Origin of the sequence: Enterococcus ureilyticus, from assembly GCF_001730315.1 — a bacterium.
GTDB lineage: Bacteria > Bacillota > Bacilli > Lactobacillales > Enterococcaceae > Enterococcus_L > Enterococcus_L ureilyticus.
The window spans coordinates 115,344-217,148 of sequence record NZ_MIKC01000040.1 but is presented as its reverse complement, the minus strand read 5'-3'; the positions used below and the strand labels follow the sequence as shown (position 1 = coordinate 217,148).

Below are 101,805 nucleotides of genomic sequence, written 5' to 3'. Positions count from 1 at the left end.
CAGTTTTCAAAGGTCTACTGTGTTACCTCGCAGCAACTTTTATATCATATCAAATCTTTGATTTGATGTCAACACTTTTCTTCAAAAGTTTCAAAGTCTTTTTCTGCTTGATGTTATCGAATGTTTCGCCGACAACTTCATTAGTTTATCAGGTTTGTTGTTATTTGTCAACAACTTTTTCCTGATTTTTCAAGTTTTTTAAAACCTGAATTGTTATTTTATTTCTTTTCCATTGCCATTCATTTCTGAGACAACTTCATTAGTTTATCAGGTCAGTTATCATTTGTCAACAATAATTTTTCTGATTCCTAAAGTTTTTTTCACCCGTTAGGATGTTATGTTATTTCTATCGTTCGGCGTGTTTCATTGGTGCCTTGCGACAAGATATAATATACCAAGTTTCTGGGCTTAGGTCAACTAAAATTTCTATTTTTTTCAAAGTTTTTTTCGTTACCGATTATTCTATTACTTTTGCTCTTTATTGTTCGTTTTTTGCGGATAGAATAGTGAAATCGATTGTTTTTCCTGCTATTTTTATGAAAATAAAAAAGAGTAGATTGTCGGTCAATAATCTACTCTTTTATTTTTTATCTCATCGTTGGAAATAACAAGACATCTCGTATTGATTGGGCATCAGTTAAAAGCATAACTAGACGATCGATACCGATACCTAGACCGCCAGTTGGTGGTAATCCATATTCTAAAGATTCAATAAAATCTTCATCCACGCCATGCGCTTCATCATTTCCTTGTTCACGTTCTTTTTCTTGCTCTTCAAAACGTTCACGTTGATCAATTGGGTCATTCAATTCAGTAAATGCATTTGCAAATTCTTTTCCTACTATAAATAGTTCAAACCGATCTGTAAATCGAGCATCTTCTGGATTTTTCTTCGCTAGGGGGGAAACTTCCACTGGATGACCATAAACAAATGTTGGTTGTTGCAAAGTTTCTTCAACAAATGTTTCAAAGAATTCGTTTAGAATATGTCCCACTGCCATACTATCTTTGATTTCTACATTATGTTCTTTTGCTAGTGAGCGTGCTTCTTCAACCGTCATTTCTTGCCAGAAATCTACGCCTGTTTGTTCCTTGATTGCATCTACCATATGCACTCTTCTGAACTCAGAGCCTAAATCGACTTCTTGCCCATCGTAAGTGATTGCAGTTGTTCCTAAGACTTTTTCTGCAGCATTACGGATGATTCCTTCTGTCAAATCCATCACATCTTGATAATCTGTATATGCAGTATAGGCTTCTAACATTGTGAATTCTGGATTGTGCGTTGTATCAGTTCCTTCATTTCGGAACACTCGGCCGATTTCATAGACTTTCTCCATACCACCGACGATTAAGCGTTTCAAATGTAGCTCCAAGGCAATTCGCAGGTATAACTCCATATCTAAAGCATTATGATGGGTAATAAACGGTCGTGCTGCCGCACCGCCAGCATCATTGTGCAAGACAGGTGTCTCAACTTCTACATAGCCATTACCATCAAGATAACGACGAATTTCGCTGATGATTTGACTACGTTTCATAAAGCGATCAAAGCTATCTTTATTACTGATCAAATCTAAATAGCGTTGACGATAGCGTTGCTCGATATTTGTCAGTCCATGGTATTTATCTGGTAAAGGGCGTAAAGCTTTAGTTAATAAGACAATCGTCTTCGCTTTAACCGTCACTTCCCCAGTATCTGTCTTCATGATTTGCCCTGTCACACCAAAGAAATCGCCTAGATCTGCTTGTTTAAATAGTTGATACGCTTCATCACCAACTTGATCTTTCCGTACATAAATTTGGATTTGACCATCACGATCTTGTAAATGCGCAAAACCCGCTTTACCTTTGCCTCGCTTAGTCATCATTCGTCCAGCTACACTTGTTGATAAATCCATTTCGTTTAATTCTTCTTTTGAATGTTGATCAAATTGTTCATGTAATTCTTTTGAATTATGTGTACGTTCAAAACGCTTCCCGAAAGGGTCGATCCCTTCTTCACGTAGATTTTCCATTTTTTCACGACGCACAAGCATTTGATCATTTAGATCTTCTACATGCGTTTGTTGTTCATCTGCCACTGTACTTCCTCCATTCTGAAATCACATACCCCTATAATGCCACATTAAAACAAAAAAAAGCAAGCCGAATTTTTGTTTCAGCCGGCTTTTTTTGTTAGATTGTTTCGATTGCTTCATTTTCTGCCTGTTTTTCTGTTTTTTCTAGGAAGGCTTCCATTAAATCGACCATCTCTTGTTGACTTTCCGCTTGATTGATTGCAACTTTTACTTTAGCCGCACGCGGGATTCCCTTTAAATAATAAGCAGCGTGTTGCCTGAATTCTCTAGTAGCAATTTTTTCACCTTTTAAATCGGTTAAACGTTGCAAGTGTACTTTAGCTGTTTCAATTTTTTCAAAGGGGGTTGGCTCTGGTAGTAGTTCTCCAGTTTCAAGATATTGCTTCGTACGTTGGATCATCCATGGATTCCCCAAGGCAGCTCTACCGATCATCACACCGTCAGCCCCCACATATTCTAGCATACGTTTGGCATCTTCAGGTGTACGTACATCCCCATTTCCCATAAAAGGAATCGTCAGATGTCGTTTGACTTCTTTTAAAATATCCCAATTTGCTTGACCTTCATACATTTGAACTCTTGTACGACCATGCATGGCAATGGCAGAGGCTCCTGCTTTTTCAGCAGCTAACGCATTTTCAACCGCAAATAAGTGATCTTCATCCCAACCAGTTCTCATTTTAACTGTGACTGGCAAATCTATAGCGGAGGAAACAGCGTCTACCATTTCGTAGACTTTGTTTGGGTCTAATAGCCATTTTGCCCCAGCTTCTGCTTTAATGACTTTATTTACAGGGCATCCCATATTGATATCAATGATCGCCGCTTTCGTATTTTCTTCTACAAATTTAGCTGCTTCGACTAAGTTCTCTTTGTCTCCACCGAAAATTTGTACGCTTAATGGATATTCTTTCTCATCTATATAAAGCATATCTAGCGTTTTTTTATTTCTTTGCTGTATTCCCTTATCACTAATCATTTCACAGACAACTAGTCCTGCACCAAACTCTTTGACTGTTACACGAAAAGCTGCATTACTAATACCCGCCATAGGTGCTACAACGACACGGTTAGGAATTTCGATATCTCCTATTTTCCACATATGGACCTCCTGTTATTTTTCACGAGTATTTTTGGTTGCTTCGTCTCTTAGTTCTATCAAATCAGCTTCGCTATAGTGGTATTTATTGCCGCAAAATTGACAAACAGCTTCAGCACCATGATCTTCCTCAATCATAGCATTGATTTCATCTAATCCTACTGCAATGATCGCCGTGCCAAATTTTTCTTTTGAGCAGTTACATTTAAATTGCACTGGCATTTTTTCTAAGATTTCGATTTCATCTTTTCCAAGCAACCGCTCTAGTATTCCTTCCGGCGATTCACCTTCGTCAATCAAACGGGAAATCATCGGAACTTCTTGTAGCCGTTTTTCAATAAAATCAATTGTTTTTTCATCCGCACCTGGCATTACTTGAATCATAAATCCACCTGCAGCCTTGACACTTTCATCGGTATCAACCAGAACACTTAAGCCGATTGCCGATGGGATTTGCTCAGAGACTGCCATGAAATAAGTAAAGTCCTCTCCTATTTCGCCAGAAACGATTGGTGTTTGCCCCGAAAAAGTTTCTTTCAGGCCTAAATCTTTGATTACTGTAAAAATCCCTTCAGTTCCAACTGCACCGCGAACATCGATTTTACCATTTTCATTTAACGTTAAACTAACATGCGGATTTTTAATATAACCTTTTGTATTCCCATCCCCATCGCTATCAACAACTATCGCGCCAGCTGGTCCGTTTCCTTGAACTTTTACGGTTAATTTGTCTTCGCCTTTCAGAGTTGCGCCTAAAAGCAAAGCTCCGACCATCGTTCTGCCTAACGCTGCTGTCGAAGAACTCCATGTATCATGACGTTTTTGTGCTTCTGAGATTGTATTGGTTGCGCAAACTGCATAAGCGCGAATTGATCCTTCATAGCATAATGCTTTAACTAAGTAATCTTCCATTTTTATTTTCCTCTTCTCACTTGCTTCTTTTTCTAACTCATTATCAGATAATACTAGTGTTTGGCTATTTTTTCAACTAAATCATTTTAAGCTAAAGAAAAAGCAAGTCGCGACCAACAATTGGAACTGATAAGTGCTACTTGCTTTTTTTAGAGTAATAGACGATAGGCAATGAAACGTATTTTTATTTATTAGCCGATTGGTTCAAAGGAAAATAAATTCTTAAACCAAAATACAGTAAAGTTGTACAAATCAATACTACATAAAAAGCTGTAACCGCTACTTATAAAATACAGCAATGCCATGGGTTGCGCACGCAACTATTAAAAATGTCTCCGTTACACTCACTGAACGAGTGTAACGGAGACTTTCATGTGCTTATTTGTAACGATCGTCAAAGTTGTTACGGTCATATTCAGAATCATTTTTGTGTTCTTCATCAGATTTTACTTCTGATTGAACTTTTTCTTCTGTTTTTTCACTGTCCGCTTTTACTTCTTCCGTTTCGTCATGTAACTCTTTTTTCGCTTCCTCAAAGTCTTGTTTTTCTTCGGCTTGTCTTTGTGCATCTTTTTCTTCTAATGCACGTTTGGCTTCCTCGAATGTTTGAGCCTTTTCACTAGGGAATTGGCTATCGATAACATCCTGTGGCATAACGCCTTCTTCAAACAATGATTTGATACTACGAGCATCTAATGTTTCATACTCTAATAGTTTTTCAGCAATTAGTTTATGTTGCGCACGGTGCGTTTCAATGATTTCACGCGCTTTATCGTGTGCTTCCATCAAGATACGACGTACTTCTTGATCGATTTCGAATGCTACCTGTTCTGAGTAAGCTTTTGTTTGACCATAGTCACGTCCAACAAAGACTTGGTGGTTTCCTTCATATTGAACAGGACCTAATTTGTCACTCATTCCATATTCAGTTACCATGCTACGGGCAATCCCTGTTGCTTGTTCGAAGTCATTAGAAGCACCTGTTGATTGTACATCGAAAATAATTTCTTCTGCTGTACGTCCACCAAGTAATCCAACGATTTGTTCAAACATGTCTTCTTTGGTCATTAAGAATTGATCTTCTTTTGGTAAAGCGATCATATAACCGCCAGCGCGTCCACGAGGAATGATAGTTACTTTATGAACGATACGGGCACGGCTTAAGACTAAACCAACAATGGTATGTCCTGCTTCGTGGTAAGCAACCATTTCGCGTTCTTTTTTATTGATCACACGATCTCTCTTCGCAGGACCTGCAATTACGCGGTCTTCTGCTTCGTCCACATCGGATGCATCAATTTTCTTTTTATTACGACGAGCAGCAACTAGAGCCGCTTCGTTTAAGACGTTTTCTAAATCAGCACCAGCAAAACCTGGTGTTTGTTGTGCTACGACTTTCAAATCAACATCGTCAGCTAATGGTTTGTTACGAGCATGAACTTTAAGAATCGCTTCACGGCCTTTTACATCAGGACGACCAACTAAAATTTGACGGTCAAAACGGCCTGGACGTAATAATGCCGGATCCAATACATCTGAACGGTTTGTTGCAGCTACGACGATTACGCCTTCGTTGCCATCAAATCCATCCATTTCAACAAGCAATTGGTTTAGGGTTTGTTCACGTTCATCGTGTCCGCCGCCCATACCAGCACCACGTTGACGACCAACGGCATCGATTTCATCGATGAAGATGATTGCTGGTGCATTTTTCTTCGCTGTTTCAAATAAGTCACGGACACGGCTTGCACCGACACCGACGAACATTTCAACGAAGTCTGAACCTGAGATAGAGTAGAACGGTACACCTGCTTCACCGGCAACGGCTTTAGCAAGTAAGGTTTTACCAGTCCCCGGAGGTCCTTCTAATAGAACACCTGCTGGGATGCGGGCACCTAATTCAACGAAACGGCGAGGGTCTTTTAAGAATTCGACCACTTCAACTAATTCTTGTTTCTCTTCTTCCGCTCCTGCTACGTCAGAGAAGCGTACGCGGTTGGCTTTTTTGTCTGCTTCTTTGGCTTTTGATTTACCAAAGTTCATGACACGGCCGCCCCCACCGCCACCGCCGCCTTGTTGTCCCATCATCATGTAGAATAAGAAGATAAACAATACGATTGGTAAGAAACTAAATAAGATAGAAAGCCAAGCACCACTAGATGATTGTTCTTTCACTGTAAGTTTTACATTATTATCTTTCGCCATATCTTGGATTCCTGATAAGGTGATATCACTTGGTAAGACAATGGTAGTAAATGCTTTAGTTGAAACTTCTGTAGATCCCCATAAAGAAAGACCACCAGTATTTTTGATTTCTTGTTTTTCTTTGTACTGACCTGTGATCTTATACACACCATTGGTTGGTTGGATCGTCAGTTCTTTCACTTTACCTTCTTCTAATTGGGTACTGAAGGTTGAGTATTCGATATCTGGTGACTGAGGATTGTTATTTCCAAAAATGAAATAAACAACCATGACCATCGCCAAAATCAGCAATACATAATAAAGGCCATTTTTCATGCCGCTATTTTTTTTATTCATGCCTGTCCTCCTTTGATTACTGTTCGTAATTTAATTTTACGGTTTATTTTTATCAATCCTGACCTTTACATTGTAACATAACTAAATCTAAGAGAGATATTAATTTGATTCGTAGATTTCAGGTTTTAATACCCCTACATACGGAAGATTTCGATAGCGTTCAGCATAATCTAAGCCGTAACCTACAACAAACTCATTGGGTACGTCAAAACCAACGTAATCCGCAACGATATCGACCACACGGCCTTCCGGTTTATCTAACAATGTTACAATTTTTACGGATGCTGCTTTTCTATACTTAAAGAGATCAACTAGATAGGCTAACGTACGTCCGCTGTCAATGATATCTTCTACAATCAGAATATCACGACCTTCAACATTTGTGTCTAAATCTTTAACGATTTTTACTTCACCAGAAGACACGGTTGCATTGCCATAGCTGGATACATCCATAAAGTCCATTTCTAAGTACGTATCAATTGTACGTGTGATGTCCGCCATAAAAGGAATTGCTCCCTTTAAAATACCGATCACTAATGGATTTTTATCCTTGTAGTCTTCTGTTAGTTGTTTTCCAAGTTCAATTGATTTTTCAAGAATTTGTTCTTTGCTAATCAAAACTCGTTCAATATCTTTCTCTAACATAGTGCTCTCCTTTTCCTGTGAGATCATTATTCATGATTTTTATATTATTTTGTTGCTTTGAATAAAAGCATTTTCTATTCCTTACTCTTTTATTTTATAAAGGAGTCTGTAGAGTATTTTATCAGTTTCTTTCGGAATACTCAAATAGGAATTTACAAATAGAGGAACCCAAATAATTTGATCTTGCGCCGAAAGAATGATCCAAGCCTGATCTCTGAGCAAATTTGGAACTTTTTGATCAATAAATATCCGATTCACTCTTTTCGTTAAGTCAGGCGTCATCGATATTCTGTCACCATTTTTACGATGACGGATCGTTAATGGTAATCTCGTTTGCCCGCTTATGAGTAACGAATGCTCTGACCAATTTTTTATTGTTTCTGGCTGCTGTATTTTTTCTTCTGTCGTTTCCAATCCTAGCCATTCATTTTCAGAAAGAAAAACTTGCTCATTTTCACATAAAAAAAAGGGGCCTTCTTTATAATTCAGCTGATTTTTCTTTAGATGGACAACATTGTATTCTTTTACTATTTGCCAACCTTGTTCGATATCCATCATCAATTGGGGGGCTGGCTGATTGAGCAGTTTTAGTAGTTGTTGAAGCTGCGCTTGACTGATTAGCACACCTTGTGAAACAATTGTTCGTTGGAAAAAAAATATTAAGAAAAACAGTTGAACACTTCTTTCTTCCCGCCTTAGTTCTGATAATTGACATGCCCAACCTTCTGCTGTTTTTTTTACCCAACGCTCATACTTTGGTTCAATAACAGACTGAATAAGCTCGTCAGCTAAAGTAAGTTGCTCACTAAAATCAGTGATATGCTGTAAGAAATTTGGATTTTCCTGTTTTAAAATAGGGATAACCTGATGTCTCATACGATTACGCAGATAGGTATCGCTTTGATTAGAACGATCTTCAAAATACACAATTCCTGATTGTTTAGCAAACTGTTCCAACTGTTCTTTGGAAAAAATTAAGAAAGGTCGAATCAATTCACCACCACCAAAGGGTCGTCTCGCTCTGATCCCAACTAAATTTGATAGTGCACTTCCTCTTACCAATTTCATCAAAATCGTTTCAGCTTGATCATCGCTATGGTGAGCAGTCAAAAGCGTAGAAATATTTTCTTGTTCCATAATTTCAGAAAAAAAAGTATAGCGAAAATTGCGGGCACGAGCCTCTGTATTTTTTGACTTGTCAACTTCTTCCCACACTTTACTATAGTATGAAATCCCTTTTTGTTGGCAGTACTCACTCAAGTATAATGCTTCTTCTACTGATTCTAATCGTAAGCGGTGATCGACATGGGCGACAATCAATTTTAAGCAGTCTTTTTGCGCCGCCTTTCGCATGAGTTCTAATAATACCATCGAATCAACTCCACCAGAAATTGCTAATAGTAATTTTTGGTTTGGTTGCCAGTACGCATTGTTTTTACAATGATCATAAAATTCTCGAAACATCTACTCACCTCTTCGTTCCTTAGTTTATAGACTTCCACAAAAACTGCACCAAACATAAAAGCCGAGCTTTCGCTCAGCTTCAATTATCTATTCGTTAATTGCGACGTCCACCGCGTCCGCCACGTTTGCCTTCAGTATTCCGTTTCAGTGAAGTTAAACGATCATCACTATCTTTCAAAAATGAGCTCATCAATGAATCAAAATCTTGTTTTGAATTGTTCATTGGTTGTGCTCTTGTAAATTGTTTTTTAGGTGCTGGACGTTGATTCCGATCACGATTGCCTTGATGCTCATTGTTATCACGACGTTGATATTCACGTTTTGGTTCTGCTGCTTGTTCTTGAGCTTTACGAATCGATAAGCCTACTTTACCGTCATCACCGACTGAGGTAACTTTTACAGTTACTTCATCTCCTACGGTCAACACATCATGGATATCTTTTACAAATCCATTTGATACTTCACTAATGTGAACCAACCCTGTTTTTCCTTCACCTAGATCGATGAAGGCACCAAAATTAGTGATACCAGACACTTTTCCTGGCAACTTCGCTCCTACTTCAATTGACATAAAAAAAATGTTCCTCCTATTATTTACCCTATTATATCTGCAGTTATTCGCCTGATTGTTTTTCAGTTGAATGAGACTGTGATTGACTCTCTTGTGATGATTCTTTTTGTTCATTGCTGGAGCTAGTCGTTCCGCCTAACTCTGGAATGTTATAGATTTGTTCGCCTTCTTTTGAAACATAAAAACGGCTACGAGCCAACTTCGCTACGTAATCATCATCTCTTAAAAGGGCCACGTCTTGTTCCAAACGATTTAACTTCTTATCAGCTTCTGCGGATTCAGCAACCGCTTCTGTGTGCTGCTTTTTGAAAGCACTCAATTGTTGATAATCCTTCATTAGCTGCATCCCTGAAACGATAAAAATCACAAACGCCACGAGAAAAACAACTGCCAAACGTCGGCGTCTGAAAATCAACTGCTTTTGCTGTTTTTGAAATTCAGCATACTGTTCTTTAGTATACTCATTATCTAATGCAGCAACTTTCTCCATGTCTTTTTTCTTTTTTCCCATGTTTTCCGCTCCACTCGTTTTTGGTTTGTCCAGTTTATTATACCAACATCTAAGAAGCTTGTCTAATCTAAATTCTCACTATTTTCGACTCTTTTCTCTGAAATAATCTGATACATCTTTTCTGCATCTTCTTTTTTCGTTGAATCACGAAGCTCGAGTACTTCGATTTCTAAGATTTTATTGCCAAATTGGATTCGAACTTGATCCCCAATTTTTACATTACTCGATGATTTCGCCAAGATGCCATTGATTTGAATCCGCCCCTTATCAGCAACTTCTTTTGCTACAGGTCTTCTTTTAATAATACGTGAAACTTTTAAAAATTTATCTAAACGCATAATTATTTCCTCTTCATTCTTAATATTTTTGCTCCAAACGGTAATGTCAGCCATTCCCGTACAGTAAATAACTTTATTTTGATGATACTGTAAATAAATGTTCCTGCACCAATTAAAACGCCCACTAATGTAAAGATCAACGCCTGACCTCGGTGGTCGACCGTTCCAAGAAACAACGCAATCACACCTTGATAACAGATCAATACAATACCCATTGTCGCTAAACTGATCATTAGTTTTTTGAAAAAGCGATGTTCTATAACAAAACGGTTAATCTCGTTTTTAGAAAAAAGCATCAAGAAAATGAGCGTAGTAATCAATCCTGCAATCGTAGAAAGACTTGCACCTACTGTCCCCCATGAATATGTCAGTGGACTTGTGGAAATAAGTTTTACCAAAAGACCCGCACATGCAGCAACTATTGCTGTCACAAACTGATTACGGCTCTGTAAAATACTTTGATAGGCTTGAATCACTGCCATAAATGCAATGGACCAAACATAGATGCCTAAGACCCCATTGCCATGATAGTCCTTAAACAAAGCAAAATTCATGTATGGGAGCAGTAATACTAAACCTAATGAAGCAGCAGCTGCAACGGTCGTTGTCAAACGTAAAAAGACTTTAGCCGCTTGCAAAAAGCGTCCTTGCTCTTGACTAACAAAATATTTTGTTAGCGTCGGTAAAAAACTGGAGCTCAACGCCAATGCAACAACCAAGCCTAATTGAACGAGCGGCTGACCACGATCATACACACCTTTATCAATCTTTGCTGCAGAATCACTTATCCCAGAAATAACCAGTGTATTCTTTACAACAAATGAATCGACCAACTGAAAAAGAATTAAAAAGGCACTATACAAAGAAACAATACCGCCTTCTACTAGCAAACGTCTAAACAAGCTCCCTGAATTCCTTGACCATCTCCATTGAGTCAGATAAGCAGAACTGCCTATCCGAATCTTTCGATCATAATACCACAAAATTCCTGCAGCAACTACGCCGCCTAAAAGCGCACCAGCCATTGCAATGGTTCCAGTCTGATAAACTGACCAGCCAAACTTAGAAAATGAGTACGCCGCAACTAAAATCACACCAACTCGAACGAGCTGTTCTACCACTTGTGAAACGGCACTTGGAATCATCCTTAAATGTCCTTGGAAATTCCCACGATAAAATGACAATACTGGAACTAGCAAAAAGGTAAATGAGACAACTTGGATCAAAGAGGACAATTTCAAGTCTCCCATCATATACGCAATTTCATAGCTACCGAAAAAGAAGAAGGCCCAACATAAACCCGCCAAAATAAAAACAAAAGGAAAAAGTTGTTGCAATACTTTTTTCTGCTCACTGATTTCTGGTTGTTCTGCTACGATTTTAGAAATAAATTGCGGCAGTCCTGATAATGCTAAAGTCATTGCTATACCATAAATCGGATAAACTTGTTGATAGACGTAAAACCCTTCATCCCCAACTAAATTTTGAAACGGTACCCGATAAACTGCACTCAACACTTTGGCGATAAATGATGCTACCGTTAAAACAACCGCGCCTTGCATCATCGTCCGCATTTCCTTATGTGCCATAGTTGACCTCCAATCTAAAGGCTGAATGAGCTTATTTTGCTTCACTTAAAAATAGATGAATGTGAGTGTGAAGCTTTTTTATCACAATCAGATGTTCCCTTTTTTTCAAAGCACTAAACTATCCATCTTGTCTTTTTCTATGATTCTTCAACAGCTACAGTTTTATATTTTTCCTGTCTCAAAGCTGTAGTAAACAACGCCACTTCTTGCAGCCAAGCGGCTTCCTTCATATCTTTAGGCACTTTCAAGCGAATAGACATTTTTTCATTATCTACTGCAAGATCTGCTTTTAATTGTGTGTTGGACAAGGCTTCAAAAATTTGTTCTACATTATATGTTTTAGTGCCAATCTTACTTAGTGTAAAGATGATTTCTTGTTGTCGTTTACGGATCGTTTCTATTAATGCTCGATCCCCATCCATTTTAATTCGTCCTGTCGTCAATAAATGAGCAACTTCGTCTGGATATTCGCCAAAGCGATCCAGTAGATCTGCTTCTAGTTCATCGTACATATCCATATTTTCCAATTGACGGATCCGTTTGTAAATTTCAATTTTTTGACGTTCATCATCGATATAGCTTGTCGGTAAGTAGGCATCGATCCCCAAATCGATCTCAACTGATGTTTTTTGATCTTGGATATTTTTCCCTTGTTTGCGAGCAACTGCTTCTGAAAGCATTTGAGAGTACATATCAAACCCAACAGAATCAATAAAGCCATGTTGCTGTGCACCTAATAGATTCCCTGCACCACGTATTGATAAATCGCGCATCGCAATTTTAAACCCTGAACCTAACTCGGTGAAATCCTTGATCGCTTCTAAACGTTTTTCACTCACTTCATTTAAAATCTTTTGTTGTTCGTACATAAAATAGGCATACGCTACCCGATTACTTCGACCAACCCTACCTCGTAATTGATACAAGGTGGACAGCCCCATGTAATCAGCATTTTCTACAAATAAAGTATTGGCATTAGGAATGTCTACACCCGTTTCAATGATTGTCGTTGTCACTAATACATCATATTGCCGTTCAATAAAATCGAATAAGGTGTTCTCTAATTGCACTTCCGTCATCTGACCATGTGCATAAGCAATCCTCGCTTCTGGAACCAATGCTTGAATTTCTTCAACCTTTTGCTCGATCGTATCTACTCGATTGTATAGATAAAAAACTTGCCCATCACGAGCCATTTCTCTTTCGATTGCCTCTCTAATTGCTCCTGGATTATTTTCCATGACGTACGTTTGGATCGGATAACGATTTTCAGGCGGCGTCTCGATAACAGATAGATCACGTACGCCGAGCATCGACATATGCAGTGTTCTAGGTATCGGTGTTGCAGTCAGTGTTAAAACATCGACTTGCGCCCTTAATTGTTTCAATCGCTCTTTATGCTTCACACCAAAACGCTGTTCCTCATCGATCACCAGCAAGCCTAAATCACTAAAATTCACATCTTGAGAAAGCAGGCGGTGAGTTCCTACGACAATATCGACTTGACCATGTTTGATTTTTTCAATCGTTTCATTTTGTTGTTTTTTCGTTCTAAAGCGGCTCAATAAACCGACTTCTACCGGGAAACCTTCAAATCGATCCAACATTGTTTCGTAATGTTGCTGAGCTAAAATTGTTGTTGGAACCAAAAAGGCCACTTGTTTATTATTGTTGATTGCTTTAAATGCGGCACGTAAAGCGACTTCTGTCTTACCGTAGCCAACATCGCCAACCAATAGACGATCCATCGGGCGCGTTTTTTCCATGTCGTGTTTGATTTCGGCCGTACTTCTCAGCTGATCATCTGTTTCGCTATAGGGAAAAGCATCTTCAAATTCTTTCTGATAAGCATCATCTGGTGGAAAAGCATAGCCTTTCTCAGACTCTCTTGACGCATAAAGTTGAATCAAATCGTCTGCAATATCTTCAATTTTAGATGTAACTTTGCGTTTTGTTTTACTCCATTCGCTACCACCCAATTTATTAACTTTTGGTGATTTCGCTTCAGAAGCTACAAACTTTTGAATCAGGTTCAACTGCGTAACAGGAATGAATAGTTTATCATCGTTTTGGTATAAAATCGTGATGTAGTCTTGATGGACACCATCCACTTCCAACGTCTGCATCCCAATATATTTTCCGATCCCATGATTGGCATGAACCACATAATCTCCTGTTTTCAGATCGCTATAGCTTTTCAAGCGTTCTGCATTCGAAACAGTTTGACGCCTTGCTCTTTTTTTCGTCGTTGTGTGGAAAATTTCTTTTTCAGTGATCGCAACAATTTTTTCTACTGGCAACTCAAACCCAGATTGCAGCGCCCCTTCAACGATTTGAATTTTACCTTCTATTAATTTATCAGCTGAGGCGGTCACACTTGAAATAGCAAAATCACGAAACAATTCTTCCACTTTTTGACTACGTTCTTTTGTCGGAACAAAAACAATAACCGTCTGATCCTGTTTTTGCCAACGGTCCATTTCCGTTTTTAGTAGGGGCATTTGACCAAAGAATTGCTGCATCGAACGATATTGAAAATTATGAACCGCTTGGAAACGCAAATTGCCCATACCCTTTTGAAATAGTGAAAAGAAAGTTGTTGAGAACGTCATTTTGCGTACTTGCTCGTGAAACTCTACACCAAAAGTCTGCTCAGGAAAAATACGCATTTCTTCTAGTTTAAGCACTTGCCATTCATTTTCTTCCCGAATAATTTCACGTTCTGCTTCTAAAATACGCGCATAGTCGTCAATAAAAACCAAACTATCTTCTGTTAAATAATCAAGTAAGGTCGTTTTATTTTCATACAGTAGATCTGTATAGTAATGAGCCGTATCTGTGGGAATCCCTTGACTCCAAGAACTTGCCAACTGTCCAAAATAGTCTTCTAGAAACCCTTTTTCAGACGCATCTTTAGCAATTGCTACTCGTTTCTCCAATGCTTTCGTCAGCTCTTTTTCCCCATGGATCAAATCGTCTTTAGAAAACACCAAGTCTGTCATTGGTGAAAGTGTGACAGATTCAATAGGCCCGACCGAACGTTGTGTATCTGCTTCAAAGTAACGGAGCGAATCGATCTCAATATCAAACAATTCCGCTCTTACTGGATATTCTGAATTCAATGGATAAACATCGACAATACTACCGCGAATACTAAAATCCCCTGGTTTTCCTACTAAGGATTGGCGCTCATAGCCCATCAAAACTAATTGCTGCGCTAATGTATCTAACTCGATTTCGCCACCAAGCTCCCAATGAAGCTGAGCCTTTTCCCAAGTTTGTTTACTTGGTAAATATTTCCTTAACCCGGCTACTGGAACAACGATAATCCCTGCTTGATCGGTCAAAAGAAAATCAAGTGCCGCCACTCTTTCAGCTCTGGCTTCTGGTGAAGAAAAGGCCATTTCAGCTGATAACACCTCATCAACAGGAAAGATATAGACTTCTTCATCCGACAAAATATTACGAAAATCTTCGACTAATTGGTTTCCATAGTAAAGATTTGGAACGGCAACAACGATTTTTTTATTCTTCTCTTTAAAGCCACTGGTCATGACTAATGTTTTTGCAGAGCCGGCTAACCCTGTAATCAACTGGCGGGTATTCCCTGTTAATTGTTTTTGCCAATCTCGGGCTAGTTCACTTGCACCAATTCGTTCAATGATGTTCACGTCAGACTCCTCCTAAAATTTAAAAGCTGAACAGGCTCTCCCAGTCTTGATTGAAAAATAGAAAAGTATGAGGGTGGCGTCTCTTGCCACAATCAGATTTTATCTTTTTTCTGAAAGACTAGCCTGCAAAGCTAGATAACTATAAAAGCTGAACAGGCTCTCCCAGTCTTGATTGAAAAATAGAAAAATATGAGGGTGGCGTCTTTTGCCACAATCAGATTTTATCTTTTTTCTGAAAGACTAGCCTGCAAAGCTAGATAAAACTTCCTATTTCACTTATTTCCCATTAAACTGATTCATCGTGTCAACAAACGTATGGCCTTCACAAGCATAGATTGCCGCATCCGCTGCGCTTTTCACCGCTAGTAAAATCTCTTCATGTTTGTCTTTAGGAAACCCTGTCAATACATGATGAACAACCGTATTGCTCCCAATTGGACGACCAATACCGATCTTGATTCTCGGAAATATGTTTGTACCTAGGTGTGCAATCAAACTTTTCATGCCATTGTGCCCACCTGCTCCGCCTTTCTCTCGTAAACGAATCTTCCCTGTTTCTAAATCTAAGTCGTCATAGATCACGATCAACTCTTCATCTTCTACACCATAATAAGTCATTAAAGGACCCACAGAGCGGCCAGACTCATTCATGAACGTTAGTGGTTTAACTAGCATGATTTTCTCAGTTCCAATGAAAAATTCTGCAATATCTGCTTCAAACTGACTTTTATTGAAGGTCGCATTATAACGATGCGCAATTTCATCTACCGTAATAAAACCAATATTATGTTTTGTTTCTTGATATTTACTTCCTGGGTTACCTAACCCAACGATCATCTTCATCTATATTTCTCCTTATAAAAAACATTGCGGCAAACGGAATCTTCTCAGAAAAAAATACAGAATCTTCTCTGCCTTCTTGTTTATTCATTGTCCAACACAAAATACCCAGGCAGGAAAATCCTCTGCCCAGTTTTTTTATAATTATACCATAAAACAATCGATTGCCGAATCTTTTAAGTTGTTAAAAAAGCCATAAAATTTAATTGTCTTTTCTCCCAACAAACTAAATAGGTAAAAACAGAAATAGTGAAACACCGCACATGAAAGAGTTTTCTTATGAAACACCTTTAAAAACTGTATTATTTTTCTAAACAAAAAACGTGACAAACCTCACAAACGATGGTATTATCAGTGTGATAAAACAATTATCTGAAAGGAATGATACACATGACTGCAGCAGTTGGGAACAAAGACCACCAAAAGGTAATTTTAGTTGGAGATGGCGCTGTCGGATCTAGTTATGCTTTTGCCTTAGTCACTCAAAATATTGCTCAAGAAGTTGGTATTATTGATATAGATACAAAGAAAACTGAAGGAGATGCCGCTGATTTATCTCACGCATTAGCTTTTACTTCTCCTAAAAAGATTTATGCCGCTACTTATGACGATTGTCACGATGCTGACCTTGTTGTCTTAACAGCAGGTGCCGCACAAAAACCAGGTGAAACACGAATCGATTTAGTGCATAAAAATTTAAAGATCAACAAACAAATCGTCACTGCAATCGTTGATTCTGGATTTAGTGGCATCTTCTTAGTCGCTGCCAATCCAGTGGATATTTTAACTTATTCTACATGGAAATTCTCAGGATTTCCAAAAGAACGCGTTATCGGTTCAGGAACATCTCTAGATTCTGCTCGTTTCCGTCAAGCAATCGCTGAATTAGTTGATGTGGATGCCCGTAATGTCCATGCGTATATTTTGGGAGAACATGGTGATACTGAATTTCCAGTTTGGTCACATGCCAATGTAGCTGGGTTGCAAATTTACGAATGGGTCAAAAATAATCCAGACGTCGATGAAGAAGCGATGGTCAACTTATTCTTCAATGTACGAGATGCGGCTTATTCAATCATTGAGAAAAAAGGTGCAACCTTCTACGGAATCGCAGCTGCCTTAGCACGAATTACAAAAGCGATTCTAGATGATGAAGATTCTGTCTTCCCCCTATCTGTTTATTTAGATGGTGAATACGGACAAAATGATATTTATATTGGTGCACCAGCTGTGATCAACCGCCAAGGAATCAAACAAGTGATCGAAATTCCGTTGACAGATTCAGAAAAAGATCGCATGAACGCTTCTGCTAACGCTTTGAAAGATGTAATCAAGTCAGCGTTTGAAAAATTTGAAGCTGAAAATAATTAGTAAAAGCTCTATCAGAAATCGAGATGATTTCTGATAGAGCTTTTTATTAGCCCTGATACAAAATTCCTTTTTCGGCTAACCCTTCTTTTATTCGGCTAAGTGCGTCTTCACTTTCACAACGTATCGTATGTAGATGGATACCACCAGTCAACTCGGATAATAGCGACGCACTACTTTTTTGATATGCTTTGATGAACGCTTTCACCTCTTTTTCTGTGCGGATATGCAAACCTCCTGTTAATTCACCATAAATCGGATGCTCTACCACAACATCAAGCAACTCACCACCTAAAAAGACAATTGTTCGTAATTCCTCTTCCGTTTGTTCGGGAGAGTGCTGACAGGCAATTTTCCGAATGATACCTTGTTTATTTTCTTCTTTTTCCAGCAGATATCCTCTAGCTGTTGCGATAATATCATGACCTGCAGCCCTTAAAAGGGCTACATCTCCAACCACAATTTGGCGGCTGACTTTGAACTCTTTTGCAAAACGACTGGCACTCACAGGCTTTTCTGCTGATTCTAATTCAAGTAAGATCGCTTCCCGTCTTTTTACACCATCCATTCAATTCCCTCCTGGCTCTTTTAATCCAGCTGTTTTTGCTGAAAATGTTTTGATGCGTCCATAATTCCTTGGTAAGTTTCTTTGATCACTTCTTTGTACGCATCATTTTGGATATACGTATTGATTTTTTTTAAAACTTCTTGTTCTCTTGAGGTATCTAATATCTGCTTGTCAGCAGTTTTTTTGATAGCAACAATTGCTTCTACTACATCCATACGTTCTTCTAATAATGCAACTATTTTTTTGTCTAGTGTATCAATTTTATCGCGTTGGATTGTTAAAGGAGGCTGATTCGGCTCATCCAGTTCAATTTCTTTGATGATTTTTGCAGGATTACCGCCAATTACACAATTATCTGGAAAAGATTTGGTCACGACAGCCCCTGCTGCTACAACCACATTATTACCTAGCGTTACACCTGGAGTGACGATAACACCACCGCCAAGCCAAACGTTATCCCCAATCGTGATGGGTTTTCCAAATTCCAACCCACTATTTCTTTTGACTGGATGTAGAGGATGTGTGGCTGCATATAGTTGAGCGTTCGGTCCAAACATGCAATTGTCCCCAATCGTAATTGGACAAATATCTAAGAAAATACTATTAAAATTGGCATAAAAATTTTTACCAACATGAATATTAAACCCATAATCAAAACTAATTGATGGTTCAATGTAACTACCTGTTCCAGTTGTTCCAAAGGTTTCTTCCACTAATTGGCGGCGGATTTGGCTGTCTTCTTCTTTATTGATCAATTTCATCTGTTCTCTTGCAAATTTGCGAGCTGTTGCCAGTTCTGGATCACCAGCAAAATAAAGTTCGCCGCCGATCATTTTTTGTCGTTCTGATTTAATTTCTTCCATGTTAAAGCTCCTTATCCTATATTTTCAAAGACCTTCACTGCATCTTCTTTTAAAAAATAAGCATCCCTATTTAATTGAATCGGTGTTTGATTAATCACTAAAAGTGTAGCTGCGTCATTTGCATAATGAATCAAATCACAAAACGGATGCACTTGAAAGCTAGTCCCAACGATCACGATCAGATCAGCTTTTGCTATAGCTTCGATCGATACCGCTATTGCTTTTTCATCTAATCCTTCTTCATATAGAACAATATTCGGTCGAATTTGGCCACCACATTGCTCATGCCTTGCAGAAGTTAGATAAACTTTTGCTGAAACTGCTTGACCACATTTTCTACAATAACAATCATATAAGTTTCCATGAAAATCAACAAGCTACTGCATTTTCGCTTTGGCATGGAGGCCGTCTATATTTTGGGAAACGACCCATGCATTCTTAGTTTTTTGTAGTTCTGCTATTTTCAGATGGATGATATTTGGTTTGGCATTAGGATGATATAATGTTTGCACAAATGAATAAAATTTTTCTGGTTCCTCAATCATACAAGTCTGGCTTAACAGATATTCAGGTCGTTCGATTCCTTTATAAATGCCAGACAATGAGCGATAATCTGGGATGCCTGAGGCTGTTGACACACCCGCGCCTGTTAAGAAAGTAATACGATTAGCTTGCTGGATCAGGTTTATCGCTTTCGTTTCATTAATTGTTTGCATTGTCTCATCTCCTAATAGTTTCATTATAACGTAAAGACGGAAGAGAGAGAAAACATATTCGTAGAAATAAAAAAGAATTGCGTTCATATTTGCTAATTAGGACACGAATTTTGCACGTTAAAAACAGGTGAAAAGCTTTTAATTATGTCCGCTTTATCACTGACTTTTCATGACAAATAAAAGAGAACGTGATAGAATACTTAATGTATAAAAGTGAGGTGAAACTTCGTGGTAGCATTTATTATTTATTGGGCAGCTATTTTAGTCTGCATTGCTTGGGGTGTTCTAAGCTTATGGTTTTCGATCTATTATCTTTCACGCAAAGAAAACGGAAATCTGTGGGCGTTTGCATTCTTTAACGTTCTTGCTGGTATTATTTTGGCTATTGTTTTAGTGATTTACAAAACGTGGGATTTCGATATTACAACTTATTCAAGCTTGATTTACACAATCTTAGCTTCATATGGTGTCTTAACTGTCTTACAAGCTATTTTAGGCCGCGAACCAAAAGAAGCAGCAAAAGCTTAATTATATGTTTTGACTGTCAAAAAGTACTGAAAAAGTATTCCTTTTCAGTGCTTTTTTCTTGTTCTTTGATTAATTAGGATGACCACGATCATTTTATCTTTCGCACTCTGTTTTGAGCTACTAGAAACAAATGGACTATTACCCTAAAAAAACATCTCGAGCCGTTCTACGGTCTTCTGTATTCTTTATGTCTAGTACAGCTACAATACAAACAACGCTGATTACCACAATTGTGTTTATCCAAGTTTTTTTATAATCAATTGACATGAAATCCATTATTTCCAAACAAATCTTAGGTAAACAAGCAATTGACTTTTCCAAGTAAATAACGTACACTTTATACTCGAATCGAATAATTAAATAGTACCTCAAATCGAGGTAGAGGTTGCGTTTTTTATTAAGCTTGTGGAGTGAGAGGACACGTCGAAACAAGTCTAGGAAAAATCGCCGAAATGCATAACAGCCTCCCTGTTATGTGTTGGGACGTAAGCGAACAACTTGCGGACTGTCTTAGTAGTGATGCTAAGTTGCGCTATGTTTTTGTTGAGAGTACCTGACGATATAGGCAACTATGCATTTTGCATAGTTGTTTTTTTGTGTGAAAGAAGAAGCTGTTTCAATGTATTCTTCAAAACTCTTTAAACTGAATTATAGTAAAACAAATTCAAGGATGTATAAGAAAGGAAGACAATTATGAACAAAAAATCATTTTCACTTGGCTTGTTATTTGCATTTATTTTAGTTATTTTCTGTGCTCCAGTCTTTAGTCAAGCAGAAGGAACAGAGGCTAACGGAGAATTCCGTGTTGGAATGGAGGCTGGTTACGCCCCGTTTAACTGGTCCCAAAAAACAGATGCACACGGTGCTGTACCAATTCAAGGAAATTCTTCTTATGCAGGGGGCTACGATGTACAAATCGCTAAAAAAATTGCTGCCGGCTTAGATAAAAAACTCGTGATCGTTCAAACAAAATGGGATGGTCTAGCCCCTGCTCTGCAATCTGGAAAAATCGATGCGATTATTGCTGGTATGAGCCCAACGGCTGAACGACGCAAAGAAATTGATTTTACTGATCCTTATTATGAATCACAATTAGTTGTAGTTGTTCAGAAGAAAAGCAAATTTGCAGATGCTAAAAACTTAAAGGATCTATCTGGTGCTAAAGTTACAGCACAGTTAAATACCTTCCATTATAGCGTGATCGATCAAATTCCAGGTGTGAATAAACAACAAGCAATGGATAACTTTTCAGCAATGAGAACGGCATTGGCTTCTGGTATGATCGATGGCTATGTGAGTGAACGGCCTGAAGGTGTGACCGCTACAAGTGTGAATAAAGAGTTGGAAATGCTCGAATTCTCTAAAGAAAATGGCTTCCAAACCAATGCTGAAGATGTTCAAATCGCAGTTGGTATGCGTAAAGCAGACCCAACCATTGCTAAAGTGAATCAAATTTTATCCGGTATTTCTTCAGAAGAACGCACAAAAATCATGGATCAAGCAGTGAAAGATCAACCCGCGGCTGAAACAAGTGATAGTGAAAAAACTGGCGTTCTAGCTGATTTTAAAAATATCTGGGATCAATACGGCGGTATGTTCTTACGCGGTGCAGGTTTAACCTTGTTTATCGCATTGATTGGTACCTTTGTCGGAACAGCTTTAGGTTTATTGATTGGAGTCGTTCGTACGATTCCAGAATCCGACAACAAAGTGAAACGGTTCTTCCAAAAATTAGGCAATGGTTTGCTTTCAATTTATATTGAGGTGTTCCGCGGAACACCTATGATGGTGCAGGCAATGGTCATCTTCTATGGTCTAGCTTTAGCTTTTGGCATTTCTTTAGACCGAACGGTTGCGGCATTATTCATTGTTTCCATCAATACAGGAGCTTACATGTCGGAAATCGTTCGTGGTGGGATTTTTGCTGTTGATTCTGGACAATTTGAAGCAGCACAAGCCATTGGAATGACACATGGGCAAACTATGCGTAAAGTCATTGTGCCGCAAGTTTTACGTAATATTTTACCCGCTACTGGGAATGAATTTGTAATCAATATCAAAGATACAGCCGTTTTAAGTGTTATCGGTGTTGCTGATCTATTTTTCCAAGGAAATTCTGCCTCTGGTGCAAACTTCCAGTTCTTCCAAACATTTACGATCGTAGGGATCATGTACTTGATCATGACCTATGCTATCACACGAGTTTTACGTGTAGTCGAGAAGAAAATGGACGGCCCTTCTGCTTATGTCAAAGTTGAAGAACTAGAAAACGTAAAAGAAAGCTAAAGAGCTTTCAAATTTAGGAGGAAATAATATGAGCGCAATTATTGAAGTCGAACATTTAAGAAAAAGCTTTGGTGATAACGAAGTGTTAAAAGATATCAATGTAAACGTCACGAAAGGAGAAGTTGTCACGATCATTGGCTCTTCTGGTTCAGGTAAATCAACCCTGTTACGTTGTATCAACTTACTCGAAAAACCAACTGGAGGCAAAATCATCTATAATGGTGAAAATGTCTTAGAGCGTGGGTACAATCTGCCAAAATACCGTACTCATTTAGGGATGGTGTTCCAATCATTTAACCTATTTAATAATATGAATGTTTTAGAAAATTGTACCTCAGGACAGCTTACTGTTTTAAAGCGTAATAAAGAAGAAGCAAAGAAAATTGCGTTAGAAAATCTTGAAAAAGTTGGTATGGAACGCTTTATTGATGCAAAACCAGCCCAACTTTCCGGTGGACAAAAACAGCGTGTCGCCATCGCTCGTGCCTTATCGATGAATCCTGATGTGATGTTATTCGATGAACCAACTTCAGCTCTTGATCCTGAAATGGTCGGAGAAGTACTGAAGACTATGAAGGATTTAGCCCATACAGGATTAACGATGATCATCGTCACTCATGAAATGGAATTTGCTAAAGAAGTTTCTGACCGTGTGATTTTTATGGATAAAGGTGTGATTGCAGAAGAAGGAACTTCTGACGATATCTTTGTTCATCCAAAAGAAGAACGGACGAAAGAGTTTTTACATCGAATTTTATCAAAACCTTAAAAAATAAATCAACACTCGCTTGAGCAGTCACTGTTCAAACGAGTGTTGATTTATTTATATTGTCTAATCGTTGGTGGTGTAAAGGTAGCGATAAATGCTTGAATCGCATCTAAATCTTCAGAAAAGAAAATCTTTGCTCGGTCTGCTTCCGTTAAAAATCCATCGCGAACCATTTTATCAAAAAATTCGGCTAATAAATCATAATAGCCCTCTACATTAAAAAAGACACAGGGATTTTGATGTTCACCAACCCTTCCCCAAGAAACAACTTCTGATATTTCTTCCAACGTTCCAGGTCCACCAGGCAAAGCTAAATAGCAATCTGCCAAATCGATCATTTTACGTTTACGCTCATGCATGTCAGTAACAATATGCATTTCAGTAATCGCTTGATGTGCTAATTCACGCTCCATTAGAAATTTTGGCATCACTCCGATTGCTTTGCCACCATTGTCAATAACTGTATCGGCAAGAATTCCCATCAAACCAACATTGCCTCCCCCATAGACAAGGTCATACTTATTATTGGTCATCCATTGGCCTAACACTTTTGTTTGTTCCTGATAAATTGCTTTATTTCCTACACTTGCCCCGCAATAAACGGCCATTCTCTTCAACTAATTCCCACCTATTCTAACTGACTAACAGATTGTCATTTGATTTGATTTTTATGCTTCTTCATTCTGTGATTGATAAGAAACATCATTAAATGTTTTTAGCGTGTAATTCTGTAAATCATTTTCTTTTTCTAAAATTGTAATACTCGTATTCGCTAAGGGACCACCTTCACGCCATTGTGATTTTTCTTTTCCGATCAAGGAATTGATCAACGTAATCAACAGCACACCATGTGCTACAATTAGTACTTTTCCATCTGGGTATTTTTTACTGATTTGTTCTATTGTTTCAGTAGATCGTTTTACTAAAGAGTCGATCGTTTCACCACCAAAAGCTGTGGGATCATACAGGTCTGGTCGTTGACGTAAGTTCTTTGTTTGCTCATCTGTATGATCGATTTCAATGCCTTCACGTTTACCAAATTTGATTTCTCTTAGGCTGTCATAATAATTCACGGTTAATCCATCTAAATAATCATTTTCTTTAAGAAGGTAATTCGCCGTATCCATCGCTCTTTTTTGAGTGCTGACAGCAACTGCATCAAATGATGTATCGCAAAGATAACGTCCCGCTTGGATTGCTTGTTCGATACCGATCGGTAACAACGGCGAATCGATTTTTCCTCCTTGAAATCTCAAACTCAAATTCAGTTCTGTTTTTCCATGTCTCACAAAATAAAATGTGGTCATCTCTTTTCCCTCCATTTTTGACTGTGCCTTCCTCTTGATTATGATACTACAAATAGACTATTTTTGCTTTGTTAAAAATAGCGACTATCCTCTTTTGAATAAATGACACTCATTTTTATTTTTTCTATTCTATATGCTAACATAGTAAGAAGAATGGAGGGATTTGTGTGGAGCTTCAACAGTATCAACAATGGATCAGTCATTTTTATAAAAAAAGAGGTTGGTATGCGCTCAACTCTTTTATCCGCGTCAGTTTTTTAGCTGAAGAGACAGGAGAAGTTGCGCGTGCGGTGCGTGCTTTAGAAATTGGGCGTGACCGTCCAGATGAAAAATCAAAAGCCCCAGAACATTTAGTTCAAGACTTGACTGAAGAACTCGGTGACGTGCTAGATAATATTTTTATCCTAGCTGATAAATACGATATTCGTTTCGAAGATATTTTAAGCACCCATAAGCAAAAGTTAGAAGAACGCTTTAATGAGATCGACAATCAGAAAGAAGGCATTAAATGAACAAGCAGATCACCATTCGACCAGTGGAAGAGCTCGATTTCCAACAACTATTTGAGATAGAAAATACGATTTGGACGAATGAAAATTCTCCTGTCCTACATTATTATCATTCCGTTGACGAGTATAAGGAAAAAACAGCTGGACGCATTATTTTTGTTGCTGTTGAGGCTGACAAAGTTCATGGTTTTATAGACGTTCATCATCCCACGCCTTTGAACGCCCATCAAAAGCAATGGATGTTTGGGATCGGTGTTCATCCAGACAGCCAATCTTATGGGATCGGTCGGCAATTATTGGATTATTTAAAGGAGGTCGCTACTAAAGAAGGGATTCATAAAATTTCTTTACGCGTTATGGGGTCTAATACTAAAGCCATTCAATTTTATCGAAAAAATGGGTTTATACAAGAAGCTTTATTTAAAGATGAATTTTTTATCAATGGTCAGTTTTGTGATGATTATCAATTTGCTTATTTCACAAGCTAATCTCAGCAGGTTTTAATGTTTTCAGAAAAACCTGTATCTCTTTCTGAAATTCGCTTGCTGTGGTCTCTTTATTCTGTTATTTTAGTTAAGAATAACGTTTAAGGAGTGTTGATGTGTGACAAAAAAATTATCATGGCGTGACTACCTTTATGTAGGTTCTATGCTATTTGGCTTATTTTTTGGAGCTGGAAATTTGATTTTTCCTGTTCATATGGGGCAAGAAGCTGGAGCAAGTATTTTTTTAGCAAACTTAGGCTTTTTGATTACAGGGATTGGGTTACCCTTTTTAGGTGTGATTGCTATTGGTATTTCAAAAAGTAATGGGGTCTTTGATTTAGCAACTCGTGTTAATCGGCGCTATGCTGTTGCTTTTACAGTATTACTATACTTGACGATTGGTCCATTCTTCGCATTGCCTCGTCTAGCTACGACATCTTTTGAGATTGGTTTGGCCCCTTTTTTGCCAAGTGATCAGCATAAATTAGTTTTAGCACTATTTTCAGCCCTATTCTTTTTTATTGCTTGGGCATTTTCACGTAAACCATCTAAGCTACTAGGTTATGTAGGAAAGTTTTTGAATCCATTATTTTTATTTTTGTTAGCTATTTTAATTTTATTTGCTTTTATTACACCCTTGGGTTCGATCACTTCAGCGCCTATTGCAGAGTCATATGTTGCAAATCCATTTTTTAAAGGGTTTACTGAAGGCTATAATACACTAGATGCTCTTGCTTCTTTAGCTTTTGGGATCATTATTGTGTCGACGATTCGAGGTATGGGAGTAGAAAAACCAAATGACATTGCAAAGGATACCATAAAATCTGGTGCAATCAGTGTTGTTTTGATGGGGATTATTTATACATTATTGTCTTACATGGGTACAATGAGTGTGGGGAAATTCCCTCTCAGTGAAAATGGTGGAATTGCCTTAGCTCAGATTGCCAATCATTATTTGGGTAGCTTAGGAAGTGTTTTATTAGCCTTTATCGTCATTCTAGCGTGCTTAAAAACAGCCATTGGTTTAATTACTGCCTGTTCTGAAACATTCAGTGAGCTATTTCCAAAAGGGTCTTATGCTTTTTACATTGCCGCAGCTAGTATTTTACCTTGTTTATTTGCAAATGTTGGCTTGACGAATATTATTCAATTTTCTATTCCTGTATTGATGTTTCTTTATCCTTTGGCTATGATTTTAATGATTCTAGTGATTATCAGTCCGTTATTTGGTCATCGTAAAGAAGTCTATCGTACAACAACTTATGTCACTCTTGTGGCAGCTTTACTTGATGCTTTGAATAATGCTCCTGAATTTATTAAGAGCAATTCAGGCGTTACAACTATTTTGACTACTGCTGAGAACTACTTACCATTATTTACGATTGGTATGGGTTGGGTCGTTCCATCTGTTCTTGGTTTTATAATCGGCTTGGTTTGGATCAATCTGAAAAAAGACACTGATCTTAAATAAAAAAAAGAGGTTGGGACAGGAGTGTTTAATCCCGAGAAATAAGAAGGGATTCACGAAAATTGTTCTTCAAATTTTTGTGAATTTCAGCTTATTTCCGAAGGGATTGCTTCTGCTCGCACCGTTTATACGAATTCCTTGAGTCTGAGAGATAACTCGTAGAGTTATCTCTCAGACTCTTTTTTCTCGAAATCTTACCTATCATACTACATATTTTTTATTTCGAGCGAAATCTTGCCTTTTTGTTAAGGATGTGTCACTAGCTGTCTACAGCTTATCGTCTTAGCTGACAAGTGCCTATATAATACAGTAGAATAGGGGCAAGGAAGTGATTAGCATGCTATATGAAGAATTGATGATGGATTCCGGAATGCTGACAAAGTTTAAACTTTTCAAACGAATCACACAAATCAATCAATCAGAGATCTCAATTACTCAATTATCTGATGAGCTATCGTTGAATTATCAACAGACATTTATTATCTTAAATGAAATCAATCATGATTTAGTTAAAGTGATTTCCAACCATCCATCCATTTTACAAAAAGCAGGAAAAATCGATAGTACCAAGTTACTCGTGACCATTGATGAATACCGTTATTTTCTCTTGAAAAAATCGGTGCCTTTTCAATTTATTCTTTATTTTTTAAACCAAGATTTTCCTAACATAGATGATTTTTGTCAACGCTATTACGTGAGTCGTTCGACAGTCTCTAGAAAGATGCTGCCTTTGAAAAAACACGTAAAGCAATTTAATCTGCGATTTACATATACTGAAGCAAATTTGACTGGGGATGAACGTGCTGTTCGAGTAGCACTTTTTGATGTATTGTGGCTTGGAACCCGTGGGACGGTTTGGCCATTTAAAAGTGTTGCCTTTGAAGATGCTGAAAGGCTTGTTGTTGCATTTTCTGAATATTTCCCCTTATCTAGAACTTACTTAGGTGCCAAAGAATTGACCTATTTTGCAGCGATTTTTCTCTGTCGAATGCGAAAGAAAATTTTTGTTTGTTATGACGACCGGTATGATTTTTTAATGATGGACAATCCGTACTATGATTTTGAGCGTCTCAACCAGGAACTTGGACCGATTCAAGCACTACCACCTAAGCACAGCAAGGGAGAAAGCAGTTTTATTTTTTTCTTAGCTCATTACGCTCCTTTTTATACTCTAGATGATGACCCTTCACTATTTCAAACATTGCATGATTTTTCGTCGCGGCCAAATCCTGTGTATGAATTAGTTCAAGAATTTCTTGCCTATGCTAAAATCAATATTTTCAAAAAGGAACCTGATGTTGTTGCTAAACCAATGATCATTGGAAATCTATTAAATATTACGTTTACCTTTTATGTGTTACGCCAACCATTTCCTAACCTTCAAAAGTTAGTAGAATTACCACGTAAAAAGAAAAAAGCTGATGAACTTCTTGAAACAAAGATTCAAGCTTTTTTTGATACAAAGGCGAAAGAAAAGGAATATAAGTTTATTTATACAATCAAAAAGCCCTTGGTCAATGCTATCAAAAGTGTCTTACTGCCGGCTTATGATAAGCCAAAGCATTCTGAACATTTAATAATTGGTGTTGCTTTTGAGCATAATTTCCTTTTAGTTAGAAGAATTTACCAATTTTTAAATGATCTAGGTTTTGTAGATTCTGCACCTTATCAGGAGGATTTGAATGAACAATATGATTTAGTGATCAGTTCTTCTTTATTGCCGAGGAAAAAGTATCCAGAATTACCCCTTTATTTTTGGGATTTATCTTATGACGAGGAAGAATTAGCTGATTTGTATCGAACAGTGCAACAGCTTTTTGAGAAGAAGAATATTATTCAAGAATAATTAAAGTAAGATTTCATGAACGAAGGTAAGACTTATTAAACCCGTTACTATGTACAATGTCCTGAAAATAGTTTTACTGATTCTCCCCCAAAAAAAGCCTGGCTAATAAGCTAGTTTATAGCACGGATACTCGTTAAAAGTTGAACATGAACTTGACTTGTAATTTTATTAATATTTAAAAAACGAAAGAGTCAAGAGTGAAGATTTGGCAGTCTTCGCTCTTGACTCTTTCACTTTGGCCAATTTAATTAGATGAAAGTTATTCATCATAAGTAGACTGATGGAAAAATTCCATATCTAATCCTTTTTCTTGTTCTTCTTCTGTTGTCTCTATTCTTGTTATTTTTGATGAAACAATTAGAATAAGTCTTGTTATGATGAATGCATACGCTGCGACGAAGCAGACACCTAAAATTTGAACGAGCAGTGCATTTAAGCCGCTAGCAGTTACTAATGAAGCACCTGTTCCGAAGATACCAATTAAAATAGTTCCAGTGAATCCACCAATGCCATGGACACCCCATACATCCAATGCATCATCCCAACCTTTTTTCTTACGAAAATCAACAGCAAGGTTACAAATAATTGCTGCGATGGCACCAATAGCAATTGCTTCTGTTGGTTTTACATATCCTGCGCAAGGGGTTATCGTTGCTAATCCTGCAACTGACCCAGTCAAAATATCCACAAAATCATAGTACCCCTTCTTAAATTTGGCAAATAAAATCCATACAGTTAAAGATGTAGCAAGTGCAACAAACGTTGAAACAAATGCATTCACTGCTTGAATATCTGCACGTAATGCACCACCAGAATTAAACCCAAACCAACCAAACCATAAAAGTCCAGTTCCGATTGCAGCAATCATCAAATTATTGTGTTGGCTTTTTTGTTGTTCCGTCAACTTTCTTTGTCCTAAGTACAAGATCGTTGCTAGAGAACCAAATCCGGCTGTCGTATGAATAACTGTACCGCCAGCAAAGTCTTTAAAGTTGAAATTACTTAAAAATCCACCACCCCAAACCCAATGGCAGACAGGGAAATAAATCAATAAATTCCAGCCGATCAACAGTAAAATATATCCTTTCATCGTCAAACGATCCGCAAAAGCCCCTGTCATAAGAGGGACGGTGATCACACAAAACATCAATTGAAAAGCAAAAAACATTAAAAAGGGAATCGTTGCCCCATGTAAAAGGTTCGCTAATGTGCCGACATTTTTCATCAAGAAGAAATCAGCTGGATTTCCGATAATACCATGAAAATCTGTACCAAATGCTAGCCCAAACCCTCCAAAAATCCACATTAACGTTGTTACTCCAACTGAAACAAATGATTGTCCCATAATGATTAATATATTATTTTTACGTGCCAAACCTCCATAGAAAAAAGCTAAACCTGGTGTCATTAAACACACCATTGCTGTACATAAAATCATAAATGCTGTATCGCCTGTATTAATTGAATTTGACATGAATTCCATTCCTTTCTTTGAATCTATTTCAATATAGTAATTCATTTTGCTACACTACTAGCAAATTATACTATTTGGCGCTCAAATTTGAGCATCAATCAAAGCTTGGACATAAGCAGATTTCGCATGCATCAATTGACTCGTTTCTATCACTTCTTCTAAATGTCCCTCTTTTAAAAAAATAAGTTTGTCACAAAAATAGGTAGCCAATTCTAAATTATGAGTAACGACTATATAATACAAGTTAAATTCTTTTTTTAAAGCAAGTAACAACTCAAGCATACGCTCCACATTAAATAAGTCTAACGAACTAAAGGCTTCATCCAAAATCAATACCTTTGCTTCCGTTAAGATACTTCTCGCAATACAAACACGCTGAATCTGGCCACCACTTAAGTTTCTTGGTTTCTTGTCTAAGAGTTCTTCAGATAATCCCACTTTATTTAAAACAGTAATTATTTTTTCTTTTGTTTCTTGTGTTTTATTGTTTTTACTAACTGATTCTACTAATGCTTTTTCTACAGTAAAGTCCGGATTGATTGCAGAGGTGTACTCTTGAAATATCATGCTCACTGGGTTCTTTTGTTTGAGTGGCTCATTTAGTCTAAATATGATTTCCCCTGACCCTTTATCTGGTTTTTCAATACCAGCTATTAGTTTAGCTAATGTTGTTTTCCCACTACCACTTTCTCCTAAAATACCAATAATCTCTTCTGAAATACAAAGTGAAAATGGCTTTAGTCCACCGTCCATTTTTTCTCTTGGCATGAATAACCGCTCTTTGTAATACGTCTTTGATAATTGCTCAAGAACTAACCAATTTTCCATCTTTTAATCTCCAAAATGTCGAACCTATTTTATTTTTTATTCTACGCATTTTTACCAAATATGAGGTTGAATCAGTGTCCATTTTATCTATTTTTTTGTGTTCAATTTTTCTACCTGCTTCTAAAACCAGTGCCGTATCACATAAGTAATCTACAATAGCAATATCATGTGTCGCCAAAAGTAGAGTCGTCTCATTTCGTTTTTTTAGCTGCAAGAAACTATCTAGAATTCTCTTTCTATTTATCGTGTCCAATGCACTCGTCGGCTCATCTGCAATAATCACTTTGGGTTTCAAAATAAGTGCTAACCCAATTGCACAGCGCTGTAACGTTCCACCAGATAATTGAAAGGGGTATTTGTTTAAGATACTTTCTGGTAAGTCCATACTTTCCAATAACTCTTGAATCATATTTGTTCTTTCACTTACAGAAAATCGATTTTCTGTCAATGTTTCTTTCAATTGCACACTCATTTTTTCAATAGGATCAAATGCTTCTGAAGCATTTTGAGGGATGTATGTTAATTCGCGACTTAATACCGCCGAAGAATGAACATTGTTTTTCTCCTGAATAACGATTTTATTTTTAGTATCCGGAAAATAGGTAATTAATCCACTTGAATGAAGTGATTTTGGACAGATTCTCATAATCGTTTTAAGAAGTGTTGTTTTCCCACTTCCACTTGGTGCCAGAATACCTAAAAACTCATTTCTTTCTACTTGAAAAGTTAGGTTATCAAGGACTCTTTTATTTGTTTTGAGTTCATTTACGCTCAACTCTTCCACTACCAAAATTAGTGTATTTTCCATTACTTTCTCCCTCGTTACTCGCTATTCGCTTCGTTGATTCCTTCCGCAACTGCGTCTCCGATATAATTGAGCATCGCTATCACAAGAAATAGTGTGATCCCAGCAGGAATCATCTGCCAAGGCTCAACTACAGCGATTTCTCTGGATTCGTTTAACATTCTACCCCACTCAGCTGTTGGTGGCTGAATCCCAACCCCGAGAAAAGATAGCGCACTAATACTCATAATCACTGCACTAATATCTAATGTAGAGTAAACAATGATTGCCCGAATAATCGGGGGAAAAATGTGTTCTTTAAATACCCATCCTTTAGACTTTCCAGAACTTAGGGAGAAGACAACATAATTTTTTGTTTTATAATTAAGGACTTCTGTCCTGATCATTTTAACGTACCACGGAAATCGTACTATTGTCAGTGCTAAAATAATCGTCAGTAAACTAGGGCCTAAAATCCCAATAATACACAAAGACATCATTTCATTCGGTAAAGAAAGCATCAGGTCACAAAATCGCATCATTGAGGCATCGATCCAACCACCAAACATCCCAGAAATTCCACCAAAAATGAGCCCGATCAAAAGAATCAAGAAAACAATTAAAAAGGAGAGAAGTAACGTCACTCTACCGCCATATAATATCCTCGAAAAGATATCTCGACCTAACATGTCTGTTCCAAAAAAATGTTCACTACTTGGATGAGCCAATTTATTCATAATATCTTGTTTGTTTGGATCATACGGTGACAAGACATTCGCAAAAATAATACCTAACATTAAAAGACTTAAAAAGAGAATAGAAACAAGAACTATTCTATCCTTGACTATTTTTTTCATTACATCCATCAGCTGCCTCGCTCTCTTAGTCTGGGATCAATCCTTTTGTTTAAGGAATCAATCAACAAACTACTGCTAATAAAGAACAATGACATAATCACAATATAGGCTTGCAAAACAGGTAAATCGCGATTTCTGATTGCATTAATACAGAGAAGCCCCATACCAGGCCATGCAAAAACACTTTCTATAATGATGCTACCAGCAATCAGTTTGGGAATACTCACGCCAATCGAAACAACAGAAGAACGCAAAGAATTTTTCAATAAATGTTTCGTGATCGATTTTTTTGAAAATCCTCTTGTAAAATAATAGTCGACATATGGCAACTGTTTATTTTGCAATAAATCATTGCGAATCAACCGAATATACGAACTAGAGTAGGCCAAAGAAAGTGTCAATGCCGGCAAGAAAACTGATAATAGGCTTTCGGCCCCTCCCGTTGGTAACCAATTTAGCTTGATAGAGAACAAAAAGATCAGTAACAACCCTAGCCAAAATGATGGAATTGCATTTAAGACAAAGGTGATCAATCTTAAGACTTTTTCAGTCCAATGATTTTGATAATTAGCAGCCAAAATTCCCAGTACTAAACAGGTTACAATAATGATGATCAGTGTCACTAGAGTCAAAAATACTGTATATGGAAAAGCCTCACTGATCATACCAGCAATCGATTTATCAGTAGCATAGCTTTTACCTAAATCCCCTTTTAGAGCCTGTTGAACCCAATCAATATATCTTGCAAAAAAAGGTTGATCTAACCCCAATTCTGAACGCATCTGACGCACATTTTGTTCAGTTGGTGTGATTGCCTGGACTCTTAGTGCTACTTCAGCTGGATCATTGGATAGATACGTCAATAGGAAAAAAGGAATAAACGTTATTAAAAAAAGAAGAAGTAGGATTTTTCCACAATTTTTAATAATAGATTTAATCATTGTCACCCAACTTTCTATCCTTATTCAAAGAACATTTTTTCAAATGGTATTTCATATTGCGAATCATTAAACGTGATATTTTTAAGGTTAGCTTTACCAATTGCTTTCGTTTTCGAATACGAAATTGGGATATATATACATTGATCGTTGATGTACGTCAAAATTTCGCTATAATCTGTTTGTCTCTGTTTTTCATCTGGCTCAATCATCACTTGTGTGATTTTATCATCCAACCATGCTTTTTTATCCAAGCCTAATTGTGCTTGATAATCTCCATGTGCCGGTATTCGCCAAGAAGAAAGATAAGATTGCGGATCGTAAGGCGTTCCCCACGACAACGAATACTGTAAATCGAACTCTCCATCTTTTTGACGATCAAGAAAATTCTGTTTTTCCTCAGAAATAATGGCTAGGTCCACCCCCACCTCTTTAAGATCCGCTTGAATCGATTGAGCGATTGTTCCTTCTTGTGCATTTTGTGAATTATAGGAAAAAGTTAGTGCTAAAGGTTTATCATCCTTCATCCGTATTCCATTTTCCCCTACTTTCCATCCTGCTTCATCTAGTAATTGATTTGCTTTTTCCACGTTGTGATTATAGCTTTTTAATTCAATATCACAATAAGGAGCTGTTTTTGGTAATAGCGTATCCGCTTTGTCTTCTGAATTATTTAGTACACCTTTAATAATATTCTCTTTGTTGACTGCGTAAGTTAACGCTTCTCTAACCTTTAGTGAACTCAGATTTTCTCGTTTACTATTTAATAGTATTGCACGAGAGGCTACCGGTTGGCTAGATACGGCTGTAAAAGCAGCCTTGTCAGCTTTCATTGCGTTATAGGCATCCATATTTAATTGGTCGCCATCTGCACCATAAATAAGATCAATTTCTCCTTTTTTTAGAGCAAGTAATAATGCTTGTGAATCTGGAATTACTTTCCAATCCACTTCTGAAACTTTTGGTTTTTCACCCCAATAATCTTCATTCACTACAAAGTGCGCATATTGATTGTCCTTGTGCGTTTCCAGTTTATACGGCCCAGTTCCCACATAGCTTGACACACCCGTTTTAGATCCCCCCTCAATAAAACTTTTAGGCGAGATAAAACGAAATGGCCTAGTCAACCCGAGTTCAATCAAGGTTGGGTAATAGGGATGTTTTAAGGTTAATTTGAAAGTCTCATCATCTACTACTTGTGTCGACTCGATTTCATTCACCATATCTAACCAAGCATGACGTTCCTTATTAGCCAAAACTGCATCAAAATTTTGCTTCACAGCATCTGCATTGAATGCCGTACCATCCGTAAATTTCACATTAGTTTGTAAAGAAAAGGTATATTCTTTACCATCATCAGAAATAGCCCAGCTTTTTGCTAACGCAGGTTTGACTTTTCCCTCTTCATTTTTGGTCAATCCTTCGAAAACCATATTTTGCGCAGCCATTTCTCCGTTATATAAATGCGGATTAATATCTCGTATATCTTTTGTACTACCATAATTTATTTGATTAGAAGATCGGCTCTCTTTTTTTGATGAATTACAGCCTGCTAAAATTAGTAGCATCATAGAGATAGTAAAAAAGAAGACTGGCATCCATTTTCTTTTCTTTGCCAACAACTCATCTCCTTTGCTATTTATTTTGTTGCTTCTATTAGGAATATAGGGGAAAACAAGAAATTAATTTTTTGAATATCACTTAGTAATTGATCATTCATATTCTCATGAATTGTAATAGATTGGAATCCACACTCTTTCAATACCTTCTTATCCCATATAGGACGGGTAATTTTTGATAAAGGCATTTCTTTAGCTAAGTCTTCCATCCAATCAATGTCTGTCCCTTCATAATAATCTTTAACAGCCATCTCTTGCGTCAATTCTCGATTTTTTTCATATTTCTCCCGAAGCGTTTCATCGTAAAGATATTTGTACCAATTTGAATCAAAATTTAGTAAGATTCCTCCTGGTTTTAATACTCGATACCATTCTTTATATGCTTCCTTTGGATTTTCTAGGTTCCAAGTGACATTTCTTGTGACAATTGCATCGAAGTGTGCTGTATCAAATGTCAACTTATGGGCATCCATCAATGTCCATTCGATTTTTTCAACGAGATCACCCGCATTCAACTTTGCTTGAATCAACATTTCTTCTGTCATATCGATTGACGTCACTTCAAAGCCTTTTTCAGCAAGCAATATGGAGAGAAAACCAGGACCAGTACCTATATCAAGAATTTTTTTAACTGGGTTTTCGTTTGCATTAAAAGCACTAAGGATGACATTCTGCCATAATGCTTTTGGTTCTCCCAGTAATTCTTCATGATGCTGTTGTCCATAGGTTTCAGATCTCTTTGACCAGTAATCAATAATTTCATTTTTAAATGTCTTCTTAGCCATTTCCACACTAATTTCCCCTTTTTACTACATAACAGAACAATGCCTCGCCATTTCTTACTAAAAAGTTCGTAAAAAATCTTCATCTTGTCCATTAATTCTGGATGTAGTTGTCATTTTTACTAAGAATCAATTCAGGATAATGAAGCTGTTCTATTCGAAAATGATTGAGTGCTTGCATCAGGATATAGCGATTTTCTTCTCCACTTTTCCCCAGCGCTCGAAGCACAAAACCAGGTTTTTCTAAACTTGAAATGCCAAAATTGACAGTTGTTTCAATTTCATTTAATTTCTTTCTAATTGTTTCAATAACCTCTTTTGTACAAGAAGGACTGATAATTATCAACGTATTATAATTCAAGCCGTCTTCAAAATAACCTAGTGCAGACATATCATTTTTCAATGGCTCTGATAGTAAATGGTCATTGTAGATTAATTCTTCATCCATATATATACTTGTTTTCATCTGTAATTCAGCGTATTGAAACGGTTGCTCATCAGCAGACCAGCCCGCTGTTACACCATCCATTAAAATTAGCGTTGCATTTTCTTTCATCTGAACGATTGTTTCTTGTTTGTAAATTGAATTTTTATAAGGAATTACTTCATCTGTTAAATATTCAAATGTGCTATTTTCTTCTAAAACCAGCTGTGTTTTTTGTGTTGTTTGTATTTTATTATCACATTTGTATACGTAAGTTGGTGCTTGAGTTGTCACGATAGCATGCGCTTCTTTGGCTACCGTAACATCCAGTTCATATTTCTCTCCCTCAAGGAAACCCCCACCCGTACTAATAAAGAAGTAATATGGTGTTTTCTCATTCGCTAATGGAATATTCGAGGACACGCGAGAATTGCCCTCATGATAAATTCTAGACGCAATGGTTCGGTTATTACGATTGGTAAATGCCATTTCAATAAGTCCGTCTGTATCTTGCCTCATATTATAATCCTTCTAGTAAAACATTTTTACGGATCCATTCATTTACGGCTGCTACCCCTTCTTGATCCTTTAAGTTAGTAAATAAAAAAGTATTATCTTCTCGAAAAACTTCGGTGTCTTTTTTCATGACATCTAAATCAGCACCAACATACGGAGCCAAATCGATTTTATTGATGATAAATAAATCACTCTTGATCATTCCTTGACCTGCTTTTCTAGGAATTTTTTCTCCTTGGGCCACATCAATAATATAAATAGAGGAATCGACTAATTCTGGACTAAACGTTGCGGCTAAATTATCCCCACCACTTTCCAAAAAAATTACATCTAAATCTTCAAATCGTTCTTCTAATTGTTCAATAGCTGCAAAATTCATTGATGCATCTTCACGAATTGCTGTGTGTGGACATCCTCCAGTTTCTACACCGATAATACGATCTTCACTTAAAACAGAGTTATCACATAAGAATTTTGCATCTTCTTTTGTATAGATATCATTGGTTATTACTGCAACGTTCAAATCCTCATTCATTTGTCTAACTAAACGTTCAATAAGTAATGTTTTCCCTGATCCAACGGGTCCACCGACACCAATTATTACTGTTTTTTTCATCTGTTATTTCCTCCCTATGACATAAAAAGTCTGAATACTTGTGTTTCATGGTTAATTTGTGACAATTCGATTCCAGGTACATTGGCTCCTAAATAAGATGTGTCCAATTGCTTCATTTCTGCTACTATCTCTTCTAGAAGTGGGATTGTTCTTTGTAGAATTAATTGTCCGCTTTTTTGCCCTAGAGGGACTGCTCTGACAGCATTTTGAATCATCGTAGAATTTATACTATAGCCATAAAGTAAGATTGCTTCATCTGCGTCCAGTCCTTTATAATGAGCAAAAATAGCAAAAACAATCGCTGGATTTCCATAAACAGTAGCCTTTTTGATTTGTTGCTTATAATCATCTAGTAATGGAATATCATGTAAAGTTTGAACTAGGTCAATCATTTGCTTCGCAATCATTTTTGTCCCATTTCTTGTTTCAGCTGCTTGTGAGGAACATGTAATGATTTTATCGTATTCCCAAATTACTTCTATTTTTTCTTCTTCCAAAGCTTTAAAACAAAGATTTATAAGTAACCCTTCACCGTATTTAAATTGTGTTTTTAGATACGTATCTAACCAAATTTCAAAATCATCTGCATTCGTTATTTTATCTGTTCTCAAATAATTTTCCATACCAAAGGAATGATTGAATGTCCCAATAGGAAAAGTGGAATCGCAGACTTGTACAACATCTAAAAAATTTTCAAACCTTTTTACATTAATGTTCATGCGACAAGTCCACATGTTTCAAAGCTTTTTTCAACTTGATTTTTTTAATCTCGTAGTCTATGTCCTTTTTATTTAAAAGATCAACTACAGTTGGATCTACTTCTAAAACAATTTTCCCGTCTTCTACAACAACAGGTTTATGTGTATTTCCAAGTAAGTGAGCAATTTCACCCATTTCATCCATCGTTGACGGTTTAATGATAATCATTTCTTCAGAGCGTACCGCAATGACTAAAATGTTATGGTCATCGACAAAAAAGATAGAACCATTACGCAACGCTTCACTTTCACTTGTTAATCGAATACCATAATCGTTGCCATGATCTGTGGTTACCCTTAAAATTCTTTTGTTTAAATCATCACTGTTTAATCTAACAGTTTCAACATGATATTTCGTAATATCATCGATTTCATCAAGATTTGAATCAATAGCTGTCAAAATCATATTCTTCCTCCTGTAATAACATATTGATAATTTAACAGAACAAAAGTGGCATTAGCTTCCTTAAAATTTCTTCTAAATGTATATAGATATCATTTTTTTAAAAGAATTTTTGATAGCTTGCCACTTTTGTCCCAGCATTTTTCTGTTTAGAATAGGTAATATCTTTGGCTTAACGCCACAGTGTCGACGGGATCACAAGTAATCAATTCGTCATCAATCTTCACATCAAATGTATGAGGGTCAACGGTAATCGTTTTTGGACTGAAATTATTTAATTTCATGTCTCGCTTGGTTAAATTTCTTGTATTATGAACAGGTAAAACTACTTTTTCAAGTCCAATGTTTTCCTTGATTCCATGATCGTATGCAAACTGTGAAACGAATGTAATATTTGTGGCAGTCACAGCCTTGCCGCATGCCCCAAAGAGATCTCTCATTAGACGAGGTTGTGGTGTAGGTAGACTTGAACTTGCATCTCCCATCACACCATAACTAATCATGCCCATTTTTAAAACCATTTTGGGTTTTGCTCCAAACTTCGCTGGTTCCCAAATGACTAAATCAGCATATTTGCCTACTTCAACGGATCCGATATAATCTGATACACCGTTTGTGATGGCTGGATTTATTGTGTATTTCGCAATATATCGTTTGATCCGATTATTATCGTTAAATTCACTATCACCATCTAAAGGTCCACGTTGTTTTTTCATTTTATCTGCCAACTGCCAACAACGCATTGCAACTTCACCAACACGTCCCATAGCCATTGCATCAGAAGTCATAATACTTAGTGCACCCATATCATGTAAAACATCTTCTGCTGCAATCGTTTGTTTACGTACACGAGATTCTGCAAATGACACGTCTTCTGGTAATTTCGGATCCAAGTTATGACAAACCATGACCATATCAAATAGTTCACTGATTTCATTGATCGTATAAGGATTTGTTGGATTCGTTGATGAAGGCAACACATTATCGTGCCCCGCTACTACCATGATATCTGGTGCGTGTCCACCACCTGCACCTTCAGTATGGAATGTATGCACTGTTCGTCCTTGAAAAGCATCTAACGTATTTTGAACGAATCCCCCTTCATTAAGCGAATCAGTATGAACCGCAAATTGAACATCATATTGATCAGCAGCTTTCAGTGAATTATCAATTCCAGCAGCAGTTGCGCCCCAATCTTCATGGTTTTTTATCGCCATGGCACCTGCTTCAATTTGTTCTGCTATCGTTTCAGGTACAGCACCCGCACCTTTTGCCATAACACCAATGTTGATCGGTAAGTTTTCGGCTGACTGAAGCATTCGTTCGATATGCCATTTACCAGGTGATGTAGTCGCTGAATTTGTTCCATCAGCTGGACCTGTTCCCCCACCGAATAATGTTGTAATGCCATTATCAAGTCCCGCTTGTGCTAAACCTGGTGAAATAAAATGAACATGAATATCCAATCCACCCGCTGTTACGATTAGACCCTCAGCAGAAATTGCTTCCGTACTAGCACCAACGACAAAGTCTATGTCATCCATATTATCTGGATTTCCGCCTTTACCAATGGCGATGATCTTACCATCGCGGATCCCTATATCCGCTTTAATAATTCCTGTATAGTCAATGATTGTTGCATTGGTGATAATTGTATCTACAACCAGTGGATTTGCTGCACGAGTTTCTGTAGCGCTTTGCCCCATGCCATCTCTCAAAACTTTTCCTCCACCAAACTTGCTTTCTTCACCGTGAATCGTATAATCCTTTTCAATTGCTGCAAATAAATCCGTATCTCCTAATCGAACACTATCCCCGACTATTGGGCCAAACATTTGCGCGTATTTACTTCTATCCATTTTAAAGCTCATATTTTTCCCTCTTTTCAGCTATTTTGTGCGGTCATCATCTAAAAAACCATTTATTTTATCATTGAAACCATAAATACGGCGTTTTCCACCTACGTCAATCAAATTCACTTTACGGGTTTCACCTGGTTCAAAACGGATTGCAGTACCTGCAGGTATATCTAGACGTTTGCCTCTTGCTTTTTCACGATCAAATTTCAAGCCTTCTTCGTTTGCTTCATAGAAGTGAAAATGTGACCCCACCTGAACAGCTCGATCACCAACATTTTTCACCTCTAAAGTGATGGCATCATACCCTTCATTACATACAACTGGCTCTTTTGCTAACTTATATTCTCCTGGAATCATAACTTTTCCTCCTTCATCGAATCATTAAAATGAATTTATTGGATTGGATCATGAACGGTAACTAACTTTGTTCCATCTGGAAATGTTGCTTCTACTTGAATCATTGGAATCATTTCTGAAATACCTTCCATGACATCTTCTTTTGTTAAAAGATTTCTACCCTCGTTCATTAATTCAGAAACTGTTTTTCCTTCACGTGCGCCTTCTAAAATCAAATCCGTAATCAAAGCGACACTTTCTGGATGATTCAACTTTATTTTTTTGTCTTTTCTGCGTTGGGCAATCATTGCTGCCAAGCTGATCATCATTTTTTCTTGTTCTCTTGTTGTTAATTGCATAATAAATGCTCCCTTCTCATTTTATTTTGGCCATAAATCAAGTAGCATTAAGAATCCAGGAATCCAAGCAGTAATGATTCCTTCCCCTACCGATAGATAACCCACAAATTTCCCCAGATTTTTTCCGAGTGTATTTTCAAGAAATCCTGTAAACCAAAGAATTCCCCAGAGAAACCAAATTATTCCGTATAACGTATTTCCGCCATACCCATAAAAACATAATATTCCTGCTGGAATCGCGTTGATTGCTACAAATAAACTGAACCAGCCATAAAGCTTCTGATCTAAATCAAACATTGAATTAATTGCTGTATAGAGATACGTAAACGCAAATAATAAACCAGTCGCACTGGCATAAAACCACGATGAATCTTTATTCGCTACTATCCCGTAAGAAAGAGCTACCAGGTTTAAAAGTAAACTTAATCCACCTGTAAATAGATTCATCACCACGACTGATTTATCTTGTGTTCCTTGTAATCGGTAAAGACCATTGCTTATTAACACCATTCCTACATACAATAAAATAACACCAAGCATTTTTATCCTCCTATCTTCATTCAAATACGTTATTTATTAATTTATATACTATTTCTATACAATATACGTATAAAAGATTGTTTTATGGAAGCTTTGAAATGAGTAATCTATCAAAATGAGTAATTTTCCGATAAACCCCAACTAAATTTACTGACTTAAAAATAACTTTATAACGATTTATTATATTCTACAAAAATTAAACTAGCTTGGTACACAAGCATTTAGCCCTAAAAAAAAGGAATTATTCTGCTCCATCGATCATTCATTCCCAATCGATTTTATGAATTATATCTTACTCCTGTATACTGAAATATACAAATATTTTTCACGTTTTTAAATTTTTTTAAGAATTAATATAAAATAAAAAAGTAGAGTTGCTACAACTTCTTGAGTTATAGCTACTCTACTTTTTTATAAAACGTTTGGTTATTTTACTCATAAAAAACTTATTCATTCATATTTCACTTCAACCAAATACAGCCCTTCTGGATGTGCAGTTGGTCCAGCTAAATTCCGATCTTTAGCGGCAATGATTTCAGGAATTCTTGTTTCATCCATTCGACCATTTCCCATTTTAAGAAGTGTTCCTACCAATATTCGGATCATCTTATACAAAAAACCATCTCCACGAAATGTAAAAACCAGTTCGTCTCCCGCTTCATTGATTTCAAGTCTTGCTTCATGAATCGTTCGAACTTTGTCCTCAATCTCGGTACCAGAAGCACAAAATGACGTAAAATCATGCGTTCCAACTAAATCAGTCAATGCTCTTCGAATCTTTTTAATATCCACTTCATAAGGAAAGTAGCTAGCGTAGAATCGTTTAAACGGACTTCTTGGTTTCCCGATATCTACCCGAAATTGATAAATCTTCTCAACAACATGATAACGAGCATGGAAATCATCTGGTACGATTTCTACACTTTTAACAGCGATATCTTCAGGTGTTTGAGTATCTAGAGCATAACGCATTTTTTCCAAATCTCTCGTCTGTGGATAATCAAAATGAATCACTTGTCCAGCGGCGTGAACCCCTGCATCTGTCCGACCAGAACCAAAAATCGTGATCGTTTTGCCGTTATTCATTTTTCTCAATGTCTTTTCAAGCTCTTCTTGGACAGTACGTCCATTTGGTTGAGCTTGAAAACCATTAAAATTTGTTCCGTCATACGCAATTATTGCTTTATAGCGTGGCATTTCTTTTCCACCTTTACTTCTAACTTCTCATAAAAATCAGCATTACAGTTAAGACTGCAAATACCAACATAACAGCTGTATCTGTTACCTGCCAATGAAGAATCCGATATTTTGTCCGGCCGTCCCCACCTTGGTAGCCACGTGCTTCCATCGCAGTTGCTAAATCTTCTGCTCGATTAAAACTACTCACAAATAACGGAATCAACAGCGGTACCACAGCTTTCATTTTTTGAATCAGGTTCCCTTCGCCAAAATCCACTCCACGAGCCCGTTGTGCATTCATGATCTTCTCTGTTTCATCCATCAAAGTTGGCACAAAACGCAACGCGATCGATAACATCAATGACACTTCATGCACAGGAAAACGAACTACCTTTAATGGACGCAATAAATATTCGATTGCATCTGAGAGGTCCAGAGGCGGTGTTGTCAATGTAAGTAATGTAGACATAAAGATAATCAACACAAACCGACAGAAAATAAATAATCCGTTGGTCACACCAAATTCAGTGATTGTAAAAATTCCCCACTTAAAGTAAACTTCTCCTCCTTGGGTAAACAACATCTGTAACGCAACCGTGAACAGAATCAACCAAATCAGCGGTTTGATTCCTCGAATAAAGAAACGGATATTCACTTTGGATAGAAAAATTGCAAATAATGTAAAAATAGCTAAAATACCATATGTCTGCCAATTGTTCGCCAAAAAGATGATCCCAATAAAATAAAAGCTAGCAATCAATTTTGCGCGTGGGTCCATCCTATGAATAAAAGAATCTCCTGGAATATAGCGACCAAAAATCAATTTATTCATCATCCGTCTTCACCAGCCTTTTTCATGCCCTTTAATAAATCATCAGCCAGTGTTTCTGCCGTCAGAGGTAAGTCTTCAAAAGAGAGCCCTTTGGCAATTAATTTCTCTGCAAAAGTTGCAGCTGTTGGTACGCCTAATTGTTTTTCTTTCAACCAGTCGATATCTTGAAAGACCTCTTGAGGTGCACCTGCCTTCACGATTCTGCCTTTTTCTAATACTAAGACATGGTCTGCGTAGTTAGCTACATCATCCATTAAATGCGTCACTAAAACGATTGTCATGCCACGTTCTTCATGCAAACGCTGAAACATCTCCATCATTTCTTTACGTCCTTGCGGATCAAGTCCAGCTGTCGGTTCATCCAAAACGAGTACTTCTGGCTCCATCGCTAAAACACCAGCAATTGCCACACGTCGCATCTGACCACCAGAAAGTTCAAAAGGAGAACGGTCTAAAAAACTAGCGTCCAGTCCAACTAAATCAAGCATTTCAGCCGCTAATCTTGCAGCTTCTTCTCCTGCCACACCAAAATTCTTAGGCCCAAAAGCGATATCTTTCGCCACTGTTTCTTCGAATAATTGAGCTTCTGGAAACTGAAAAACAATACCGACTTTTTTACGTATCGGTTTTAAATTTTTATTATTTGTCTCAGGTACAATCGTTCGATCACCGATCGTCACAGTCCCTTTTGTCGGTTTTACCAAGGCATTTAAATGCTGTAGTAAGGTTGATTTTCCACTACCAGTATGCCCTACGATTGCAGTATAAGAACCGTCTTCTAATGTTAAATTTAAATCGAATAATGCTCGCTGTTCGAAGGGTGTGTTAGGTTGGTAGGTAAAATCTACTTGTTCAAAACGGATGTCCATAACCAATCCACCATCCTTTCTTCAGTCAAGTATTCGTTTGGTACATCGACTCCACGTTGCTTTAAGGCAATTTTTAATTTTTCTGGAAATGGTAGGTCTAAGCCCATCTGGATCAATTCAGTTCCAGCAGAGAAAATCTTCTCAGGTGTCCCTTCGCTGACTAACTTTCCTTGTTTCATTACTAAAATTCGATTAGCATTAGCTGCTTCATCAATATCATGCGTAATTGAAATCACAGTCAAATTACTTTCTTCTTTGATTTTTTTGATCGTCGCTATCACTTCATCACGACCTTCAGGATCCAACATACTAGTCGCTTCATCTAGAATAATAATATCAGGACGTAAAGCAACTACACCTGCAATTGCTACACGTTGCTTTTGTCCTCCTGATAACCTAGCAGGTTCACGTGTCGCAAAAGAGGCCATGCGTACTTTTTCTAAAGCATCTTTGACTCTTAAAACCATTTCTTCACGAAGAATTCCTTGATTTTCTAAGCCAAAGGCAACATCATCTTCTACTGTTGAGCCGACAAATTGGTTATCTGGATTTTGAAAGACCATTCCGACCATTTTGCGAATATCCCAGACATTCGTTTCATTTAATTCTTTACCACCGACGTTAATTGTGCCAGAAGCAGGTAATAATAGCCCATTGATCGTTTTTGCCAATGTTGATTTTCCTGACCCATTGTGCCCAATAATCGCAATCCACTCACCTTGTTGGATGGAAAAAGATACATCTTTCAAAGCGGGAGAAGCATCTTCAGGTTGATAGTTAAAATCGATATTTTTTAATTCAATTATCGGTTGCATCGCGTACTCCCTCAATTATTTAGTCTTACTAACACTAACAAAAAATCAGTGTTTTTTCAATCATCTTTTCTTTGCACTATTTTCTATTATAACAAATTAAGGGCTAATATGTGAATTCATATCTGTCAAGACAGTATTTTTTTAACGATTATTTTTTGTGCAACTAAACAAATAAGGATAGAAAAACTAAAAATCAGTCTTTTCTATCCTTGTACGTCAACTCATTGACTATTTATTTAAATATTCAAAAGCATATTGCGCATACAATTCTGCGCCAATCTCCATCGCATCTTCATCAACATTAAAACGACCATGATGATGGGCCCATTGGGTGTCTTTTTCTGGATTTCCACAACCAACTAAGGCAAAACATCCTGGTGTATTTTCAGTGAAGTAACTAAAATCCTCTCCACCAGTAGTCGGTGGTTCTTGGATTAGTGCAGCTTCACCAAAGTTTTCGGCGATAATACTTTGAGCAAATAATGCATCTTCTTCATCATTGACCACTGGAATCGTTCCATGATCATAATCAATGACAGCTGTGCCTCCGTACATCGCCGCAGTTTGCTCTGCATAGCGTTTTAGTGCTTTTTCCACACGATCACGCGTCTCAATGCTAAAACAACGTACAGTCCCCTCTAAACGAGCATTTTCAGCAATTACATTAAAACGAGTCCCTACATCCATTTTTCCTACTGTTACGACAACAGGATCTAGCGGATTAGTTTCTCTGGAAACCACTGTCTGTACATTCATCACAAAAGAAGAAGCCATTACAGCAGCATCTATACAAGCATCCGGCATTGCGCCATGTCCACCGCGTCCTTTGAAATCAATTGAAAAAATATCCGCTGAAGCAAATGATGAGCCGACAACACAAGAAGCTGTTCCAGAAAGCATTTGTGACCAGATATGCATCCCAAAAACATCGTCCACACCTTCCACTGCTCCTTGAGCGACCATAGCTTTAGCTCCTAGGGCATTTTCCTCTGAAGGCTGAAAAATAAACCGAACTGTTCCTTTGATTTTTGGCTGCACTTCTTTTAATGCTTTCGCTGCAGTCAAAAGCATTGCCGTATGTGCATCGTGACCACAGGCATGCATTTTGCCATCTTCTAAGGATTTGTAAGAAATTCCTTCTGACAATTCTTGTACAGGTAAAGCATCCATATCTGCTCGCAAAGCCACTGTTTTTCCAGGTTGACCGCCAACTAGTTCTGCAATAATTCCTGTAGGTTCAGTCTTACGATAGGGAATTCCAATTTTATCTAATGTTTCAGCAACTTTTTCAGTTGTTCTAAATTCTTCAAATTGCAATTCTGGATGTTGATGTAAATCTCTTCTAAAATCGATCATTTCTTCTTTATACTTTTGAACCAACGCTTTTAATTCGTTCATTTTATTCCCTCATTTCTATAAACTCAATAAAATACTTGAAAAGATCCCGGCAAGGACAACTGACACGATCGTAACGGTTATAAATCCTGCAACTAACATTGGCGGCATCATATGACTGGTCAATGCTTCTTTTTCCTTTTTATCTTCAGTTAATGACTGAATGACTTCATTGGTAATAATGTAATCTGCAGGAAAGCCATATAAGGCTGTCAATGACACAGCAAATGCCATTTCTTTACTAACACCTAATAATTTTCCTACGATTGCTGAAAAGATATACATGCCGATCACCCCAATAATGATGATCCCGACCATGGGTAAGAATAATTCTTCTAGCATCTCTGGTGTCGCTTTTTTTAATCCATCAAAGATAAATAACATTAATCCTAAAATTGCAAAACCAAAACTATTCGCTTTTTTCAACGGTTGCTTTTCTAAAAAACCTAACGATGAGGCGACAACACCGAAAAATAAACATAATACAAACGGACTGATCGATAGAAAGGGCGCACACCACACTGAGACATAATAAGCCAATGTAGCCACAATTGCTAAACGAAAGATCCGTGAATAATCCGTATGATATTTTTTGGGAATGCCTTTAAACAATTTGGGAAGATCTTCATCACTCTCTGAGCTCTCGCTTGTTTCTTGTTCATGCGTTGGAACCCATTCACCACTACGGTATTTTTCAAGCATTCGCTTGCCTTCTTTCTTCAACATGATGGACGTTAAAGGATACCCGGCAAAGCCTTGCATTACATAAATCAAAATAGCCAATACTGATAATGATGTCAAGCCGGCAGTTTGGGCTGCTTCTGACATAATCAAAGATGAAACAACGCCTCCTACTAGTGGAGGAACGGCTACTAAAACTGTTTTAAAATCAAAAACAACTGAACCTGCGGTTAATAATAAAACAACGATGCCTAAAATTCCTGAAAGTGTGATCACAATGGTTTTCCATTGGTTTACTAGCTCTTTAACAGATAATAAAGTTCCCATATTCGTAATCAGTAAATACATCAATAAAGTAGCGACGACTGGTGGTATTCCAGCGATTTCAACAATATTTTCTGGAAAAAAAGTCCAGTAACCAATAACAAATAATACTGCACAAACAAAAACAGATGAAATCCATGCTTTTGTTTTACTTGAAACAACATCTCCAATATACAAGATGCCCACCAATAACGTGAACGCGGTCATTTGTGCCATATTACTCCCCCTTTTGAAACTCCTAGTGTTTTGTCAGAAAATTCCGACTAATGAAAGTATACTAAACTTTGCATCGGGATGCAATAAAATAACAAAAATAAAAAATCTATCGTTTAAACACAAAAAAACCTGAGAAAAATTCTCAGGACAAAAAAATACACCTTATACTATGATGAGTGCTTCCCTGTCAAACCAAGTTCGACAGGGAAAGCGTTGAGCTAGACTAGGAGTCGCCTCCAACATCATAACACTCTAAAAGAATCATCTATAAAGTGACGGTATAGTTTGATTATTTAACAAATTCAATAATTACCATTGGTGCTGCATCTCCGCGTCTTGGTTCTGTCTTCAAGATACGAGTGTAACCACCTTGGCGTTCAGCATAACGAGGTGCAAGGTCATTGAATAACTTTTGTAAAGCTGATTCAACAACGATTTTTTCGTCTTCTTCACGAACGCTAGCAACTTCATTGCGTACAAAAGTAGCTGCTTGACGACGAGCATGAAGATCGCCACGTTTGCCTAAAGTAATCATTTTTTCTGTAGTTGAACGAATTTCTTTCGCACGAGACTCAGTCGTAACGATACGTTCATTGATAATTAAATCAGTAGTTAAGTCACGCAGCATTGCCTTACGTTGGCTTGATGTGCGTCCTAATTTACGATAACCCACGTTGGTTTTCCTCCTTCGTAAAAAGTATTAATCGTCTTTACGTAAGCCTAAACCTAAATCATGTAGTTTTAGTTTAACCTCTTCAAGAGATTTACGACCTAAATTACGTACTTTGATCATTTCTGGTTCAGATTTATTTGTAAGTTCCTGTACAGTATTAATACCTGCACGTTTTAAACAGTTATATGAACGAACAGACAAGTCTAGTTCTTCGATGGTCATTTCTAGCATTTTTTCTTTTTGTGTTTCTTCTTTTTCAACCATGATTTCAGCGTTTTTCGCTTCATCAGTAAGGTTAACAAAGATGTCTAAATGCTCCGTCATAATCTTAGCAGCTAAGCTAAGGGCTTCTTGAGGAATGATTGAACCATCAGTCCATATTTCCATTGTTAATTTGTCGAAGTCATCACGACGACCAACACGAGTGTTTTCTACTTGGTAGTTCACACGGCGAACTGGCGTATAGATGGAATCAACTGGGAGAACACCAATTGGCATATCTTCCTTTTTGTTTTCGTCTGCTTGAACATAGCCACGACCAGGTTTCACTGTTAAGCGAGCATGGAAAGTAGCTCCTTCAGAGACACTACAGATAATTAAATCTTTATTCAAGATCTCAACATCGCTGTCGACGATGATATCGCCAGCAGTTACTGTAGCAGGTCCTGTAATATCGATCTCAAGGGTTTTTTCTTCTTCTGCATAAAGCTTTAATGCTAAGCCTTTAATATTCAAAATAATTTGAGTTACGTCTTCTCTTACACCTTTAATGGTAGAGAATTCATGCAACACACCATCGATTTGAATATTGGTAATAGCAGCTCCTGGTAGAGAAGATAATAAAATACGACGTAGAGAATTGCCTAAAGTAGTCCCGTAACCTCTTTCCAGTGGTTCAACGACGAACTTGCCATAATCTCTATTCTCATCAATTTTTTCGATTCTTGTTTTTTCAAATTCAATCATTCTTATCTATACCCCTTTCAAAACGAAAAGTGTCTTGTTCAATGACGTTCTTAATTCAAACTCAGAATGAGTGGCACTCATTAAACACGACGGCGTTTTGGAGGGCGGCATCCATTATGAGGAACTGGAGTCACGTCACGAATTGCAGTCACTTCTAAACCTGTTGCTTGCAATGAACGAATCGCTGCTTCACGTCCAGAACCAGGTCCTTTAACTGTTACATCAACAGTTTTAAGTCCGTGTTCTTGTGCTGCTTTAGTTGCAGCTTCTGCGGCCATTTGAGCTGCAAACGGTGTTGATTTTTTGCTTCCTTTAAAACCTAATGAACCTGCAGATGACCATGCTAATGCATTACCATGACTGTCAGTGATCATTACAATTGTATTATTGAATGTAGAATGGATATGTGCAATCCCAGTTTCTATATTCTTTTTCACACGGCGTTTACGACTAACTTTTTTTGCTGCCATGAGGATCTAACCTCCTTCACTTAGGAATTATTTTTTCTTGCCTGCTACAGTACGAGCTGGGCCTTTACGAGTACGTGCATTATTTTTCGTGTTTTGTCCACGAGTTGGTAATCCACGACGGTGACGGATACCACGGTATGAACCGATTTCCATCAAACGTTTGATGTTTAAGTTCACTTCACGACGAAGATCACCTTCAATTTTTAACTTATCGATTTCCGCACGGATAGCATCTGTTTGTTCGTTTGTTAAGTCACGAACACGAATATCTTCAGATACGCCAACGTTTGCTAAAACTTTTTTAGCAGTAGTGTTACCAATACCAAAAATATAAGTAAGGGAAATCACTACACGTTTATCACGAGGGATGTCTACTCCTGCAATACGAGCCATTCTACGTTACACCTCCTATTATCCTTGACGTTGTTTATGTTTTGGATTTGCTGGGCAAATGACCATAACACGTCCTTTACGGCGAATTACTTTACAATGTTCACACATTGGTTTTACTGATGGTCTTACTTTCATGATAATACCTCCCTGAATTTTACGGAGTACAATTATTTAAAGCGATAAGTGATTCGACCACGAGTTAAATCATATGGAGATAACTCTACAGTCACTTTATCCCCAGGTAAAATTCGAATATAGTGCATACGGATCTTACCGGAAACAGTAGCAAGAACTTGGTGTCCATTTTCTAGTTCAACTTTAAACATTGCATTCGGCAAAGTTTCGACGACTGTACCTTCGACTTCAATCATATCTTCTTTAGCCACGCACAGTACCTCCTTGTACTTGTTTCGCATTTTCACACGATAAAATGGCGGAAACTTCAGCCCCCACCTAGAATTTTCAATTAAACTTCCACAAAAAGGTAGAAGTCGGACTGATACATTCTATCATAAATTTTTCTATTTGGCAAGAGAATCTGAATCAAACACAAATGGTAAGCTTGCGGCAATTCAAACAACTATTTTTTTTCAATGATTTCTTTCACTTCAGAAAAAACAGTATCGATCTCGCGATTCCCATCTATTGTATGCAATACGTTTTTAGCCTTGTAAAAGTCTAAAATTGGTGCACTACTTTTGATGTTGACAGCCAGACGGTTTTTGACCGTTTCGGGCTTATCATCTTCTCTTTGATAAAATTCATGTCCGCCGCAACGATCGCATGTTCCTTCTACGGTAGGAGGATTAAAGATTTTGTGATAGGTAGCTCCGCACGTTCGGCAGATAAACCGACCAGCTAAGCGTTCAACCAAAATTTCTTCTTCGACATGGATGTCGATGACAGCATCAATTTTTTTATTTAACTCTGTTAACATTTTATCTAAAGCTTCTGCTTGATCCAAAGTCCGTGGAAAACCATCTAATAAAAAACCTTTATCAGTATCTGGTTCTGCCAAACGTTCTTTGACGATTCCATTTGTTACATCGTCAGGAACCAAAGCACCTTTATCGATATAAGATTTCGCTTCTAAGCCAAGAGCAGTTTCGTTTTTCATCGCAGCACGGAACATATCTCCTGTAGAAATATGCGGAATACCATAAGTATCCACGATCTGTTCTGCTTGAGTACCTTTGCCTGCCCCAGGCAATCCCATTAAAATGAGGTTCATTTCATTTCCTCCTAATTTTAAAGGCTGGCTTTTGAAGCTAGCCCAATAAGAATGGTGCTGAGGATGATCCTCAACACACGACTCCTACTTATTGATAAAGCCAACATATTGACGTTTCAACATTAAACCTTCTAATTGTTTCGCTGTTTCTAAAGCAACACCAATCACAATCAGTAAGCTCGTTCCTCCTAGACCAATAGATTGCGGTAACTTCCAAATCATTTGTGCAATGATCGGCAGTAATGCCACTAAACCTAGGAATATAGAACCGACAACACTTAGTCTCATTAACATTCCAGAAATATATTCTTCTGTTCCTTTACCTGGTCGTACACTTGGAATATAGCTTCCTTGCTTTTGTAAGTTTTCCGCTAATTTCTCAGGGTTAACTTGAACAAACGCATAGAAGAAAGTGAAAGCGACGATCAGCACAGTATAAATAATCGCACCTGGAACGGTATTGTAACTAAAAATTTGTGTCATTACATCATACCAACCTTCACCAGCATAACTCTTAGAAAAGGCCTGTAAAACAGCATTCGGCGTTGCAATCAACGAGCTGGCAAAAATAACTGGGATAACACCGGCAGCATTTACTTTTAATGGTAAATAACTACTAGTTGGCGCTCCTGAAACACGTTTTGTATATTGGATCGGAATTTTTCGTTCTGCTTGCTGGAAAAAAGTTACCAAAGTAACAACAGCTAAAATTGCAATAATCAAGATTACAATAAAAATGACAGATTGCCAAATTCTAGAAGATTCGATGTTGATAAAGTAATCGTCAATGATTTCTTTGATTCCTTCAGGTAAACGAGAAATAATCCCCGCGAAGATAATCATTGAAACCCCATTACCGATACCTTTTTCAGTAATCTGTTCTCCTAACCAAGTAACAAACATTGTTCCGCCAGTTAAAATGACAGAGATCATCACAAAAGTGCTGATATTCGGATTTTTTACGATCCCAACTGAACTTAATTGTTGAAATCCAGCAGTAATCCCAATAGATTGAGCAATACCCAAGACAATCGTTAGATATCTTGTTGCTTGATTCAATTTCTTACGTCCAACTTCACCTTGCTTAGACCATTCTACAAACTTTGGAACGATATCCATTTGTAATAATTGGATGATGATCGATGCTGTAATGTATGGTGAAACCCCCATCGAGAAGATAGAGAAGTTTTGCATTGCACTACCACTGACCATATTCAACATATTTAAAAATGGTAAATTGCTTAAGTCTTGCAATCCTTTTGCATTTACGCCAGGTACAGTTATATGCGCACCTAAACGAAATACAAAAAGAATGAATACAGTAAACAAAATTTTTGATCTAATGTCTTTGACTTTAAAAGCGTCTTTTAACAGTTTAAACATTAGATCACCTCGATTGATCCACCAGCTGCAACAATTGCTTCTTCTGCTGCTTTAGAGAATTTAGCTGCTTTCACAGTTAATTTTTTAGTTGTTAATTCACCATTAGCAAGAACTTTGATTCCAGCTTTTTCGTTTTTCACGATTCCAGCTTCGATCAATCCAGCAGGTGTAACTTCAGTTCCATCTTCGAAACGATTTAAGACATCTAAGTTGATGACTGCATAATCTTTACGGTTGATGTTCGTGAAGCCGCGTTTTGGTAAACGACGGAATAATGGAGTTTGACCCCCTTCAAATCCAAGTCTTACACCACCGCCTGAACGAGCTTTTTGCCCTTTTTGTCCACGGCCGGCAGTTTTACCATTACCAGATGAAGTACCACGTCCAACACGGTTACGTACTTGGCGTGAACCTTCAGCAGGTTTCAATTCATGAAGTTTCATTGGTTTGGCACCTCCTTAACAATGTACTATTGTAAATTAAACTTCTTCAACGTCCACTAAATGTGACACAGTGTTGATCATACCTTTGATTGCTTCGTTCGCAGGTTTCACAACAGAGCTGTTTAGTTTACCTAAACCTAATGCTTTAACTGTATCTTTTTGGTTTTGAGGACGTCCGATAACGCTGCGTTTTAATGTAACTTTTAATTCAGCCATTATTTTGTCCTCCTTATCCTAAAATTTCTTCTACAGATTTACCGCGAAGTGCTGCCACTTCTTCGGCACGTTTTAATTGTTTTAACCCTTCAACTGTTGCGCGAACAACGTTGATTGGTGTGTTTGAACCTAATGATTTTGATGTAATATCTGCTACACCAGCTAATTCCAATACGGCACGAACTGGTCCACCAGCGGCTACCCCAGAACCTTCTACTGCAGGTTTCATAAGGATACGGCCACCACCGAATACCCCAATCACTTCGTGAGGGATACTAGAACCAACCATAGGTACTTCCACTAAGTTTTTCTTCGCGTCTTCGATTGCTTTACGGATTGCTTCTGGCACTTCTTGTGCTTTACCAGTCCCAAAGCCAACGTGACCGTTTTTATCTCCCACAACAACTAATGCTGCAAAGCGTAGACGACGTCCACCTTTAACAACTTTCGTTACACGGTTGATAGAAACCACGCGGTCTTCTAATTCCAAGTGTTTTGGATCAATATAAACCATGAATGGTGTTCCTCCTTCTCCTAAAATTCTAGTCCATTTTCACGCGCTGCTTCAGCTAAAGCTTGCACGCGGCCATGGTAAAGGTATCCACCACGGTCAAAGACTACTACTTTAACGCCTTTTTCAGCGGCACGTTCAGCGATTAATTTACCAACAGCTGCGGCTGTTTCTGTTTTGTTTCCACCTGAAATTTCTTTATCTAAGGCAGAGGCACTTGCTAGCGTTACACCCGCTACGTCATCAATGATTTGCGCGTAGATGTTTTTGTTAGAACGGAATACGTTCAAGCGTGGGCACTCAGCAGTACCAGAGATTTTGTTACGTACACGGCGATGTCTCTTTTGGCGTGTTTTGTTTTTATCTGGTTTTGTAATCACAATTGTCACCTCTTTATATTTGCTAGCTATTAAGCTGCGATAGACAACGGATCGTTATTTTTCAAACAGAGTTGAAAAATAACTCTCAAGCTGCTATTATTTACCAGTTTTACCTTCTTTACGGCGTACGAATTCGCCAACATAACGGATTCCTTTGCCTTTATAAGGTTCTGGAGGACGAGTACCACGAATATTTGCTGCTAATTCACCAACATGTTCTTTGTTAGCGCCTTTTACAACTACTTGTGTATTCGAAGGTACTTCTACAGTTACACCAGCTGGTGGTGTGATTTCTACTGGATGAGAATACCCAACGTTAAGAACTAATGTAGTCCCTTGCATTTGAGCACGGTACCCAACCCCGATAAGTTCAAGACCTTTTTCAAAGCCTGTACTTACTCCTACAACCATGTTATTGAAGTTCGCACGGGTTGTTCCGTGGATTGTTTTCATGTCTTTGCTATCATTTGGACGAGTGAATGTTACTTCATTTCCTTCGATATTCATTTTGATATCAGCAGAAAATTCACGTGTTAATTCACCTTTAGGTCCTTTTACAGTAATGTTGTTTCCTTCTTGCTTAACTTCGACGCCAGCAGGAAGTACAACGATTTTATTACCAATACGGCTCACTTAGAGACACCTCCTTGTGTGTTTTTTTAAATTACCATACGTAGGCGATTACTTCGCCGCCGATGTTTTTAGCTCTTGCTTCTTTATCAGTTACAACACCTTCAGAAGTAGAGATAATCGCGATTCCTAGACCATTTAATACTTTAGGTACTTCGTCAGATTTGACATAAGCACGTAAACCTGGTTTAGAGATACGTTTTAAGTTTGTGATAACACGTTCTTCGTTTTTACCGTATTTAAGGAAAACACGGATCACGCCTTGTTTGTCATCTTCGATATATTCTACATCGCGTACGAAACCTTCACGTTTCAAGATTTCAGCGATATCACGTTTGATTTTTGACGCAGGCACTTCCAAGCTTTCATGTTTAACCATGTTTGCATTACGAATGCGCGTTAGAAAATCTGCAATTGGATCTGTCATGACCATTGAACTATTTACCTCCTTTATGCGAGTTTACTTGTTTACCAGCTAGCTTTCTTCACGCCGGGAATTTGACCTTTATAGGCAAGTTCGCGGAAGCAAATACGGCAAAGATGAAATTTACGATAAACTGAATGTGGACGTCCGCAACGTTCACAACGAGTATACGCTTGTGTTGAATGTTTTGCAGGGCGTTTGTTTTTAGCAATCATTGATTTTTTAGCCACGTAGTTCGCCTCCTTTTATTATTTTTGGAATGGCATACCTAATTGTGTTAACAATTCACGAGATTCTTCATCTGTGTTTGCTGTCGTTACAATAACGATGTCCATACCGCGTACTTTATCTACTAAATCATAATCAACTTCTGGGAAGATTAATTGTTCTTTAACACCTAAAGTATAGTTACCACGTCCGTCAAAAGCTTTTTTGCTTACTCCGTGGAAGTCACGTACACGAGGTAGAGAAACAGATACTAATTTATCTAAAAATTCGTACATTCTTTCTCCGCGTAAAGTAACTTTCGCACCGATTGGCATGCCTTCACGTAAACGGAAACCAGCGATTGATTTCTTAGCTTTAGTGATTAGAGGTTTTTGACCTGTGATCAATGCTAATTCTTCAACTGCTTTATCTAAGTTTTTTGCGTTAGATACAGCGTCACCCACACCCATGTTAATAACGATCTTATCAACTTTTGGTGTTTGCATAACTGAATTATAATTAAATTTTTCCACTAATGCTGGAGTAATTTCTTTAATATATTTTTCTTTCAGGCGGTTCATTTAGTAAGCCCCTCCTTCCTTTTAATCTATTTATCTAAGACTTCACCGGTTTTTTTAGAAACACGGACTTTTTTACCATCGACTTCTTTGTAACCTACACGACCAGCTACACCTGTTCCGTCAATCACCATTACATTAGAAACATGAATCGGCGCTTCGACTTCTAGGATTCCGCCTTGCGGCGCTGCTTGATTTGGTTTTTGGTGTTTTTTCATGATGTTAACACCTTCAACGATGACTTTGTCTTTTTTAGGAAACGCTGCTAATACAACGCCTTCTTTATTTTTGTCTTTGCCAGTGATAATTTTCACTTTATCGCCTTTTTTAACAAACATTACTGTTTCGCACCTCCTTTGATACGTGTCCTGATTATAATACTTCTGGTGCTAGAGAAACGATCTTCATGAAGTTGTTTTCACGTAATTCACGTGCAACAGGACCGAAGATACGAGTTCCACGCGGGCTCTTATCATCACGAATAATTACAGCAGCATTTTCATCAAATTTAATGTATGAACCGTCTGTACGACGAGCTCCTGATTTAGTACGAACGATAACGGCTTTTACGACTTCACCTTTTTTGACAACCCCACCTGGCGTTGCATGTTTAACCGTAGCAACAATCACGTCACCAATATTAGCAGTTTTACGTCCAGAACCACCTAGTACTTTAATCGTTAAGATTTCACGAGCACCTGAGTTATCTGCGACTTTTAATCGGCTTTCTTGTTGGATCACGATGTGTATCCCCCTTTCAGATTTTATGTTTCAATCTATATAGGAAAATCTCGTTTTTATTAGATAATAACTGCTTCTTCGACTACCTCTAGTAAACGGAAACGTTTTGTAGCTGATAATGGACGAGTTTCCATGATTCTTACGATGTCTCCAACTTTTGCAGTGTTGTTTTCATCATGAGCTTTGTATTTCTTAGAATATTTCATACGTTTACCATAAATAGGATGGTTTTTCTTTGTTTCTACGACAACAGTGATAGTTTTATCCATCTTATCTGAAACAACACGACCTTGGTAAACTTTGCGTTGATTTCTTTCTTCAGTCATACGCGTTTGGCCTCCTTCCACTATTAGTTAGCTTGTTCACGCAATACTGTTTTGATGCGTGCAATCGATTGACGTACTTCTTGAATACGTGCAGTGTTTTCTAATTGACCTGTTGCTAGTTGGAATCTAAGATTAAATAATTCTTCTTTGAATTGCTTTTCTTTTTCAAGCATTTCGGCAGTGGTTAATTCTCTGATTTCTTTAACCTTCATTCGATTCACCACCCATTTCCTCACGTTTTACAATTTTGGTTTTCACCGGTAATTTGTGGGATGCAAGGCGAAGTGCTTCACGAGCTACTTCTTCAGGTACGCCTGCGATTTCAAACATGATTTTACCACGCTTAACTGGTGATACCCAGCCTTCAGGTGCCCCTTTACCTTTACCCATACGAACACCGATAGCTTTACTTGTATATGATTTATGAGGGAAAATTTTAATCCATACTTTCCCGCCACGTTTCATATAACGAGTCATAGCAATACGGGCAGCTTCGATTTGACGGTTAGTAATCCAGTGAGATTCAGTTGCTTGTAAACCCCATTCACCAAATGCTACTTCTTTTCCGCCTTTGGCTTCACCACGCATTTTACCTCTAAATTCACGACGGTGTTTTACACGTTTAGGTACTAACATGATTATTTCCCTCCTTTCTCAGTGTTTTTTTTCGTTGGAAGAATTTCTCCACGGTAAATCCACACTTTAACTCCTAATTTTCCGTAAGTTGTGTCTGCTTCTTCCCATGCGTAATCAATATCAGCACGCAAAGTGTGAAGTGGAACTGTACCTTCAGAGTAACCTTCTGAACGAGCGATATCAGCACCGTTTAAACGACCTGATACTTGTGTTTTGATTCCTTTAGCGCCTGAACGCATAGTGCGTTGGATCGCTTGTTTTTGAGCACGACGGAAAGCAACACGGTTTTCTAATTGACGTGCAATTCCTTCGCCTACTAATTTTGCATCTAAATCTGGTTTTTTGATTTCAATGATGTTGATATGAACTCTTTTACCAGTTAGTGAATTCAATGATTTTCTTAGGTTTTCGACTTCAGATCCGCCTTTACCGATAACCATACCTGGTTTAGCTGTGTGGATTGAAATATTCACACGATTTGCAGCGCGCTCGATCTCAATTGTAGACACAGCGGCATCAGCAAGTTTTGTCGCGATAAATTTACGGATTCTTAAATCTTCGTGTAAGAACTCAGCATACTCTTTTTCAGCATACCATTTTGCATCCCAGTCGCGGATGATGCCTACACGCATTCCAATTGGATGTACTTTTTGACCCACTGATTGTCCCTCCTCTTAATCTTTTAAGGTTCGGCAGCCACTATTTCAAAATGCTAAAGCATTAAGAATAATGGTCCTCCTCTTATCAAGTGACATCTGTTTAAAACAGATTATTTTTCTGATACTACTACTGTAAGATGACTTGTACGTTTGTTAATTGGTGATGCTGAACCTTTTGCACGTGGACGGAAGCGTTTCATTGTTGGTCCTTCGTTGACAAATGCTTCAGATACTACTAAGTTTTCAACGTCTAAGTCAAAGTTATTTTCTGCGTTAGCAACTGCTGACATTAAAACTTTTTCAATAATTCCAGCAGATTTGTTTGGCATGAATTTCAAGATAGAAATTGCATCCGCAACGCTTTTACCTCTGATAAGATCGATTACTAAACGGGCTTTACGAGGTGAAGTGCGAACTGTTTTAGCAGTTGCCTTAGCTGATGTAATTTGTTCTGACATTTGCATTTCCTCCCCTCAAAATTAACGTCTAGTTTTCTTATCGTCGGCTCCGTGGCCACGATAAGTTCTAGTTGGTGCAAATTCACCTAATTTATGTCCTACCATATCTTCTTGGATATATACTGGAACGTGTTTACGTCCATCATATACGGCAATTGTAAATCCAACGAATGTTGGAAAAATTGTAGAACGGCGAGACCAAGTTTTAATTACTTTCTTCTTTTCGGCACCTTGTTGAGCTTCAACTTTTTTCATTAAATGCTCATCAGCGAAAGGTCCTTTTTTCAAACTACGACCCATGGTGAACCTCCTCTCAAAATGTACGACACATGGTCAAAAAAATTATTTAGTACGACGACGAACGATAAATTTGTCGGATTTAGCTCTTTTATTACGAGTTTTCAAGCCGATAGCTGGTTGACCCCAAGGTGATACAGGAGCTTTACGTCCAATCGGTTGTTTCCCTTCACCACCACCGTGTGGGTGATCGTTCGGGTTCATTACGCTACCACGAACTGTTGGGCGTTTACGCATCCAACGAGAGCGGCCTGCTTTACCAATGTTGATTAATTCGTGTTGTTCGTTACCAACAGAACCGATAGTTGCACGGCAAGTTGCTAAGATCATACGAACTTCACCAGAGTTCAAACGGATTAATACGTATTTGCCTTCTTTACCAAGTACTTGAGCACTTGTTCCAGCAGAACGGATCAATTGACCGCCTTTACCAGGTTTCATTTCAATGTTGTGGACAACAGTACCGACTGGAATGTTTTCCAATGGTAATGCGTTCCCTACTTTAATATCTGCATCTGTACCGGAAACAAGGCGCATGCCTACTTCCAATCCTTTTGGTGCTAGAATGTATGCTTTGATTCCATCTTCGTAATGTACTAACGCGATGTTAGCAGAACGGTTTGGATCATACTCGATAGTTTTGACAACCGCTACAACGTTATCTTTATTACGTTTGAAGTCGATCATACGGTATTGACGTTTGTGACCGCCACCTTGATGACGAACTGTAATACGACCGTTGTTGTTACGACCGGCATGGTTTTTTAATGGCGCCAACAACGATTTTTCAGGTGTTGATGTCGTGATTTCAGCAAAATCAGATGCTGTCATATTACGACGGCCATTTGTGGTAGGTTTATACTTTTTAATCGCCACGTCTTTTTCCCTCCCATTTAATAGTTAACATGGACTGCTTATTCAGCAGCATCGAAAATTTGGATTTCTTTTGAATCATCTGTTAATGTCACAACAGCTTTGCGACGTTTTTTTGTGTAGCCAGCGTGTTTGCCCATACGTTTAAACTTAGGGCGCACGTTAATGATGTTTACGTTTTTAACTTTAACATCAAATGCTGCTACAACAGCTTGTTTTACTAAAGTTTTATTTGCGCGAGTGTCCACTTCGAAAGTGTATTTCTTTTCGTCCATAGCTAGCATGGATTTTTCAGTGATCACTGGGCGTTTGATTACGTCTAGTAAGTTCATTATGCAAGCACCTCCTCAATTTGAGTAAGAGCAGTTTGTGTTGCCAATACTTTAGTATTAGAAACGATATCTAAAACACTTACGTCATCAGAAGTTACTACAGAAACGTTTGGTAGATTACGTGCAGACAATGCTGCAAAATCATTTCCTGTTTCTAAAACAACTAATACTTTCGCATCAATAGATAAGTTTGTTAGAACTTGTTTGAATTCTTTTGTTTTTGGTGCATCAAAGCCTAAAGCTTCAACGGCTACCAAGTTGTTTTCAGCAACTTTATCTGATAATACAGATTTCATTGCTAAACGACGAACTTTTTTAGGAAGTTTGTAGCTGTAAGAACGTGGTGTTGGTCCGAAGACTACGCCACCTCCACGCCATTGTGGTGAACGAATTGAACCTTGACGAGCACGACCAGTTCCTTTTTGACGCCATGGTTTACGGCCACCGCCACGAACTTCTCCGCGGTGTTTTACTGAGTGTGTACCTTGTCTTAATGAAGCACGTTGCATGATGATTGCATCGTAGACAACAGTTTCATTTGGTTCGATTCCGAAAATCTCTTCGTTTAAAGTGATTTCACCATTTTGAGTTCCATCTTGTTTAAATAATGCTACATTCGGCATTCCTTAGTTCCTCCTTTCCCTACGCTTATTTAGCTTTCACAGCTGATTTGATTGTGATTAATGATTTTTTCGCTCCAGGAATGTTCCCTTTGATCATGATTACATTTCTTTCAGCGTCCACTTTAACAATTTCAAGGTTTTGAATTGTTACGCGGTTACCACCCATACGGCCGGCAAGTTTTTTATTTTTAAATACACGGTTAGGTGCAACTGGACCCATTGACCCAGGACGACGGTGGTAACGAGATCCGTGACTCATTGGTCCGCGGCTTTGTCCGTGACGTTTGATAACGCCTTGGAATCCTTTACCTTTCGAAGTTCCTGTAACATCAATAATGTCTCCTGCTTGGAAAACATCTACCTTAATTTCTTTACCTACTTCATATTCTCCTAGCTCAACATTTTTGAATTCCTTAATGAAGCGCTTAGGAGCCGTGTTTGCTTTCGCAACATGACCTTTCGCAGGTTTGTTCGCTAATACTTCACGTTTGTCTTGGTAACCGATTTGGATAGCTTCGTATCCGTCAGTCTCAACAGTTTTTACTTGTAAAACTACGTTTGGCGTAGCTTCAACTACTGTTACTGGAATTAATTCACCAGACTCAGTAAAGATTTGTGTCATTCCCACTTTTTTTCCTAAGATTCCTTTGGTCATGAGTACACCTCCATCATCTTGATTTTATAGTTTGATTTCAATATTCACACCAGATGGTAAGTCAAGCTTCATTAAAGCATCAACTGTTTTTGGTGTTGGGTTCACAATGTCGATTAGACGTTTGTGCGTACGCATTTCGAATTGTTCGCGTGAATCTTTGTATTTATGAGTCGCACGAATAACTGTGTAAAGCGAGCGTTCTGTTGGTAATGGAATTGGTCCTGACACGTCAGCTCCAGTTCTTTTTGCTGTTTCCACAATTTTATCCGCTGATTGATCTAAAATACGGTGTTCATACGCTTTTAAACGGATACGAATTTTTTGTTTTGCCATCTTGTTCCCTCCTTCGCCTATTTTGAAAGTAGACATAGCTCCACGAAAATTTTTCCGTCACGCTCGTTCGTGGCAAAGCGTCCGGGCGTGTCGCAACCTCTCGTTTCTTAGCCGGTAGATCAAAAGCTTGATTTACCAATGCTTTTACACTTCTGTAAACAGCACCTTTGTAATTATATTATAGAAACATAGTAATAGCAAGGATTTTTTCAGAAAAAAGTCAGTTTTTTATTGCAAGGATTTTCTCACCTTTCATTTTCTTATGTGTTACCAATCAAATTATCTATTTGAGAACTATATAATAGAAGAAAAACTGACTTTGTATGCCAATGCAAGAATCGTTTTATGTGGGTCAAAAAAAATAGAGTAAAACATTTTCGTTTCACTCTATCTTTTTTTCATATTAAAGACTTCTTTACAATTGGCCAATCATTCGTTCAACATTCATATACTGAAAATCTTCTGGTTTGATGAATATGATTTTAGATGTGCATTTTTCCTGGTCAACGATTGCCTGTATTTTATCCTCATATCTTGCAACTTGAGGTGTTAAAAGTAATACATCATAATTTTTAAACGTAAGTTTCTCTTGAACACGACTTACAGGTGCATAATCGATTGCGTATTCTAACTTTTTTTCCCTGAGTGACTCTAGAATTTTTGAAACTAATAATGAAGCACTAATTCCAGATTCACAGATAATCAAAATTGTTTTTTCCATATCAACCCTCCTGTTAATCGATATTCCTTTCCCCAAACATTAAACTCACCTTATTGCAAGCTCGCTAAACCTATTGGAGAAAAAGCAACATAAGTCAAAATGACAATGACCACCAACACAACCGAAACAACTTTAGTATAGCGCCAAGGTTTGATGTCTACTTTCGTATCGAAGGACTCCAACACAAAATTTCCATCTGGTTTCCACTTAGAAATCGCCAACATGATCAAAATATCTAAGAAAAATAGCAGACTCAACACATACAAGAAATGAATATCTTTCAAAAAGACTTTTGATAATGCATATAACACAATATGAATCGCAATTGTTGACTTCGCTGCGATAGCTGTCGCTTTTTTCGAATAGAAAGCAAACAGGATAATGACCAATAACGGCATATTATATAATCCGTTGAACTCTTGAACAAATTGATACAACCCTGCTGGAGCGAAGGAAATGAACGGTGCAACAACCACAGATATTACACCAACTATTATAGTAACGATTTTCCCAGCCCGAGCAATTTGCTTATCATCCGCTTGTTTATTAATCACAGGTTTGTAGAAATCTAACGAAAACAGAGTCGCTGTCGCATTCAAAGCCCCGGCAAAAGAAGACAGGATCGCCCCAAAAATCACAGCTGCAAATACACCAAACAACGCTTGAGGTAAAACCTCTGTCACGAGATATGGATATGCATTGTCGGGATTGCTCATCAGTGCATCCCCAAAAATATTACGTGCAACAATACCTGGAAATACTAAGAACAATGCGCCAAATACTTTGAAAAGCCCTACAATAAAGGTCCCCTTTTGCGCTTCTGCTAGATTCTTCCCAGATAACGCTTTTTGCACGATCATTTGATTCGTACACCAGAAATATAAATTATTGAACAACATTCCCGTGATCAACGTTGGCCAAGGGACAATCGCTGAATCAATTGCACCAACAGAGTTTAACAGCCACGGCGTATGGTCGACAATATAATCTACTCCACCAATAAAGTTTCCATCACCTAGTTTCATTACACCTAAAATTGGAATCAATAAACCACAAATCAACAACCCAACACCATATACGGTATCACTATTGGCGCTTAATGATAATCCACCAATCAATAAATAGAGAATTCCGATCACGCCGATGATCAAGGCAACTAAAATAATTGCGACAATCGGACGAATACCTAACAATTCATCTATATGAAAAATTTTATTAAAAACGAGTGAACCTGAGTATAAAACAACCGGTAAAAATGAAATCATATACGTCACGATAAATAGAATCGAAATAATTCGTTTCGTTACTGTATCATAGCGAATTTCAATAAAATCTGAAACGGTATTGATACCATACTTAAAATATTTCGGTAAAAAGATGACGGCTAAGGCAACAATTGCAATCGCAGCCGTTACTTCCCACGCCATAACTTCCATACCAGCGTGATAACTTTGCCCGTTCTGACCAACGATTTGTTCAGTGGATAAATTCGTCATGATAATAGAACCTGCAATCGGCAAAGCGGTCAGGCTTCTCCCTCCCATAAAGAACCCTTCTGATCCAGAAGTATCTACACCTTTCGCACGACTGTACGCAAAAATCCAAACACAAGCCACGATTACGACAAAACTAATAAGAGAAAATAGATTCATAGAATTCCGCTCCTTTTTTTGTTTTTAAATACTCGTGATTTCGTGAATGTAGTCTCTCGCTTTCACTGCGTATTCAAAAGGATTAGCCTGCGCCGGATCTTGTTCGGCTTCAACAACAATCCACCCTTCGTAATCACTACTCTTGATAACTTCCCAAATCGGTGCAAAATCGATCATCCCGTCTCCTGGAACAGTAAATACTCCTGACTTAACTGCATTTAAAAAACTTTGCTCCGTTGTGCTGACTTGTCTCGCTATCTGCTCTCGTATATCTTTGAAATGAATGTGCTTGATACGCTCTTGATATTTTTGATAAATTTCAATTGGGTCTTCGCCAGAAAAGACCAAATGTCCGGTATCAAATAGCAAAGAAACTTTTTCAGGATCTGTCAAGTCCATCAAACGAGTGATTTCTTCTGTCGTTTGCACACCTGTCCCCATATGATGATGATAAACAATCGTCATTCCTTTCGCATTTGCCAACGCACCCAAGCGTTCCAACCCAGTTGCTAATGCTTGCCAATCTGACGCAGAAAATACCGGCTTTTCTTTGAAAATTGCTAGATCCATCTGACCCTGAATGCTATGTCCTTGTTCCGACACAACAATCACTTTGGCCCCCATAGCATGGAGAAAATTCATATGTTCAATAAACGCTTGCTCTGTCTCTTCATACGGTTTCGTTGTTAAAAAGGCACTAAACCAAGCACTTGCGACTGACAACCCTCGAATATCAAGATACGGTCGTAAGACATCTGGATCTTTCGGGTACTTATTCCCAATTTCAGTCCCTACATAGCCGGACAAAGCCATCTCACTAATACACTGCTCAAACGTATTTTCTTTCCCTAACTCTGGCATATCATCATTTGTCCAAGCAATCGGCGCAATGCCCAAACGGATTTTTGACTCATTCATTTTATTTTTCTCCCCTTTCAAAGGACTGCTATCTATAGATTTTCAATTGTGATCAATTCATTTGTTTCAAATGATTGTTTACACGCTAGTGCGATTTTAGTTGACTGCAGCCCATCATAAGCTGAAACTTGCGGTTGACGTTTTTCTTTGATACATGCAATAAACTCTTTCGCTTCATTAACGAAAGCTTCACGAAAGCGTTCTGGAAAATCTTGTGAGCAAGCTCGTACAACGCCTTTTTCATCCATGATCGTAACAAGATTTTTCTCTGGCGCCGCTGCTACTCTAAGCATCCCTTTCGTTCCAATCAGCTCAGTTTCTACATGATACCCATGATGACAATTACGACCTGCAACTAAGATCGCCATCGCTTGGTTTTCCAATTGCATCATGGCCGCTCCTGTTTCCAATTCTCCTACTTTATCCAATTCAGGATAAGCAGCATTTTTCCCTAACGCCCATACTTTGCTTACTTCTTTTTCTGTAAACCAACGGACTAAATCGATATCGTGAATTGACATATCCATGAAAATCCCTCCACTATCACTGGCGCCCGCAAATTTTACAAAGCTTTCCATACCTGAACTAGGATCGATACTATAACAGCGCATCAGAGTCAGTTCCCCTAATTCCCCATCTTCTACTAATTGTTTGGCATAGCGGTACGAATCGTCATAACGACGCATGAATCCCAACATAAATACTTGTTCCGGACGACTTTGAATTACCCGCTCTGTCGCTTTGATTTCAGCTAAATCCAAGCCAATCGGTTTTTCACTGAAGACGTGTTTACCATGTTCCATCGCCAATTGAATCTGCTCGCAGTGAAACCCAGAAGGGGAAACAATAAACACCGCATCAATCGTTGGACTTTTGACCATTTCTTCATAGTCTTGATAGGTTTCTTCTACCCCTAATTCCCTGACTGCATAATCCAATTCTTCTTTTACAAAACTACAAGCGGCAATTAATTGACACCCTTGAACATTTTCAGCTAAATTTTTTGCGTGAACTTTCCCTAAACGGCCTAAGCCAACAATTCCAACCTTGATTTTTTCCACTCTTTACTTCCTCCTATAATTAAAAGTTAAATGTTGATTTATTTAATAAAGTTGCTTCATTTATATAATGCTGGACATTCAGGTAATTGAATCAATGTTCGCTCACCTGTATCTCTTGCCTTACCACAAGCATCCATCGTAACGGCCGCCGCATAACCATCCCAAGCAGTCGGTCCAGTTAGATTACCCGTTTGAATCGAACGAACCCATAATTCAAATTCATAGTCATACGCTTCAACAAAACGAGTTTGCCAATCTGGTGCTATCTTTGTGTAGTTTTTTCCTTTTGCCTTCACATGTGTGTAGGCTGGATCTTCTAGCCCAATCTCTCCCGTTTCACAGACAACATCGCATTTGATATCATAACCAAACTGACAATTAACGAAAATCTCTAAATCGATATGGATACCAGAAACTGTTTCCAAGATCAACATCTGTGGATCATGCAGTTTTTCATGTGTGAAACTCGTTTGTTTAGGCAAAATCATTTGAGCTGAAACATAATCTTCTTGAAGCAACCAACGTAAAGCATCGATTTCATGGATTCCTGTGTTAATGATTGCCATTGGCGTTAAATAGTTTTCATCTGCCGTTGGGTTTCTATGGGCGCAATGAAGCATCAAAGGCTCCCCGAATTTTTTGGTTTCTATGGCTTCTTTCAATTCAATATAACCTCGATCATATCGTCTCATAAAGCCGACTTGAACTAGTTTCTTTCCTGCTTTTACTTCAGCATCAACGATTCGTTTACAACCTGCGCTATCTGTCGCTAAAGGTTTTTCACAGAAAACATATTTTCCATGTTTAATTGCTTCTAAAACATATTTTTCATGGGTTGGATCCCAAGAAGTTACCACAACAATAGCCACATCAGGTGAAGCAATCAATTCTTCTCCTGTTTCAAAAAAGACAGCATCAATCTGATTTGCTAAACGCTGAGCTTGTTCTACGTTTATATCTGATACCGCAGTCACGTACGCGCCTTGCACTTTTTCATTGATTCGTTTAATATGTTCGATGCCGATTGCACCTGTCCCAATGACGCCAACTTTTAAATCCATTGTTTTGCCTCCATTTTCTTTTTTACAAACCTGCTGGACAACTTCCTTAGCCACACTGTAACGTATGCGCTTTCAAAAAATGCTTATTTGCATATGGACTATAACTCGTTAAGCCATAGCCTATAGACCTAGAATTTGAATACACGGTAAGATCAGAAACAACTCCTTCTTATTTCGTGAAGTGAAACGCTCCCGATCCAACCTATTGTCATGCTAATACTCTTTGGCTTTTTCCAACATTTTTTGACTACGCTCATACGACTCTTGAACTGCCAGACTTTTTGAAACTTCTGCAACCCCAACGTGCCACCAACTGTCATACCCATCTGACATTGTTTTTGGTAAAACCTTCATTTCAATCAGAGTAGATTTTTCTTGTTTTTTAGCATCTTCTAGCGCTGCAATCAGTTCTTCTTTTGTATTAGCACGATAACTTTTGGCGCCATACCCTTCCGCAACTTTCGCATAATCTATATTCATGATTTGCTCACGATGATCTCTAAATTCACACTTATAGCTACTGCTACCATTACCCATTTGTAAATTATTGATACAGCCAAATCCAGAATTATCGAATAACAAAATATTGATCTTTTGCCCATATTGCAATGCCGTGATTAGTTCTGAATGAAGCATCAAGAAACTCCCGTCCCCTACCATGGCATAGACTTCTTGTGTTGGACTGGCTAATTTCACACCTAAAGCACCACTGATTTCATACCCCATACAAGAATAACCATATTCAAGATGATACGTATTCGGCACGAGTGGATTCCATAAACGCTGCATATCACCAGGTAAAGAGCCAGCTGATGCAATGACAATACTGTCTTTAGCTACGTTATTATTAACTGTAAGAAATGCACTAGTTTGAGCCAATTCAGTCTGTAGCATATCCGAATATTCATTTAGAATTTCTTGCGTGAATTGGTCTTTAATCTCTGGAAAAAAGTTCTCCCTCGAAAAAGAAATATCACCTAGACGCTTCCTTTCAACAGCCCATTCTTCTTTCAGATCCTTGATAATTTCACCAAATGACGTTTGATAGTCTGCCAACATCGGGATCAGATTCTCTACTGTCTCTTTTGCATCGCCGATAAGCTGGAACGCATCAAACTTATAGGCCTGCATGCGATTGACATTGATATTCAAAAATTTCGTTTGGTCATAATTAAAAGCGGTTTTAGAAGACGTGGTGAAATCCGTATACCTTGTACCGATTCCAATAACCAAATCAGCTTGTCGAATTGCCTTATTAGCAGCCAAAGTTCCTAAAACACCCGTACCTCCTAAGTTATTTTTAAAGTCTGCTTCTACAGTTGATTTACCTGCAGGTGTTTCAACTAACGGAATCCCACATTGTGTAGACAAATGAATCAATGCTTCCCGTGCCTGGGAATACTTTGCTCCACCTCCAACGATAATGACTGGTTTCTTACTTGTCGTGATTCTTTCTACGGCACCATTTAGTTCACGCTCTGTAGGAACTTGCCGATCAACGTAATGCACCCTCTTTTTAAAAAATTCTTCATCGTAATCATACGCTTCTGCTTCAGTATCTTGAGCAATACAAATCGTTGCCGGACCACAGCTCGCTGGATTCGTCATGACTTCAAACGCTCGTAGCAGACTACTCATCAATTGTTCTGGTCGTTGAACACGATCCCAATATTTAGAGACCGCTTTAAAGGCATCATTCGTTGTGATTGCCGCACTGGTTTCGTGTTCTAATTGTTGTAAAACTGGATCAGGCTGACGTGTAGCAAACGTATCTGCCGGTAAGATCAGCACTGGAATGTTGTTGGCAAACGCAGTTGCCGCCGCTGTGAGCATGTTGGCAGATCCTGGACCAGCTGAAGCTGTAACAGCAAAAATTTTCTGTCTTAATTTCTGCCGACTATAGGCTACTGCTGCATGTGTCATCCCTTGTTCATTTTTCCCTTGAATTACCTTCAAATGCCCTGGATTTTCTTCAAGTGCTTGACCGATTCCTAAGACATTCCCATGACCAAAGACATTAAAAATACCTTCAACAAAAGGGAATTCTTCACCATCAACTTGAATATATTGTTGATTCAAAAATTTAATCAGTGCTTGTGCTGTGGTTAATCGAATTTTTTTAGCCATTACTTTCCCGCCTTACTTTAATCAAGATTGATCTGCAATTAATTGTTCGATTTCTTTGGCTGTTGGCATTGCTTCTGATGAACTATGTTTACTAACAACAATAGCCGCCGATGCACTTCCATATTTCAATGCGGTTTCAATGTCTTTCCCTGTATTTAATGCATATAAAAAGGCTGCTGCATAAGAATCACCTGCACCGAACGTTTTCAAGACTTGGGTCTTATACGAACCCGCTTGATAGGTTTCTCCCTTTTTGGTATAGGCATAAGAACCTTTTACGCCATGCTTGATCACAATCAATTCAGGACGATGCTGAAATAGATAGTCTGTAGTCGCTTGATTTGTTCCACCTTTTTTGCCTTCCATTTCGTCATATTCATCTCTTGTACCGATCACAATATCAGCATTTTCAGCAACAATTGAATAATAAACGGAAACGTCTTCTGGTGATTGCCATGTGTACGGACGATAATCTAGTTCAAACGCAACTTTCACCTGATTTTTTCTAGCATAAGCAATCGCTTTTAATACCGCCTCTCTGGAAGGACTTTGCGCAAGTGCCGTTCCAGATACCAACAAGAGATCTGTTTGTTTGATGTATTCTTCATCGATTTCTTCCGGCGCTAGGTACAAGTCTGCCACTTGATCTCGATACATCAAAATGCTGCATTCTTCTGGGCTTTTGATCTCCGTAAATGCCAATCCTGTTTTGTGTCCTTTTTGATCAGTGAACAGTTGGCTCGTATCGATTCCAGCTTCGCTCATGTATTCTTTAATGAAACGCCCATGCTGGTCATCTGAAATTTTCCCAATAAAACCAACTTTTACACCTAACTTTGCGCTGCCAATTGCGATATTTGCTGGTGAACCACCTACATATTTTTTAAAGGTCATCGTTTCTTCCATCGGTCGATCATATTCCACTGCATTCAAATCAATACATGCTCGACCAAGGGCGATCATATCAAATGTTTTCGTCATCCTTGTCACTCCTTCTATTCTCTGTTTAAAATCCATTCGTGGTCAGGATCATTATGAAACTGCCACTTTCTAGTTGGACCTGCCATTACGTTCAAGTAATAAGAATCGTAACCATCCGGCACACCTACTGGGTGATAGCCTTTTGGAACAACGACGACATCACCATTTTCTATAGCCATCGTTTCATCCAGTAAGCGATCATCTGTATACACTCGCTGAAAAACAAACCCTTGTCTGGGATTCATTTCGTGATAATACGTTTCTTCTAATTTCGATTCTAGAGGTAAATTATCTTGATCGTGCTTATGAGGTGGATAACTAGACCAGTTACCACCATCAGTAAACACTTCAACAACTAACAAACGATCAGCAATTGGACTTGTATCTGGTAAAATATTATGCACCAAACGTTTATTCTGATATTTCCCTCTGCGTTCAATGGTATTATCTGAGGCTTTAATCAGAGTAGTTGTCTTTTTCTTATCAGATGGTGAGTAACATAGAATCACCGTGGCTTCGGTTATCGCTGTAATATCAAACATTTGCTCTATCGAGATATAGACACTATCCGTTGGGATTTTTTCAAAGACATTTTTTCGCGTGCCGATTGTCTTAAAGGTTTGTTCTCCATCCGTTACTTTAATTTTCCCTGTTAGGGCAACGATACACACTTCTTGCTTTCCTAATGATTCTTGAAATTTACTTCCACTCGTCATTTTTATGACTTTCAATTCAATGTACTGTAAAGCTGCATTATTTTTATTGATATGTTGAAGTAACGTGATGCCTTGCGCTAACTCTTGCGGGACAGGTTTATACTTTAAATGAACCATCCTTACACCTTCTTTCCCATTAAATATTTGTCTTAGGATACCGTGCTGTCACTACTTTTTTACGCGTGTAGAAATCTACACTGTCTTTGCCATTTGCATGAAGCGTCCCGTAAAACGAGGACTTCCAACCTGAAAACGGAAAGAATGCCATCGGCGCGGGTACGCCTAAATTAATCCCTAGCATGCCTGCATCAATATTTTCTCTAAAATAACGAATCGCAGAGGCATTATTAGTGAACAGACAAGCTCCATTTGCGAATTCAGATTGATTAGCTGTCGTAACGGCTTCTTGCAAGTTTTCTACTCTGATGATCGACAATACTGGAGCGAAAATTTCATCCCGCCAAATCGTCATATCCGTTGTCACACCATCAAAAATAGTTGGACCAACAAAATAACCATTGTCTGGAATATTCTCCCTACCATCTGCAATCAAACGGGCTCCTTCTTCGATTCCTTTTTCAATATAAGCTAGTGTTCTTTTTTGATTTTCTTCGCGAATAACTGGTCCTAAAAAGACACCGTCATCCAAGCCATTTCCGACTTTGATACCTGATGCTTTTTCTTGTAATTTATTGATAAACGCATCTGCTATTTCATTTTCAACCGTTACAACTGCACACGCCATACAGCGCTCACCAGCGGAACCAAAAGCGGCTGATACAATATTGGTCACAGCATCATCTAGGTCCGCATCTTTTAAGACAATGGAATGGTTTTTAGCACCGGTCAATGCTTGCACTCGTTTCAAGTGCTTACTCCCTTGAGTGTAAACATACTCACCAACTGGTTTTGAGCCAACAAAGGAAATCGCTTTCACTTCTGGATGTTCTAAAATCCCATTCACAACATCATGTGCGCCATATACAATATTAAATACGCCAGCTGGTAACCCGGCCTCTGTAAATAATTCAGCCAATCGTTCAGTTAGCAAAGGCGTTCTTTCCGACGGTTTTAAAACGAAACTATTTCCACAAGCGATTGCCATCGGAAACATCCAGCAAGGAACCATCATCGGAAAGTTAAAAGGCGAAATTCCCGCGACCACCCCAATTGGGTAACGATAGTTAGCAACTTCTACATCTGTTGCAATCGAAGATAATGAATCTCCCATCATTAACGTTGGAGCTCCTGCAGCAAATTCTACATTTTCAACGCCTCGTTGTACTTCACCTAAAGCCTCGTTGAGATTTTTCCCATTCTCAAGTGTGATTAGACGAGCTAATTCCGCTTTATGTTTGATTAAAAGTTGTTGATAGTTAAAGAGAATCCTTGCACGTCTCGGTACTGCCATCTCTTTCCATGTTTCAAAAGCTTCTCTAGCAATCGTGACCGCTTCTTCCAAATCTTCTTTTGTAGAAAGTGGTACTTCACACAACATTTCTTTCGTAGCCGGATTATAAACTGCTTCATACGTTTCTGTACGACTAGATACCCATTTGCCACCAATGTAATTTTTTAACTTTCGTACCTCTACCATCTATAACGTCCTCCTTGTTCTCTATTAAAAATCAACACGATGGTTATATCTTGATGTTCTTTGGTTAACTTTTGATTACATTGTACAATTCCAATTTCCGATAGTCAACCCATTTTTGGTGAAATATTTTCTTTTTTGATCACATCTTGCCAAACTCTTTATAAAAAAACAAAATTCATTGATTCAAAAAGTGCTAAATCCGCAAACAATTGGTTATATGTTGAACACATTAAGGTCATGTGTTATAGTGAATCTAATCACACGAAGTAGAAAGGTTACAGAATATGAAATTACAACGAATTCAGCAAATTGAAAATTACATACAACAACAAGGCAGTATTTCTCTCGACGAATTATGCCGTGTTTTCAACGTCTCTAAAAATACGATCCGTCGAGATATCAATGAATTGGAAAAAAGAGGAACTTTGAAGAAAGTCTATGGTGGTGTTGTTTATGTAGAGAATAGCTTAGTTTCTTTTGAAAATCGCACTATCCATAATCAAACAGAGAAAGAGCAAATTGGTAAAAGAGCTGCTACATTGATTAAAGAGGATGATTTAATCTATATCGATTCTGGAACAACTACTAGTCAAATTTTAAATCACATTGATCCAGACTTACCATTTACCTTATTAACAAACAATCTTGATATTATCAACCTTGCTGCGGCAATGAAAAATGTTCAACTTATTCTTATTGGTAATAGTTATAAAAGAAAAACGCGTTCTTTTGTAGGAATTGAAGATGAAGCTGTTGTGACAAGATATAATATAAGTAAAGCCTTTATGGCAGCAACTGGCGTCTCAATCACGAGTGGTTTGACTAATTCAGATTTAATGGAATATCGGATAAAAAAAATGATCGTCCAAAGAAGCAAAGATATTTATCTACTCGCAGATAGTTCAAAATTCGACCATTCCACTTTACTCACTTACTCTCCTTTAGACAGTATAAAAGGAGTTGTCACAACAAGAGAGATACCTGAAAAATACGTAGAGTTTTGCGACTTACATGCAGTCGAACTTCTATATAGCAACTAAATAAAAAAAGGAGGACTCAACTTGCCACTACTAAAATTTGATTTGGTCGAAGGACGCAGCCAGGAAGAAATACAAACGATACTCGATATTGCCCATTCCGCAGTCTTAGCATCTTTTGATGTTCCAACAGGTGATAGATATCAGATTGTTACGCAGCACAAACCTTTTGAAATGGTACTAGAAGATACAGGGCTAGGTTTTAAAAGAGATCCTGCTAAAATGATTTCACTAACCGTTATTAGCAGAGAACGAACAACCGATCAAAAAGAAATATTTTATCAGCTACTTGCACAACAGTTGGACGAGTTATGTGGGATCGCACCTGAGAACTTACTTATTTCTTTCATCATCAATAATGATGCTGATTGGAGCTTTGGTTTCGGGGAAGCGCAGTTTATGACCGGAAAACTTTAAGGTAAAGCAATTGAGACAAAACACTTTAAGTTTTATTAACATCACCGTGAATCCGAGTAAACGGTGTGAAAAAGTCAGGCTCTTTGGCAATTACTGAAAACCGCACAATGCGCTTTATGGCATTGTGCGGTTTTCAGTAATTGCCCGATCCTAAACGGCTGTTGCTACAATCTTATTATACTTGTTTCTTAAATTTAATCATTTCGTGGATATCAACTGAAATTCATATCAGCAAAAAAAGGAACACATTTAACGAGTAAAATAAAATTCTAGAATCTAATATTATTTTCAAATTTGCTCTTCATTTTTAAGAATCTCAGTAAGTTTCCAAAAATTTCTTAAGTGAACACCTAATAAAATAACTGTGATCCCTATAATTAGCCCGAGTAAGACAAGTAAAACATAATTTTTCCCTTCGTTTCTATTTAGTAATACAGGTATTAAATAACTCAGTGGAAATAATGCAACTAGTGCAATCATTCCTTGAAACTTCACCACTTTTCTTGCCATTTCCGCACGAGACGGAGCATCACTAAAAATAGTATTTTCTTCTTCTATTTCAGATTTTAGCTTTCTAAAATAGTACCAGTTCCCATATTTATAAAAGTACTCCCACCCACAATCTTCAAATAATTGTAGATATTCTCCTAGGTCATTCTCTTGTTGTTTGAAATCTAGTTGGTATATATACTCTTCTGGTTCACATCTTTCAAAAGTGTATGTGCTAAAAGGTAATTTTAACTCTACCATTTTCCATCCATTCTTATGTTGTTCTTGTAAAAATTGTTCTTCTTCTAGATAATCTGCCAACCCAAAGTATTTCTTTATTTTTTTATTTTCCATTTATTGTCTCCCCAATACTATTTTTATAGAGTCGTTTAATTCGATTTATTTCATGTACTAATATTTCCTCTCCTAACTCTGTGATCAAATAGCTTTTCCGTCTATTTTCTTCTTTTGTCGCTTGAATTAATCCGTCCTTTTCCATTTTACTGAGACTGCCATACATCGTACCTGCACTAATGATAATTTCTTGGTTCGTCATTTCTTTCACGTATTGAATAATACTGTAGCCATGACGTTCTTCTCTAAGTGCAAATAAAATATAGAAACCTGTTTCTGTCATTGGTATGTATATTCTTTTTAGCTTATCTTCCATTTATTATTCAACTCCTCCATCTATATATCGAGGTGCGATACATCGTAACACTATACTATATCGAACCTCGATATATGTCAAGAACATTTTGAATTTTTTTGAGCAGGTTTCAAATTAATCTAGCAAAAATTCAAAACACAAAAAAAGCCGAAGGGAAATCCCTTCGACTTACGTCCGAGTACTCCGATTTTTCACGTCGGTTTTATTGCTTTATATTGAGCTGTAATTATTTAGTAATTTCAGAAACAACGCCTGAACCAACAGTACGTCCGCCTTCACGAATAGAGAAACGAGTTCCTTCTTCGATAGCGATTGGGTGGATTAATTCAACGTCCATTGCAACGTTATCACCAGGCATTACCATTTCGATACCTTCTGGTAATTCAACTACACCAGTTACGTCAGTTGTACGGAAGTAGAACTGAGGACGGTAGTTAGTGAAGAATGGAGTGTGACGTCCGCCTTCTTCTTTTGATAAAACATAAACTTCAGCTTTAAATTTTGTATGAGGAGTGATAGTAGCAGGTTTTGCTAATACTTGTCCACGTTCGATATCTTCACGGGCTACACCACGTAATAAAGCACCGATGTTATCGCCAGCTTCAGCGTAGTCTAACAATTTACGGAACATTTCAACACCAGTTACAGTTGTTTTCTTAGTATCTTCAGCGATACCAACGATTTCGATTTCATCACCAACGCGAACTTCTCCACGTTCAACACGGCCAGTAGCTACTGTACCACGTCCAGTGATTGAGAATACGTCTTCGACTGGCATCATGAATGGTTTGTCAGTGTCACGAGTGGGAGTTGGGATATACTCGTCAACTGCAGCCATTAATTCTAAGATTTTTTCTTCGTATGAAGCGTCGCCTTCTAAAGCTTTCAAAGCAGAACCAGCGATAACAGGAGTGTCGTCACCTGGGAAGTCATATTCAGATAATAAATCACGAACTTCCATTTCTACTAATTCTAATAGTTCTTCGTCATCTACCATATCCATTTTGTTTAAGAAAACAACGATGTATGGTACACCAACGTTACGTGATAACAAGATGTGCTCACGAGTTTGAGGCATAGGACCATCAGCAGCAGATACTACTAAGATAGCTCCATCCATTTGTGCAGCACCAGTGATCATGTTTTTAACGTAATCCGCGTGTCCTGGGCAATCCACGTGGGCATAGTGACGAGCATCAGTTTCATACTCGATGTGAGAAGTGTTGATTGTGATACCACGTTCTTTTTCTTCTGGAGCGTTATCGATATCAGCATAGTTTTGAGCTTCACCGTCACCGTGTTTAGATAACACAGTTGCGATTGCAGCAGTTAATGTAGTTTTACCATGGTCAACGTGTCCAATAGTACCAATGTTTACATGGGGTTTAGAACGGTCAAATTTTTCTTTAGCCATTTTAAATGTTCCTCCTAAAATATATGAATTTTATTTTTATTTGATAGATAGTTTTACAGCTACCTGATCATCTTTTATTATTCTAACTGAAATCAATAGAAAATCCTAGTCATAAATAAGCCTGTACTTATTTCTTAACTATTATGCGTTGTTTCCGCCATTTTTCTTGATGATTTCTTCTTGTACAGATTTTGGTACGTCTTCATAGTGGTCAAAGACCATCATAAATGTACCGCGACCTTGTGTTGCTGAACGTAATGTTGTAGCGTAACCAAACATTTCAGCTAGAGGCACCATCGCGTTAACGATTTGTGAGTTACCGTGTGCTTCCATACCTTCAACACGTCCACGACGACTTGTAACGTGTCCCATGATATCACCTAAGTAATCTTCTGGCACAGTGATCGTTACTTTCATCATTGGTTCTAAAATTACAGGCATTGCTTTTTTAGCAGCCGCACGTAGCGCCATAGAAGCAGCTACACGGAAGGCTGTTTCATTTGAATCGACATCATGGTATGAACCGTCGTAAAGTTTTGCTTTGATATCCACTAATGGATAACCAGCAAGAACACCGTTGTTCATTGATTCTGCCAAGCCTTTTTCAACCGCTGGAATGTATTCACGAGGAACCACACCACCGACGATAGCATTTTCAAATTCGAAGCCTTTACCTTCTTCGTTTGGTGTAAATTCAACCCAGACATGTCCGTATTGACCTTTACCACCAGACTGACGTACAAACTTACCTTCTGCCTGAGTTACAGGAGCACGGAAAGTTTCACGGTATGATACTTGTGGCGCACCAACGTTGGCTTCAACCTTGAACTCACGTTTCATACGGTCTACTAATACGTCTAAGTGCAATTCACCCATACCAGAGATAACTGTTTCACCAGTTTCAACGTTTGTTTCAACGCGGAATGATGGATCTTCTTCTGCAAGTTTTTGCAAAGCAATCCCCATTTTATCTTGGTCGGCTTTTGATTTAGGTTCAACAGCTACTTGGATAACCGGTTCTGGGAACTCGATTGATTCAAGAATAACTGGTGCATCCATCGCACATAAAGTATCACCAGTTGTTGTATCTTTCAATCCAACAGCTGCAGCGATATCGCCTGAGTAGACTTTATCGATTTCTTTACGTGTATTTGCATGCATTTGTAGAATACGACCGATACGTTCTTTTTTGTCTTTAGAAGCGTTCAATACATATGAACCACTTTCAAGGACACCAGAATAGACACGGAAGAAAGTTAGACGACCAACAAACGGGTCAGTCATTACTTTAAATGCTAGTGAAGCAAAAGGTGCTTCGTCATCAGCAGGACGAGTTGTTTCTTCGTCTGTCTTAACGTCGATCCCTTTGATTGCTTCAATATCAAGTGGTGATGGTAAGTAATCAAGTACTGCATCAAGCATTATTTGAACACCTTTATTTTTAAAGGCAGATCCACACATTACTGGGAAGAATTCAACGTTGATCGTTGCTTGGCGGATACCCGCTTTTAATTCTTCGATAGTAATTTCTTCACCGTCAAGATATTTCATCATTAGGTCTTCATCCGTTTCAGCAACAGCTTCAACTAATTTTTCACGCCATTCAACTGCTTGTTCCATATATTCTTCTGGAATTTCAGTTTCTTGAATGTCAGTACCTAAATCATTTGTATAGATTTCAGCTTTCATCGTAATTAAATCGATGATCCCTGTGAAGTTATCTTCTGAACCAATTGGTAATTGGATTGGATGAGCATTCGCTTGTAAACGATCATGTAATGAGTTTACAGAGTATAAGAAATCCGCACCGATTTTATCCATTTTATTACAGAAAACAATACGTGGAACTTTATAATCAGTTGCTTGACGCCAAACTGTTTCAGTTTGAGGTTCAACACCTGATTGTGAATCAAGAACGGTTACAGCACCATCTAATACACGTAATGAACGTTGAACTTCAATAGTGAAATCCACGTGTCCAGGAGTATCGATGATATTTACACGGTAACCTTTCCACTCAGCAGTTGTTGCAGCAGAAGTGATGGTAATCCCACGTTCTTGTTCTTGTTCCATCCAGTCCATTTGTGATGCACCTTCGTGCGTTTCACCAATTTTATGGATTTTACCAGTGTAGTAAAGGATACGCTCTGTTGTTGTTGTTTTACCCGCATCAACGTGAGCCATAATACCGATATTACGAGTGTTTTCTAACGAAAATTCTCTTGCCATTCTAGGGTGTTCTCCTCTCTTTATTTAAATCGATTGTAAAGTGACTGTCTGTCGTAGTGTTAACTTACATACAGAGAGGATTTTACCAACGATAATGTGCAAACGCACGGTTAGCGTCAGCCATTTTATGTGTGTCTTCGCGTTTCTTAACAGAAGCACCAGTATTATTGGCAGCATCCATGATTTCTTTCGCTAGACGTTGTTCCATTGTATGTTCACCGCGTAGGCGAGCATAGTTAACAACCCAACGTAGACCTAAAGTTGTACGACGTTCTGGACGAACTTCAACTGGTACTTGATAGTTAGAACCCCCAACACGGCGAGCTTTTACTTCTAAGACAGGCATAACGTTTTTCATTGCTTGTTCGAAAACTTCCAATGGATCGTTACCTGTAGATTCTTTGATGATATCAAATGAATTATAGATAATATTAGCAGCAATCCCGCGTTTTCCATCAACCATTACACGGTTGATCAAGCGAGTTACTAATTTTGAGTTATAAATTGGATCTGGTAAAACATCGCGTTTTGTAACAGGACCTTTACGTGGCATCCGTAACTCCTCCTTCCGAAAATTCTTTATTGTATAATACCTTAGTGATTGTCAAATTATTTAGCTGCTTTAGGCATTTTAGTACCATATTTAGAGCGGCTTTGTTTACGATCTGTAACACCGGCTGTATCAAGCGCACCACGTACGATATGATAACGTACCCCTGGTAAATCTTTTACACGTCCACCGCGTAATAGTACCACGCTATGTTCTTGTAAGTTGTGACCAATCCCTGGGATATAAGCTGTTACTTCGATTAAGTTAGACAAACGAACACGGGCATATTTACGTAAAGCCGAGTTAGGTTTTTTAGGTGTCATTGTTCCCACACGAGTACAAACCCCACGCTTTTGTGGTGAGTTTACGTTCGTTTGGGCTTTCTTAAAACTATTATATCCTTTGTTCAACGCTGGTGAATTAGATTTCTCCACCTTTGATTTACGAGGTTTACGTACTAATTGATTAATTGTAGGCATTCCTTGTTTCCTCCTTCCTCATTTCGCATCTAGTTCCACACATCCAGGTGGTTCTTTTTTTGCGATAAAAAATAATGCAATCTCTGCACTCATTATCAAATATGCTTCGATAGACAGTCAGCACGTCTCCAACGAGAGACCTGTAGATAAAGCACCTTTGATAGCATATCATCTCATGATTTATTTGTCAACCGGTTCTATAGACTTTTTTGTTTAAAAATGAAGGAAATAACTTTATAGATTCTTTTATAAAGAAGTTTAAGTTTAGAATTAAAATTCAATCCAAATCTACTTTATCCGCTATCTTTTTTAATTGCAGGCATGTATTATATTTGGTGAGACTTGAAAAGGAGAGGATACGTGTAATGAATCTTAAACAAATGGCAGGAATCGAAGCAGCAAAATATGTAAAAGACGGTATGATCGTCGGTTTAGGGACAGGATCGACAGCAAAATTTATGGTGGATGAAATCGGACGACGTGTAAAAGAGGAAGGGTTATCTGTCACTGGCGTAACAACTTCTAAAGAGACGGAGCATCAAGCTCTCGCCTTAGGGATTCCTTTAAAAGGGATCGATGAGGTTCCATTTGTCGATCTAACAATTGACGGAGCGGATGAAATTAGTGAAGATTTCCAAGGGATCAAAGGCGGCGGTGCGGCTTTATTGTTCGAAAAAATCGTTGCTACTTATTCAAAAAAATGTATTTGGATCGTGGATGAATCTAAGCTTGTAAAAAAACTGGGCAAATTCCCACTACCAATTGAAGTTGTTCCATACGGCAGCCAACAGTTAGTTCGTTTATTCAAAGAAAAAGACTTTGCCCCAGTTTTACGTAGAACAGCAACTGGAGAAACTTTAGTTACGGATGGTGGGCACTATATCATCGATCTTCATTTAGATGAAATCGCTGACCCAATTGCTTTAGGTTCTTATTTGGATCAGTTAGTCGGTGTAGTAGAACATGGCTTATTCCTTAACATCGTTTCAACGGTGATCATCGGCGGCGAGAATGGACCTAAAACTATACATGTACCAAAATAACTAATTATTTGAATACGATGGGAAAACAAAGAGCAACATTAAAAAAAGATAAAAAAACAACTTTCATTCCGTCTGCTTTTATGCTACATTTTTAGTATCTTATTTACTTTTTTACTAGAAAGGACGAACGATGAAAATAATTGGCTATGCCCGTACAACAATAATCGATGATGATTTAGACACACAAATCAAAGTATTGTCTGACTATGGCTGTGATGAGGTTTATCATGAGTCTTTTGATGTGACCCACGACCAACACCTCATTTCTGAGCTTGAGACAGTTCTTACTAGCTTAAGGGCTGGTGATACTTTAGTAATCTGCCGATTGAACCGTCTTGGTCGATCAACTCGTCAGCTAACCGAATTGACACAGACATTCAAAGGTTCCGGTATTCATTTAGTTAGTCTAGATGAAGAAATAGATACTCGTCATCCAATGGGAGAAATCTATTTTAAATTAATGAATGGACTCGCTGCCATGGAGTGTGACCTGATTCAAGAACGAACATTAGTTGGTTTGAATAACGCTCGGAAAAAAGGGAAAATCGGCGGCCGCCCTAAAATAGATGTACGAACTGTTCAAAAAATCCGTCATTTATATCATGAGAAAAAAGAAACGATCCAATTCATCTCTTCAAAATGCAATGTTTCTGTGGGAACTTGTTATAAGTATATCAATCTATCTGACACAGATGTTACTAAACTCGCTCAGGGGTAACGTTCTATTCAATGATAAACGCGAAATAGACTGCAGCTAAACTACTGTACCTATTTCGCGTTTATCAATTTTCTCCAAGGTGCCCACCTACCGAATCATTCGTTTCAGTATTTTCCACTAATTTACAATGGAAATCTATTTTAAAACGGTGTACAATAGAAAAGGAAATGAAAGTTTCAGAAACTACAACTCAAAGGAGAGCTATACATGCCAAAATTAGTATTTTCTCGTCATGGACTTAGTGAATGGAATGCATTAAATCAATTTACCGGTTGGGCTGACGTAGATTTAGCACCACAAGGTGTTGAAGAAGCAATCGAAGGCGGTCGCAAAATCAAAGAAGCTGGAATTGAATTTGATGTAGCCTATACTTCTGTATTGACTCGTGCCATCAAAACTTGTAACTTACTTTTAGAACATTCTGATCAATTATGGGTTCCTCAAATCAAATCTTGGCGTTTAAACGAACGTCATTATGGTAAATTACAAGGCTTGAACAAAAAAGAAACTGCTGAAAAATATGGAGATGACCAAGTACACATTTGGCGTCGTTCTTACGATACGCTTCCTCCATTGATGGACGCTAATGATGAAGGTTCTGCTGCAAACGATCGTCGTTATGCAATGTTGGACCAACGCGATGTTCCTGGCGGCGAAAACTTAAAAGTGACGCTGGAACGTGCTTTACCATTCTGGCAAGATCAAATCGCACCTGCTTTATTAGACAACAAAACAGTCTTAGTAGCAGCTCATGGTAACTCTTTACGTGCTTTAGCAAAACATATCGAAGGAATTTCAGATGAAGATATCATGGATCTTGAAATCCCGACTGGTCAACCACTTGTTTATGAATTAAACGATGACCTGACTGTAGCTAAAAAATACTACTTATAAGATAATTAACCCCCGCAAGTTTCTCCTTTTGATAGGCTGAAACTTGCAGGGGTTTTCTATTTCTCTAAACTTCTTGTTGATGCTTGAGCCTATCTTGTTATATCACAAAACATACTCTATCCGAAGAGCTCGCCCAACCATACCTTTCTTTAATAAATAGCTACGGCCACTTATACAAAATTAGATTCAGTCAAACATTCACGATAAATCGCTTCAACATCTGCTTCAGCTAAAGGTACATAGGCATCTGCCTTGATTGTGCTATGTGCCACCGCTTGTTTGGCCATCTCCGCAAATCGTTCATCATCAATACCAACTTCTGGCAAAGTCATCGGAATGCCACATGTTTTGAAGAAATCATAGGTTGCTTGAATTCCTTTTTTTGCAGCGATTATTGGCTCTTCTTCCTTGATTCCCCAAACATTATGAGCAAACTGAGCAAATTTAGTGACCGTTTGTTCAGAAAGTACATATTCCATCCAACGTGGCGTTAAAATAGCTAAACCAATTCCATGCGTAATATCATAAAAAGCACTTAATTCATGTTCCATAGCATGACACGACCAAACACCATGTTTTCCATTTCGAGTTAAACCGTTTAATGCTAAACTGCTTGCCCACATCAAGTTCGCACGCGCATCGTAATTATCTGGCGATTTTAGCGCAATCGGACAATTCTTGATAACGGCACGCATCAAGCCTTCTGAGACAAAATCTTGCACATCCGTTCCTGGCGTTACATTAAAATAACTTTCAAATAGATGACTCAAAATATCGGCAGAACCAGCTGCTGTTTGATAAGTTGGAACAGTAAACGTATTAGCAGGATCTAGGAAAGAGACCTTAGGAATCATCGATGGACCACCAACACCTAGTTTTTGGTTTGTCGCCAGATTCGAAATCACAGCCCCTGCATTCATTTCACTACCTGTCGCAGCTAAAGTTAAAATTGTGACGATTGGTAATGCTTCACCTTGATAGCCTTTCCTTCCTAAAATAATAGCCCAAGGATCTTCTTCACTGTAAAAACCTGCTGCAACTACTTTCGCACAATCAATCGTTGAACCTCCGCCTACAGCTAAAATTACATCTACCTGATGCTCACGACATAAGGATACACCGCGACGAACAGTCTCAATCCGAGGATTTGGTTCTACTCCACTAAGCTCTACCACTATATTTTGATTTTTCCCAAGCAAATCGATTACTTGATTATATAATCCATTTTTCTTGATACTACCGCCACCATAAACTAGCAGTACATTTTTACCGTAAACATTCAATGCTTCCGGCAGCTCATCCGCCAAGCGATCCTTGCCAAAGCGAATATCTGTTGGTACATAAAATTTAAAATTGTCCATTTTTCTTCCTCCATTCAAGTTAAGGGCCATGCATATACATATATAATAGACCAAAAAGCTTGAAACTGCGCTTACTTTGCTCGCCAAGTATTGCGCATCATCAGCTCTGCAAGCAATCGCTGTGATTTTGTCTTTTGAAACTTCTCTCGCTTCGCTCGCCAAGTATTGCGCATCATCAGCTCTGCAAGCAATCGCTGTGATTTGCAATAAAAAGAGATTGAACGTTTTTCATTTCAATCTCTTTTCCTATTAACTGTTGATCGCTGTTTCTAAACCAACTTCGATCATATCATTGAATGTTGTTTGGCGTTCTTCTGCAGTTGTTTCTTCGCCGGTCACTAAGCTATCACTAACTGTCATGATGGCTAACGCTTGCACATCAAATTTAGCTGCTAAGTAATATAATGCTGCGGCTTCCATTTCAATTGCTAATACGCCTAATTTCCCTAGTTCAAAAACACCGTCCATGCTGTCTTTGTAAAAGACATCGTCAGACAAGACATTTCCTACATGTGTCACAAAGCCTTTTTCTTTGGCCGTGGTGTATGATTTTAATAATAAATCAAAATCAGCGATTTGCGGAAAGTCATATTTGGGAAAATCGTTACGGATCATTGAAGAAGGGGTCGCGGCTGCTTGAGCAATTACTAAATCACGCACTCTGACTTTTTCAGAAATCGAACCGCAAGTACCAACACGAATCAGCTTTTTCACGCCATAAGAATTGATCAATTCATGGGCATAGATCGTCGCTGAGGGCATACCCATTCCTGTGCCTTGCACAGAAACTCGTTCGCCTTTATACGTCCCAGTATAGCCTAACATTCCTCTGACTTGATTGTAACACACCGGATTTTCTAAAAATGTTTCAGCAATGTATTTTGCGCGTAATGGATCTCCAGGCAACAAAATTTTATCTGCGATCTCGCCTTGTTTCGCTTCGATATGAACACTCATCTTTTTTCTCCTTTAACTGTACATTTTTATAATTCAGCTAATGTCGCTTTGACTAGCTCTTTAAATTGGCCCTTCACACGCTCAGTTGTTTCGACTACTTCTGCATGATTTAGACTACTTTGCATACCAGCAGCTAAGTTTGTAATACAAGAAATTCCCAAAACTTTTAACCCACTATGCGCTGCAACGATTACTTCTGATACGGTTGACATTCCAACTGCATCAGCTCCCATCACACGGGACATACGAATTTCAGCAGGCGTTTCATAGGTAGGTCCAGAATAGCCCATGTAAACCCCTTCTTGTAATAGAACATCTTGTGCTTTAGCGACTTTTCTAGCTATTTCAGCATATTCTGGCGTGTACGCATGACTCATATCTGGGAAACGCGGCCCCATTTCGTCATCATTTTCCCCGATCAATGGGTTGTCTCCTGTGAAATTGATATGATCTGTAATCAACATCAAATTCCCAGGTGTGAAGCTTTCATTCACGCCACCTGCAGCATTTGTCACAATAATAGAATGGGCACCAATCGCTGCCATCATGCGGACTGGATAGGTAACAGTTTGCATCGAATGACCTTCATAATAGTGAAAACGCCCTTGCATTGCTAAGACTTTTCGCCCTGAAAGAGTCCCATAAACTAATTTTCCAGCATGCCCCACAACAGCAGATACTGCAAAATGAGGGATTTCAGCAAATGGAATAGCAATTGCATCTTCTATTTCATCTGCTAATTCGCCTAAACCTGAGCCTAAGATCAAACCAAATTCTACTTCTTTAATGCCTTTTTCTTTTAAAAAGCTCGTTGTCTCTTTTAACATTTCACTTAAGTTCGTCATCGTTTCTCTCCTATACAAGTTTAGTTAAAAAGCTATCGCCATTTTCTGTTTTTGGAACTGCAAAATTCTCAGCTACCGTCGCTGAAATATCCGCATAATGTCCTTGCGGCAAGCTACCTTGTCCATTCATTTTTTTACTATAAACCAACAATGGAACATATTCTCTTGTATGATCTGTCCCAGGGAAGGTTGGATCATTCCCATGGTCTGCGGTTATCATCAGTAGATCATCTTCTTCCATAGCCTCAATGATTTCAGGAAGTCTTAAATCAAATGCTTCAATTGCATGCGCATAACCGACTACATCCCGACGATGACCATATAGCGCATCAAAATCTACTAAATTCGTAAAGCTTAGTCCTTCAAATTCTTTTTTCATCACTTTAAGCAATTGGTCTACGCCATCCATATTACTCTTCGTACGAACAGATTCTGTGATGCCCTGACCGTTGAAAATATCGTTGATTTTCCCTACTGCAATTACGTCTTTCCCATTTTCTTTCAATGAATCAAGAACAGTATGCCCAAATGGATCTAGCGCATAATCATGGCGGTTACTTGTTCTAGTAAAATTGCCTGGTTCACCAAGATACGGACGGGCAATGATCCGACCGATCATGTATGGCTCATCTTTGGTGATATCACGAACATATTGACAAATCCGATATAATTCTTCCAAAGGAATGATTTCTTCATGAGCCGCTATTTGTAACACTGGATCAGCAGATGTATAAACAATCAGGTCTCCTGTTTCCATTTGATGTTGTCCATAATCATCGATCACGGCTGTACCGCTGTATGGTTTGTTGCAGACAATCTTACGTCCTGAAAATTCTTCGATTTGTTTTAGCAATTCTTCTGGAAAACCATCAGGAAATACGCGGAATGGTTTTTGAATATTCAAGCCCATGATTTCCCAGTGCCCTGTCATTGTGTCTTTCCCTACAGAAACTTCTTCTAATTTCGTTGCATAGCCTTTATGGTCAGATACGGCTTCAACATTATGAAGAGGAGCGATTGTTCCTAAACCAAGCTTTTCTAAGTTAGGAATCGTCAACCCAGCTTCTTTTGCGATATGCCCTAATGTATCACTACCTACATCACCAAACTTTTCGGCATCAGGTGCTTCCCCGATTCCGACTGAATCCATTACAATTAAATGCACGCGTTTAAACATAACCATCCTTCTTTCTTTGAGATTATTTTAGAAATTTATCCTGTAAAACTTGACTGATAATTATTTATAAAAAGGGCAAGACTTCAGAAAATGTCCCATAGCCCCGCCCTTTTTTATACTAAATTATTCTATTTTGATTTGATATAGTTTTGTCCATTTGCTTTTGGTCCAGAAGCTTTGCCTAAGAAGACAACTAGCACAATGATAGTCAATACATAAGGTGCTGCTTGTAAGTAAACCGCTGGTATTGATGAAATAACTGGTAAATTCGATCCAGCAATACTGATATTTTGCGCGAAACCAAAGAATAAGGCAGCGCCCATCGCACCAAGTGGATTCCATTTACCAAAAATCATCGCCGCCATTGAAATAAACCCTTGCCCAGCAATCGTCGTTACTGCAAAACGTCCAGCGATTGTTTGAGCAAAAACCGCTCCACCAATCCCCCCTAAAAATCCAGAAATCAACACGCCAGCATAGCGCATTACATAAACGTTGATCCCTAATGTATCTGCTGCTTGAGGGTTCTCACCAACTGAGCGAAGGCGTAAGCCAAAACGAGTTTTGAACAATACGAACCAAGAGAGGATTGCGACTAAGATTGCCACAAAAGCTGGTAACGTTGTTTGTTTAAAGAATAAATCGCCTAAAATAGGGATATCCTTTAAAACAGGAAATGTAAAATACCCAAATGATTCTGTGATCGTATCTGTTTGACCCTTACCATAAATGACCTTGATCAAGAAAATCCCTAAAGCTGGTGCCATTAAGTTAACCACGGTCCCGCTAATAATATGATCAGCTCTTAGGTTGATTGTTGCTACCGCATGAAGCAGTGAGAACAACATCCCTACTAAGCCGCCGACTAAACAAGCAAGCCACGGTGTTGCTGCCCCATATGTTTCGGCAAAAGTTAAGTTAAAAACGACTGAACTGAAAGCACCCATCACCATGATTCCTTCAAGTCCTACGTTTACAATACCACTACGCTCAGAAAATGTCCCACCCAAAGCCGTAAAGACTAAAGGAGTAGAATAAACCAAGGTTTGTGTAATAATCGGCGCTAATGCAGCGATCAATGCAATTTCCATTAGATTTTCCCTCCTTCTTGACTTGTTGGGTCTGTTTTTCCATCTAACTCTTCAACGATTGCTACTTCTTTTTTGCTGCCTGAAGCTTTAGCTAGTAAGAAGCGGATCAAGTAACTGATTGCTACAAAGAAAATGATTGCAGCAATAACTACATCTACTAATTCGATTGGAACCCCTGCTCGAAGCGGCATTCCTTGTCCGCCAAGCTTCAGCACACTGAAGAGAATCGCAGATAGGAAAATCCCTACAGAGCTGCCCGCACCTAACAAGGAAATCGCCATCCCATCAAATCCGATACTCAATGAAGAGCCTTGTACGAAGAAATTACCAAATGTTCCTAAGCCAAGAACTACTCCGCCTAAACCGGCTAACGTTCCTGAAATGACCATGGACATGACGATCGTCCGTTTACTACTCATTCCAGCATATTCGGAAGCAAAAGGATTCAATCCAACTGAACGGATCTCATAGCCTAAAGTTGTTTTCTTCATCAGGAACCAAATCAAAACAAGGAAAATAAGTGCTAGAAAAATCCCAATATTTAAACGAGAGCCACTACTCAATTCTTTTAAGAAGCCCGTTCGTAAGCTTGCGTTTTCTCCAATAACTTTTGTCACACCTTTGTTACTCATAAAATCTTTTGACATCACATTATTTACAATATGTGTGCTTGTATAAAGAAAAACATAATTCAACATGATTGTAACGATGACTTCACTTGTCCCAAAGAAAGCCCGCAATAGTCCAGGAATCGCTGCAGCTAATGCTCCGGCTAAAGCGCCCGCAAGTACAGCTAAGGGTAAAACAACTAAACGTGGCGCATCTGCCATCGTTAAAGCTACCCAAATACTTGTTACCCAACCACACAGTGCTTGACCTGAAAGACCGATGTTAAAGAATCCAGCCGAATTTGCTACTGCAAATCCTAAGGCTGTGAAAATCAACGGCCCCGCTGTTACGAATATTTCTCCGATACTCTTCGGACTTTGAAAAGCAGTTTGCAGCATTGCTTGATACCCTGCAATCGGGTCCTGACCCGAAATAAGCATAATAATTGCTCCAAGAATAAAGCCCATCAATACGGATAAAACAGGAACTAAAATATTCCGTATTCGTTCTGTTTGATTATTCAACTGCCTCACCTGCCTCTTGCCTTAATTCTGCTCTAGCTTCTTCTAATGAATAGCCTGCCATTAATAAACCTAATTCATTTTCAGTTGTTTCTTTCGGATCAACGATCCCTACGATTTTACCTGCGTGAATAACGGCAATTCGATCAGATACATTCAAAATTTCATCTAATTCAAAGCTAACAACTAATACTGCTTTCTCTTTATCTCGTTGTTCGATCAGGCGCTTATGGATATACTCGATAGCACCAACATCTAACCCACGCGTTGGTTGTGACACGATCAATAAATCTGGATCACGATCGATTTCACGAGCGATGATCGCTTTTTGTTGATTCCCTCCTGATAAAGCCTTCGCTGGGACCAACTCATTTACTGTCCGTACATCATATTCTTCTATTAATCTACGTGCGTATGAATTGATTTGTTTATAGTTTAAAACGCCCGTGTTACTTAACGGCTTTTTATAGTAAGTTTGTAACGCAATATTTTCTGCCAAGCTCATATCTAAGATTAAGCCATACTTATGACGATCTTCTGGAACATGTCCAACGCCTGCTTCTGTAATTGCACGAGGGTGTTTATTTGTAATGACTTCTCCTCTTAATTCAACTGACCCGCTATCTGCTTTACGTAAGCCAGTTAATGCTTGAATCAATTCGGTTTGACCGTTACCATCGATTCCTGCAATACCAACTACTTCACCAGCTCGTACATCCAAGCTAAGACCTTTCACAGCTTCTAACCCACGACTTTCTTTCACAACTAAATCTTTGATTGAAAGAACGACTTCCTTAGGCTCTGCAATTTTCTTTTCTGTCTTAAACGAAACAGAACGCCCAACCATCATATCTGCCAACTGTTGTGATGAAACATCTCGAACATTTACCGTGTCAATACTTTGACCACGGCGAATCACTGTACAACGATCTGCAACTTTTTTGATTTCATCTAATTTATGTGTAATCAAAATAATTGATTTACCTTCTTGAACAAGACCACGCATGATGTCGATCAACTCATCGATCTCCTGAGGTGTCAATACGGCGGTTGGCTCATCGAAAATCAGAACATCGGCGCCTCGATACAACGTTTTCAAAATTTCCACACGTTGTTGGGCACCCACAGAGATATCCCGAATATAAGCACCTGGATCTACTGACAATCCATACTGCTCAGAAACTCGTTTGATTTCTGCTGTTGCTTTTTTGCGGTCTAGTATACCAACTTTTGTCGGTTCACTTCCCAGAACGATATTTTCTGTCACTGTAAATGCATCTACTAGCATAAAGTGTTGGTGGACCATTCCGATTCCTAAGTGGTTTGCAGTAGTCGGTCCATTGATTGATACTTTTGACCCATTCATAAAGATTTCACCTGATGTTGGTTCTAACAAACCAGATAAAATATTCATCAAGGTGGATTTCCCAGCACCATTTTCTCCAAGCAACGCATGGATTTCTCCAGGGCGGACAGTTAAGTTGATATTGTCATTGGCCTTAAACGTCCCGAACTGCTTAGTGATATTGCGCATCTCAATTACATAGTTTTCTTGAGCCACATTTTTCACATCCTAACGATTTAATCACTTATATCATTTATTAACACGGTACTTCTAAAAAATAAAGTAGCTTTTAGGCTCTTAAAGAAAGAAAATGAGTGGTATCTCCCTTCATTTTCTTTCTTTAAAGGCTTAACAAACCCTTGATGGCGTTAGAACAAAAGTATCCAGCAACTTTTGTTCTAACAATCATCTCATCAAGTATAATGATTACTCTTTTACATCTTTGGGAACTTCTGGAACAGTGATTTTTTCAGCGATGATTTCTTCTTTTACTTTTTCAACAGCAGCTTTTGTATCATCAGTTAAATAGCCATCTGTTAAATCAACACCGCCATCTTTCAATCCATATACTAAGTGCTCCCCACCAGGGAATTTATCTTCTAACGCACGATTAGAAATATCTTGTACAGCAGCACCAACACCTTTAAGTGTTGATGTTAAAGTGAAGTTATCTTCTTTACCGTCTTTTGTTTTGTATTTGCCTTCTTTATCTTGGTCACTATCTACACCGATTACCCAGACTTTGTCTTTTGAACCAGTTTCGTTTAAATCTTTTGCTTCTTGGAAGACACCTTGCCCTGTACCACCTGAAGCGTGGAAGATAATGTCTGCGCCTTTTTGATACATAGAAGCTGCTAATGCTTTCCCTTTAGCAGGATCGCCAAATGATGCTGCATATTCGATTTCAACTTTAATGTCTTTGCCTAACTCTTTAGCAGTATCGATCACACCTTGATGGAATCCAGCTTCAAAACGGTCGATAACCGCGCCTTCTTCACCACCAATAAAGCCAACCGTATTTGTTTTCGTCGTGCGTGCTGCAGCGACACCCGCTAAGTAAGAAGCTTCTTGGTCTTTGAACGTTGCAGATACTACGTTATCTTTTCCTTCAATAACACTATCAACGATACCAAATTGAGTATCTGGATTTGCATCAGCTGCTGTACCGATTGAATCAGCTAGTAAGTAGCCAATACCAAAGACTGTTTTAAATCCGTTAGAAACAGCTGTATCAATATTTGTTACGTATTCTGAAGCATCGTTTGATTGAATGTAATCAAATCCGTCTGCTCCTTTTTTAAGATCATGTTCTTTACCCCAATCTTGTAAACCTTCCCACGCTGATTGGTTAAATGAACGGTCATCTACCCCGCCAATATCAGTAACGATAACAACACTGTGATCTGCATCCCCGCCTGCTGATTTTCCATCTGTTGAATCTTTTTTACCTCCACCACATGCTGCTAATGCAACAGTCAATGCTAGTGCAGTCAAGCCAAAACCAAATAATTTTGCTTTTTTCATCTCTGTAAAGCCCCCTAAAATAGTTTTATATTTTCAACAGTCAGATGACTGAATGAACCAAAATAATAATGAAACACTTCTGTACTTTGCGTACCTTAAACTTTTCAATAGCACGATAAAGGTTGACAGGTTTAGCTTGTGTGTAGATAACTCTCAAAAAGTCAAAGAGAAGCGAATAAAATACCTTACAGATCTTTTTCCGTAAAAGCATACGGTAGAAGCTCAGCTACGGTCATTTCTTTGGTAACACCTTGTTCTCCTACCAAGGTAACTGGCATATCAGGCGCACAAAATTCAGCCATCACTTGTCGGCATGCGCCGCACGGAGAGATTGGCTCTGGTGTATTTCCCGCAATTACTAAATGGTGAAATTCTCGTTCACCTTCTGAAACAGCTTTGAATAGTGCTGTCCGTTCTGCACAATTGGTCAATCCATAAGAAGCATTTTCGATATTGACTCCTTGATAGGTTTTACCTTCTTTGGTAATCAGGCATGCACCCACTGGAAAATGAGAATACGGTACATATGCTTTTGTTAACGCATCATCTGCGATCGCTAACCATTCTTGTTTGGCTGTCATTAGCTTAATACCCTGCTCCAGTTGAGCCTTCCATGATTGCAACGCCTGCACTTGTTCCAATGCGTGTAGCACCTGCATCGATCATCGCTTTGGCTTGTGCTTCATTATGAATACCACCCGACGCTTTGACACCCATGTCTGGTCCTACTGTTTCACGCATTAATTTAACATCTGCAACTGTAGCGCCCCCTGTTGAAAAACCAGTTGATGTTTTAACAAAGTCGGCACCTGCTTCTTTAGCAAGTTCACAGACTTTGATTTTTTCTTCATCTGTTAGTAAGGCTGTCTCAATGATTACCTTGACTAAGGCTTGCCCCTTCGCTGCATCAACAACGGCTTGAATATCCTTCAAGACTTTTTTGTATTGCTTAGATTTAAGAGCACCAACGTTAATGACCATATCGACCTCTGTCGCACCATTGTTGATCGCATCTGTTGCTTCATAGGCTTTTACTTCTGATGTATTAGCGCCTAAAGGAAAACCAATTACTGTACAAACAGCCACAGAAGTTCCCGCTAAGTGTTCTTTTGCTAACGCAACCCAGCATGGATTAATACAAACTGAGAAGAATTCATATTTTTTAGCTTCTTCAATAATTCGTAAAACGTCCTCTTCCTTTGCATCTGCTTTTAAAATAGTGTGGTCAATCATTTGATTTAATTCCATTATTTTTTTACACATCCTTTATGCTGTTATTATATCATGAATCAGCTCAGGTTCAGTGCCAGAACTGCCGATTTCGATATTTTTATATAAAAGTTCTTTTACGTGGTCGATTGAATCTGAATTTGAATAAATAGTCAGCAATGACTCACCAGAACTCACTGCCATCCCTACTTTTTTATGCAGTTTGATTCCTACTGCATGATCCACTTCATCTTCTTTCGTTGCACGCCCTGCCCCCAAGAGCATTGCAGCAATACCGATTTCATTTGCTACAAGCTTTTGAACAACACCAGATGTTTGAGCTGGTAATTCTATTTGATATTTAGCTGTCAACAAACTCTCAGGAGCATCGATGATGGTGTCATCTCCACCTTGGTTGCGGATCATTTCTCGGAATTTTTCCAATGCTTTACCTGATTCCAACGCCTCTTTCAACATCTCACGAGCATCGTCTAATGTAGTTGCTTTTTTTGCTAGAACGACCATTTGACTGCCTAAAATATAGCACATTTCCAACAAGTCTTCTGGTCCTTTGCCTTGCAGTGTCTCGATTGCTTCAACAACTTCTAAACTATTGCCGATTGCTTCACCTAACGGTTGAGACATATCAGAAATCACCGCCATTGTCTGGCGATTCGCTAAATGTCCGATCCGAACCATTGTTTCTGCTAAGCGGCGGGCTTCATCGATATTTTTCATAAAAGCACCTTCACCAGTCGTTACATCCAATACGATTGCATCCGCACCCGCAGCGATTTTTTTACTCATGATCGAACTTGCAATCAGCGGGATCGAATTGACCGTCGCTGTAACATCGCGTAATGCATATAATTTTTTATCTGCTGGCGCTAAATCACCTGACTGACCAATTACTGCTACGTGACTTTCATTTACCAAACGAATAAATTCAGCATCAGGTATTTCTACATGAAACCCTGGTATCGCTTCTAACTTATCCAATGTTCCACCTGTATAACCAAGACCTCTCCCAGACATTTTGGCCACACTAGCACCAACACTGGCAACTAGCGGCGCTAAAATCAGCGTTGTGGTGTCACCTACACCACCGGTAGAATGCTTATCTACTTTGATTCCTTTAATTGAAGAAAGATCAATCATTTCACCTGAGTTAGCCATCGCCAACGTCAGGGTCGTAATTTCTTCATCTGTCATGTCTTTGTAAAAAACAGTCATTAAAAAGGCGCTCATCTGATAATCTGGAATATCCCCTTTGGTATAACCAGAAATAATGAATTGAATTTCTTCATCTGTTAAGACCTGTCCATCTCGTTTTTTTTCGATCAAATCTACCATTCTCATGCTTTTTTGCCTCCGAATCAATCCTCAAGGATGTATTATACACTAAAATTGTTCAGGTTAAAACCTTTTAGTAAAACAGTTTACTAACGCTTTCATATTTTGAAAACGCTTATAACACGAACATTAAATCAAATCCCCCTAATTGTCAATCGATTTCGTGCTATTTCTTAAAATAAATGTTGTATCAAAAATTTTATTGGGTATTTTTTTCTTTGGATCATTGATGGACTCTACTAAAAATTGCGCCGCATAAAAACCAATATCAAAGCTTGGTTGATAGACAGTCGTTAAACCTGGCACCAAATATTCAGAGATCTCCAATCCATCAAAACCAATCACTGAAATATCTTCTGGAATTTTTTTTCCACACTCTTCGATTGCCTGATAAGCGCCCATAGCCATTTCATCATTGCCGCAAAAAATCGCTGTAATTTTTTGATTTTTCAGAACTTTTTTAGCTGCTGTATAACCACCACCTAAATTTAGGTCCCCGCTGCACATATATTCTTCCCGTATAGAAATACCGTTATCTTTCAATGCATGCTGATACGCAGTCACTCTTTCAGTTAACTGATAATAGCCGTCGTTTTCTTTCAACATCCCAATATGCCGATGCCCTTGTTCAATCAACGAACTGACAGCTTGATACGCACCTTCATATTCTTTTACGATCAAGCGGCCGCTTTCTCGTGGATTGATTCCTCGATCGACCAAAATAACTGGAACTTTCCGTTTACTTTTATTTCTCAAAATGTGATTAGCTGGTAAAATATTCGGTGTAGCAAAAATAATGCCATCTACCGAACGGTGCACGAGTTCAGTGACATATTGCGTTGCCTTTTCTTCATCATGTTTTGAATTACATAATAAAATCATGTAACCAAGAGAATTCAAATAGGTTTCTACCCCTTCGATCACCTTAGCAAAGAAAAAATCAGTTACATCTGGCACAACCATCCCGATCGTTTTTGAATGACGTGTGATAATGTTCGAAGCAAAATAATCTGGCTTATAATCGTATTCTTCCACCACAGCCAACACTTTATTTCTCGTTTTTTCACTAAAGCGGCTACCTTTATTGTTGATGATTTGAGACACTGTTGTAACTGATACACCTGCCATATCTGCAATTTCTTTAATGGTCAACTTCATACTCATTCTCCCTTTGTTGACACACCTACCAAGAATGTCAACGTTTTCATTTTACTTATCGAATAATTCTAGTTTAGCAGAACTTAATATAATAGAATAGCTTATCTTCTTTTACACACCTCAATCTTTGCTCTAAATACCTGCGAAGAGAGCGTTGCTTTACTCCCCTCTCCGCTTTAACAATTATTTTCTAGTCAACTTTCACCAATTATTCGTCAACATCAATAAACCAGGAATCCAGCAGGTAACAATTCCTTCAAAAATCGCGAAATACAAGACTGGCTTTCCAATTTTCTTTTTCAAAACATATTCAATAAAGCCTGTCATCCATAAAATTCCCCAAGACAACCAAATCAAAGCAAAACGCCAATCGCCATCTACTGTAAACGAAATGTATGCCGCTGGAATCGTATTTATCGCAACAAATAAAGCAAATATTCCATAAATCCGCATATCTAAATCAAACACATAAATCAGACCGACCATCAAGTAAGTGAACGCAAATAAATAACCAGTCCCCGCGTCATAATAAGCACCTCGAGATAAATAAAGGGTATTGATAATAAAAGACAAACTTCCTGTCAGCAAATTTAATAGACCAGTCGATTTTTTATCTACTCCAACCAAGCCGCAATATCCATTACTAATCAAGGTAATCGCCACAAATAAGAGCCCTACTCCTAACAAAAAAATCCCTCCAACTAAATAATAAAAAAGAGTGTTTTTAAGAACCCCTTGTACTTTAAATCCTCTGAAAAATCTACTCGTCTTTATAGTATACCACGACTCTTATTGACAGAGTGTACAACGCGTGTTAAAGTCTTCAAAATACTGATTGAAGAAGACCACAAAATTTCAACAAAAAAGAGAGGATGATACTGTGAAACGTGAACGCGTCAAAAAACTACCAAAAATAGAGTTGCATTGTCATTTAGACGGCTCAATTCGCCCAGAAACTTTACGAAAAATAGCCCTTCAACATAACATTTATTTACCTTCTGAACAAGACCAATTGAAAAATCTGTTAGTTGCTCCTCAAGATTGCCAAAATTTGAGCGACTATTTAGAGCGTTTCGATCTAGTTTTGACCTGTCTGCAAACAGAATCTGCGCTAAAAGCTGCTGCATTTGACGTGATCAGTCAAGCCGCTGAAGAGAATATCTATTATATAGAAGTTCGGTTTGCTCCTTCCTTACATACAAAAAAAGGTCTCTCTTTACCTAAGGTCATAACCGCTGTATTAGCTGGTCTGGAGCAAGGTCAACAACAATTTGGGGTAAAAAGTAATGCATTATTATGCGGTATGCGCCATGAAGAGTTGTCTGATATCGCAAAAATCGTTCAATTGGCCGATACGTTCAAAACAGATGGCATCGTGGGATTTGATCTGGCAGGCAACGAATTAGATTTTCCGCCCTATACCTTCGAAGAGACATTAGGTCTTGTTGAGCAATTAAAGATTCCTTTAACATTACATGCTGGCGAATGTGGATGTGGTCAAAATGTCGCTGATGCTGTTTATTTAGGCGCTAAACGGATTGGACACGGGATTGCTGTAAAAGATTCTCCGAACTATTTTCCATTATTAAAAGAAAAAGATATTTTAATCGAAATGTGTCCCACAAGTAATTTGCAAACTAAAACTGTTACTACATTAGCGGATTACCCATTCCGTTTGTTTCTTGATGCAGGAATCAAGGTTTGTATCAATACGGATAATCGCACCGTTTCGAATACAACATTGACCGACGAATTTATGAAGCTTTATGAATGGTACGGTATCACATACGCGGACATGGAACAATTGAATCATAATGCGATCAATGGTGCTTTCATCTCTGATGAAGAAAAAAGAACTTTGCATGAACAATTGACGAACAATTATTAGCTAACCTAAATAGGCAGAAAGAACCGCTACTCGATTCTTCTGCCTATTTTTTTCTTAAGTTAATGAAATACCAATACTACGGTTTAACAATACCTGTTTGGTCAACACCAATGATTTGCCAATCATAAATTCTAGCTGTCTTCCCATTTTTTTCTGCCTTTTCTAAAACTAGCTTGACATATCTTGCTTCCACTAAGCCAATTGCATCTTTGCTATGATCTAAGGTATTCCCTCTTTTTTGCACAACAGTTCTCCAATTGCTTCCGTCATCACTTACTGAAATATCATACTCCCTCGTATTCCATTCTGAACTTTCGCCACCTGCGCCAGCATGGAATAATTCAAATCCAGCAATTGTTTTTACCGTGCCTAAATCAGCAATCATCCAAGGTTTGTCACTGCCATTATCACACCATTTCGTTTTCAAGTTCCCGTCTAAAGCAAAGCGATAGCTTTCTCCTTCATTTGTATAACCAGAGCCTTGGTCCGCAGTAGTTGTTGGTAATACTGATAGATTCTCTATTTTAATCCCAGTATTTTGATCATAAACGTAAAGATACTTTTCCTTGATGATCTCAGTCTCACCTGAAGCATTAACTGCCGTTGCTCTTACAGAATACGTACCTGCTTTGGCAAAGGATAGTGTCATTTCTTGTCCAGAAGCAGTTTCTGGTGTTGCACCAACCACTTCCCAGTTCACGGTTTCTGTAGATTTAGAAACCGTTGCATCTAGAGTGATTGTTTCTCCTACAGAAACTAATGTGCTGCTAGCATTAATCGCTATCTCAGGTTTTTTTAGCGCTTCAAATGGATAAACAGCTGTGGTCCCTTTACTTTGCTGTTCTCGACCATAATGATCAACTGGAACTACACGATAATTTGCAGTATCTTCTATTCGTTCTTGATTTAGTAATGTATAGGAGTTGTTTGCTGTTTCTCCTTCAAACTGCCATGTCCCAGCCACTTTTCGGTAAATGCGATAAGAGTTAGTGTTTTTCCCCTTCGTCTCCCAACGTATACGAATACTTTCTGTTAAATCATCAATAACTGTTTTTCCTGAAAAGGTAAGTTTACTGACTGGACTGATTGATACTTTTTTTTCTTTTCCAATTCTTAATTGCCCCAAACGAATTGAAGCCGGACCTGTCTGATTATTCTTGATATCCAAGCCAATAGCCGTAATTGCTTTGCCGCTTGCTGCTTTTAAGGAATATGTCGTTTGTACCCAGCCATTTGCCAACATTTGTTGTTCACCTTGAATCGTCACTGGTTTTTCTTTTCCCTTAAGTTCTAAAACTAAAGATACGTTGTCTGCTCCTTTTGTCACGACAGCGGCTGTCTCAGAGGCGCTCACTTTCAATTGAGAAGCATATAATTGAATAAACGTTCGTTTGTCAGCGGTCATCGTTCCAGATAAATTGATCGACGAACCACCATTAAATGCATCTTTATAATCTATTGTTGCTTCAAGTTGATTGCCTGCTTCATTGTCAATAACCCAGCGATAGGTAGGCATAACGTCTTGAATACTACGATTATTAAAGCTTCCTTCTTTGACTTTTGTACCATCTAAATAAAAACCATCCCCATTTCCAACATTAAAATTTGTTAAAAACGGTACACTTGTAATGGGTGTTTTCTCCACGTAATATCTAGAAACGCCCTGCCACTCACTTTTAGCACTTTCTACCGAGCGAGGATCTCCTTGTGAATTTATCCAAAGTAATGTTTCGTTTTCCCAATAACGATCAACATCGTACTGACCGCCATCACGTAGTGTCCAATCTGGACAGTACAGTCCTAGTGAGAGAAGTGGTTGTCCATTTTCCCCTAAAATGCTACTTGGTTTTCGCCGGCTATTTATGCCGTTCGCTTGAACGTCGATGCCTGCAAATAAATCATATGGGTCACGCTTCAGCTGAACCGCCTTTACTCTTGATGTTTCAAGATTCTGCCAGCGGAAATCAACAAACATTTTATCCGAAACACGTTTTTTCCCTTCTTGGAAGTATCCTTGATTTTGTTCATTTAGGGCACCTTGCCAATCAACAGCACCAGTTGGAATCATCGAGTCATACCAAATAACCTGCTGATTTTTTGGTTTACGAGCTTGTAAATAGCTCATACATTCTTTCATAGCAGTCGCTGTTTGTGCATCAACATTGGTTTCTTGATTGATAAACCATCCATCAAAACCATAGGCTTCCGACATTTCTAACAACTTATCTGCCATTGGAAATTTTCCTGTGCGATCTTTTTGTACGAATTGCTCTACCCATTCACTTTTACCACCATAAGCTTCTGGCGGAAAGAAAACAGTTCCAACAATCGGCACACCATTTCTATGAGCTACATCCGTGATATCACCGCTTGGTGGAACTATGATTCCTTCACCAGAAGAACCCGCCCAAGCAACTAATGTATCCACATACTGCCAATTTGTAAAATTGTAGACCGCTTTATCTGTACCACCTTGTGATGGCGTTCCTTTCGTATGCCGATTAACAATCGCGATTGACAGAACTTTGGCTTCTGTACTCTGATCTACATTCATTTTCTTTCCTTGCACACGAGTCGCTAAAGGAACTTTAGAACTATTAAATGGTGCGTCAGGATCGTTTTTAGCATCCCAGCTGAGTAACGTATCTGGAAATAAGGCTGTCGCTTCTGGTACTTGATCAAACAACGGGATAGCTATTTCCTTATTACTTCTTGATTCTAGCGATTCTGCATAAACCCTTGATACCGATGCACCGCCTAATAGAGTGAACACAACAGCTGCACTACAACACACATGTTTCAAAGTTTTTCTTTTCAATGAATGAACCCCCTTAATCATTTTCCCTAAATTCCAGCATTATTCATCCTCCTGAAAATGATAACGCTTTCTATCTTTTTTATAAATAGAGAAACTATAGCATTTGTATCAAAAAGTATAGGTTCTTTTTGTAGAAAAAAAAGACAGCTAGACTATTGAATAATATGACCAATAATCCAGCTATCGTTTTACTTAATCAAGATATAGACAATTCCCTGTGCATCAGCTTACGAATTCATCTGATTTAATTTCACATTTCTCTTTAGCTAAAAGCAAGCAACCCATTGTCCCGCTGTTATCTCCTAAATCACACCCTACGATATAGTCCTCTAACACAGGCAACGCTACATAACCGCCC

General features: G+C 38.3%; 110 protein-coding genes, 1 pseudogene and 1 riboswitch (1 of these 112 cut by a window edge). Of the genes and pseudogenes, 14 read left to right on the top strand and 97 right to left on the bottom strand.

Annotated elements, in window-relative coordinates; translation table 11 throughout:
• Positions 1 to 587 precede the first annotated feature (587 nt).
• The 12 genes from lysS to pth form a co-directional block, all read right to left on the bottom strand.
• Complete coding sequence (gene lysS, locus BCR24_RS14690) at positions 588 to 2,084, bottom strand: lysine--tRNA ligase (protein ID WP_069641241.1); 1,497 nt, start codon at positions 2,082 to 2,084, stop codon at positions 588 to 590.
• A 94-nt stretch (positions 2,085 to 2,178) separates the two neighbouring features.
• The gene (gene dusB / locus BCR24_RS14685; protein WP_069641240.1) at positions 2,179 to 3,183 is read right to left on the bottom strand and encodes a tRNA dihydrouridine synthase DusB; all 1,005 of its coding nucleotides are present in this window, start codon (positions 3,181 to 3,183) and stop codon (positions 2,179 to 2,181) included.
• A 12-nt stretch (positions 3,184 to 3,195) separates the two neighbouring features.
• A complete protein-coding gene (hslO, locus tag BCR24_RS14680) occupies positions 3,196 to 4,092 on the bottom strand; it encodes an Hsp33 family molecular chaperone HslO (protein WP_069641239.1) in 897 nt (298 codons plus the stop codon).
• A 378-nt stretch (positions 4,093 to 4,470) separates the two neighbouring features.
• Positions 4,471 to 6,633 (bottom strand): ATP-dependent zinc metalloprotease FtsH, encoded by a 2,163-nt coding sequence (ftsH, locus tag BCR24_RS14675; RefSeq protein WP_069641238.1) that lies wholly within the window; start codon positions 6,631 to 6,633, stop codon positions 4,471 to 4,473.
• 99 nt (positions 6,634 to 6,732) lie between these two features.
• Positions 6,733 to 7,278 carry a hypoxanthine phosphoribosyltransferase gene (hpt, locus tag BCR24_RS14670; protein WP_069641237.1) on the bottom strand — a complete coding sequence of 182 codons (546 nt, stop codon included), beginning with the start codon at positions 7,276 to 7,278 and terminating at the stop codon, positions 6,733 to 6,735.
• 81 nt (positions 7,279 to 7,359) lie between these two features.
• Positions 7,360 to 8,742 (bottom strand): tRNA lysidine(34) synthetase TilS, encoded by a 1,383-nt coding sequence (gene tilS / locus BCR24_RS14665; protein WP_069641236.1) that lies wholly within the window; start codon positions 8,740 to 8,742, stop codon positions 7,360 to 7,362.
• Positions 8,743 to 8,836: 94 nt separating this feature from the next.
• Positions 8,837 to 9,313 (bottom strand): S1 domain-containing RNA-binding protein, encoded by a 477-nt coding sequence (locus BCR24_RS14660; protein WP_069641235.1) that lies wholly within the window; start codon positions 9,311 to 9,313, stop codon positions 8,837 to 8,839.
• 43 nt (positions 9,314 to 9,356) lie between these two features.
• The gene (locus BCR24_RS14655; RefSeq protein ID WP_069641234.1) at positions 9,357 to 9,824 is read right to left on the bottom strand and encodes an FtsB family cell division protein; all 468 of its coding nucleotides are present in this window, start codon (positions 9,822 to 9,824) and stop codon (positions 9,357 to 9,359) included.
• A 62-nt stretch (positions 9,825 to 9,886) separates the two neighbouring features.
• The gene (locus BCR24_RS14650; RefSeq protein WP_069641233.1) at positions 9,887 to 10,162 is read right to left on the bottom strand and encodes an RNA-binding S4 domain-containing protein; all 276 of its coding nucleotides are present in this window, start codon (positions 10,160 to 10,162) and stop codon (positions 9,887 to 9,889) included.
• A gap of 2 nt (positions 10,163 to 10,164) precedes the next feature.
• A complete protein-coding gene (locus tag BCR24_RS14645) occupies positions 10,165 to 11,751 on the bottom strand; it encodes a putative polysaccharide biosynthesis protein (RefSeq protein ID WP_069641232.1) in 1,587 nt (528 codons plus the stop codon).
• 137 nt (positions 11,752 to 11,888) lie between these two features.
• Positions 11,889 to 15,422, bottom strand: a complete 3,534-nt coding sequence (gene mfd / locus BCR24_RS14640; RefSeq protein WP_069641231.1) for a transcription-repair coupling factor — start codon at positions 15,420 to 15,422, stop codon at positions 11,889 to 11,891.
• A 276-nt stretch (positions 15,423 to 15,698) separates the two neighbouring features.
• The gene (gene pth, locus BCR24_RS14635; protein ID WP_069641230.1) at positions 15,699 to 16,265 is read right to left on the bottom strand and encodes an aminoacyl-tRNA hydrolase; all 567 of its coding nucleotides are present in this window, start codon (positions 16,263 to 16,265) and stop codon (positions 15,699 to 15,701) included.
• A 387-nt stretch (positions 16,266 to 16,652) separates the two neighbouring features.
• On the opposite strand from pth, the gene BCR24_RS14630 reads away from it, so the two are divergent.
• Positions 16,653 to 17,633, top strand: coding sequence for an L-lactate dehydrogenase (locus BCR24_RS14630; protein ID WP_069641229.1), 981 nt, complete (start codon positions 16,653 to 16,655; stop codon positions 17,631 to 17,633).
• Positions 17,634 to 17,679: 46 nt separating this feature from the next.
• On the opposite strand, the gene BCR24_RS14625 is transcribed toward BCR24_RS14630, so the two are convergent.
• The 3 genes and pseudogenes from BCR24_RS14625 to BCR24_RS14615 form a co-directional block, all read right to left on the bottom strand.
• Positions 17,680 to 18,198, bottom strand: a complete 519-nt coding sequence (locus BCR24_RS14625) for a transcription repressor NadR (protein ID WP_069641228.1) — start codon at positions 18,196 to 18,198, stop codon at positions 17,680 to 17,682.
• A gap of 20 nt (positions 18,199 to 18,218) precedes the next feature.
• Positions 18,219 to 19,061: a chorismate mutase gene (locus tag BCR24_RS14620; RefSeq protein WP_069641227.1), complete on the bottom strand. Its 843-nt coding sequence runs from the start codon at positions 19,059 to 19,061 to the stop codon at positions 18,219 to 18,221.
• Between the two features lie 11 nt (positions 19,062 to 19,072).
• Positions 19,073 to 19,777: pseudogene (locus BCR24_RS14615) on the bottom strand (NAD-dependent protein deacylase).
• 228 nt (positions 19,778 to 20,005) lie between these two features.
• Between BCR24_RS14615 and BCR24_RS14610 the strand changes: the two are divergent.
• The 3 genes from BCR24_RS14610 (at position 20,006) to BCR24_RS14600 (ending at position 23,360) form a co-directional block, all read left to right on the top strand.
• Positions 20,006 to 20,305, top strand: a complete 300-nt coding sequence (locus BCR24_RS14610) for a hypothetical protein (RefSeq protein WP_069641226.1) — start codon at positions 20,006 to 20,008, stop codon at positions 20,303 to 20,305.
• Positions 20,306 to 20,676: 371 nt separating this feature from the next.
• A riboswitch (Lysine riboswitch) is annotated at positions 20,677 to 20,848 on the top strand.
• A 150-nt stretch (positions 20,849 to 20,998) separates the two neighbouring features.
• Positions 20,999 to 22,591, top strand: a complete 1,593-nt coding sequence (locus BCR24_RS14605; RefSeq protein WP_069641225.1) for an ABC transporter permease subunit — start codon at positions 20,999 to 21,001, stop codon at positions 22,589 to 22,591.
• 28 nt (positions 22,592 to 22,619) lie between these two features.
• Positions 22,620 to 23,360, top strand: a complete 741-nt coding sequence (locus tag BCR24_RS14600) for an amino acid ABC transporter ATP-binding protein (RefSeq protein ID WP_069641224.1) — start codon at positions 22,620 to 22,622, stop codon at positions 23,358 to 23,360.
• Between the two features lie 50 nt (positions 23,361 to 23,410).
• Here the strand turns inward: BCR24_RS14600 and BCR24_RS14595 are convergent, their stop codons facing one another.
• Both BCR24_RS14595 and BCR24_RS14590 read right to left on the bottom strand, forming a co-directional pair.
• Positions 23,411 to 23,968 carry an LOG family protein gene (locus BCR24_RS14595; RefSeq protein WP_204638571.1) on the bottom strand — a complete coding sequence of 186 codons (558 nt, stop codon included), beginning with the start codon at positions 23,966 to 23,968 and terminating at the stop codon, positions 23,411 to 23,413.
• 60 nt (positions 23,969 to 24,028) lie between these two features.
• Positions 24,029 to 24,667, bottom strand: coding sequence for a histidine phosphatase family protein (locus BCR24_RS14590; RefSeq protein ID WP_069641251.1), 639 nt, complete (start codon positions 24,665 to 24,667; stop codon positions 24,029 to 24,031).
• A 167-nt stretch (positions 24,668 to 24,834) separates the two neighbouring features.
• On the opposite strand from BCR24_RS14590, the gene BCR24_RS14585 reads away from it, so the two are divergent.
• The 4 genes from BCR24_RS14585 to BCR24_RS14570 all read left to right on the top strand — a co-directional run bounded on the left by BCR24_RS14585 (position 24,835) and on the right by BCR24_RS14570 (position 28,975).
• Positions 24,835 to 25,179 (top strand): MazG nucleotide pyrophosphohydrolase domain-containing protein, encoded by a 345-nt coding sequence (locus BCR24_RS14585; protein WP_069641222.1) that lies wholly within the window; start codon positions 24,835 to 24,837, stop codon positions 25,177 to 25,179.
• The gene (locus tag BCR24_RS14580) at positions 25,176 to 25,664 is read left to right on the top strand and encodes a GNAT family N-acetyltransferase (protein ID WP_069641221.1); all 489 of its coding nucleotides are present in this window, start codon (positions 25,176 to 25,178) and stop codon (positions 25,662 to 25,664) included. The genes BCR24_RS14585 and BCR24_RS14580 overlap by 4 nt, the downstream gene beginning before the upstream one ends.
• Positions 25,665 to 25,779: 115 nt before the next feature.
• The gene (brnQ, locus tag BCR24_RS14575; protein ID WP_069641220.1) at positions 25,780 to 27,132 is read left to right on the top strand and encodes a branched-chain amino acid transport system II carrier protein; all 1,353 of its coding nucleotides are present in this window, start codon (positions 25,780 to 25,782) and stop codon (positions 27,130 to 27,132) included.
• Between the two features lie 334 nt (positions 27,133 to 27,466).
• A complete protein-coding gene (locus BCR24_RS14570) occupies positions 27,467 to 28,975 on the top strand; it encodes a helix-turn-helix domain-containing protein (RefSeq protein WP_069641219.1) in 1,509 nt (502 codons plus the stop codon).
• 259 nt (positions 28,976 to 29,234) lie between these two features.
• Here the strand turns inward: BCR24_RS14570 and BCR24_RS14565 are convergent, their stop codons facing one another.
• From BCR24_RS14565 to iolA, 59 genes are all read right to left on the bottom strand, one after another.
• On the bottom strand, positions 29,235 to 30,449 hold the full coding sequence (locus BCR24_RS14565) for an ammonium transporter (protein WP_069641218.1): 1,215 nt from the start codon (positions 30,447 to 30,449) through the stop codon (positions 29,235 to 29,237).
• 81 nt (positions 30,450 to 30,530) lie between these two features.
• The gene (locus BCR24_RS14560) at positions 30,531 to 31,277 is read right to left on the bottom strand and encodes an ABC transporter ATP-binding protein (RefSeq protein ID WP_069641217.1); all 747 of its coding nucleotides are present in this window, start codon (positions 31,275 to 31,277) and stop codon (positions 30,531 to 30,533) included.
• Positions 31,255 to 32,085: an ATP-binding cassette domain-containing protein gene (locus BCR24_RS14555; protein ID WP_069641216.1), complete on the bottom strand. Its 831-nt coding sequence runs from the start codon at positions 32,083 to 32,085 to the stop codon at positions 31,255 to 31,257. The genes BCR24_RS14560 and BCR24_RS14555 overlap by 23 nt, the downstream gene beginning before the upstream one ends.
• A 14-nt stretch (positions 32,086 to 32,099) precedes the next feature.
• The gene (locus BCR24_RS14550; RefSeq protein ID WP_069641215.1) at positions 32,100 to 32,927 is read right to left on the bottom strand and encodes an ABC transporter permease; all 828 of its coding nucleotides are present in this window, start codon (positions 32,925 to 32,927) and stop codon (positions 32,100 to 32,102) included.
• On the bottom strand, positions 32,927 to 33,859 hold the full coding sequence (locus BCR24_RS14545) for an ABC transporter permease (RefSeq protein ID WP_069641214.1): 933 nt from the start codon (positions 33,857 to 33,859) through the stop codon (positions 32,927 to 32,929). The genes BCR24_RS14550 and BCR24_RS14545 overlap by 1 nt, the downstream gene beginning before the upstream one ends.
• A gap of 20 nt (positions 33,860 to 33,879) precedes the next feature.
• On the bottom strand, positions 33,880 to 35,475 hold the full coding sequence (gene nikA / locus BCR24_RS14540) for a nickel ABC transporter substrate-binding protein (protein ID WP_204638566.1): 1,596 nt from the start codon (positions 35,473 to 35,475) through the stop codon (positions 33,880 to 33,882).
• 20 nt (positions 35,476 to 35,495) lie between these two features.
• Positions 35,496 to 36,260 carry a class I SAM-dependent methyltransferase gene (locus tag BCR24_RS14535; RefSeq protein WP_069641249.1) on the bottom strand — a complete coding sequence of 255 codons (765 nt, stop codon included), beginning with the start codon at positions 36,258 to 36,260 and terminating at the stop codon, positions 35,496 to 35,498.
• Positions 36,261 to 36,351: 91 nt separating this feature from the next.
• Positions 36,352 to 37,200, bottom strand: coding sequence for an urease accessory protein UreD (locus BCR24_RS14530; RefSeq protein WP_069641213.1), 849 nt, complete (start codon positions 37,198 to 37,200; stop codon positions 36,352 to 36,354).
• 1 nt (position 37,201) lies between these two features.
• The gene (gene ureG, locus BCR24_RS14525; protein ID WP_069641212.1) at positions 37,202 to 37,813 is read right to left on the bottom strand and encodes an urease accessory protein UreG; all 612 of its coding nucleotides are present in this window, start codon (positions 37,811 to 37,813) and stop codon (positions 37,202 to 37,204) included.
• 14 nt (positions 37,814 to 37,827) lie between these two features.
• Positions 37,828 to 38,532, bottom strand: coding sequence for an urease accessory protein UreF (locus BCR24_RS14520; protein WP_069641211.1), 705 nt, complete (start codon positions 38,530 to 38,532; stop codon positions 37,828 to 37,830).
• On the bottom strand, positions 38,522 to 38,977 hold the full coding sequence (locus tag BCR24_RS14515; RefSeq protein WP_069641210.1) for an urease accessory protein UreE: 456 nt from the start codon (positions 38,975 to 38,977) through the stop codon (positions 38,522 to 38,524). The genes BCR24_RS14520 and BCR24_RS14515 overlap by 11 nt, the downstream gene beginning before the upstream one ends.
• Positions 38,978 to 39,123: 146 nt before the next feature.
• Positions 39,124 to 40,845, bottom strand: coding sequence for an urease subunit alpha (ureC, locus tag BCR24_RS14510; protein ID WP_069641209.1), 1,722 nt, complete (start codon positions 40,843 to 40,845; stop codon positions 39,124 to 39,126).
• 18 nt (positions 40,846 to 40,863) lie between these two features.
• Positions 40,864 to 41,190: an urease subunit beta gene (locus BCR24_RS14505; RefSeq protein ID WP_069641208.1), complete on the bottom strand. Its 327-nt coding sequence runs from the start codon at positions 41,188 to 41,190 to the stop codon at positions 40,864 to 40,866.
• Between the two features lie 35 nt (positions 41,191 to 41,225).
• Positions 41,226 to 41,528: an urease subunit gamma gene (locus BCR24_RS14500; RefSeq protein WP_069641207.1), complete on the bottom strand. Its 303-nt coding sequence runs from the start codon at positions 41,526 to 41,528 to the stop codon at positions 41,226 to 41,228.
• 21 nt (positions 41,529 to 41,549) lie between these two features.
• A complete protein-coding gene (locus BCR24_RS14495) occupies positions 41,550 to 42,068 on the bottom strand; it encodes an AmiS/UreI family transporter (RefSeq protein WP_069641206.1) in 519 nt (172 codons plus the stop codon).
• A gap of 450 nt (positions 42,069 to 42,518) precedes the next feature.
• The gene (truA, locus tag BCR24_RS14490) at positions 42,519 to 43,265 is read right to left on the bottom strand and encodes a tRNA pseudouridine(38-40) synthase TruA (protein ID WP_069641205.1); all 747 of its coding nucleotides are present in this window, start codon (positions 43,263 to 43,265) and stop codon (positions 42,519 to 42,521) included.
• Between the two features lie 19 nt (positions 43,266 to 43,284).
• Entirely contained in the window at positions 43,285 to 44,082 is a 798-nt protein-coding gene (locus tag BCR24_RS14485; RefSeq protein ID WP_069641204.1) for an energy-coupling factor transporter transmembrane component T family protein, read from the bottom strand.
• Positions 44,079 to 44,948: an energy-coupling factor ABC transporter ATP-binding protein gene (locus tag BCR24_RS14480; protein ID WP_069641203.1), complete on the bottom strand. Its 870-nt coding sequence runs from the start codon at positions 44,946 to 44,948 to the stop codon at positions 44,079 to 44,081. Before BCR24_RS14480 ends, BCR24_RS14485 begins: the two co-directional genes overlap by 4 nt.
• On the bottom strand, positions 44,924 to 45,763 hold the full coding sequence (locus BCR24_RS14475; protein WP_069641202.1) for an energy-coupling factor ABC transporter ATP-binding protein: 840 nt from the start codon (positions 45,761 to 45,763) through the stop codon (positions 44,924 to 44,926). Before BCR24_RS14475 ends, BCR24_RS14480 begins: the two co-directional genes overlap by 25 nt.
• 228 nt (positions 45,764 to 45,991) lie before the next feature.
• Positions 45,992 to 47,161 carry a M20 family metallopeptidase gene (locus BCR24_RS14470; protein WP_069641201.1) on the bottom strand — a complete coding sequence of 390 codons (1,170 nt, stop codon included), beginning with the start codon at positions 47,159 to 47,161 and terminating at the stop codon, positions 45,992 to 45,994.
• 15 nt (positions 47,162 to 47,176) lie between these two features.
• A complete protein-coding gene (locus BCR24_RS14465; protein ID WP_069641200.1) occupies positions 47,177 to 48,379 on the bottom strand; it encodes a hypothetical protein in 1,203 nt (400 codons plus the stop codon).
• 289 nt (positions 48,380 to 48,668) lie between these two features.
• Positions 48,669 to 49,052 carry a 50S ribosomal protein L17 gene (rplQ, locus tag BCR24_RS14460; protein ID WP_069641199.1) on the bottom strand — a complete coding sequence of 128 codons (384 nt, stop codon included), beginning with the start codon at positions 49,050 to 49,052 and terminating at the stop codon, positions 48,669 to 48,671.
• Positions 49,053 to 49,079: 27 nt separating this feature from the next.
• Complete coding sequence (locus tag BCR24_RS14455; RefSeq protein WP_069641198.1) at positions 49,080 to 50,018, bottom strand: DNA-directed RNA polymerase subunit alpha; 939 nt, start codon at positions 50,016 to 50,018, stop codon at positions 49,080 to 49,082.
• An 80-nt stretch (positions 50,019 to 50,098) separates the two neighbouring features.
• Positions 50,099 to 50,488 carry a 30S ribosomal protein S11 gene (gene rpsK, locus BCR24_RS14450; protein ID WP_010761668.1) on the bottom strand — a complete coding sequence of 130 codons (390 nt, stop codon included), beginning with the start codon at positions 50,486 to 50,488 and terminating at the stop codon, positions 50,099 to 50,101.
• Positions 50,489 to 50,515: 27 nt separating this feature from the next.
• Positions 50,516 to 50,881 (bottom strand): 30S ribosomal protein S13, encoded by a 366-nt coding sequence (gene rpsM, locus BCR24_RS14445; RefSeq protein ID WP_010766211.1) that lies wholly within the window; start codon positions 50,879 to 50,881, stop codon positions 50,516 to 50,518.
• Positions 50,882 to 50,899: 18 nt separating this feature from the next.
• Positions 50,900 to 51,016 carry a 50S ribosomal protein L36 gene (rpmJ, locus tag BCR24_RS14440; RefSeq protein WP_002288710.1) on the bottom strand — a complete coding sequence of 39 codons (117 nt, stop codon included), beginning with the start codon at positions 51,014 to 51,016 and terminating at the stop codon, positions 50,900 to 50,902.
• Between the two features lie 32 nt (positions 51,017 to 51,048).
• Positions 51,049 to 51,267 (bottom strand): translation initiation factor IF-1, encoded by a 219-nt coding sequence (infA, locus tag BCR24_RS14435; RefSeq protein ID WP_002356224.1) that lies wholly within the window; start codon positions 51,265 to 51,267, stop codon positions 51,049 to 51,051.
• A 194-nt stretch (positions 51,268 to 51,461) separates the two neighbouring features.
• A complete protein-coding gene (locus BCR24_RS14430) occupies positions 51,462 to 52,112 on the bottom strand; it encodes an adenylate kinase (RefSeq protein WP_069641197.1) in 651 nt (216 codons plus the stop codon).
• Between the two features lie 84 nt (positions 52,113 to 52,196).
• Positions 52,197 to 53,495, bottom strand: a complete 1,299-nt coding sequence (secY, locus tag BCR24_RS14425; RefSeq protein ID WP_069641196.1) for a preprotein translocase subunit SecY — start codon at positions 53,493 to 53,495, stop codon at positions 52,197 to 52,199.
• Entirely contained in the window at positions 53,495 to 53,938 is a 444-nt protein-coding gene (gene rplO / locus BCR24_RS14420) for a 50S ribosomal protein L15 (RefSeq protein WP_010761672.1), read from the bottom strand. The genes secY and rplO overlap by 1 nt, the downstream gene beginning before the upstream one ends.
• Positions 53,939 to 53,974: 36 nt before the next feature.
• Positions 53,975 to 54,154: a 50S ribosomal protein L30 gene (gene rpmD, locus BCR24_RS14415; RefSeq protein WP_010761673.1), complete on the bottom strand. Its 180-nt coding sequence runs from the start codon at positions 54,152 to 54,154 to the stop codon at positions 53,975 to 53,977.
• 13 nt (positions 54,155 to 54,167) lie between these two features.
• A complete protein-coding gene (gene rpsE / locus BCR24_RS14410; RefSeq protein ID WP_010761674.1) occupies positions 54,168 to 54,668 on the bottom strand; it encodes a 30S ribosomal protein S5 in 501 nt (166 codons plus the stop codon).
• A gap of 20 nt (positions 54,669 to 54,688) precedes the next feature.
• Complete coding sequence (rplR, locus tag BCR24_RS14405; protein ID WP_010761675.1) at positions 54,689 to 55,045, bottom strand: 50S ribosomal protein L18; 357 nt, start codon at positions 55,043 to 55,045, stop codon at positions 54,689 to 54,691.
• Between the two features lie 96 nt (positions 55,046 to 55,141).
• Positions 55,142 to 55,678, bottom strand: a complete 537-nt coding sequence (rplF, locus tag BCR24_RS14400; protein WP_010761676.1) for a 50S ribosomal protein L6 — start codon at positions 55,676 to 55,678, stop codon at positions 55,142 to 55,144.
• A gap of 31 nt (positions 55,679 to 55,709) precedes the next feature.
• Complete coding sequence (gene rpsH, locus BCR24_RS14395) at positions 55,710 to 56,108, bottom strand: 30S ribosomal protein S8 (protein WP_010761677.1); 399 nt, start codon at positions 56,106 to 56,108, stop codon at positions 55,710 to 55,712.
• Positions 56,109 to 56,143: 35 nt separating this feature from the next.
• Positions 56,144 to 56,329, bottom strand: a complete 186-nt coding sequence (locus BCR24_RS14390) for a type Z 30S ribosomal protein S14 (RefSeq protein ID WP_002356214.1) — start codon at positions 56,327 to 56,329, stop codon at positions 56,144 to 56,146.
• 18 nt (positions 56,330 to 56,347) lie between these two features.
• Positions 56,348 to 56,887, bottom strand: coding sequence for a 50S ribosomal protein L5 (gene rplE / locus BCR24_RS14385; protein ID WP_069641195.1), 540 nt, complete (start codon positions 56,885 to 56,887; stop codon positions 56,348 to 56,350).
• Positions 56,888 to 56,913: 26 nt separating this feature from the next.
• Positions 56,914 to 57,222, bottom strand: coding sequence for a 50S ribosomal protein L24 (gene rplX / locus BCR24_RS14380; RefSeq protein WP_010761679.1), 309 nt, complete (start codon positions 57,220 to 57,222; stop codon positions 56,914 to 56,916).
• 34 nt (positions 57,223 to 57,256) lie between these two features.
• Complete coding sequence (gene rplN / locus BCR24_RS14375; RefSeq protein ID WP_010761680.1) at positions 57,257 to 57,625, bottom strand: 50S ribosomal protein L14; 369 nt, start codon at positions 57,623 to 57,625, stop codon at positions 57,257 to 57,259.
• A gap of 59 nt (positions 57,626 to 57,684) precedes the next feature.
• A complete protein-coding gene (gene rpsQ / locus BCR24_RS14370; protein WP_010761681.1) occupies positions 57,685 to 57,951 on the bottom strand; it encodes a 30S ribosomal protein S17 in 267 nt (88 codons plus the stop codon).
• Between the two features lie 23 nt (positions 57,952 to 57,974).
• Positions 57,975 to 58,163, bottom strand: coding sequence for a 50S ribosomal protein L29 (gene rpmC, locus BCR24_RS14365; RefSeq protein WP_010761682.1), 189 nt, complete (start codon positions 58,161 to 58,163; stop codon positions 57,975 to 57,977).
• Positions 58,153 to 58,587, bottom strand: coding sequence for a 50S ribosomal protein L16 (gene rplP, locus BCR24_RS14360; RefSeq protein ID WP_002356208.1), 435 nt, complete (start codon positions 58,585 to 58,587; stop codon positions 58,153 to 58,155). The genes rpmC and rplP overlap by 11 nt, the downstream gene beginning before the upstream one ends.
• A 2-nt stretch (positions 58,588 to 58,589) precedes the next feature.
• The gene (gene rpsC / locus BCR24_RS14355) at positions 58,590 to 59,246 is read right to left on the bottom strand and encodes a 30S ribosomal protein S3 (RefSeq protein WP_010766221.1); all 657 of its coding nucleotides are present in this window, start codon (positions 59,244 to 59,246) and stop codon (positions 58,590 to 58,592) included.
• Positions 59,247 to 59,356: 110 nt separating this feature from the next.
• On the bottom strand, positions 59,357 to 59,704 hold the full coding sequence (gene rplV, locus BCR24_RS14350; protein WP_010761685.1) for a 50S ribosomal protein L22: 348 nt from the start codon (positions 59,702 to 59,704) through the stop codon (positions 59,357 to 59,359).
• Positions 59,705 to 59,725: 21 nt separating this feature from the next.
• Entirely contained in the window at positions 59,726 to 60,004 is a 279-nt protein-coding gene (gene rpsS / locus BCR24_RS14345; RefSeq protein ID WP_010761686.1) for a 30S ribosomal protein S19, read from the bottom strand.
• Between the two features lie 42 nt (positions 60,005 to 60,046).
• On the bottom strand, positions 60,047 to 60,877 hold the full coding sequence (rplB, locus tag BCR24_RS14340) for a 50S ribosomal protein L2 (protein WP_025869823.1): 831 nt from the start codon (positions 60,875 to 60,877) through the stop codon (positions 60,047 to 60,049).
• Between the two features lie 38 nt (positions 60,878 to 60,915).
• Positions 60,916 to 61,206, bottom strand: a complete 291-nt coding sequence (gene rplW, locus BCR24_RS14335; RefSeq protein WP_010761688.1) for a 50S ribosomal protein L23 — start codon at positions 61,204 to 61,206, stop codon at positions 60,916 to 60,918.
• Positions 61,206 to 61,829, bottom strand: coding sequence for a 50S ribosomal protein L4 (rplD, locus tag BCR24_RS14330; protein WP_069641194.1), 624 nt, complete (start codon positions 61,827 to 61,829; stop codon positions 61,206 to 61,208). Before rplD ends, rplW begins: the two co-directional genes overlap by 1 nt.
• Positions 61,830 to 61,854: 25 nt before the next feature.
• Complete coding sequence (gene rplC / locus BCR24_RS14325) at positions 61,855 to 62,484, bottom strand: 50S ribosomal protein L3 (RefSeq protein WP_010766222.1); 630 nt, start codon at positions 62,482 to 62,484, stop codon at positions 61,855 to 61,857.
• Positions 62,485 to 62,508: 24 nt separating this feature from the next.
• Positions 62,509 to 62,817 (bottom strand): 30S ribosomal protein S10, encoded by a 309-nt coding sequence (rpsJ, locus tag BCR24_RS14320; RefSeq protein WP_002389727.1) that lies wholly within the window; start codon positions 62,815 to 62,817, stop codon positions 62,509 to 62,511.
• Between the two features lie 415 nt (positions 62,818 to 63,232).
• On the bottom strand, positions 63,233 to 63,538 hold the full coding sequence (locus BCR24_RS14315; protein WP_069641193.1) for a PTS sugar transporter subunit IIB: 306 nt from the start codon (positions 63,536 to 63,538) through the stop codon (positions 63,233 to 63,235).
• A gap of 50 nt (positions 63,539 to 63,588) precedes the next feature.
• Positions 63,589 to 65,190 (bottom strand): solute:sodium symporter family transporter, encoded by a 1,602-nt coding sequence (locus tag BCR24_RS14310; RefSeq protein WP_083244422.1) that lies wholly within the window; start codon positions 65,188 to 65,190, stop codon positions 63,589 to 63,591.
• 24 nt (positions 65,191 to 65,214) lie between these two features.
• Complete coding sequence (iolE, locus tag BCR24_RS14305; protein WP_069641192.1) at positions 65,215 to 66,108, bottom strand: myo-inosose-2 dehydratase; 894 nt, start codon at positions 66,106 to 66,108, stop codon at positions 65,215 to 65,217.
• Between the two features lie 32 nt (positions 66,109 to 66,140).
• On the bottom strand, positions 66,141 to 67,169 hold the full coding sequence (iolG, locus tag BCR24_RS14300) for an inositol 2-dehydrogenase (RefSeq protein WP_069641191.1): 1,029 nt from the start codon (positions 67,167 to 67,169) through the stop codon (positions 66,141 to 66,143).
• 56 nt (positions 67,170 to 67,225) lie between these two features.
• Positions 67,226 to 68,230 carry a Gfo/Idh/MocA family protein gene (locus BCR24_RS14295; RefSeq protein ID WP_069641190.1) on the bottom strand — a complete coding sequence of 335 codons (1,005 nt, stop codon included), beginning with the start codon at positions 68,228 to 68,230 and terminating at the stop codon, positions 67,226 to 67,228.
• Positions 68,231 to 68,443: 213 nt separating this feature from the next.
• The gene (iolD, locus tag BCR24_RS14290) at positions 68,444 to 70,357 is read right to left on the bottom strand and encodes a 3D-(3,5/4)-trihydroxycyclohexane-1,2-dione acylhydrolase (decyclizing) (RefSeq protein ID WP_069641189.1); all 1,914 of its coding nucleotides are present in this window, start codon (positions 70,355 to 70,357) and stop codon (positions 68,444 to 68,446) included.
• Between the two features lie 21 nt (positions 70,358 to 70,378).
• Complete coding sequence (iolC, locus tag BCR24_RS14285) at positions 70,379 to 71,338, bottom strand: 5-dehydro-2-deoxygluconokinase (RefSeq protein ID WP_069641188.1); 960 nt, start codon at positions 71,336 to 71,338, stop codon at positions 70,379 to 70,381.
• 14 nt (positions 71,339 to 71,352) lie between these two features.
• Positions 71,353 to 72,171, bottom strand: a complete 819-nt coding sequence (gene iolB / locus BCR24_RS14280) for a 5-deoxy-glucuronate isomerase (RefSeq protein WP_069641187.1) — start codon at positions 72,169 to 72,171, stop codon at positions 71,353 to 71,355.
• Between the two features lie 19 nt (positions 72,172 to 72,190).
• Positions 72,191 to 73,651: a methylmalonate-semialdehyde dehydrogenase gene (gene iolA, locus BCR24_RS14275; RefSeq protein WP_069641186.1), complete on the bottom strand. Its 1,461-nt coding sequence runs from the start codon at positions 73,649 to 73,651 to the stop codon at positions 72,191 to 72,193.
• Between the two features lie 284 nt (positions 73,652 to 73,935).
• On the opposite strand from iolA, the gene BCR24_RS14270 reads away from it, so the two are divergent.
• On the top strand, positions 73,936 to 74,691 hold the full coding sequence (locus tag BCR24_RS14270) for a DeoR/GlpR family DNA-binding transcription regulator (protein WP_069641185.1): 756 nt from the start codon (positions 73,936 to 73,938) through the stop codon (positions 74,689 to 74,691).
• A gap of 21 nt (positions 74,692 to 74,712) precedes the next feature.
• On the top strand, positions 74,713 to 75,105 hold the full coding sequence (locus BCR24_RS14265; protein ID WP_069641184.1) for a tautomerase family protein: 393 nt from the start codon (positions 74,713 to 74,715) through the stop codon (positions 75,103 to 75,105).
• 288 nt (positions 75,106 to 75,393) lie between these two features.
• Here the strand turns inward: BCR24_RS14265 and BCR24_RS14260 are convergent, their stop codons facing one another.
• The 6 genes from BCR24_RS14260 to rpsL form a co-directional block, all read right to left on the bottom strand.
• Entirely contained in the window at positions 75,394 to 75,948 is a 555-nt protein-coding gene (locus tag BCR24_RS14260; protein WP_069641183.1) for a DUF2812 domain-containing protein, read from the bottom strand.
• On the bottom strand, positions 75,938 to 76,264 hold the full coding sequence (locus tag BCR24_RS14255) for a PadR family transcriptional regulator (protein ID WP_069641182.1): 327 nt from the start codon (positions 76,262 to 76,264) through the stop codon (positions 75,938 to 75,940). Before BCR24_RS14255 ends, BCR24_RS14260 begins: the two co-directional genes overlap by 11 nt.
• Positions 76,265 to 76,490: 226 nt before the next feature.
• Entirely contained in the window at positions 76,491 to 77,678 is a 1,188-nt protein-coding gene (tuf, locus tag BCR24_RS14250) for an elongation factor Tu (RefSeq protein ID WP_069641181.1), read from the bottom strand.
• Positions 77,679 to 77,819: 141 nt separating this feature from the next.
• Positions 77,820 to 79,907 carry an elongation factor G gene (gene fusA / locus BCR24_RS14245; RefSeq protein ID WP_069641180.1) on the bottom strand — a complete coding sequence of 696 codons (2,088 nt, stop codon included), beginning with the start codon at positions 79,905 to 79,907 and terminating at the stop codon, positions 77,820 to 77,822.
• An 82-nt stretch (positions 79,908 to 79,989) separates the two neighbouring features.
• Positions 79,990 to 80,460 carry a 30S ribosomal protein S7 gene (gene rpsG, locus BCR24_RS14240; RefSeq protein WP_010761695.1) on the bottom strand — a complete coding sequence of 157 codons (471 nt, stop codon included), beginning with the start codon at positions 80,458 to 80,460 and terminating at the stop codon, positions 79,990 to 79,992.
• A 56-nt stretch (positions 80,461 to 80,516) separates the two neighbouring features.
• On the bottom strand, positions 80,517 to 80,936 hold the full coding sequence (rpsL, locus tag BCR24_RS14235; RefSeq protein WP_069641179.1) for a 30S ribosomal protein S12: 420 nt from the start codon (positions 80,934 to 80,936) through the stop codon (positions 80,517 to 80,519).
• Between the two features lie 365 nt (positions 80,937 to 81,301).
• Here rpsL and rpiA point away from each other — a divergent pair, with 365 nt between their 5' ends.
• The 3 genes from rpiA to gpmA all read left to right on the top strand — a co-directional run bounded on the left by rpiA (position 81,302) and on the right by gpmA (position 83,591).
• The gene (gene rpiA / locus BCR24_RS14230; protein WP_069641178.1) at positions 81,302 to 81,979 is read left to right on the top strand and encodes a ribose-5-phosphate isomerase RpiA; all 678 of its coding nucleotides are present in this window, start codon (positions 81,302 to 81,304) and stop codon (positions 81,977 to 81,979) included.
• Between the two features lie 130 nt (positions 81,980 to 82,109).
• Complete coding sequence (locus tag BCR24_RS14225; protein WP_069641177.1) at positions 82,110 to 82,697, top strand: recombinase family protein; 588 nt, start codon at positions 82,110 to 82,112, stop codon at positions 82,695 to 82,697.
• Positions 82,698 to 82,904: 207 nt separating this feature from the next.
• Positions 82,905 to 83,591, top strand: coding sequence for a 2,3-diphosphoglycerate-dependent phosphoglycerate mutase (gene gpmA / locus BCR24_RS14220; protein WP_069641176.1), 687 nt, complete (start codon positions 82,905 to 82,907; stop codon positions 83,589 to 83,591).
• Between the two features lie 170 nt (positions 83,592 to 83,761).
• Here the strand turns inward: gpmA and BCR24_RS14215 are convergent, their stop codons facing one another.
• The 13 genes from BCR24_RS14215 to BCR24_RS14155 all read right to left on the bottom strand — a co-directional run bounded on the left by BCR24_RS14215 (position 83,762) and on the right by BCR24_RS14155 (position 97,428).
• Entirely contained in the window at positions 83,762 to 84,952 is a 1,191-nt protein-coding gene (locus BCR24_RS14215) for an iron-containing alcohol dehydrogenase (RefSeq protein WP_069641175.1), read from the bottom strand.
• Between the two features lie 249 nt (positions 84,953 to 85,201).
• Complete coding sequence (gene deoD / locus BCR24_RS14210) at positions 85,202 to 85,909, bottom strand: purine-nucleoside phosphorylase (RefSeq protein ID WP_010761702.1); 708 nt, start codon at positions 85,907 to 85,909, stop codon at positions 85,202 to 85,204.
• Between the two features lie 26 nt (positions 85,910 to 85,935).
• The gene (locus BCR24_RS14205; RefSeq protein WP_069641174.1) at positions 85,936 to 86,754 is read right to left on the bottom strand and encodes a purine-nucleoside phosphorylase; all 819 of its coding nucleotides are present in this window, start codon (positions 86,752 to 86,754) and stop codon (positions 85,936 to 85,938) included.
• Positions 86,755 to 86,764: 10 nt separating this feature from the next.
• Positions 86,765 to 87,931, bottom strand: a complete 1,167-nt coding sequence (gene deoB / locus BCR24_RS14200) for a phosphopentomutase (RefSeq protein WP_069641173.1) — start codon at positions 87,929 to 87,931, stop codon at positions 86,765 to 86,767.
• Positions 87,932 to 88,059: 128 nt separating this feature from the next.
• Complete coding sequence (locus BCR24_RS14195) at positions 88,060 to 89,022, bottom strand: ABC transporter permease (protein WP_069641172.1); 963 nt, start codon at positions 89,020 to 89,022, stop codon at positions 88,060 to 88,062.
• On the bottom strand, positions 89,022 to 90,155 hold the full coding sequence (locus BCR24_RS14190) for an ABC transporter permease (RefSeq protein WP_069641171.1): 1,134 nt from the start codon (positions 90,153 to 90,155) through the stop codon (positions 89,022 to 89,024). The genes BCR24_RS14195 and BCR24_RS14190 overlap by 1 nt, the downstream gene beginning before the upstream one ends.
• Positions 90,148 to 91,713, bottom strand: a complete 1,566-nt coding sequence (locus BCR24_RS14185) for an ABC transporter ATP-binding protein (protein ID WP_069641170.1) — start codon at positions 91,711 to 91,713, stop codon at positions 90,148 to 90,150. Before BCR24_RS14185 ends, BCR24_RS14190 begins: the two co-directional genes overlap by 8 nt.
• A 210-nt stretch (positions 91,714 to 91,923) precedes the next feature.
• Complete coding sequence (locus BCR24_RS14180; RefSeq protein ID WP_069641169.1) at positions 91,924 to 93,021, bottom strand: BMP family lipoprotein; 1,098 nt, start codon at positions 93,019 to 93,021, stop codon at positions 91,924 to 91,926.
• A 185-nt stretch (positions 93,022 to 93,206) separates the two neighbouring features.
• Entirely contained in the window at positions 93,207 to 93,602 is a 396-nt protein-coding gene (locus BCR24_RS14175) for a cytidine deaminase (RefSeq protein ID WP_069641168.1), read from the bottom strand.
• Between the two features lie 4 nt (positions 93,603 to 93,606).
• Positions 93,607 to 94,269 carry a deoxyribose-phosphate aldolase gene (gene deoC / locus BCR24_RS14170; protein WP_069641167.1) on the bottom strand — a complete coding sequence of 221 codons (663 nt, stop codon included), beginning with the start codon at positions 94,267 to 94,269 and terminating at the stop codon, positions 93,607 to 93,609.
• Between the two features lie 18 nt (positions 94,270 to 94,287).
• Positions 94,288 to 95,589, bottom strand: a complete 1,302-nt coding sequence (locus tag BCR24_RS14165; protein ID WP_069641166.1) for a pyrimidine-nucleoside phosphorylase — start codon at positions 95,587 to 95,589, stop codon at positions 94,288 to 94,290.
• Between the two features lie 138 nt (positions 95,590 to 95,727).
• Positions 95,728 to 96,741 (bottom strand): LacI family DNA-binding transcriptional regulator, encoded by a 1,014-nt coding sequence (locus BCR24_RS14160; protein ID WP_069641165.1) that lies wholly within the window; start codon positions 96,739 to 96,741, stop codon positions 95,728 to 95,730.
• Between the two features lie 201 nt (positions 96,742 to 96,942).
• Complete coding sequence (locus tag BCR24_RS14155; protein ID WP_069641164.1) at positions 96,943 to 97,428, bottom strand: AmiS/UreI family transporter; 486 nt, start codon at positions 97,426 to 97,428, stop codon at positions 96,943 to 96,945.
• A 193-nt stretch (positions 97,429 to 97,621) separates the two neighbouring features.
• Here BCR24_RS14155 and add point away from each other — a divergent pair, with 193 nt between their 5' ends.
• Positions 97,622 to 98,629: an adenosine deaminase gene (gene add, locus BCR24_RS14150; RefSeq protein ID WP_069641163.1), complete on the top strand. Its 1,008-nt coding sequence runs from the start codon at positions 97,622 to 97,624 to the stop codon at positions 98,627 to 98,629.
• 76 nt (positions 98,630 to 98,705) lie between these two features.
• Here add and BCR24_RS14145 read toward each other — a convergent pair whose 3' ends face one another.
• A complete protein-coding gene (locus BCR24_RS14145; protein ID WP_069641247.1) occupies positions 98,706 to 101,447 on the bottom strand; it encodes an endo-beta-N-acetylglucosaminidase in 2,742 nt (913 codons plus the stop codon).
• Between the two features lie 222 nt (positions 101,448 to 101,669).
• Positions 101,670 to 101,805, bottom strand: partial view of an ROK family protein gene (locus BCR24_RS14140; RefSeq protein WP_069641162.1) — the end only. It continues 752 nt past the right edge of the window; 136 of the gene's 888 nt are visible here — the last part of the coding sequence; the start codon falls outside the window, past its right edge; its stop codon occupies positions 101,670 to 101,672.

Coding starts and splice junctions, on each gene's coding strand:
- BCR24_RS14485 (WP_069641204.1), bottom strand. CDS start 44,082: ATGATGAATAAATTGATTTTTGGTCGCTATATTCCAGGAGATTCTTTT.
- rpsL (WP_069641179.1), bottom strand. CDS start 80,936: ATGCCTACAATTAATCAATTAGTACGTAAACCTCGTAAATCAAAGGTG.
- BCR24_RS14565 (WP_069641218.1), bottom strand. CDS start 30,449: ATGTCAAATTCAATTAATACAGGCGATACAGCATTTATGATTTTATGT.
- rplV (WP_010761685.1), bottom strand. CDS start 59,704: ATGTCAGAACAAATTACATCAGCTAAGGCAACTGCTAAAACAGTTCGC.
- BCR24_RS14530 (WP_069641213.1), bottom strand. CDS start 37,200: ATGAGGCAAGATACAGACGGACTTATTGAAATGGCATTTACCAATCGT.
- tilS (WP_069641236.1), bottom strand. CDS start 8,742: ATGTTTCGAGAATTTTATGATCATTGTAAAAACAATGCGTACTGGCAA.
- iolE (WP_069641192.1), bottom strand. CDS start 66,108: ATGAATGAGTCAAAAATCCGTTTGGGCATTGCGCCGATTGCTTGGACA.
- hpt (WP_069641237.1), bottom strand. CDS start 7,278: ATGTTAGAGAAAGATATTGAACGAGTTTTGATTAGCAAAGAACAAATT.
- rpsS (WP_010761686.1), bottom strand. CDS start 60,004: ATGGGTCGTAGTTTGAAAAAAGGACCTTTCGCTGATGAGCATTTAATG.
- BCR24_RS14195 (WP_069641172.1), bottom strand. CDS start 89,022: ATGGAAATTGCATTGATCGCTGCATTAGCGCCGATTATTACACAAACC.
- ftsH (WP_069641238.1), bottom strand. CDS start 6,633: ATGAATAAAAAAAATAGCGGCATGAAAAATGGCCTTTATTATGTATTG.
- truA (WP_069641205.1), bottom strand. CDS start 43,265: ATGCCACGCTATAAAGCAATAATTGCGTATGACGGAACAAATTTTAAT.
- BCR24_RS14655 (WP_069641234.1), bottom strand. CDS start 9,824: ATGGGAAAAAAGAAAAAAGACATGGAGAAAGTTGCTGCATTAGATAAT.
- BCR24_RS14255 (WP_069641182.1), bottom strand. CDS start 76,264: ATGGAAGATAAGCTAAAAAGAATATACATACCAATGACAGAAACAGGT.
- rplC (WP_010766222.1), bottom strand. CDS start 62,484: ATGACCAAAGGAATCTTAGGAAAAAAAGTGGGAATGACACAAATCTTT.
- BCR24_RS14295 (WP_069641190.1), bottom strand. CDS start 68,230: ATGGATTTAAAAGTTGGCGTCATTGGGACAGGTGCAATCGGCATCGAA.
- BCR24_RS14455 (WP_069641198.1), bottom strand. CDS start 50,018: ATGATTGAATTTGAAAAAACAAGAATCGAAAAAATTGATGAGAATAGA.
- BCR24_RS14315 (WP_069641193.1), bottom strand. CDS start 63,538: ATGGAAAAAACAATTTTGATTATCTGTGAATCTGGAATTAGTGCTTCA.
- BCR24_RS14500 (WP_069641207.1), bottom strand. CDS start 41,528: ATGCAATTAACAACAAGAGAACAAGAAAAAATGATGATCAGCTTGGCA.
- BCR24_RS14470 (WP_069641201.1), bottom strand. CDS start 47,161: ATGAACGAATTAAAAGCGTTGGTTCAAAAGTATAAAGAAGAAATGATC.
- BCR24_RS14270 (WP_069641185.1), top strand. CDS start 73,936: ATGAAATTACAACGAATTCAGCAAATTGAAAATTACATACAACAACAA.
- iolD (WP_069641189.1), bottom strand. CDS start 70,357: ATGGCTAAAAAAATTCGATTAACCACAGCACAAGCACTGATTAAATTT.
- hslO (WP_069641239.1), bottom strand. CDS start 4,092: ATGGAAGATTACTTAGTTAAAGCATTATGCTATGAAGGATCAATTCGC.
- rpsJ (WP_002389727.1), bottom strand. CDS start 62,817: ATGGCAAAACAAAAAATTCGTATCCGTTTAAAAGCGTATGAACACCGT.
- dusB (WP_069641240.1), bottom strand. CDS start 3,183: ATGTGGAAAATAGGAGATATCGAAATTCCTAACCGTGTCGTTGTAGCA.
- BCR24_RS14180 (WP_069641169.1), bottom strand. CDS start 93,021: ATGAAAAAAGCAAAATTATTTGGTTTTGGCTTGACTGCACTAGCATTG.
- BCR24_RS14260 (WP_069641183.1), bottom strand. CDS start 75,948: ATGGAAAATAAAAAAATAAAGAAATACTTTGGGTTGGCAGATTATCTA.
- BCR24_RS14215 (WP_069641175.1), bottom strand. CDS start 84,952: ATGGACAATTTTAAATTTTATGTACCAACAGATATTCGCTTTGGCAAG.
- BCR24_RS14515 (WP_069641210.1), bottom strand. CDS start 38,977: ATGATTTTGACAGCTATTGATTCAAATCTTGATGAAATCGATGATATT.
- BCR24_RS14620 (WP_069641227.1), bottom strand. CDS start 19,061: ATGGAAGAAATTAAATCAGAACGACAAAAAATGATCGGCGGCGAACTT.
- BCR24_RS14160 (WP_069641165.1), bottom strand. CDS start 96,741: ATGAAGTTGACCATTAAAGAAATTGCAGATATGGCAGGTGTATCAGTT.
- BCR24_RS14645 (WP_069641232.1), bottom strand. CDS start 11,751: ATGGCACATAAGGAAATGCGGACGATGATGCAAGGCGCGGTTGTTTTA.
- tuf (WP_069641181.1), bottom strand. CDS start 77,678: ATGGCTAAAGAAAAATTTGACCGTTCTAAACCCCATGTAAACATTGGT.
- ureC (WP_069641209.1), bottom strand. CDS start 40,845: ATGAGCTTTAAAATGGATAGAAGTAAATACGCGCAAATGTTTGGCCCA.
- BCR24_RS14520 (WP_069641211.1), bottom strand. CDS start 38,532: ATGAACATTAATGTAAAAAGGTTTGAAAATTTTTTAGATGTTGTACAA.
- rpsE (WP_010761674.1), bottom strand. CDS start 54,668: ATGGTTTATATTGATCCAAAACACTTGGAATTAGAAGACCGCGTGGTT.
- BCR24_RS14465 (WP_069641200.1), bottom strand. CDS start 48,379: ATGGCACAAATGACCGCGTTCACGTTATTGGTGGGCATCTTGTATATT.
- BCR24_RS14495 (WP_069641206.1), bottom strand. CDS start 42,068: ATGCTTGGTGTTATTTTATTGTATGTAGGAATGGTGTTAATAAGCAAT.
- ureG (WP_069641212.1), bottom strand. CDS start 37,813: ATGAAAAAAACAGTAATAATTGGTGTCGGTGGACCCGTTGGATCAGGG.
- BCR24_RS14545 (WP_069641214.1), bottom strand. CDS start 33,859: ATGATTAAATCTATTATTAAAAATTGTGGAAAAATCCTACTTCTTCTT.
- BCR24_RS14600 (WP_069641224.1), top strand. CDS start 22,620: ATGAGCGCAATTATTGAAGTCGAACATTTAAGAAAAAGCTTTGGTGAT.
- rplE (WP_069641195.1), bottom strand. CDS start 56,887: ATGAACCGCCTGAAAGAAAAATATATTAAAGAAATTACTCCAGCATTA.
- rpsG (WP_010761695.1), bottom strand. CDS start 80,460: ATGCCACGTAAAGGTCCTGTTACAAAACGCGATGTTTTACCAGATCCA.
- iolC (WP_069641188.1), bottom strand. CDS start 71,338: ATGACGAAAACATTTGATATGATCGCCCTTGGTCGAGCATGTATTGAT.
- pth (WP_069641230.1), bottom strand. CDS start 16,265: ATGAAGATGATCGTTGGGTTAGGTAACCCAGGAAGTAAATATCAAGAA.
- rpsK (WP_010761668.1), bottom strand. CDS start 50,488: ATGGCAGCAAAAAAAGTTAGTCGTAAACGCCGTGTGAAAAAGAATATA.
- fusA (WP_069641180.1), bottom strand. CDS start 79,907: ATGGCAAGAGAATTTTCGTTAGAAAACACTCGTAATATCGGTATTATG.
- rpsM (WP_010766211.1), bottom strand. CDS start 50,881: ATGGCTCGTATTGCAGGAGTAGACATCCCTCGTGATAAACGTGTAGTG.
- BCR24_RS14535 (WP_069641249.1), bottom strand. CDS start 36,260: ATGGCTAAGAAGACATTTAAAAATGAAATTATTGATTACTGGTCAAAG.
- BCR24_RS14550 (WP_069641215.1), bottom strand. CDS start 32,927: ATGGATGTAATGAAAAAAATAGTCAAGGATAGAATAGTTCTTGTTTCT.
- BCR24_RS14475 (WP_069641202.1), bottom strand. CDS start 45,763: ATGCAACCGATAATTGAATTAAAAAATATCGATTTTAACTATCAACCT.
- rpiA (WP_069641178.1), top strand. CDS start 81,302: ATGAATCTTAAACAAATGGCAGGAATCGAAGCAGCAAAATATGTAAAA.
- BCR24_RS14560 (WP_069641217.1), bottom strand. CDS start 31,277: ATGGAAAATTGGTTAGTTCTTGAGCAATTATCAAAGACGTATTACAAA.
- BCR24_RS14580 (WP_069641221.1), top strand. CDS start 25,176: ATGAACAAGCAGATCACCATTCGACCAGTGGAAGAGCTCGATTTCCAA.
- BCR24_RS14480 (WP_069641203.1), bottom strand. CDS start 44,948: ATGGACATCCGTTTTGAACAAGTAGATTTTACCTACCAACCTAACACA.
- BCR24_RS14630 (WP_069641229.1), top strand. CDS start 16,653: ATGACTGCAGCAGTTGGGAACAAAGACCACCAAAAGGTAATTTTAGTT.
- BCR24_RS14165 (WP_069641166.1), bottom strand. CDS start 95,589: ATGAGAATGGTAGATTTGATCGAAAAAAAACGAGATGGACAGGTCTTA.
- rplX (WP_010761679.1), bottom strand. CDS start 57,222: ATGTTTGTTAAAAAAGGCGATAAAGTGAAAATTATCACTGGCAAAGAC.
- BCR24_RS14175 (WP_069641168.1), bottom strand. CDS start 93,602: ATGACAGCCAAACAAGAATGGTTAGCGATCGCAGATGATGCGTTAACA.
- rpmJ (WP_002288710.1), bottom strand. CDS start 51,016: ATGAAAGTAAGACCATCAGTAAAACCAATGTGTGAACATTGTAAAGTA.
- BCR24_RS14660 (WP_069641235.1), bottom strand. CDS start 9,313: ATGTCAATTGAAGTAGGAGCGAAGTTGCCAGGAAAAGTGTCTGGTATC.
- gpmA (WP_069641176.1), top strand. CDS start 82,905: ATGCCAAAATTAGTATTTTCTCGTCATGGACTTAGTGAATGGAATGCA.
- BCR24_RS14555 (WP_069641216.1), bottom strand. CDS start 32,085: ATGGAAAATACACTAATTTTGGTAGTGGAAGAGTTGAGCGTAAATGAA.
- deoC (WP_069641167.1), bottom strand. CDS start 94,269: ATGGAATTAAATCAAATGATTGACCACACTATTTTAAAAGCAGATGCA.
- secY (WP_069641196.1), bottom strand. CDS start 53,495: ATGTTTAAACTGTTAAAAGACGCTTTTAAAGTCAAAGACATTAGATCA.
- deoD (WP_010761702.1), bottom strand. CDS start 85,909: ATGAGTGTTCATATCGAAGCGAAACAAGGCGAGATCGCAGATAAAATT.
- rpmD (WP_010761673.1), bottom strand. CDS start 54,154: ATGGCTGAATTAAAAGTTACATTAAAACGCAGCGTTATCGGACGTCCT.
- rpmC (WP_010761682.1), bottom strand. CDS start 58,163: ATGAAGGTTAAAGAAATCAGAGAATTAACCACTGCCGAAATGCTTGAA.
- iolA (WP_069641186.1), bottom strand. CDS start 73,651: ATGGTAGAGGTACGAAAGTTAAAAAATTACATTGGTGGCAAATGGGTA.
- BCR24_RS14430 (WP_069641197.1), bottom strand. CDS start 52,112: ATGAACCTCATTTTAATGGGATTGCCTGGGGCAGGCAAAGGTACTCAA.
- BCR24_RS14625 (WP_069641228.1), bottom strand. CDS start 18,198: ATGGATGGTGTAAAAAGACGGGAAGCGATCTTACTTGAATTAGAATCA.
- BCR24_RS14570 (WP_069641219.1), top strand. CDS start 27,467: ATGCTATATGAAGAATTGATGATGGATTCCGGAATGCTGACAAAGTTT.
- iolB (WP_069641187.1), bottom strand. CDS start 72,171: ATGGTTCATTTAAAGTATAAACCTGTCCCGCAAGAGTTAGCGCAAGGC.
- rpsH (WP_010761677.1), bottom strand. CDS start 56,108: ATGGTCATGACAGATCCAATTGCAGATTTTCTAACGCGCATTCGTAAT.
- rplW (WP_010761688.1), bottom strand. CDS start 61,206: ATGAACTTACTAGACGTAATCAAACGCCCAGTGATCACTGAAAAATCC.
- BCR24_RS14590 (WP_069641251.1), bottom strand. CDS start 24,667: ATGACCACATTTTATTTTGTGAGACATGGAAAAACAGAACTGAATTTG.
- BCR24_RS14310 (WP_083244422.1), bottom strand. CDS start 65,190: ATGAATCTATTTTCTCTTATTAGTTTTGTCGTAATCGTGGCTTGTGTT.
- rplO (WP_010761672.1), bottom strand. CDS start 53,938: ATGAAACTTCATGAATTGAAACCTGCTGAAGGTTCACGCCAAGTACGT.
- BCR24_RS14505 (WP_069641208.1), bottom strand. CDS start 41,190: ATGATTCCAGGAGAATATAAGTTAGCAAAAGAGCCAGTTGTATGTAAT.
- BCR24_RS14605 (WP_069641225.1), top strand. CDS start 20,999: ATGAACAAAAAATCATTTTCACTTGGCTTGTTATTTGCATTTATTTTA.
- rplP (WP_002356208.1), bottom strand. CDS start 58,587: ATGTTAGTACCTAAACGTGTAAAACACCGTCGTGAATTTAGAGGTAAA.
- BCR24_RS14595 (WP_204638571.1), bottom strand. CDS start 23,968: ATGGCCGTTTATTGCGGGGCAAGTGTAGGAAATAAAGCAATTTATCAG.
- BCR24_RS14205 (WP_069641174.1), bottom strand. CDS start 86,754: ATGACGAACTTAAGTGAAATGTTAAAAGAGACAACGAGCTTTTTAAAA.
- deoB (WP_069641173.1), bottom strand. CDS start 87,931: ATGTTTAAACGCGTGCATTTAATTGTAATGGATTCAGTCGGAATCGGG.
- rplD (WP_069641194.1), bottom strand. CDS start 61,829: ATGCCGAATGTAGCATTATTTAAACAAGATGGAACTCAAAATGGTGAA.
- BCR24_RS14650 (WP_069641233.1), bottom strand. CDS start 10,162: ATGCGTTTAGATAAATTTTTAAAAGTTTCACGTATTATTAAAAGAAGA.
- rpsQ (WP_010761681.1), bottom strand. CDS start 57,951: ATGACTGAAGAAAGAAATCAACGCAAAGTTTACCAAGGTCGTGTTGTT.
- BCR24_RS14225 (WP_069641177.1), top strand. CDS start 82,110: ATGAAAATAATTGGCTATGCCCGTACAACAATAATCGATGATGATTTA.